This is a genomic window from Ekhidna sp. ABH4_415 (assembly GCF_056161305.1).
Window position 1 is genome coordinate 1 of record NZ_JBSWYW010000004.1, and the last position, 115,343, is coordinate 115,343.

At 42.0% G+C, this 115,343-nt stretch carries 99 protein-coding genes and 1 pseudogene (1 of these 100 running past the window's edge); 61 read left to right on the forward strand and 39 right to left on the reverse strand.

The features are described 5' to 3' along the window. The 3 genes from menD to ACXAH9_RS07335 all read right to left on the reverse strand — a co-directional run. The coding region (menD, locus tag ACXAH9_RS07325; protein WP_474894207.1) for a 2-succinyl-5-enolpyruvyl-6-hydroxy-3-cyclohexene-1-carboxylic-acid synthase at positions 1 to 1,067 on the reverse strand (1,067 nt) is incomplete at its 3' end. Positions 1,068 to 1,137: 70 nt separating this feature from the next. After that, the gene (locus ACXAH9_RS07330) at positions 1,138 to 2,295 is read right to left on the reverse strand and encodes a chorismate-binding protein (protein WP_474894208.1); all 1,158 of its coding nucleotides are present in this window, start codon (positions 2,293 to 2,295) and stop codon (positions 1,138 to 1,140) included. Next, positions 2,296 to 2,733 carry a hotdog fold thioesterase gene (locus ACXAH9_RS07335; RefSeq protein WP_474894209.1) on the reverse strand — a complete coding sequence of 146 codons (438 nt, stop codon included), beginning with the start codon at positions 2,731 to 2,733 and terminating at the stop codon, positions 2,296 to 2,298. Positions 2,734 to 2,761: 28 nt separating this feature from the next. On the opposite strand from ACXAH9_RS07335, the gene ACXAH9_RS07340 reads away from it, so the two are divergent. Both ACXAH9_RS07340 and ACXAH9_RS07345 read left to right on the forward strand, forming a co-directional pair. Continuing rightward, positions 2,762 to 3,385 (forward strand): histidine phosphatase family protein, encoded by a 624-nt coding sequence (locus ACXAH9_RS07340; RefSeq protein ID WP_474894210.1) that lies wholly within the window; start codon positions 2,762 to 2,764, stop codon positions 3,383 to 3,385. A gap of 11 nt (positions 3,386 to 3,396) precedes the next feature. Continuing rightward, positions 3,397 to 3,873, forward strand: coding sequence for a hypothetical protein (locus ACXAH9_RS07345; RefSeq protein ID WP_474894211.1), 477 nt, complete (start codon positions 3,397 to 3,399; stop codon positions 3,871 to 3,873). A 76-nt stretch (positions 3,874 to 3,949) separates the two neighbouring features. On the opposite strand, the gene ACXAH9_RS07350 is transcribed toward ACXAH9_RS07345, so the two are convergent. Together ACXAH9_RS07350 and ACXAH9_RS07355 are read right to left on the reverse strand one after the other, a co-directional pair. Then, the gene (locus ACXAH9_RS07350) at positions 3,950 to 4,411 is read right to left on the reverse strand and encodes a hypothetical protein (protein ID WP_474894212.1); all 462 of its coding nucleotides are present in this window, start codon (positions 4,409 to 4,411) and stop codon (positions 3,950 to 3,952) included. 59 nt (positions 4,412 to 4,470) lie between these two features. Further along, positions 4,471 to 6,630 carry a helix-turn-helix domain-containing protein gene (locus ACXAH9_RS07355; protein WP_474894213.1) on the reverse strand — a complete coding sequence of 720 codons (2,160 nt, stop codon included), beginning with the start codon at positions 6,628 to 6,630 and terminating at the stop codon, positions 4,471 to 4,473. Positions 6,631 to 6,834: 204 nt separating this feature from the next. Between ACXAH9_RS07355 and ligD the strand changes: the two genes are divergently transcribed. After that, complete coding sequence (ligD, locus tag ACXAH9_RS07360; RefSeq protein ID WP_474894214.1) at positions 6,835 to 9,147, forward strand: non-homologous end-joining DNA ligase; 2,313 nt, start codon at positions 6,835 to 6,837, stop codon at positions 9,145 to 9,147. On the opposite strand, the gene ACXAH9_RS07365 is transcribed toward ligD, so the two are convergent. After that, complete coding sequence (locus ACXAH9_RS07365) at positions 9,144 to 9,632, reverse strand: hypothetical protein (RefSeq protein ID WP_474894215.1); 489 nt, start codon at positions 9,630 to 9,632, stop codon at positions 9,144 to 9,146. The two genes, ligD and ACXAH9_RS07365, sit on opposite strands and share 4 nt — an antisense overlap. A 307-nt stretch (positions 9,633 to 9,939) precedes the next feature. Between ACXAH9_RS07365 and ACXAH9_RS07370 the strand changes: the two genes are divergently transcribed. Next, positions 9,940 to 10,329 carry a response regulator gene (locus ACXAH9_RS07370; RefSeq protein ID WP_474894216.1) on the forward strand — a complete coding sequence of 130 codons (390 nt, stop codon included), beginning with the start codon at positions 9,940 to 9,942 and terminating at the stop codon, positions 10,327 to 10,329. Here ACXAH9_RS07370 and ACXAH9_RS07375 read toward each other — a convergent pair. Then, entirely contained in the window at positions 10,292 to 12,721 is a 2,430-nt protein-coding gene (locus ACXAH9_RS07375; RefSeq protein WP_474894217.1) for a tetratricopeptide repeat protein, read from the reverse strand. The two genes, ACXAH9_RS07370 and ACXAH9_RS07375, sit on opposite strands and share 38 nt — an antisense overlap. 37 nt (positions 12,722 to 12,758) lie before the next feature. Here ACXAH9_RS07375 and holA point away from each other — a divergent pair, with 37 nt between their 5' ends. The 8 genes from holA (at position 12,759) to ACXAH9_RS07415 (ending at position 22,940) form a co-directional block, all read left to right on the forward strand. Continuing rightward, entirely contained in the window at positions 12,759 to 13,781 is a 1,023-nt protein-coding gene (gene holA / locus ACXAH9_RS07380) for a DNA polymerase III subunit delta (RefSeq protein ID WP_474894218.1), read from the forward strand. Between the two features lie 53 nt (positions 13,782 to 13,834). Further along, a complete protein-coding gene (locus ACXAH9_RS07385) occupies positions 13,835 to 16,768 on the forward strand; it encodes a tetratricopeptide repeat protein (RefSeq protein WP_474894219.1) in 2,934 nt (977 codons plus the stop codon). 1 nt (position 16,769) lies between these two features. Next, on the forward strand, positions 16,770 to 18,428 hold the full coding sequence (locus tag ACXAH9_RS07390; RefSeq protein ID WP_474894220.1) for a TonB-dependent receptor: 1,659 nt from the start codon (positions 16,770 to 16,772) through the stop codon (positions 18,426 to 18,428). Between the two features lie 60 nt (positions 18,429 to 18,488). Continuing rightward, complete coding sequence (locus tag ACXAH9_RS07395; protein ID WP_474894221.1) at positions 18,489 to 19,790, forward strand: SPOR domain-containing protein; 1,302 nt, start codon at positions 18,489 to 18,491, stop codon at positions 19,788 to 19,790. Between the two features lie 76 nt (positions 19,791 to 19,866). After that, positions 19,867 to 20,544, forward strand: a complete 678-nt coding sequence (locus tag ACXAH9_RS07400; RefSeq protein WP_474894222.1) for a MotA/TolQ/ExbB proton channel family protein — start codon at positions 19,867 to 19,869, stop codon at positions 20,542 to 20,544. 1 nt (position 20,545) lies between these two features. Beyond that, complete coding sequence (locus tag ACXAH9_RS07405; RefSeq protein WP_474894223.1) at positions 20,546 to 20,935, forward strand: ExbD/TolR family protein; 390 nt, start codon at positions 20,546 to 20,548, stop codon at positions 20,933 to 20,935. Next, positions 20,935 to 21,729, forward strand: a complete 795-nt coding sequence (locus ACXAH9_RS07410) for a hypothetical protein (RefSeq protein ID WP_474894224.1) — start codon at positions 20,935 to 20,937, stop codon at positions 21,727 to 21,729. Before ACXAH9_RS07405 ends, ACXAH9_RS07410 begins: the two co-directional genes overlap by 1 nt. Further along, positions 21,726 to 22,940, forward strand: a complete 1,215-nt coding sequence (locus ACXAH9_RS07415) for a bifunctional folylpolyglutamate synthase/dihydrofolate synthase (RefSeq protein WP_474894225.1) — start codon at positions 21,726 to 21,728, stop codon at positions 22,938 to 22,940. Before ACXAH9_RS07410 ends, ACXAH9_RS07415 begins: the two co-directional genes overlap by 4 nt. Here ACXAH9_RS07415 and ACXAH9_RS07420 read toward each other — a convergent pair. Next, positions 22,937 to 23,464 carry a hypothetical protein gene (locus ACXAH9_RS07420; RefSeq protein ID WP_474894226.1) on the reverse strand — a complete coding sequence of 176 codons (528 nt, stop codon included), beginning with the start codon at positions 23,462 to 23,464 and terminating at the stop codon, positions 22,937 to 22,939. The two genes, ACXAH9_RS07415 and ACXAH9_RS07420, sit on opposite strands and share 4 nt — an antisense overlap. 31 nt (positions 23,465 to 23,495) lie before the next feature. On the opposite strand from ACXAH9_RS07420, the gene trmB reads away from it, so the two are divergent. Both trmB and ACXAH9_RS07430 read left to right on the forward strand, forming a co-directional pair. Further along, positions 23,496 to 24,152, forward strand: a complete 657-nt coding sequence (gene trmB, locus ACXAH9_RS07425) for a tRNA (guanosine(46)-N7)-methyltransferase TrmB (protein WP_474894227.1) — start codon at positions 23,496 to 23,498, stop codon at positions 24,150 to 24,152. Between the two features lie 103 nt (positions 24,153 to 24,255). Then, entirely contained in the window at positions 24,256 to 25,488 is a 1,233-nt protein-coding gene (locus ACXAH9_RS07430; RefSeq protein ID WP_474894228.1) for an alpha/beta hydrolase-fold protein, read from the forward strand. A gap of 21 nt (positions 25,489 to 25,509) precedes the next feature. Here the strand turns inward: ACXAH9_RS07430 and ACXAH9_RS07435 are convergent, their stop codons facing one another. Then, positions 25,510 to 26,220 (reverse strand): flavodoxin family protein, encoded by a 711-nt coding sequence (locus ACXAH9_RS07435; RefSeq protein ID WP_474894229.1) that lies wholly within the window; start codon positions 26,218 to 26,220, stop codon positions 25,510 to 25,512. A gap of 152 nt (positions 26,221 to 26,372) precedes the next feature. Between ACXAH9_RS07435 and ACXAH9_RS07440 the strand changes: the two are divergent. Next, a pseudogene (locus ACXAH9_RS07440) lies at positions 26,373 to 26,756 on the forward strand (ATP-binding cassette domain-containing protein); the annotation flags it as partial. 177 nt (positions 26,757 to 26,933) lie between these two features. Then, positions 26,934 to 27,227, forward strand: coding sequence for a TOBE domain-containing protein (locus ACXAH9_RS07445; RefSeq protein ID WP_474894571.1), 294 nt, complete (start codon positions 26,934 to 26,936; stop codon positions 27,225 to 27,227). Here the strand turns inward: ACXAH9_RS07445 and ACXAH9_RS07450 are convergent. The 5 genes from ACXAH9_RS07450 to ACXAH9_RS07470 form a co-directional block, all read right to left on the reverse strand. Beyond that, on the reverse strand, positions 27,221 to 27,895 hold the full coding sequence (locus ACXAH9_RS07450) for a LytR/AlgR family response regulator transcription factor (protein ID WP_474894230.1): 675 nt from the start codon (positions 27,893 to 27,895) through the stop codon (positions 27,221 to 27,223). The genes ACXAH9_RS07445 and ACXAH9_RS07450 overlap by 7 nt on opposite strands. Further along, complete coding sequence (locus ACXAH9_RS07455; protein WP_474894231.1) at positions 27,892 to 28,923, reverse strand: sensor histidine kinase; 1,032 nt, start codon at positions 28,921 to 28,923, stop codon at positions 27,892 to 27,894. The genes ACXAH9_RS07450 and ACXAH9_RS07455 overlap by 4 nt, the downstream gene beginning before the upstream one ends. A gap of 177 nt (positions 28,924 to 29,100) precedes the next feature. Beyond that, entirely contained in the window at positions 29,101 to 30,279 is a 1,179-nt protein-coding gene (locus ACXAH9_RS07460) for an acyltransferase family protein (protein ID WP_474894232.1), read from the reverse strand. A 253-nt stretch (positions 30,280 to 30,532) separates the two neighbouring features. After that, complete coding sequence (locus tag ACXAH9_RS07465; protein WP_474894233.1) at positions 30,533 to 30,787, reverse strand: DUF6952 family protein; 255 nt, start codon at positions 30,785 to 30,787, stop codon at positions 30,533 to 30,535. Further along, positions 30,768 to 31,079, reverse strand: coding sequence for a thioredoxin family protein (locus ACXAH9_RS07470; protein WP_474894234.1), 312 nt, complete (start codon positions 31,077 to 31,079; stop codon positions 30,768 to 30,770). Before ACXAH9_RS07470 ends, ACXAH9_RS07465 begins: the two co-directional genes overlap by 20 nt. Positions 31,080 to 31,159: 80 nt before the next feature. On the opposite strand from ACXAH9_RS07470, the gene ACXAH9_RS07475 reads away from it, so the two are divergent. Then, positions 31,160 to 32,101 carry a hydrogen peroxide-inducible genes activator gene (locus tag ACXAH9_RS07475; RefSeq protein ID WP_474894235.1) on the forward strand — a complete coding sequence of 314 codons (942 nt, stop codon included), beginning with the start codon at positions 31,160 to 31,162 and terminating at the stop codon, positions 32,099 to 32,101. On the opposite strand, the gene ACXAH9_RS07480 is transcribed toward ACXAH9_RS07475, so the two are convergent. Continuing rightward, on the reverse strand, positions 32,102 to 32,608 hold the full coding sequence (locus ACXAH9_RS07480; RefSeq protein WP_474894236.1) for an exonuclease domain-containing protein: 507 nt from the start codon (positions 32,606 to 32,608) through the stop codon (positions 32,102 to 32,104). Between the two features lie 381 nt (positions 32,609 to 32,989). On the opposite strand from ACXAH9_RS07480, the gene ACXAH9_RS07485 reads away from it, so the two are divergent. Both ACXAH9_RS07485 and ACXAH9_RS07490 read left to right on the forward strand, forming a co-directional pair. Next, positions 32,990 to 34,414 (forward strand): sensor histidine kinase, encoded by a 1,425-nt coding sequence (locus ACXAH9_RS07485; RefSeq protein WP_474894237.1) that lies wholly within the window; start codon positions 32,990 to 32,992, stop codon positions 34,412 to 34,414. A 98-nt stretch (positions 34,415 to 34,512) separates the two neighbouring features. After that, positions 34,513 to 36,291 (forward strand): ATP-binding protein, encoded by a 1,779-nt coding sequence (locus ACXAH9_RS07490; RefSeq protein WP_474894238.1) that lies wholly within the window; start codon positions 34,513 to 34,515, stop codon positions 36,289 to 36,291. Between the two features lie 3 nt (positions 36,292 to 36,294). Here the strand turns inward: ACXAH9_RS07490 and trpF are convergent, their stop codons facing one another. Beyond that, entirely contained in the window at positions 36,295 to 36,900 is a 606-nt protein-coding gene (gene trpF, locus ACXAH9_RS07495) for a phosphoribosylanthranilate isomerase (protein WP_474894239.1), read from the reverse strand. Between the two features lie 88 nt (positions 36,901 to 36,988). Here trpF and ACXAH9_RS07500 point away from each other — a divergent pair, with 88 nt between their 5' ends. The 10 genes from ACXAH9_RS07500 to ACXAH9_RS07545 all read left to right on the forward strand — a co-directional run bounded on the left by ACXAH9_RS07500 (position 36,989) and on the right by ACXAH9_RS07545 (position 47,278). After that, complete coding sequence (locus ACXAH9_RS07500) at positions 36,989 to 37,303, forward strand: thioredoxin family protein (RefSeq protein ID WP_474894240.1); 315 nt, start codon at positions 36,989 to 36,991, stop codon at positions 37,301 to 37,303. Further along, positions 37,303 to 37,545, forward strand: coding sequence for a DUF6952 family protein (locus ACXAH9_RS07505; RefSeq protein WP_474894241.1), 243 nt, complete (start codon positions 37,303 to 37,305; stop codon positions 37,543 to 37,545). Before ACXAH9_RS07500 ends, ACXAH9_RS07505 begins: the two co-directional genes overlap by 1 nt. Positions 37,546 to 37,635: 90 nt before the next feature. After that, a complete protein-coding gene (arsM, locus tag ACXAH9_RS07510; protein WP_474894242.1) occupies positions 37,636 to 38,610 on the forward strand; it encodes an arsenosugar biosynthesis arsenite methyltransferase ArsM in 975 nt (324 codons plus the stop codon). Positions 38,611 to 38,676: 66 nt separating this feature from the next. Further along, positions 38,677 to 39,795: a tRNA 2-thiouridine(34) synthase MnmA gene (mnmA, locus tag ACXAH9_RS07515; RefSeq protein WP_474894243.1), complete on the forward strand. Its 1,119-nt coding sequence runs from the start codon at positions 38,677 to 38,679 to the stop codon at positions 39,793 to 39,795. Continuing rightward, positions 39,792 to 40,529 (forward strand): hypothetical protein, encoded by a 738-nt coding sequence (locus ACXAH9_RS07520; protein ID WP_474894244.1) that lies wholly within the window; start codon positions 39,792 to 39,794, stop codon positions 40,527 to 40,529. Before mnmA ends, ACXAH9_RS07520 begins: the two co-directional genes overlap by 4 nt. Next, positions 40,519 to 42,171, forward strand: a complete 1,653-nt coding sequence (locus ACXAH9_RS07525; RefSeq protein WP_474894245.1) for a S8 family serine peptidase — start codon at positions 40,519 to 40,521, stop codon at positions 42,169 to 42,171. The genes ACXAH9_RS07520 and ACXAH9_RS07525 overlap by 11 nt, the downstream gene beginning before the upstream one ends. Further along, positions 42,171 to 42,824 carry a ribulose-phosphate 3-epimerase gene (rpe, locus tag ACXAH9_RS07530; protein WP_474894246.1) on the forward strand — a complete coding sequence of 218 codons (654 nt, stop codon included), beginning with the start codon at positions 42,171 to 42,173 and terminating at the stop codon, positions 42,822 to 42,824. Before ACXAH9_RS07525 ends, rpe begins: the two co-directional genes overlap by 1 nt. 4 nt (positions 42,825 to 42,828) lie before the next feature. Beyond that, positions 42,829 to 45,195: a TonB-dependent receptor gene (locus tag ACXAH9_RS07535; RefSeq protein WP_474894247.1), complete on the forward strand. Its 2,367-nt coding sequence runs from the start codon at positions 42,829 to 42,831 to the stop codon at positions 45,193 to 45,195. A 43-nt stretch (positions 45,196 to 45,238) separates the two neighbouring features. Further along, positions 45,239 to 45,823: a penicillin-binding protein activator LpoB gene (locus ACXAH9_RS07540; RefSeq protein ID WP_474894248.1), complete on the forward strand. Its 585-nt coding sequence runs from the start codon at positions 45,239 to 45,241 to the stop codon at positions 45,821 to 45,823. 63 nt (positions 45,824 to 45,886) lie between these two features. Further along, positions 45,887 to 47,278, forward strand: a complete 1,392-nt coding sequence (locus ACXAH9_RS07545) for a COG3014 family protein (RefSeq protein ID WP_474894249.1) — start codon at positions 45,887 to 45,889, stop codon at positions 47,276 to 47,278. Position 47,279: 1 nt separating this feature from the next. Here the strand turns inward: ACXAH9_RS07545 and ACXAH9_RS07550 are convergent, their stop codons facing one another. Continuing rightward, on the reverse strand, positions 47,280 to 47,573 hold the full coding sequence (locus ACXAH9_RS07550; RefSeq protein WP_474894250.1) for a thiamine-binding protein: 294 nt from the start codon (positions 47,571 to 47,573) through the stop codon (positions 47,280 to 47,282). Between the two features lie 107 nt (positions 47,574 to 47,680). Here ACXAH9_RS07550 and ACXAH9_RS07555 point away from each other — a divergent pair, with 107 nt between their 5' ends. The 14 genes from ACXAH9_RS07555 (at position 47,681) to ACXAH9_RS07620 (ending at position 63,122) form a co-directional block, all read left to right on the forward strand. Next, a complete protein-coding gene (locus ACXAH9_RS07555) occupies positions 47,681 to 48,292 on the forward strand; it encodes a hypothetical protein (protein ID WP_474894251.1) in 612 nt (203 codons plus the stop codon). 31 nt (positions 48,293 to 48,323) lie between these two features. After that, positions 48,324 to 49,277, forward strand: a complete 954-nt coding sequence (locus tag ACXAH9_RS07560) for an FKBP-type peptidyl-prolyl cis-trans isomerase (protein WP_474894252.1) — start codon at positions 48,324 to 48,326, stop codon at positions 49,275 to 49,277. Between the two features lie 91 nt (positions 49,278 to 49,368). Beyond that, the gene (locus tag ACXAH9_RS07565; protein ID WP_474894253.1) at positions 49,369 to 50,457 is read left to right on the forward strand and encodes a hypothetical protein; all 1,089 of its coding nucleotides are present in this window, start codon (positions 49,369 to 49,371) and stop codon (positions 50,455 to 50,457) included. A gap of 111 nt (positions 50,458 to 50,568) precedes the next feature. Continuing rightward, complete coding sequence (gene gyrA, locus ACXAH9_RS07570) at positions 50,569 to 53,100, forward strand: DNA gyrase subunit A (protein WP_474894254.1); 2,532 nt, start codon at positions 50,569 to 50,571, stop codon at positions 53,098 to 53,100. 15 nt (positions 53,101 to 53,115) lie between these two features. Beyond that, on the forward strand, positions 53,116 to 54,261 hold the full coding sequence (locus tag ACXAH9_RS07575; RefSeq protein WP_474894255.1) for a tetratricopeptide repeat protein: 1,146 nt from the start codon (positions 53,116 to 53,118) through the stop codon (positions 54,259 to 54,261). Between the two features lie 61 nt (positions 54,262 to 54,322). Further along, complete coding sequence (locus ACXAH9_RS07580; protein ID WP_474894256.1) at positions 54,323 to 54,940, forward strand: Crp/Fnr family transcriptional regulator; 618 nt, start codon at positions 54,323 to 54,325, stop codon at positions 54,938 to 54,940. A gap of 62 nt (positions 54,941 to 55,002) precedes the next feature. Further along, the gene (locus ACXAH9_RS07585; protein WP_474894257.1) at positions 55,003 to 56,727 is read left to right on the forward strand and encodes a SulP family inorganic anion transporter; all 1,725 of its coding nucleotides are present in this window, start codon (positions 55,003 to 55,005) and stop codon (positions 56,725 to 56,727) included. Positions 56,728 to 56,786: 59 nt separating this feature from the next. Continuing rightward, positions 56,787 to 58,196, forward strand: coding sequence for an MBL fold metallo-hydrolase (locus ACXAH9_RS07590; protein WP_474894258.1), 1,410 nt, complete (start codon positions 56,787 to 56,789; stop codon positions 58,194 to 58,196). An 85-nt stretch (positions 58,197 to 58,281) separates the two neighbouring features. Further along, complete coding sequence (locus tag ACXAH9_RS07595; protein WP_474894259.1) at positions 58,282 to 58,842, forward strand: YeeE/YedE family protein; 561 nt, start codon at positions 58,282 to 58,284, stop codon at positions 58,840 to 58,842. A gap of 10 nt (positions 58,843 to 58,852) precedes the next feature. After that, entirely contained in the window at positions 58,853 to 59,269 is a 417-nt protein-coding gene (locus ACXAH9_RS07600; RefSeq protein WP_474894260.1) for a DUF6691 family protein, read from the forward strand. A 370-nt stretch (positions 59,270 to 59,639) separates the two neighbouring features. After that, positions 59,640 to 60,863 (forward strand): sulfite oxidase, encoded by a 1,224-nt coding sequence (locus ACXAH9_RS07605; protein ID WP_474894261.1) that lies wholly within the window; start codon positions 59,640 to 59,642, stop codon positions 60,861 to 60,863. Positions 60,864 to 60,869: 6 nt separating this feature from the next. Further along, positions 60,870 to 61,325: a cytochrome C gene (locus ACXAH9_RS07610; RefSeq protein WP_474894262.1), complete on the forward strand. Its 456-nt coding sequence runs from the start codon at positions 60,870 to 60,872 to the stop codon at positions 61,323 to 61,325. Beyond that, positions 61,312 to 62,229, forward strand: coding sequence for a sulfurtransferase (locus ACXAH9_RS07615; RefSeq protein ID WP_474894263.1), 918 nt, complete (start codon positions 61,312 to 61,314; stop codon positions 62,227 to 62,229). The genes ACXAH9_RS07610 and ACXAH9_RS07615 overlap by 14 nt, the downstream gene beginning before the upstream one ends. Positions 62,230 to 62,240: 11 nt before the next feature. After that, complete coding sequence (locus ACXAH9_RS07620) at positions 62,241 to 63,122, forward strand: sterol desaturase family protein (RefSeq protein WP_474894264.1); 882 nt, start codon at positions 62,241 to 62,243, stop codon at positions 63,120 to 63,122. Positions 63,123 to 63,193: 71 nt separating this feature from the next. Here the strand turns inward: ACXAH9_RS07620 and ACXAH9_RS07625 are convergent, their stop codons facing one another. Then, entirely contained in the window at positions 63,194 to 63,562 is a 369-nt protein-coding gene (locus ACXAH9_RS07625; RefSeq protein WP_474894265.1) for a DoxX family protein, read from the reverse strand. Positions 63,563 to 63,769: 207 nt separating this feature from the next. On the opposite strand from ACXAH9_RS07625, the gene ACXAH9_RS07630 reads away from it, so the two are divergent. The 13 genes from ACXAH9_RS07630 (at position 63,770) to ACXAH9_RS07690 (ending at position 79,912) form a co-directional block, all read left to right on the forward strand. Beyond that, positions 63,770 to 64,150 (forward strand): HEPN domain-containing protein, encoded by a 381-nt coding sequence (locus ACXAH9_RS07630; protein WP_474894266.1) that lies wholly within the window; start codon positions 63,770 to 63,772, stop codon positions 64,148 to 64,150. Continuing rightward, positions 64,147 to 69,087: a 2-oxoacid:acceptor oxidoreductase family protein gene (locus tag ACXAH9_RS07635; protein ID WP_474894267.1), complete on the forward strand. Its 4,941-nt coding sequence runs from the start codon at positions 64,147 to 64,149 to the stop codon at positions 69,085 to 69,087. Before ACXAH9_RS07630 ends, ACXAH9_RS07635 begins: the two co-directional genes overlap by 4 nt. 4 nt (positions 69,088 to 69,091) lie before the next feature. Next, positions 69,092 to 70,423: an electron transport complex subunit RsxC gene (gene rsxC / locus ACXAH9_RS07640; protein ID WP_474894268.1), complete on the forward strand. Its 1,332-nt coding sequence runs from the start codon at positions 69,092 to 69,094 to the stop codon at positions 70,421 to 70,423. Next, positions 70,420 to 71,436: an RnfABCDGE type electron transport complex subunit D gene (locus ACXAH9_RS07645; RefSeq protein WP_474894269.1), complete on the forward strand. Its 1,017-nt coding sequence runs from the start codon at positions 70,420 to 70,422 to the stop codon at positions 71,434 to 71,436. The genes rsxC and ACXAH9_RS07645 overlap by 4 nt, the downstream gene beginning before the upstream one ends. Continuing rightward, positions 71,433 to 72,107: an RnfABCDGE type electron transport complex subunit G gene (locus ACXAH9_RS07650; RefSeq protein WP_474894270.1), complete on the forward strand. Its 675-nt coding sequence runs from the start codon at positions 71,433 to 71,435 to the stop codon at positions 72,105 to 72,107. Before ACXAH9_RS07645 ends, ACXAH9_RS07650 begins: the two co-directional genes overlap by 4 nt. After that, complete coding sequence (gene rsxE, locus ACXAH9_RS07655; protein WP_474894271.1) at positions 72,100 to 72,729, forward strand: electron transport complex subunit RsxE; 630 nt, start codon at positions 72,100 to 72,102, stop codon at positions 72,727 to 72,729. Before ACXAH9_RS07650 ends, rsxE begins: the two co-directional genes overlap by 8 nt. A gap of 11 nt (positions 72,730 to 72,740) precedes the next feature. Next, the gene (locus ACXAH9_RS07660) at positions 72,741 to 73,310 is read left to right on the forward strand and encodes an electron transport complex protein RnfA (RefSeq protein ID WP_474894272.1); all 570 of its coding nucleotides are present in this window, start codon (positions 72,741 to 72,743) and stop codon (positions 73,308 to 73,310) included. Between the two features lie 11 nt (positions 73,311 to 73,321). Beyond that, entirely contained in the window at positions 73,322 to 73,522 is a 201-nt protein-coding gene (locus ACXAH9_RS07665) for a hypothetical protein (protein WP_474894273.1), read from the forward strand. Beyond that, a complete protein-coding gene (locus ACXAH9_RS07670; RefSeq protein ID WP_474894274.1) occupies positions 73,522 to 74,379 on the forward strand; it encodes a ferredoxin reductase domain-containing protein in 858 nt (285 codons plus the stop codon). Before ACXAH9_RS07665 ends, ACXAH9_RS07670 begins: the two co-directional genes overlap by 1 nt. Continuing rightward, the gene (locus ACXAH9_RS07675) at positions 74,380 to 75,246 is read left to right on the forward strand and encodes an RnfABCDGE type electron transport complex subunit B (protein ID WP_474894275.1); all 867 of its coding nucleotides are present in this window, start codon (positions 74,380 to 74,382) and stop codon (positions 75,244 to 75,246) included. 130 nt (positions 75,247 to 75,376) lie between these two features. Then, positions 75,377 to 77,272 (forward strand): 2-oxoacid:acceptor oxidoreductase subunit alpha, encoded by a 1,896-nt coding sequence (locus tag ACXAH9_RS07680; protein ID WP_474894276.1) that lies wholly within the window; start codon positions 75,377 to 75,379, stop codon positions 77,270 to 77,272. Further along, a complete protein-coding gene (locus tag ACXAH9_RS07685; RefSeq protein ID WP_474894277.1) occupies positions 77,269 to 78,228 on the forward strand; it encodes a thiamine pyrophosphate-dependent enzyme in 960 nt (319 codons plus the stop codon). Before ACXAH9_RS07680 ends, ACXAH9_RS07685 begins: the two co-directional genes overlap by 4 nt. Further along, positions 78,218 to 79,912: a hypothetical protein gene (locus ACXAH9_RS07690; RefSeq protein ID WP_474894278.1), complete on the forward strand. Its 1,695-nt coding sequence runs from the start codon at positions 78,218 to 78,220 to the stop codon at positions 79,910 to 79,912. The genes ACXAH9_RS07685 and ACXAH9_RS07690 overlap by 11 nt, the downstream gene beginning before the upstream one ends. Before the next feature lie 55 nt (positions 79,913 to 79,967). Here ACXAH9_RS07690 and ppdK read toward each other — a convergent pair whose 3' ends face one another. Then, the gene (gene ppdK / locus ACXAH9_RS07695; RefSeq protein WP_474894279.1) at positions 79,968 to 82,631 is read right to left on the reverse strand and encodes a pyruvate, phosphate dikinase; all 2,664 of its coding nucleotides are present in this window, start codon (positions 82,629 to 82,631) and stop codon (positions 79,968 to 79,970) included. A gap of 133 nt (positions 82,632 to 82,764) precedes the next feature. Then, positions 82,765 to 83,619, reverse strand: a complete 855-nt coding sequence (locus tag ACXAH9_RS07700) for a LytTR family transcriptional regulator DNA-binding domain-containing protein (protein ID WP_474894280.1) — start codon at positions 83,617 to 83,619, stop codon at positions 82,765 to 82,767. A 92-nt stretch (positions 83,620 to 83,711) separates the two neighbouring features. Between ACXAH9_RS07700 and ACXAH9_RS07705 the strand changes: the two genes are divergently transcribed. Together ACXAH9_RS07705 and ACXAH9_RS07710 are read left to right on the forward strand one after the other, a co-directional pair. After that, the gene (locus ACXAH9_RS07705; protein ID WP_474894281.1) at positions 83,712 to 85,061 is read left to right on the forward strand and encodes a DEAD/DEAH box helicase; all 1,350 of its coding nucleotides are present in this window, start codon (positions 83,712 to 83,714) and stop codon (positions 85,059 to 85,061) included. Positions 85,062 to 85,068: 7 nt separating this feature from the next. Then, positions 85,069 to 85,722, forward strand: coding sequence for an alpha/beta fold hydrolase (locus ACXAH9_RS07710; RefSeq protein WP_474894282.1), 654 nt, complete (start codon positions 85,069 to 85,071; stop codon positions 85,720 to 85,722). A 15-nt stretch (positions 85,723 to 85,737) separates the two neighbouring features. Here ACXAH9_RS07710 and ACXAH9_RS07715 read toward each other — a convergent pair whose 3' ends face one another. The 10 genes from ACXAH9_RS07715 to ACXAH9_RS07760 all read right to left on the reverse strand — a co-directional run bounded on the left by ACXAH9_RS07715 (position 85,738) and on the right by ACXAH9_RS07760 (position 98,236). Continuing rightward, positions 85,738 to 87,072, reverse strand: a complete 1,335-nt coding sequence (locus tag ACXAH9_RS07715) for a 1-acyl-sn-glycerol-3-phosphate acyltransferase (protein ID WP_474894283.1) — start codon at positions 87,070 to 87,072, stop codon at positions 85,738 to 85,740. Positions 87,073 to 87,260: 188 nt separating this feature from the next. Continuing rightward, a complete protein-coding gene (locus ACXAH9_RS07720; protein WP_474894284.1) occupies positions 87,261 to 88,094 on the reverse strand; it encodes a hypothetical protein in 834 nt (277 codons plus the stop codon). A gap of 914 nt (positions 88,095 to 89,008) precedes the next feature. Further along, the gene (locus ACXAH9_RS07725; RefSeq protein ID WP_474894285.1) at positions 89,009 to 89,212 is read right to left on the reverse strand and encodes a hypothetical protein; all 204 of its coding nucleotides are present in this window, start codon (positions 89,210 to 89,212) and stop codon (positions 89,009 to 89,011) included. A gap of 33 nt (positions 89,213 to 89,245) precedes the next feature. Further along, positions 89,246 to 89,758 (reverse strand): hypothetical protein, encoded by a 513-nt coding sequence (locus tag ACXAH9_RS07730; protein WP_474894286.1) that lies wholly within the window; start codon positions 89,756 to 89,758, stop codon positions 89,246 to 89,248. Continuing rightward, positions 89,755 to 90,672 carry a DUF6268 family outer membrane beta-barrel protein gene (locus ACXAH9_RS07735; RefSeq protein WP_474894287.1) on the reverse strand — a complete coding sequence of 306 codons (918 nt, stop codon included), beginning with the start codon at positions 90,670 to 90,672 and terminating at the stop codon, positions 89,755 to 89,757. Before ACXAH9_RS07735 ends, ACXAH9_RS07730 begins: the two co-directional genes overlap by 4 nt. Positions 90,673 to 90,677: 5 nt before the next feature. After that, positions 90,678 to 91,349 (reverse strand): ion channel, encoded by a 672-nt coding sequence (locus tag ACXAH9_RS07740; protein ID WP_474894288.1) that lies wholly within the window; start codon positions 91,347 to 91,349, stop codon positions 90,678 to 90,680. Next, the gene (locus ACXAH9_RS07745; protein ID WP_474894289.1) at positions 91,349 to 94,429 is read right to left on the reverse strand and encodes an efflux RND transporter permease subunit; all 3,081 of its coding nucleotides are present in this window, start codon (positions 94,427 to 94,429) and stop codon (positions 91,349 to 91,351) included. The genes ACXAH9_RS07740 and ACXAH9_RS07745 overlap by 1 nt, the downstream gene beginning before the upstream one ends. 3 nt (positions 94,430 to 94,432) lie before the next feature. Continuing rightward, positions 94,433 to 95,518: an efflux RND transporter periplasmic adaptor subunit gene (locus tag ACXAH9_RS07750; RefSeq protein ID WP_474894290.1), complete on the reverse strand. Its 1,086-nt coding sequence runs from the start codon at positions 95,516 to 95,518 to the stop codon at positions 94,433 to 94,435. Beyond that, complete coding sequence (locus ACXAH9_RS07755) at positions 95,518 to 97,866, reverse strand: TolC family protein (protein ID WP_474894291.1); 2,349 nt, start codon at positions 97,864 to 97,866, stop codon at positions 95,518 to 95,520. Before ACXAH9_RS07755 ends, ACXAH9_RS07750 begins: the two co-directional genes overlap by 1 nt. A gap of 16 nt (positions 97,867 to 97,882) precedes the next feature. Further along, positions 97,883 to 98,236, reverse strand: a complete 354-nt coding sequence (locus ACXAH9_RS07760; protein ID WP_474894292.1) for a hypothetical protein — start codon at positions 98,234 to 98,236, stop codon at positions 97,883 to 97,885. Positions 98,237 to 98,445: 209 nt separating this feature from the next. Here ACXAH9_RS07760 and ACXAH9_RS07765 point away from each other — a divergent pair, with 209 nt between their 5' ends. Continuing rightward, positions 98,446 to 99,492, forward strand: a complete 1,047-nt coding sequence (locus ACXAH9_RS07765; RefSeq protein ID WP_474894293.1) for a sensor histidine kinase — start codon at positions 98,446 to 98,448, stop codon at positions 99,490 to 99,492. Between the two features lie 5 nt (positions 99,493 to 99,497). Next, positions 99,498 to 100,217 carry a LytR/AlgR family response regulator transcription factor gene (locus tag ACXAH9_RS07770; protein WP_474894294.1) on the forward strand — a complete coding sequence of 240 codons (720 nt, stop codon included), beginning with the start codon at positions 99,498 to 99,500 and terminating at the stop codon, positions 100,215 to 100,217. 1,143 nt (positions 100,218 to 101,360) lie between these two features. Here the strand turns inward: ACXAH9_RS07770 and ACXAH9_RS07775 are convergent. From ACXAH9_RS07775 to ACXAH9_RS07810, 8 genes are all read right to left on the reverse strand, one after another. Further along, positions 101,361 to 102,143: a LytR/AlgR family response regulator transcription factor gene (locus ACXAH9_RS07775; protein WP_474894295.1), complete on the reverse strand. Its 783-nt coding sequence runs from the start codon at positions 102,141 to 102,143 to the stop codon at positions 101,361 to 101,363. After that, on the reverse strand, positions 102,140 to 103,195 hold the full coding sequence (locus ACXAH9_RS07780) for a sensor histidine kinase (RefSeq protein ID WP_474894296.1): 1,056 nt from the start codon (positions 103,193 to 103,195) through the stop codon (positions 102,140 to 102,142). The genes ACXAH9_RS07775 and ACXAH9_RS07780 overlap by 4 nt, the downstream gene beginning before the upstream one ends. 89 nt (positions 103,196 to 103,284) lie before the next feature. After that, a complete protein-coding gene (locus ACXAH9_RS07785; RefSeq protein WP_474894297.1) occupies positions 103,285 to 103,680 on the reverse strand; it encodes a hypothetical protein in 396 nt (131 codons plus the stop codon). Positions 103,681 to 103,797: 117 nt separating this feature from the next. After that, positions 103,798 to 104,604: a hypothetical protein gene (locus ACXAH9_RS07790; protein ID WP_474894298.1), complete on the reverse strand. Its 807-nt coding sequence runs from the start codon at positions 104,602 to 104,604 to the stop codon at positions 103,798 to 103,800. A 12-nt stretch (positions 104,605 to 104,616) separates the two neighbouring features. Beyond that, positions 104,617 to 105,876 carry a T9SS type A sorting domain-containing protein gene (locus ACXAH9_RS07795; RefSeq protein ID WP_474894299.1) on the reverse strand — a complete coding sequence of 420 codons (1,260 nt, stop codon included), beginning with the start codon at positions 105,874 to 105,876 and terminating at the stop codon, positions 104,617 to 104,619. Beyond that, positions 105,860 to 108,304, reverse strand: a complete 2,445-nt coding sequence (locus ACXAH9_RS07800) for a TonB-dependent receptor (protein WP_474894300.1) — start codon at positions 108,302 to 108,304, stop codon at positions 105,860 to 105,862. Before ACXAH9_RS07800 ends, ACXAH9_RS07795 begins: the two co-directional genes overlap by 17 nt. Next, the gene (locus ACXAH9_RS07805; RefSeq protein WP_474894301.1) at positions 108,301 to 109,128 is read right to left on the reverse strand and encodes a DUF4249 family protein; all 828 of its coding nucleotides are present in this window, start codon (positions 109,126 to 109,128) and stop codon (positions 108,301 to 108,303) included. The genes ACXAH9_RS07800 and ACXAH9_RS07805 overlap by 4 nt, the downstream gene beginning before the upstream one ends. Positions 109,129 to 109,139: 11 nt before the next feature. Continuing rightward, the gene (locus ACXAH9_RS07810) at positions 109,140 to 111,845 is read right to left on the reverse strand and encodes a TonB-dependent receptor (RefSeq protein ID WP_474894302.1); all 2,706 of its coding nucleotides are present in this window, start codon (positions 111,843 to 111,845) and stop codon (positions 109,140 to 109,142) included. 1,002 nt (positions 111,846 to 112,847) lie between these two features. Between ACXAH9_RS07810 and greB the strand changes: the two genes are divergently transcribed. Further along, positions 112,848 to 113,363, forward strand: a complete 516-nt coding sequence (gene greB / locus ACXAH9_RS07815) for a transcription elongation factor GreB (protein WP_474894303.1) — start codon at positions 112,848 to 112,850, stop codon at positions 113,361 to 113,363. Between the two features lie 158 nt (positions 113,364 to 113,521). On the opposite strand, the gene ACXAH9_RS07820 is transcribed toward greB, so the two are convergent. After that, positions 113,522 to 115,343, reverse strand: partial view of a carbohydrate-binding protein gene (locus ACXAH9_RS07820; protein WP_474894304.1) — the 3' portion only. It continues 893 nt past the right edge of the window; the window shows 1,822 of its 2,715 coding nt (coding positions 894–2,715); its start codon lies beyond the right edge, outside the window; it ends in the stop codon at positions 113,522 to 113,524.

Below are 115,343 nucleotides of genomic sequence, written 5' to 3' on the forward strand. Positions count from 1 at the left end.
ATAGAGTTGCTTAAGTGCAGGATCGATTGCTCCAGAATAGATTCCAAAATGATATAAGCAGCCTTAGTTTCACTGTATTCAGCTTTGGGAATAAAGCTCATAATGCCATCCCTGGTGTTTTTCTCTAATGTCTGCCACTGCTTAAGGTATTCAGGATCAACCTCCTGCGTTTTCAGTTTATCAATGAAATCGCTCAGGCCTCTTTTTATAAGTTGGGGATTGGTGCCATAGGTGTCTACTTTCACTCCGGCAGGGTCAAAATGGATATGCCTTTTCGGTTTGTTCTTACGCAGGAAAATCTTGAGCTTCTTAGATAATACAGATAAACCTGAGGTGATTAGCAAGTCCGGTTTCAATTCGCTTTGCTCATTGATGAATGCATCAACATGAGTGATGCCCTGATCAAGATTATTTAGTGGGGATTTAATAACCGGTATTTTATCCGCAATCAGTTGAATCTTGGCCTTTAAATACTCATCTGTTAGGTGCTGACCCACCAGGACAAGGATTTTCTTTGCATCGGCAATTGAAAGATTTACTTCACTTTGCGTAATCGAAACTTCAGCATCAGGAACCTGAACTTCTTCGAATTTGAGCTTCTGATCAGCAGTCGGGTAGAATGGCTCTTGAAAAGGAATATTGATATGAACGGGACCTTTAGGTAGTTCATCAGAAGCTTGTATGGCTTCAATCAGAGTCTGCTGATAACTCTTAGCACTTTGTGCATCGGTGACAAGTGGTAATTTCCATGAGCATTTTACGTGGTTTTTAAGTGCCTCAAATTGCCTGATGGTCTGTCCATCGCGCTGGTCAATTAATTCAGGCGGACGGTCGGCTGATAAAACAATCAGAGGAATTTCCCGGTAATAAGCCTCAGCAATGGCGGGTGCGTAATTCAATAGCGCTGAACCGCTCGTGCAGCATAGCACCACCGGTGTTTTAGTTTCCTGAGCAATCCCCAGCGCAACAAACCCAGCGGCACGTTCATCCGGAATGATCCACTTCTTAATCTCAGTATGCCGCGCAAAGGAGATGGTCAATGGCGCATTCCTTGATCCGGGAGACATGACCGCATGTTTGACTCCTAATTGAGAGCAAACCTGAGCTGTATTAAAGACGGTGGGATGAAGCATGGGTCTAAATCAAGCTCTTCAAAATGTCCATCTTCATTTCTGTCTCTTCAAATTCTTTGTATGGATTTGAATCTTCTGTGATCCCAGCTCCGGCGAAAAAGCGAACCATGCCATTGGCTACCTTCATGCACCGGAGGTTAACATACAGATCGGTGGAGCCTTCAACATTTACCGGCCCTAAAAACCCGGAGTAAAACGCTCGATCGTACTGCTCTTCTTTTTCAATCCAGGGCTTGGTTTTTTCAATAGGCATGCCGCATACCGCAGATGTAGGATGGAGGAGTTCCATCATCTGATCTGCCAGTTGCTCAAACTGTACTTCATTATAATTCACGATGAATTCTGTTTTCAGGTGGGCCAAACTGCCTGCTTTCACGGTCTTAGGGCCGTGTTCGTGAAATTCTCGTAACCGAATCTTCTTAAAGCAGTTAATGACGTATCTGCTCACCATCGCCTGCTCTTCAATTTCCTTTTGCGTCCACGCGATTTCGCTTAAAGGCTGTCCCTCATTCAAAGGTTTTGTTCCGGCCAAAGAAACGGTTTTGAATCGCTCAGCATTGTCTGATATGAGCAATTCAGGCGTAGCGCCTATCCACAATCCTTTACCTGGAATATGCGAGATACTACAGAATGCACTGGTGTATTTTTCACAGATCGTTTGAAAGAACGACCATGAAGAGAAATCTGCTGGTAGCGCTTCATCCCTAAAACGAGATAGGACTACCTTTTCAAAAGACCCACCTGTAATTTCTTTCAGCGCCTTGTTAACAGAGGCCTCAAATTCATTAGTGGCTATTTGTTCATTAACGTCACCGCTTTCCTTTTTCTTATCCGCGTGCTTTAAGCGTGCTTTAAATGCGTCTATTTGATGATCACTGACATTCGGTGCAATCGATATGTGATCGGATTTTATGGTGATGTCGGCAACAATATGATATGGATGAACGGGATGATTATCCGCATACGCATTGATCAGGAACCCCGTTTCCAGTTCGTCTAATTGGGGGTTTTCTACCTGCCTCACGTCACTTAACGAGATGAACGTATGGATGTCATCTTCGCCTGGTTTCTTCCATACGGCGAATGCAAACCCGGCTGCCTCCAGTTGATTGATTAAAACATCCGGTTCGTCAAGTTTCAATATGCTCGCTAACTCCTTCACTTATACTTTTCGGTCTAAAATAGCCATTGTAATCCGACTGATTGCTACCAGCTGCCCATCTTCATTATGTATTTCGATCCCCCAGACCTGAGTGCCTCGACCCAGATGGATGGGCCTGGCTGTACCTGTCACAAACCCAGCTCTCGCTGACTTGATGTGGTTGGTGTTGATGTCCAGTCCCACCGCATATTGCTTCTCCAGGTCTATTGTGACTGTTGCACCCACGCTTCCCATTGTTTCCGCCAGCGCTACAGAAGCTCCTCCGTGTAACAATCCCATGGGTTGCTTTGTTCGATGATCCACAGGCATAGTCGCCTTCAAATAATCAGGCCCTATTTCGGTAAATTTGATGCCTAAATGCTCAACCATACAGCCTTCCGACATGTTGTTTAAGGCATCAAGCTCGAGGTAGTCAGGAAAAATTCTTTCTTTTGCCATTTGTTCAGCAAACCAAGATAAACACAGTTTGAAAAACAAGACCATTTACATACTTCGTCACGGAGAGACCGATTTTAATAAAAAAGGCATGGTGCAGGGCCGGGGGGTCAATGCCTCTCTGAATGAAACAGGTAAAACTCAAGCCAAAAGAGCCGGACTGGCTTTCGATGACATTCATTTTGATCATGTGTTTACCTCTGAGCTGGTACGCACGCGTGAAACGGTAGGACAGTTTATGAGCAATGGCACACCCGTAACAGCCTTGGAAGGGTTTGATGAGATCAGCTGGGGCAACCAGGAAGGAAAGGAGGCATCCTATGATGCGAAGAACCTGTATGCGGATACCGTGAATGGCTGGCGCAGGGGAGAGCTTCATCTCAATGTAGGAGGGGGCGAGAATCCCCTCCAGGTGATGGAACGACAGCAATCAGCCATGCAGCAGGTACTGGAAACGGAAGGAGAAAACATCCTGATCTGCATGCACGGCAGGGCCATGCGGGTGTTACTCTGCTGGACACTCAATTACCCACTGAATTACATGGATGGCTTTCCTCATGAAAACTGCTCATATTATGCACTTGGGTATCGAAAGGAATCGTTTTACCTAAAGGATTTCAATCGGGTGGAGCATTTGTCAAATATCTACGAGTAAGCTTCAAGTCAATGAAAATTATAAAGACCTCCCTAGTATTAATAATTGTTTCTTTCAGTTGTCAATCACCAATTAGAGATGATTTTTCTGATGATAATTACGAGGAATTTCAGGAAATAAAGAAAATTATTAAGCACTATAATGTAACTGATAAGTTAATTGACGATGATAATTTGCTATTAGTTTTTAATCAGTTCTCTGATTCATTAGCTGATAAATGGAATGTTGATGCCTCTCGAATTGTGATTAATAATTATCAATTGACAGTTCCTGAAATTGAATTAATTGAAAACCTTCAATACCAATATGGAATGATAACCCTGAAAAAGAATATTCCTGAGCATATCCACCGGTCATTCAGGAAGCAATTTACTTGTTCATCACCCGAGTATATAAAAAAATATCCACGAGAGCGATCGTACACAATTCCATATTTTGAATTAACACCTCAATTGATGATTGAAATAGTCCTTCTAAAAGAGGGCTAAATTGACATATCTTATCAAGGAACTTCGTCATTAGTTAAATCCTGACAGGTTTTTAAAACCTGTCAGGGTTATTCTCTTAAAGAAGATCATCCGGGTCTTCATCGAATGGTCCAACACCAGGAGGGTTGAATAGACCCCATCTGTCTATGATATAATCCCATGGGTCAAAAGTTGCAATCCAATCAATATACAGCAATCGATATTCTTCTATAGCATCTCTTAGTAGTTGAAAATAGTGCGTTTCCTTAAACCCATGCATTTCCAAACTGTGGGTTTGAACTAACAATTCGCGAGCAGATCTTCTGATGATTGCTGCACACTCCATTTTAATATCATATAATTCACCGGCTTCTGCACCTGAAACTTTAACCGCCAGGTTATGGGCATCATTCATCATCCAAACACCAACTTCTTGTAAAACCTCGTTATCCTCTGGAATTAAATCAACTAGCGCACGCACTAATTCTGCTATTTCCATTCCCTTTCTGAAAATAGGTAGGTTTATGCTATCTAGCATGTCATCTTCTTCGTCAAACATATTCCAACTTTTTAAAAAATAAATTATAAACCCTGACAGGTTTTCAAAACCTTACAGAGTTATCTATTTTTTGCATGCGCCAAACCCATCTTTATCTCCCCCCAGGTATAGTTGTCTGGTAAAGCACCTTTGATCTCTCCGGATTTGGTGAGGCCTTCATCATAAGCTTTTAAGATATTTTTCAATCGGCTGGGTTTGACAAAATCCGAGACATTCAGCTCACCCAGTTCCACATATTTTGCGAGATGCGTCTCGATGGTCCCTTCAGCCAGTCCCCGTTCTTCGGCTATCACTTTGATGGATTTTCCTTCTTTGTACATCTCATAACTGATCTCAGCGGTAGGGGTCTTGTCCTTGGAGCTTACCTTCTTCACAGCATCCAGCTGTTTGCTGCCTCTCAATTTTTCTTTGGTTAGTGGCACCCCTTCATTGATGTGCTGAACCAACAAGTTGAGCTTGACAATTTGCCTGAGCTGAGCAGCCATCAGGTCTTTGATCTCTACGAGCTCTGCTCGATAGGTTTTTGCCTGTGTCTGTGTTTTCAACATGCGGTGCTGCTGCGTTATCCGGTCGATGAGTGCTGTCAGTTTCTCTTCAAAGTAAGCAGCCGCCTTACTCATTCGCTCTGCCAGCAGGTGTAAGTCCTTTTGAGCCAGAATGCCATTCACCTGTCGTATAAATCCTTCGCCCACTTCCTTCAAAGGAAATGCATCATTGATCAGTTCATCGGTCCAGGGCAGTTGCTTTTGCTTCAAGGACCGGTTTTCATCTTTGTTGAAGGTCTTTTTATGTGCCACCAGCTCTCTGAGCATCGGATCAAAAAGAAACGCCCGTTCCGTGAATTCCGAAATGAAACGCATCCGGTCCCGTTCGAAGTTCTCAGCCAGCTTGTCCTTTCCTTCAAAACTTGAGATGTAGTGGTTCAATTGCTCATCAATCGATGGTGATCGTTTAGGCAAAGGACTGCTAAGAACCAGCCCATCCAAAGAGATGAGGCGTGAAAGCGCCACATAAAGCTGACCGGCAGCAAACGTACCTTCCAGATCGAGAATTGCTTTTTCAAATGTCAGCCCCTGGCTTTTATGAATCGTCACAGCCCAGGCCAATTTGATGGGGTATTGTTTGAATGTCCCAAGTACTTTCTTGTCAATTTCATTCGTGGTTTTGTCCAGCACATATCGGACATTTTCCCATTCATATTGCTCTACTGGTACTTCGGTTCCGTCTTCAAAGACCACTTTGATGCCGTCTTCAAGACTCGACACTTTGCCGATCTTACCATTAAAGAACTGTCCTTTTCCCGTAGGATCATTTTTGATGAACATGACCTGGGCTTCCTCCTTCAATTGCAGAATGGGCTCACATGGATAGGCATTCTCCGGAAAGTCCCCTGAGATATTCGCCTCGTATCGTACGGTTGGATAATTAAGTTCTTCTAATCGCGTCGCGTTGATCTTATCTGCCTTGCGATTGTGTGTAGTAAGATGAATATAGCCTTCCATTTCGGAGACATCCTCCTGATACTTTTCATTGAGCATAGCTACATCATCGTACTCCAGCTCATTATGTCTGAGTCGATTCAATAAGTCAATGAAATACTGATCGCTCTGTCGATAAACCTTGTCTAGCTCTACTCTGATGGGAGGGTTTTCTTTCAGTGCGCGTGATTCAAAAAAATAGGGAGAAGCATAATATTGACGTAGGAGAGAAGCTTCCTCCTGTTTGACTACCGGGGGAAGTTGCATCAGATCACCAATGAAGAGAATTTGAAGGCCTCCGAACGGATCAAATCGGCGTTTTCTCAATTTCCTAAGCGTCGCATCAATGCAATCAAGTAGGTCTGCACGCAGCATACTCACTTCATCGATAATCAGCAGTTCAAGTTCATTGATCAGCTTTCTTTTTTGAGCCCCAAACTTCGCTTCTCTGAAAAGTGAGGAAGGTGTATTGACCTGAATGTTTCGTTCCGAAAACGGGATGTCTTCCGGGATGTAAGCACCAAAAGGTAACTGAAGTAAGGAATGAAGGGTAACACCCTCGGCATTGATGGCAGCAATACCTGTTGGAGCCGCCACTGCGGCATTTTTGTAGGTGTTTCGGATGATGTTTCGAAGAAAGGTGGTCTTACCTGTTCCTGCTTTTCCAGTCAGGAAGATGTGTCGGTTGGTTGTGTTAACGTAGTTAGCTGCCAGCTCTGCAGCATCACTGAAGTGGTTCATATGGACGAAGATAATTCATCCCGCACTTGTTGCGAGATCTTCCGATTGATTCTACTTCGAAGATCCCGGAATAAAACCCGGTATATGGATTGCAAGGGACATATTATCGCAATGAAGTAATCAAAGAAAATGCTAATATTACTTATGGCCAAGCAAAAGATTCATGCGGAGGTAGGCTTGTCTACCGGAGCATATTGATAAAAGATGGCGAAACAGAAAATACATGCGGAGGTAGGGAAGCGTGTCATCGAGCTTTCTAATCTGGATAAAGTCCTTTATCCGGAGGATGAGATTGTAAAGGCCGAAATCATAGAGTATTACCTGAAGCTGGCACCCACCATTCTGAATCACATCAGGGGTAGGGCTTTGTCGCTCGTAAGATATCCGGATGGAATTTATGGCGAGCAGTTTTTTCAAAAGCACCGCCCGGACTGGACGCCTGATTGGATTGACTACAAGAGACTTGGGCAGGAGCGAAAGAAAGAATATGTAGTGGCTAAAGAAGAGGCTACTTTGGTTTGGTTAGCCAACCTGGCTTGTCTTGAGATTCATCAGATTCACAGCTTTTCTGAGCATAGTGATAAACCAGACTACATCGTTTATGATCTGGATCCTCCTGAGGATGGGTCGTTTCCATTGGAGGATTTAAAACAAATTGCATTTGGCCTCAAAGAACACCTGGAGCGATACAACTATCATGTGTTTGTAAAGACTACCGGAGGTAAAGGTTTGCATTTAGTGACTCCAATAGAAGCCAGATACACCTTTGAAGAATGTTTTCAGGCAGCTAAGAAAGTGGCATCTGATTTTATCCAGAAACATGATCAAACCACACTGCATATCAAAAAAGAGGCCCGAAAGGGTCGAGTCTTGGTTGATATTTATCGTAATCGCCCATCTCAAACAATTGTGTGTCCATACAGCCTAAGAGGTAAAGTGGGAGCAACAGCTTCGACACCCATACAATGGGAAGACCTGGAGCAACTCAAAGACTTAAATCAGTGGAACATCAAAACTACTCTTGCACGCGTAATGGAGGAAGGAGATGCCTGGGAGCAAATCCGAGGTTGGGCAGTTCCATTACATACAGACAAACGGGCAGTTGTAGCTAAAGAGTTGCCATCAAATAAGCGTCATAAAACACCGGAGCAGTTATCCGATTACGAAAAGAAGCGAGATTTCAATAAAACTCCCGAGCCATTACTTTCAGAAAATGAAGCACAGGGTAGTCGCTTTTGCATTCAGCGTCACCATGCTTCTCATTTGCATTACGATTTACGTTTAGAGCAGGACGGAGTACTGAAATCTTGGGCCATCCCAAGAGGAATGCCTCCGATACCTGGTGTCAAACGCCTGGCGGTACAAACAGAAGATCATCCGCTCAAGTATTTAACCTTTGAGGGTGAGATCCCTAAGGGAGAGTATGGTGGGGGAATGATGTGGGTGTACGCGACAGGTAGATATGAAATCACTAAGGAGAAGAAGACCGGGTTTTATTTTAGGCTTTCAGGTAAGCAGCTGAGTGCAGAATATCGAATGCACTTAATGAAGGATAAAGAGTGGCTGTTGGAGCGTGTGGATACCCCCCAGCAAAACTTGCTGGATCAGGTGATGAAGCCCATGCTAGCTGATGCTTCCAAGCGTGTTCCTGTAGGTGACTTCTATTATGAATTGAAGTGGGATGGGATTAGAGCCCTGATCTATTTAAATGAAGGGCAGCTCAAGATTTACAGCAGAAATGGCAATGACATCACCGAGCAATTTCCTGAGCTCAATGTACCTGAACAGGCTTTTCGGATCAACAATGCCATTTTTGACGGGGAGATTGTATGCCTTGATCAGGAAGGAAAGGCCAACTTTAAAAAGGTGATTAAAAGACTGATGAGCAAAAAGAACTTTGACTATGAATCCAAACGCTCACCTGCCTATTGCTATTTGTTTGATTGCCTGTATTTAGATGGTCGTTCATTAATGAATGACCCACAGGATCGCCGCAGGTGGTGGATGATTGATTCGTTACGGGTAGGAGAGACCAATTATCGAGTGAGCCAATCGGAAGATGATGGTAAAGCCTTGTTCACCGCTGCGAAAGCTCATGGCATTGAAGGAATTGTAGCTAAGCGAATTGATGCGAGATATATTCCAGGTAAACGAAGCGATGCGTGGATCAAGGTGAAAGTAAAGGAGACGAAAGACTGCTTCATTATTGGATTTACCCATGGAGAAGGAGAACGTGAACGTTATTTTGGCTCGTTGCAATTGGCAGAACAGGATGGAGATGAACTGATTTATCGAGGAAGGGTAGGAACAGGCTTTGACGATTCACTACTTAAGTCACTCACAAAGCAATTTGTGGAACTGGTATCTGCTAATAAACCGGTTGAGGGTGCGGTACACGAAGAAAAGAAGACGGTTTGGTTAAAGCCTGAATTAATATGTGAAGTGGAGTATTCCATGATCACTGACAATGGTACTTTCAGAGATCCGGTGTTTAAGAAATTGACGGATTTAACCTAAAATGATTCGTTTTGATTGAAATAGCTGAAAACGTCTACTAATCCGCTTTTATCTGCAATCTGAATATTCCGAAGGAATAGATAATCCTTGACATCACGTTTGCCGAATATGTCATAAAGGTCCTTGTCTTCGCTTATCTGAATGACATTACCTTTAACTAACGTGAAGTGTAATTCACCAGCCTCCAACAATGGATAATCACCAGCGACAAGGATCTTGTAAAAGGTAGTATTTCCTTCTTCATAAATTGGGATAAATGTTTCGCGCTGCTTATTTAGCAATGTAACTTGTTCAATATCACTTAGAAACATTCTGTTGATGGAGTCTTGTTGAATTAAAATAGAACCTGAGTCAAAATTGATTTTGACTTTACCATAAATGGTATCAGATCTTACAATGGCATATCCATCTTCGGGATCGTTGGCTTGGGCATCAAGAAGTCCAGAAGTAAGAACTAGAATGACTATAAAAAAAAGGTTTCTCATATAATTAGCTGTGTTGAGTTACAAACAAGCTAAAAGCGGCAGAGATTATAAAGCCATTTGTAGAATGTTGACAGAAGTATGACAACTACTTAAAATGAGTTTAATAGTAGAGCGGAGTTGTTATATAACTATTAACACGAATCATTGTACGAAAAAAGTAGTGAAATTCGTATTTAAGCATATTAACTAACCAACATTCAAGTGAATCCACTAATTTTTATCTCATGTACCGTTTATTATATTTGATTAAAATGAAAATTGAATAATATTGTATGGATATTTCTCAAACCAGCAAATGGAGAAAACTATGAAGCGAATTGTGCTGATTGACGATGATACCACAACAAATTATCTCAATAAACTTATTATCGAACGTGCGGGGCTTGTAGATGAAGTTTTAACCTTCGAGTCAGGAGAGGAAGCATTGAATTATTTTCATGATAATCCAGGTAGTGGCGAAGTGTCTCTGGTCCTGTTAGACATAAATATGCCTGTCATGAATGCATGGCAATTCCTTGATCAGTATCAAACAATTACAGGTGATAATTCGAATAAGATTATTCTCTTATCTTCTTCAATTAATCCTGCGGATAAGCAGATGGCAGAAAAGAAAGAAAACGTACTCGATTTTAAGTCTAAGCCTCTTTCAGTAGATATGCTCAATGATCTTGTGAGCTCTTACTTACAAGCGTGTTGATCTCTTTTGGGAACTCCATTGTAAATGCGGATCCTACACCTTCTTCACTTTCTGCGTGAATCAATCCATTTAGTGAAGTGATCCTATTCTTTACGAGAAACAGACCAATACCACGGCCTTCTACATCCATATGGTATCGCTGATACATCTTGAATAACTTGTCAGCAAATTTATTCAAATTGATACCTCTTCCATTATCTGAAATTTTTATGAATTTATAATAATCATTTTCATAGCTTTCAATCTTTATGTGTAGTCTTTTATCAGGTTCTGAAAATTTCAGGCTATTTGATAATAGATGATAAATTGCATCAGATAAGAATGGTCTGTATGATTTCAGTTTCTTAACTTTTAAGTCTTGCTCAATAGTGATATTAACATTCTTAATTTCACTTTTGAGTAAGTCTAGCACTTCATTAATCAGTCGTTCAAGCGATATCTCTTTGAAGTCAGAGGGCTTGGGATCTTCCTCATTCAATACCGTGCTTAACTCTTTGATCACTTTATCGATTCGATTGGAAGCATGGCTTATTCGAGTTACGATTTCGTTAAAATCTGCATCACTTGGGATGTCAACAAGGAGGTCTGAAAAACCGATAATCTGAGTTAAAGGCTCTCTTAAATTATGACTGATCACGCTATTGAATTCCTTCAGACTATTATTTCGGATTCGAAGTTTTTTGATTAACTCTTCTTTTTCTATTTCAAGTCGATTGCTCTTGTCTTTAGCGATGGCTGCTACAATTAAATCTGCGATTGAGCCTACATACCTCTGCTCCTGAATATCCCATTCCCTGACTTGATTATGAGTCATGGTGTATGAAATAAATCCAACAAATTGGCCATCAATCAAAATAGGTGCATTTAGGATTGATTCAATGCCAAAGGGCTTGAAGTGTTGCTCATATATATCCGACAATCTTTCATCCTTACTTATCTGAGTTACAGCAACTGTTCGCTGACCCATAAAGTCACCGAAAAATTGAGGGAATTGATCCCTTGTAAAACGGGTCTTTGGTATTTTAACAGCACCTTTTCGTTCACAAATACTAGCTAAATAAAGGGACTGTGAGTTTTCATCTAAATGCCAGTAGGTAGCACGATCACATTGCAATACGGAATATGACTTTTTCAACAAAGTGTCAATAAACCAGGCTAAATTCAGATCTTGTTCGTTCAGGTTTTTAGAGAACTCAAGAAGTGATTTGGTTAATACAGCATCCCTTTCTGCTTCAATTCGAGATTTTTGTCGTCTTCTATACTGAAAGGTCGCAAATCCAAGTCCTAAAACTATGGTAAAAGCCAGCGTAATAACAATTAACCTTGCCTCGTCCTCTGCCTTATGCTGTTCTTGTTCTTGCCTTAGCAACTCATTTTCTGCGAGTATGAGCTCGGCCTGATAAGCGGTTTTCATTTTCTCAACGCTTGAAATAAACTCCGCATTTCTCAGACTGTCACCCAGGCTTTTATGCATATCTAAATAGTATGCTGCTTTCTCAATATCTCTATCTTCAAGATATAGTGAATACAGTCTATTGTAGGTTTCATCGAGTAAATCATTTGCCTGATTTTCATCGGCTTTCTCTTCAGTTAACTTCCAGTAGTAAAGGGCGCTATCAGGGTTATTCACTTGATTAGTAAGAAAATAGTCGCCAAGTTTTAAGTAGGATTGAATTAATCCTCGTTGGTGATTTGCTTCCGACCGAACCTCAATGGCTTTCTTCATTAATCGTATGGCATTTTGGACTGCTCCTTTACGGTACTCACATTCCGCAAGTCCATGGTAACCATAGCCCTGGCCTCTTAAGTGATTGGTGTTGAATGCATTAGTTAGACACTGTTTGAAATATGATTCCGCATCATTTACTTTTCCCTGCATTAAACTCACTTCTCCCAGATTTGAATAGATAATAACAGGCAGATATTGACTTAGCTTTTCAAGGGCCAGTGAAAGCGCTTTATCAAAGTATTTTAAACTTGAATCGAACACTTCTTTTCGCCGATATACCTCTCCAATATTGTTGTGTAATCGCACATATTCTAATGGATATTCAGAGGCATTATAGGAGAGTGCTTCGAGATAGTATGAAAGTGCCTGATCTGGAAGACCTATCATTAAAAAACCATTTCCTTTCAGCGTGATTGCTCTTAATAAACCTCTTTGATAGTTTAGATCTTTGGCAGTGGAAATCGCAAGATTGATGTAATAGCTGGAGTTTTTTTGGTCTGTAAGACTTAATTTGAAAGCTATTTCATTTGCTACGTCCACATAAGTGGTATCATTCACAGTCAGTTCGCTCAGAACCGTCTGCAGACTATCAATTTCACTACTTTGAGCCTGAAGCTGGAAGCACTTAAATGCAATAAGTAAAAGAAATAGAAAACTCCTCATTTCAATTATCTATGGTAGCCTTTACCTTTGGAAATCTATGGCATCAGACTATACCCAAATTATAAAAGATATAAACAGCGGATCCTTTGCTCCAGTTTATTTTCTACAGGGAGAAGAAACCTTTTATATCGATGATATTATCAATAATATCGAAAATAACGTACTTGAAGAGAGTCAGCGTAGCTTCAATCAAGTAGTTCTTTATGGCAAAGATACAACTCTGACTGATGTAATTGGAGCTGCCAGGAGATATCCCATGATGGGTGAACGACAGGTGGTTATTGTCAAGGAAGCACAGGAGATGAGGGACTGGAAAAGTGAGGATAAACAAACCCTGGTCATCAATTACCTGGAGAATCCGCTCCCCAGCACCATTCTGGTTTTTGGTTATAAGTACAAGACTGTCGACAAGCGTACCAAATTTGGCAAATCCGTTGAAAAACACTCAGTGTTTCTAAATGCTAAAAAGCTATACGATAATCAGGTGCCAGATTGGATCAGAAATTATTGTAAAAGTCAAGGAGTTAAAATTGATGACTCGGCAGTGATGATGCTATCGGAGAATATTGGAAACAACCTTCAGCGTCTGGCAAATGAAATCCAAAAGCTTCTTCTGAATGTCAAAAAAGATGATGCGATTAACTCTGCCATGGTTCAGAAATATGTAGGGATAAGCAAAGACTACAACATTTTTGAATTACAAAAGGCATTAAGTGGGTTGAACAAATTGAAAGCCTTAAAAATCGCCAACTATTTTGCCTCTAATCCAAGCAATAACCCTCTTGTACTTACCATTTACAGTTTGTTTTCCTATTTCAGTAAGCTACTCCTGATCCATCATGCTGACAACAAGAATGAAAAGGCACTAGCATCTTTAATTGGTGTTAACCCATTCTTCGTTAAAGAATATATGCAGGCAGCAAGGAACTATCCGGTGGGGAAAGTGGTACAAAACATCAAGTATTTGCATGAAGCAGATATGCAATCAAAAGGGATCGGCTATGCCACAAAAAAAGAAGGTCCCGTTTTAACAGAGTTGGTATACAAATTGATGAACTAACACAATTTGAATCCAAAAATTCGTTCCAATTGTTGGTCAAAAACTGTTTCGTATTGAGAAAGTTACTTTTCATACTATTTAGTGCACATACTTTTGCGCTGGTTGCTCAAAAATCTGTTTCGAGTGCTGACTTCTCCGAGTTGCAGGCATTTGAAAGCTTTCAGGCTCGTCAATACCAAGCTGTCATTGGTAATTTAAAAAGTGTTTCCCCTCTTTCAGGGGATGAGGAAATACTGCTCTTGATGAGTGAAATGAAGACCGGAAAAAGGGATGCTTCAAAGATAGAAAGGTGGCTCGCTGATAATGAAAATCACCCTATAAAACCATTGGTAGCTTATCATTTGGGGGAGTATTATTTCTACAACCAGGATACCCTTAAAAGCAGAAATTATCTCTCATCAGTCTCCGCAAATGAATTAAGTACAGCAGATCGAGCATCTTATGGATTCATCTATGGTATGCTTCAACTGAATGAGGAAAACTATCAGAATGCAAAGAATCTTTTCAGGCTCTCACGAAACAATGCATTCGATGAAACTGCCAAACTTGATTATTACGAAGCGTATGCTAATTACCACCTAAATGATTTAACTGGCGCATTGGAGGGATTTGAAAAGGTAAAAGGAAACGGAGCATACGGAACCTCTGCTAAATTCTTTATTGCTAAAATTCGGCTTGAAAATAAGCAAGTAGATGAGGTAATTACTCTTGCTCAGGAGGAGCTATCTGATGAAAACACCATTACCAATTCAGGTTTTTATCAACTCATTGGAGAAGCCTATGCCTTGAAGAGTGATGTAGCGAAAGCAGACGCATACTTCGAGCGCGCCATTGAACTGCATCCCTCAAAACCAACAGCTGCGCTATATTATCAGGCTGGTGTTTCAAAGTTTAAAATAGGAAATGAAGATCAGGCGATAAAATACCTGACGGAAGCTGGAATTCAGGGAGGTGAGTATGCCCATCTGAGCGCCTTTCAACTTGGAAGACTTTATTTGAAAAAGCAAGCTTTTGAGCAAGCATTGTATGCCTATATAGAAGCTTCAGCATCTGAAAATGAATCTATTAAAGAAGAGGCCCTTTATCAGTCTGCCAAAATAAATGCACAGTTGGGCAAATTTGCTGAAGCCATCAACTATGCGAATGATTACTTAACGTTGTTCAGTAGTGGTGGTTATGTTGCAGAGCTTCAAGATCTCATTGCTCAATCTTATTTGAGAACGTCCAATTTTGATTTGGCTATTGAACATCTGAAAGATATAGGTGTAACCAACGCCACCCAAAAGGATATTTACCAGAAAGTCACTTATCAGAAGGCAGTTTTATCCTTTAACGATGGTCTGTTCGAAGAGGCTAAGACCTGGTTTCAGGAAAGCCTTAAATACACCCCAAACCTTGAAATTAAAGATCAGGCATTTTTTCACCTTGGGGAAATAGCGATGAGAGCCAATAGCTTTGACCAGGCACTAAAATATTATCAGAGCCAGGCGAAGGCAAATCCATTAACAGATTATGGGATAGGGTATGCCTACTATAATAAGCAGCTCTATGCCAATGCCATTCCCCACTTCAGAAGAGCACGAAATGCTAATGATCAGAATACAAAATTGGATGCAAGTGTGAGGTTGGCAGACTGTCTGTTCGCTACCAAATCATACGATGAAGCGGTACGTATATATGATCAGGCAAGTGTAACTAACAATTCATCTTATATCATATTTCAAAAAGGAAACTCACTTAAAAGTACGGGAAGGACGAATGAGGCTATTCAAACCTTTCAAAAGGTTTTTAACTCATCAAAATATGGTGCGGCAGCTCAATTTGAAGTCGGAATGATTCATTTTGAATCAGCTAGCTTCACGAAAGCAGAAAATTATTTCTCGCAAGTCATTAGCAATTATTCCAATTCACCGCTGGTTCCTGAAGCGCTGCTTAACAGAGGAATTACACGAAAAAATCTGGGTAGGATGGATGAAGCGAAAGCCGACTATTCCACCATACTTGAAAATCATCTTTCTTCTCAGGTAGCTTTAAATGCAATTCTGGGGCTTCAGGAAATACAAATAGCAGGAACTAATGTTAATAAACTGGATAAATATATCGCTGATTACAAACAAGCCAATCCTGAAAGTGGTAGCCTTGAATTGATTGAGTTTGAAGCTGCTAAACGTCTTTATTTTGATTTTGCATATGCTGAGACAGCTAAAGCTTTTGATCGATTTCTAAAAGATTATCCTGCAAGTGGGAACAAGATCGAAGCGAAGTATTACCTCGCTGATTCGTATTACCGAATTGACCAATTGGAACAATCAAAGGACGTTTTTGATGATTTGAAATACGTTAGAAATCCTCTAACCGGACGCATACTCAGCAGGTTAGGAGACATCAACACCAGGCTTGACAATACCTCAGAGGCGAAAGAAGCCTATCAGCTTTTGTTAGACTTAAACCTTACCGTAAAAGACACCTACAATGCCCGTCGGGGATTAATGTTGTTGTACTTCAACAATGATCAATTTGCTGAAACGATTGACATGGCAGACAAGATCATTCGTGCGGAATGGAAGCCACTAAATGGTGCGCAGGAAGCATCCATGATAAAGGCAAAGAGTTTACTTAACTCAGGCCAAACAGAACTTGCCAGACAAGAATTTGAAAAGCTGGCATCCGAGCAGAATGTGTATGGGGCTGAAGCCAACTATTTTCTGGGACAAATTGCCTATGAAAATGAAGCGCATGATCAGTCACTTGATCTCTTGTTTGATTTGAATTCGAATTATGGTAGCTATCAGGATTGGATAGATAAATCCTATTTGCTGATAGCTAAAAACTACATCGCACAAGAAGAACTATTTCAAGCAAAAGCCACTTTAAGGTCAATTATACAACACGCTAAAAATGAGGATGTTAAATCCGAGTCTCAACGATTGTTAAATCATATCGAGCAAAACGTAAATGTTCCGGACACCAGCCAAAGCAACAAATAGGATGAGAATAGCAATAGCATTAATATCATGTGTCATTTGGGTACAATCCTATGCCCAGAATGACAGCACAAAGACCAAACAAGGTGAAATCCTGACTGGAGAAGTAGTTATTGAAAAAGACAAGAAAATAGCGCTCCCTCAGGCCGATAAGATTTTCCTGAGAAGTATGCCGGAATCTTTCGCTAATAAGCCCTTTCAGCTTTCTTTCAATGTGAGAGAGCCTGATTTTGAATGGCCTGACTATAAATCAGACGTTCCATTTCAGTTCGTGGAGGATCCATATCCACTGGCTGATTATCAAAATTATGTCAAGTTGGGGTATGGTAATTTCAACTCGCCATTGTTGGAAGCCGGATTATTTCGAACGTTAGGTAATTGGGATAGTAGAGCCAAGCTCTTTTACGAGAGTTTTAAGGCTGGTCCGGTAAACGAAGAAAATAGTGGCAATTCAGTTGCTCATATAGATGTTTCTGCTACTCATGTTAAGAACGACTTTACGATTACGCCTACAATATCTTTTAAGCAACGTGGGTACAAGTTCTATGGCAATTCAAATAGAATCAACACCGGATTTTCAGAAGACGATCCTGTAGAGAGCAAACACAGCCATATTTTCTCCGAAATAGCACTATCCTGGGAAAAAGATGATATAAATCTTTCATTCAAACCGCATATATCTTCCTCTACCCAATCTTTTGACCCATCAAACGCAGAGAATATTGAAACCATCCTTGGAGCGACCGGAAGTCTGGCGTATAAAATTGATGAAGCTTTCACTACAGGTTTTGAGATCGTAGGTCAATCTGCCCAATATGATGGTGGATTAGCTTATGATCGATCGCTTATCAATATTAATCCGTGGGTTAAGCACCAAAAAGATGCATTAACTATTGAAGCAGGCTTTATGGTTTCATCTGGAAAAGTGAATACTGAAACGAAAACCAGCTTTTATCCAAAAACAAAGGTGTCGTACAGTTTTTCTGATGATTGGGGCGTTTACGGGTTGATTTCAGGTGGACAGGAATGGAATAGTCTCAACGGATTATTGAATCAGAATGAGTTTTTAGATGATTCTCTCGGAATTGCGAATACTGAGAACACCTTTAGTTTCGGAGGGGGGATAAAAGGTACTCCGGTTAAAAATATGCTGGTGGAAGCTTCGCTTATTCATTCCAGCTTTAAAGGCCTTCCTTTTTTCATTCCATCCGCTTCTGATTCTGCTCGGTTTGTGCTTATATACGATAATGAAGCCGTCAATGTAATAAGCCTAAAAACTGAACTAAATTATATGCCTACGTCCACTAGCACATATGGTGCTAGTTTGGAACTCAATGGCTATTCTGTCGAATCCCTGGATAAACCGTGGCATAAACCAACATACATTTTCAAGGCATATACCAGCCATAATATCAAAGAAAAGCTAATTGTATCGGCCTATTTAACAAGCATCGGGGGTATCCGTGCACCAGCCGATGTGGATTTTGGGTATATGAAGCTAGCTGCTTTTACTGATGTGGGTATTGGTGCGAAATACTTAATTACTCCAAGGGCATCTGCATTCATTGATGTAAATAATTTGCTTAATAATGAATACGAACGATATTTGGGGTACCCGATCCGAGGACTCGCTTTTAAAATTGGTGGTCAGTACCGTTTCTGACGCTAATATTTCCTAATAATGAATTTTATTTTATCTTGGTTCGGTCAATAAAACATACCTATGGCTAACGACGACAAGAACAAAGACAAAGAACAGGACGATTTTTTCGGTGATGATGATGATTTTGGTCTACCTGAGCTAGATTATGAAGCTTTGGACGATGATGACGACTCCCCACTAGAAGAAGAAACGCCTACTGCCGAAGAACCGAATGAAGAGAAGGAGCCAGCAGTCAAAGAGCCTACTGCAGAAGTTTCTGATGATGCCTCTGAAGAGTTGAGCGACTCTGTCTTTGATAGTGATGATTTTGATAGTGATGATTTTGATAGTGATGATCTCTCTGTAGAGGATTTGGAGGAAGACATTGCTGATGTAGCAGACGAGGATATTGCTGATGTAGTAGACGAGGAAATTGGTGATGAGGAAATTCCTGATCAGGTAACTGCTGAGGAGCTTGAGGCTTCATTGAGTGAAACTGACGACTTTGAGGATTCAATGGGAGAAATTCCAGATGACGAGGATAGCTCAGATGAACCAGCAGATGAAGCTATGGATGAGTTTTATGAAGAAGAATCATTTGATGAGTTTGAAGCTTCTGATGAAGAGTTTGGTGGTGATGATGATGAAATTTCAGACTCTGTATTTGATAGCGATGTTTTAGATGAGGATGAATTTGCACAGTTTGAAAAGGAACTGATGGACTCTGAAGAGGAGAGCATGTCAGACATGCCAACGTTTGAAGGAGAACCAGAAGAGGCAAGTAGTAAAAGCAAGTTCGCTAAAGTAGTGATCATAGGAATTATTATTTTCGCTGGACTTGGTGCAGCATTCTGGTATATGTCTCCAATGGGAGGTGATGGTGAAGGAGAAAAGACAGTTGCAGAGAAAACAACGCCTCCTGTGACTAAGAAAGCTGAAGAAAAGAAACCAGTTGAAGAAGAGGCTAAACCTGAAGAGCAAAAAGAGACAGAGAATTCTGCTGCTGATGATAACAGAACAGCATCTAACAGTGCAGCGACAACAAGACCGGCTAATAACCAGCCTAAAACTACTCCTGCAAAGCGACCTGCAAATAATCAGCCTAAGCAAGTAGCAGCTACTCCTGGTACTGTTAATTCGCTAAGTGCGCGAACCGGTAATTATTATATCATAGTTGGAAGTTTTGTTGATAGTGATATGGCGATGGATTATGCCACTAAGCTTTCAAATGCTGGAAAAAGCCCTTCGGTTATTCCTCCTTTTGGAAATGCTATCACTACCAGAGTAGCAATTTCAGGACATGGCACGCTTTCTGATGCACAGAGATCAATTGAAGGGTTAAAGGCAGAGTTTGGTCAGGATATTTGGATCTTGAGATACTAAAAGCACTAATCCTTCAGTTAATACGTTCAGTCTGTTTGAATGGGCTTCCATTCATAAACCAAGATAAAAAGAACTTATGCTAATTAGTGTTATGCAGGATCCTGTAATGGAGGGTCTGGAATCAGAAGAATCAATTTCTTTGTTAGAGCTACTTACAAATGGAGGATACATGATGATCCCCATATTGTTACTATGGATGGTAGCCATCTACATTTTTGTGGAGCGTTCGCGTACCTTGAGCGCCGCAGCTAAAACTCCAGAATCGTTCAAAGATCAAATCAGGTCAATGGTGATTGCTGGTGATATCAATGGTGCATTGATGCTTTGTGGTAAAACCGATACACCTGTAGCCCGGATGATTGAAAAAGGGATTACTCGAATTGGGAATCCATTAAAAAATATCGAGGTTAGTATCGAAAATGTAGGTAAACTGGAGATTTACCGCCTTGAGAAAAACCTAAATCTTCTTGCAACTATATCAGGAGCTGCTCCGATGATAGGTTTCCTTGGGACCGTAACCGGGATGATACAGGCATTCATAGCTATCGCCCAGGAAGAAGGAGCTGTGAGTCCTAAGCTACTTTCATCAGGTATTTACGAGGCAATGATTACCACTGCAGCAGGTCTGTTTGTTGGGATTTTAGCTTATTTGGGTTACAATTACCTGGTCACTAAGGTTGGCAAAGTGATCCATACGATGGAGTCAAACGTTATAGACTTTATTGATCTGCTTCAAGAGCCCAAAAAGCAGTAATATGGACTTGAAATCAAAACATAAGGTGAATGCAAGCTTTAGCATGTCATCAATGACAGACATCATATTTCTGTTGTTGATCTTTTTCATGCTAACAGCATCATTCATTACGCCCTCAGGATTGCCTGTCAATTTGCCGTCTTCCAAGTCGTCAGAGATTGTAATGCAAAAGGTGAGCGTGACGATAACCAAGAACCTTAGCTACTTTGTAAATAACAAGCGAGTGAATCGTTCTTCATTGGAATCCGTTTTAAGGTCAAACCTTAATGGTAAAGAAGGAATAGTTGTACTTCACTGTGACGCTTCGGTTCCTGTGGAACGACTCGTAGAGGTTGCAGGAATTGCAACATCATTGAAAGCAAAAGTTTCGATTGCAACGAAACCAGAGTGATGGAAGAAAGAGAAAAACAAGAGGAAAAGAATAAGCGAATCGGATGGTTGACGTCCGTGGGAGTGCAGCTTGTGCTTCTCGTTTTATTCTATTTCATTGTGGCGTGGAAAGAGCCATTTCCACCCATTCCAGAATATGGTATTGAGCTGGGTTTTACTACTTCAGCTGGAGCTCCCAGTACATCATCTCCTTCACAGACAGCTCCTCCCACAGAAGAACCCACCGAAAATATGGAGGATGAAGCTAAGGAGGCAATAGAGGAATCCAGTGAAGCGGAGGTGATAGATGAAAAGCCAATCTCACCTTCCGAAGTAGAGTCGCCAGTCAAAGTAGAAGAAACAAAAACTGAGAACACGGAACCGGTGGTAGAATCTAAAGAGCAAGTTGATTCCCGGGCTGTGATGAATCCATCAGAAACAGATGCTGATAAGACATCTGAAAATCCTTCGGAGGGAGATGAAAAGAAAGAAATTGACCAAAGAGCTATTTATGGCAGTCAGGGTACAAACACCGGTGACTCTGAAGGTGCCAATTTAGCTTTGGCAGGATGGGTTTGGGACTTTAAGCCAAAACCAGATGATCAATCCGATGAGTCAGGTAAGATTGTATACAAGATCGTTGTGGATCAGGATGGGTATCTGGTCAAGATTGAAACAGTAACATCTACCGTTTCACCTTCGGTAGAAAGAAAATACAGATTGGCGGTAGAAAAACTCACGTTTAGTAAAACGGCAGATTATAAAACCGCTCCTGTTTCTACCGGTACCATCACTTTTATTATTAAATCCCGATGACCTACGAGCAAACGCTCGATTTTCTTTATTCCCAACTACCCATGTATCAGCGTGTGGGTAAGCAGGCCTACAAAAAGGATCTTACCAATACCATAAAGCTGATGGAGTTTCTGGATAACCCACAAAGCAAGTTCAGGAGTGTTCATATTGCTGGCACCAACGGAAAAGGAACCAGTGCACATGGTATTGCAGCTATTCTACAAACAGCTGGTTATAAGGTTGGTCTTTATACATCACCTCATCTCAAAAGCTTTACCGAGCGCATTAGAATCAATGGAAATGAAGTTTCTGAGGAGTTTGTAATTGATTTTGTGGAGCAGATCAAACCAGCCATAGAAGACATTCAACCTTCATTTTTTGAGATTACAGTGGCAATGGCTTTCGACTATTTCGTTCAGCATAAGGTGGATATTGCCGTGATCGAAACCGGGTTGGGAGGTAGGTTGGACAGTACAAATGTGATAACACCCGAAGTTTGTTTGATCACAAATATTGGCTATGATCATATGGACATGTTGGGTGATACGCTTGAAAAAATTGCTGCTGAAAAAGCCGGGATCATTAAGAAGCATGTACCCGTGGTAATCGGAGAGACACTACCCGAAACGGCTCATGTATTCGAACAGGTTGCCGAAAATAACGAGACGATTTTAATTAAAGCAGGGATGCCCTCTTTTCAACCAAAAAAGCTGGCTCCTAGCTATCTGATAAAAAATCTGGGTGGTATTGAGTCAGTCATTAATGAACTGGTAAGGCAAGGGTGGGAAATTTCTACTGACGATATTGCCAGAGGCTTATCGGATATCAATGAATTAACCGGTCTTAAAGGGAGGTTTCAGATTATATTCAAAGCTCCATTGACCGTCACGGATGTGAGTCACAATGTAGATGGTCTTAAAATCTTATTTGATCAGGTAATTAGCATGTGTGAAGGAAATCTACACTTGATTTTCGGAACGGTCAAAGACAAGGATCTTGCTCCGATTTTCTCTGTATTTCCTGATGCTACTATCTACTGGACACAATCTTCTGTACCCCGAGCATTAAGTGTTGAAGAGCTAGCTGATCAGGGTGTTGTAAATGGTAAGAAGGGAGAGTGCTTCAAAAATGTCAATGATGCTATAGCCCAAGCAAAAGAAAAAGCGCAACCTCAAGATTTAATTCTTGTTACAGGAAGCACATTTGTTGTAGCCGAGATTGATGGGCTTTAATCTTCTCCTAAATGTAAATGATGCACATGCTCATCGATTAGGTCAATTTGTTTGGTAATCTCTTTAACATACTTTTTCAATTCATTCTCCAGAGCTTTCACTTCTTTCTTGTATTCAGCTCCTTTTTCCCTGCCCAGGTTATTCTCTATTTCATTATAAGTATTGCATTCCTTATGAATAAACCTACGAAAAGCCTTGGTTGTGTAATCAGACTCCAGGGTTTGGATATCATCTAGTGTTGCTTTAGCCTCGGCATCTTTATTTGCCTCAAATTTCCTTGTCACTATTCCATACAAAAGCGTGTCATAGTGATGTATTTCATCCAGCATTCCGATAATTTGTTTTCTGTAAACGGAATTTCCGCAAAAACTGCCCAAGCCTTCATAAGTTTGCAGCTTTTCAGCCTCATTATCCCAATTGATGGTTAAATCATCAACGGCTTTTACAACCTCTGCTTCGCTTTGCTGCGCATAAACCGAAGTGGCAAAAAGTAGGCTAATGGATAGGATAATACTGGTTTTCATGATTAGATGTTTTGATTGAATTGATAATAGCTTGAGTAAGATAAATAAGTTAGAAAAGTTTGCCCAAAATAAAGCTAGCAGAAATGTTATAGAACCGGGAAAGGACTTATACGATAAGATTAGAGGAAACTGGAGTGACTTTTTTCAAAATGATAACGAAATCGTAATCGAGCTAGCCTGTGGGTGGGGAGAATACACCATATCGTTAGCTGAAAAATATCCTAATCGAAATTTTATTGGAATTGATATAAAAGGGGATCGTGTATGGCGTGGTAGCCAGTATGCACAAAAGAATGCACTTACAAATGTCGCATTTCTTCGGACACATATCATCGAAATACTCAGCCTGTTTGATGAGTCTGAGGTGGATGAAATTTGGTTGACCTTCCCAGATCCCCGACCCAAGGATCGGGATGAAAAACATCGTTTATCAAATAAATCTTTTCTTGAGAAATACCGAACAATTCTAAAACCTGATGGCTGGTTTAAGTTTAAAACAGATAATACTGAGTTGTTTGAATATACACTTCAGGTATTGGCAGACTTCAAGATTAAAGACCATGAGTTCACCTTCGATCTGTACAACTCGCCACTTCTGGAAGAGCATCACGGGATCAAAACAAAATACGAACGTATCTGGACCGAAAAGGGAGAAAAAATCAAGTATATGAAGTTTCGGTTTGGTTAATAAAGCATGGAGTTAAGGTGTTAATGAGATGTTAAATGCGAATAATGATGTCTGGATTCGTTCTTAAGAATCATATCATTGTTTAACAACTTAAACTTACTCAATGAACTTTCTCAAATTATTCTTACTGGTTTTACCATGCACATTTATGGTAAAATGTAGCAGCGCCCAGTCTGAACCGATTAAACCAATTTCCAATCTAAATGCATCGAATGCTATTACAATTGGCAACACGTTTGAATTCTATTCAGAGGTACTTGATGAAGTAAAGGAAATATACATATCCCTGCCCCCTAAGTACGAACAACATGTTCAGTCGTACCCGGTGATTTTCACCTTTGAGGCCGAATTTCTATTCGAACCCACACAAATCATCACGAAATACATGGCTTCAAGAAGTAAAATGCCAGAAAGCATAGTGGTCAGTATAGCCAATGGTGAATTTGAGAAAAGATATGAGGCCAATTATGAGCGATGGAAAGGAAAACCTGAATTATATATAGAGTTCTTCACCAAAGAGCTTATTCCATATATAGAGAAGAACTACCGTGTAGCAGATCATCGAACGATTATTGGCCTTTCGCCTTCCAGTGGATTTCTGTTTGAGGTGTTTTCGAGAAAACCGGAATTATTTGATGCATACATAGCCTTGTCGGCTCACCTTGAATGGGACCGTGTAGAAGGCGAAGACTTGTTTGAAGAGCTAATTTCCAATAATACAAATCCAGACTTTCCATATTGCACATTCTATTTAGGCAGGGCTGAGACCGATTTTATGACGTTTACCGGATCCAAAGAGGCTTTCGAAAGAGCAGAACAAAAGTTATCAACCTACAAGCCGAATCGGGTAAATATTAAGCTTGATGTTTTTGAAGAAGATGAACACTATCTCATGGTTTTGAATGGAATCAGGTCTGGTATGGAAGCCATCTATCCTTATGAATTATGGAAAAATCCAGGCAGAGCAGGCTGGTACAAGGGTATCAATTATGCAAAAGAAGAGTACGAGGATTACTACAATGCATTATCTGAAAAGTATGGATTTGAAATATATCCGGTTGAGAATGCACATGCGCGTGGATACAGTATCAGTGGAGCGGTGTATTCTGCCAAAAGATGGGGGACTTTATCCCAGGTCATTCAATTGGCTAAGCTAGGAACTACCTATTTCCCCAACTCCTCATACTTTCACGCGGAATTAGCTGAAGCTTATGCTAAAAGCGGCAATAAGGATATTGCTGAAGTAGCAGCCAATAAAGCAATTGAGTTATCATCAAAATTTGATCCTGAGAACCTGAATCAACTGAAAGATAAACTTAACACAATACTAGAATAGTATTTATTGAAATAATTGATACTACCTATACTCCGGATTCTCAAAATTCCATCGAGTGCCATCGTCCCAGTCTTTTCGAGAATTGCCATAGGCAGGGTATCCATCACTCTCCTTAAGCATCTTAGCCAGATGAAGTAGGTTATAAGTCATGAAGGTGGTATTTCGATTGGTAAAGGCATTTTCATATGCATTGGCTTCTTTATCCATGTAGCTTGGTCCCGGACCAGCTTCACCGATCCATCCGCAATCAGCTTGCGGTGGTATGGAATAGCCTAAGTGCTGGAGCGCATATAACATGCTCATGGCACAATGCTTGATCCCATCTTCATTGCCGGTAATCACACACCCGCCAACTTTGCCATAATAGATATATTGGCCTTTATTGTTTTGTTTGCCACTCATTCCGTAGAGTCGTTCGATCAGTTTGGTTGCAACAGATGATTTTTCTCCCAACCATATGGGTGTTCCGATAATTAGAATGTCCGCCTTCATCACTTTCTTGAATACCTCAGGAAATTCATCTGAATTGTACCCATGTTCTTTCATGTCGGGATATACACCATAAGGAATGTCATGATCCACGAAACGGGTGTATTCAATCGATACACCTTCTTTCTCCATGATGTCCATTGATACCTGCATCAGACCCTGGGTATGGCTTTGTTGTGGTGATTTTTTAAGGGTGCAATTGACGAAAAGTGCAGATAGGGAGGAGAAATCAGGTTTGCTCATGTTTTGGTTAAGATAAAATGTGATCTTTGCGCTTCATTTATTAAACTGATTGGTCAGATCAGTGTTATTAAACCGTGTCCTTTCTAAAGTTACAAAATATACAGAAGAGCTACTCTCAGGAGAGAAATGCATTTGCTTGCCCATTCCTCGAAATCAGCAAAGGCGAGAAGGTGGGGATAGCTGGAGAAACCGGATCAGGAAAGTCAACGCTTTTGAAAATAATTGGCGGACTGGAGAAGCCGGATGAGGGTGAGGTACTCATGGGTAATGAATCCGTTTATCCGAAACTCGACCGATTAATTCCCGGTCACCCGGAAATGGCCCATTTGTCTCAGTCATTCGAGTTGCCCAAATTCATTAAGGTCGTCGAGTTTCTTATGACTAATTCGATCGAGGAAGAAAGGTTTGATCAGGTTACAAGACTTTGTCGGGTTGCAGAGCTACTAGAAAAAGACACACGAGCATTGTCAGGAGGGGAGCGACAAAGAGTAGCACTGGCTAAAGTGATCTTAAAAGAACCTGGCGTTCTCTTGTTGGACGAGCCGTATTCCAACCTGGACCCACATCACGAACGAATCATCAAGGAGGTGATTAGGGACATTGGTACGGAAACGAATGTAACCATCCTTATGGTTTCACATGACCCTTCAGATCTTTTACCCTGGGCAGATGAAATACTTGTGCTTAAAAAAGGAGAGATCATTCAGAAAGGCATGCCAAAAGAGGTGTATTATGAGCCATTGAATGATTATGTTGCTGGACTTTTTGGAACATTTCAAAAGTTGGACGGGAGTAAATGGTCATCGCCAAAGCAGGATTTAATCGTTAGGCCGGAACAGTTCAGACTCAATAATCATGGTAAAACAGGGGAGGTGAAGGAAGTGCTTTTCCACGGATCTTATGATCTGGTGATTGTCAAATCGGAGGATGAAGTCTTTCAGGCAATGGCTACTTCAGGAGCGTATAAAAAAGGTGATATGGTTGGTGTTAGCCTAACATCTCAATGATTATTCAGGATGTAGCTTAAAGCCTGCTCCCTGTATGTCCTGCTAATTGGTAGTTTTTGATCTCCAATAACCACCTGATTACCTTCAATGGCATCCACATGCAGTTTGTTGATTACATATTGTTTATGAATTTGTATAAAGGATGCTGGCATCCCTTCACAAATCGATTTAAGGGTATCATGGGTTATGAGTTTGCTTTTTGAGAGATTTAGTACCACATAATTCTGCATGGATTCTAAATACAAGATGTCGTCAAAGCGGACTTTTTTCATTCGCTTGTCCACCTTCACAAAGAAGGAATCCTGAGTGTCTTGAAATAGCGTTTTAGTCTTTTCCACTGCTTTTAAAAAGCGATCAAAAGAGATCGGTTTCATAAGATAATCCACCACATCCAGTTCAAATCCTTCCAATGCATACTGATCATAAGCGGTTGTTAAAATGACTTTAGGTGGATTTTTCAGACTCTTTACAAAGTCAAGACCGGTTAGGTGGGGCATTTGAATGTCAAGGAATAATAGATCAGGTTTTAGGTCATCTAACTCATTTAAAAGGTCAAGTGCAGAGCTAAATGTGCCTATGCAGGCCAAATAAGGGATATTCTCCACATACCCCTCAATCCCTGATCGGGCGAGTGGTTCATCATCTACTATGCAACATTTGATGGTCATTGGATGGGCAATTTAAGGGTCACCTCGAATGTATGTTCACTGTCCGAAATCTCTAAATCGTAATTTTGATGATAAAGAAGCTCCAATCTACGCCGAAGGTTATTTAAACCAATTCCAGATCTTTCGCCATCCTTACTCATGAGTGCACGCTTTGAATTAAATATGGTGAAAACTGCATTATCTTTTTCGGTACTGAGTTTCATATCAATAATCGGTTTTTTTCCTTCAACATATTTGAAGGCATTTTCTACCAAAGGAATCAAAAGGTGAGGGAAAATTTTACCTGCTAAATTTTCAAAATCTATTCGTAACTCTAAAAGATCATCTTTACGCACCCTATGTACCTCAGCATAGAGTTTGATAAAATCAACTTCTTTGGATATTTCTACCAGCTTTTGCTGATCCTGGTACAAGCTGTAGCGTAGCAACTCCGAGAGCTTTTCTACACTTTTCTTCGCCTCAGGTACACTTTTGTCCATCTGAAAGTAGATGTTGTTTAGCCCATTGAATAAGAAATGGGGACTGAATTGTTCTTTAAGAAAATTCAATTCAGAGTTTAATCGATCATTCTCTATTTGCTGCAACTTGAGCTTGCTCTGGACAAATGCCTGCACATAGAAATTCCCACGCCGAATGGCGAAGTACAATACAATATAAAGCGTTGGGATTATGTTAATTTGAACAAAATCACTTAAAGAAAGTCCATCATCAGTTACAGCCGCCATGGGAATAATGGTGCAATTGACTACCAGAAGTGCTACCCCAATGACCTTAAGTAATTCCTTGCTGAAGCGCTTTAGTGTGATCTCAGAGGCATCACTAATAAAGAATGTTTTTTCTTGTCTTTTAATGATGTATGTGAAAAGATATCCCACGAGAATCACGCCAAAGAATTCGATTACATTGACATATAATGGCCGTTCCCAGAACTTAAATCCCTTGCCCATGGTGTCGTTCACCACGCGCAAGGTGCCATAAATAATGAATCCGTAAAAAGCTGGGAATATCTTAGGCCACAGGTTTTTCATTGATGTTTATAATGAAATTAATTTCTTGAATTCAACAATCTAAAACCTGTCTTTGCGACGATAGGTGAAATCTTTGTAATTAGATAAGAAATCCTTTGTTATTAGACCGTCTTACATTGAACATAGATATCTCATTACATTCGATATGACAGGTTTTAGTTTTTTTGGGTTAATTAATCAGGCAGCTTTAAACTCCGCTCGCTCTTCCAATTTAGCAAAGTCTTTTTGTTTCTCCTTTTTTGGAAGTTCTTTCACACCAAAAAGAAATCGCATTACCCTGAAAGGACGAATAAGATATTCATATCCTGCAACGGATAGAATGAAACTAGCGGTGCTCACAAAGAGGTATTTCGCCAAAATCCCTTCATCAACTAAAGTAACAATATAGTATCCAATGATGATGATAATTGTCTGGTGCAGGATGTAGAACGGATAGATGGCACGGTTTGCGTATGCTAAAATAGGGTTAGGCTTATTCAGATATCTTTTACCTAGTGAAAGCATGGACAACAGCCACAACCAACCAGAAACCGCAAGAAGTACTAAAAAAAGACTTTCTCCAATACCATTTAGCTCAATTCTATTCCATCGAAAGTAATTTAAAATGATTGTGCTAAGAAACGCCAGGCCTACCAGATTTCGGGTGTCAGCTTCAATGCGATCCCACATGGCGGGAATGATACCGGCAAAGTATCCGGCCAGGAAAAAACTACCCCAATAAGTCATCCAGCCCCAGTCTCCAATCAATGCATTGGTTCGATTTGTAAAGACCGTGTAAGTCACATAAATAAGTACTGTAGGCACAATTAACAGTACATAAGAAATCCATGTGTGTCTTTCAATCAATTGATTCAGGTAGTTTTTAACCTTGTCATTTCTTAGCCAAAGAAATACCGGAAGAAGAATTGCTGAATAGATAAAAAGGTAAAGCACAAACCACATGTGATGCCAGGATAAATTACCCTCAGGGTAGGGCTTCATTTCGAAGATGGTAGGCCAGAAGGTAGCATAGCTCATCGTAGCGCCATTAAATATTCGTTCAAAGTACACTTGGGGTGGAACAATTACAATCATGGCGAATATTAAAGGGATCAACAGTCGATTATGTCTTTCCTTTAGATACTTCCATGGTGATCTTTTTCTAAGGGCCAGATAGGACCCATATCCTGAAATGAAGAATAGGAGAGGCATTCGGAATCTACTCAGCCAGAAGTTGAATTCCAGCCAGAGATAGCTGAGGTCATCGTTTTTGATGTGCCAGTCCCACTCAGCAGTGAAGATCATGGCTGTGTGAAAGTAGAGGACCAGGATAATGGCAATCACCCTAAGCCAGTCAATGTCGTGTCGTCGTTCCATAATTTTTGAGTTTATGGAATCGAAAGTGATATGATCTAAATAGGTAATGAAATTTAGTTGACGACTGACAGGTTTCTGTTGATGACTGACATGAAATTCCTTCCTCCCAAAAATACATTCTCCATAATGATTAATGATATAATTAATGAGGAGAGACCCTAAAACAAGAACAGTGTGACGATTAATTAGAATATAGGGTCATGCTGAATTTATTTTAGCATCTACAAGTACGATGCATATAAAAAAGGATCAATCAGTTGATTGATCCCATCACACGCTCCATGAATTCATTCATGGCTTCTTTCTTAGGTTTACCTTCCTTAATGGTTTTTGCCACTTCAAGAGAGCCATAGAAGTTAGAAAGCAACTCACCAATGACATCCAATTCCTCATCTTTGATACCTTTCACTTCAGCCATGTGTTCCAACAGCTCAACAGCCTCTACCACATAATCCTCATCATTCTGCTCGATGAAATCCAGGGTATGTTTAATTAGTGGTAATCGCATGTAGTATTTCTTTTATGTTGTCCTCTTTATTGCCCGCATTGCTTGCAATCAGCTGTCCACCTTTAAAACCTGCGAATGTTGGAAGGTTTTTTACTTGTGCCAATGCACGGGAGTTTGGTAGTTTTTCAGCATCTACATAGATGAATTGCACTCCTTCATTTTCACCTGCCAATCTTCTGAATTTTGGTTTTACCAGTCGGCAATTCCCACACCAGGCTGCTCCATATTGTACAATTACCTGATCGTTTTCATCGATCACATTTGCTAAGTTATCTTCTGTTAAATCTATCATTGCGTTATTATTTATTTGAATTTGACGCGAAGATGTGATATGATATATTTATGACTTAAATAAGGTCATTAAATTCTCTTATGAATCTACAGCAACTGGAATACGCGCTTACATTGGAACGACTGGGATCTTTTACTCACGCAGCAAAATCACTGGGAATGACCCAACCGGCGCTTAGTCTTCAGATCAAAAACCTGGAAAACGAAATCGGGATATCCCTTTTTGACCGCTCCAAATCGAAAATAGAGCCTACTGAACAAGGACTCAAGTTTCTTTTACGTGCCGGTGAGATCGTTTCAGCTAGTAAGCAATTAAAAGCCTATGCCATCAGCCTGGGCAATGAATTTGAAGGGGTGCTCAAATTAGGTGTGATTCCCACGCTATCTCCATTCCTTATTCCAATGTTCATCGATGACTTCACCAATAAATATCCTGCAATTACCATTGAAGTACATGAGCAGCTGACGGAGCAAATCCTCCATCAAATCAGACTGGGTGAACTTGATGGCGGGATCATTTCCACACCCATAGAACGACAAGGAATTGCAGTGAACCCGCTATTTTATGAGTCATTCTTTCTCTACAAGAATGATGAATTGTTTGAGTCATCAGAAAGCTATAGCATTTCCAATATTGAAATAGAAAACTTGTGGTTGTTGGAGGAAGGTAATTGTTTTAGAGATCAGGTAAATGATATCTGTTCATACAAAAACATTAAATCTACTACCAAGCTGAAGTATCTGTGCAGTAGCATTGACTCATTGATTCGCATGGTTGACCATTACGGGGGAGCTACTATTCTTCCGGAATTGACCACTCTGAGTCTCGAATCTGATCAGGAAAAGCATCTCGCTGTTTTAGACGATAAAATCAGGGAAATTGGCTTTGTCAGCAGAAAACTTAGTGGAAAAGAACATCTTTTTGATGCTTTAATAAACACGATTAAAGAAAGCATACCAGCTCGGATGAAAGATAAAGGTGGGAGAGAGGTGGTAGATCCGGGGATTACCGTTGATTGGTGATTAAAACAAAGTGCCTGTCTTTGGCAAGGCCTGACGTCTCAAATGCATCAAATAAAGCTGAGCGCATGCATGAGCATCGCTGTAAGCATCATGATGATTGAGCTGGATCTTGTACTTTTTACTCAGATAGGCAAGTCCTCGCCTGAAGATGACGCGCGTGCATCGTACCTCAAAATCTGGTTGAACGATATCATAGTATGCCAGGCTGTTCCTTAGGCAGTTGACGTCAAAATTGGCATTATGAGCCACGACCACCTGATCCTCAATTAAGTGCCTAAAGTCAAACCATACTTCTTCAAATAAGGGTGCATTAGCAGTGTCCTCCGGCATTATACCATGAACCTCTATGTTTTTATAGAAGTATTCATTTTTTGGAGGTTGTATCAGTCGGTTTACTTTCTCAACAATCTCACCATTCTCCATTCGCACGATCCCTACCTGGCAAACACTCGCCGGGTTCCACGTAGCTGTTTCGAAATCAAGTGCTGAAAATGATTCTAGATGCATTTAGCTAAAATAAAAGATATTGACTCATCATTTATCTTCAAAAAGTTGAATTCGATTTACGCTTTTAAAGTCAACGAGTGTTGCGCTTTTGTATTCATATTTTAATCCCATCTAAGCCGTTATTCGTCGAAAATAAAATAGCTGTTTTTAATTAGAAGTGCTTTAACCTCAATCAAAATTTTAAGTGATTAATTGATGTAAATCAATTGGTATTTAGATGATTGTATAGGTTGCGGGATATCGATTCAGTATAAAATTCTATTAAATAAGTAAATACAGAATTTGAACCCTAAAAACTTCAATTGATAAATTAAAATTTTTAAAATAGAATCTAAAACAGAATTATTCTTCAGCTGGTTTACTTACTCTAATCACAATAAAATGCCACTTGATAGCAAGAAAAGAATAGAAGAATTCAGAGAAGAAATCATCAATAAAACGCTTCTTGTGAGTTGTTTCATTGCGATTTTCACCTATCTAATTAGCTTAATTCAGCTCAAAAACAGTGGGTTTGAATTTTCATTTATTTCAGACTTTCTAGTAGTCGTTACAATCTCCATAGTTACTTACTTCAGAAAAACCCTGAGTATCAAACTAAAAAGTACGATAGTGTTAATCGGCATTTATGCCGTGGTTTTGGTGGATATGTTTGAGATTGGGATACTTTCCGCTAATAAAGTGTTATTAATTCTCATTCCATTTTTTGCATATATCTCACTCTCAGCCAAAAGATCTTTAGTATATGTTTTAGTTACCTCAGTGAGTCTCCTAGTTCTTGCATTTCTGCATATAAATGGCATTTTAAAACCCATACCGTATAAAGAACTGGGAGTGATAGCATGGAGTATTAATCTTCTCTTAATATTGATGGTAGCCTATTTCATTGTGTACATTGTTATAAAGTTCAATAAAGAGTACGAGGCATTAATAGAGGATCTTACACAGCAAAATAAAAAGTTAAGCGCTAGCGAAAAGAAAATAGCTATTTATAGAGATGAACTTGAGGATATTGTTGCTCAACGTACAGAAGAATTAAACAAGACCAACAAAAAGCTTGAAAAACAGAAGGAGCAATTGTCAGAATTGGTTAAGACGCTGCAGGATGCGAAAGAAGAGCTTGTTCAAACCGAAAAAAATGCCGCACTAAGTAGCCTCTCCTCGGGATTAGCACATGAGCTGAACAATCCATTAAATTTCATAAAAGGAGGTGTTGAACTTTTGGAAATCTATCTAAACAAAAATTTGAGTGGGGAGCAAATTAAAGAAGTTGAAAAAATGATAGATGGGATTAAGGAAGGTGTTCTTAGGTCAACCCAAATTGTAGAAGGGCTAAATCAATACCGCTCAGTTCTCGACAATGTTCAGGTATTCGATATCAATGAAATCATTTCTAATTCAGTGGAAATGCTTTTAGCTCAAACGAATGGTAAAATCACCATATTTCAAGAGTTAGATAAAGCATCTCCAAAGGTGAATGGAGACAAATACCAGTTTTATCAACTTTTCCTCAATCTGATCCAAAATGCCATTGATGCCATAGATTCATCAGGTTCAATACACATTTCCAGCAAAATCAGCCACAAGAAAATCCATCTTACCATACATGATACAGGTGTAGGTGTATCAAAAGAGAAATTGAATAGACTATTTGATCCATTCTATACAACAAAAGAAATTGGAAAAGGCACAGGGCTGGGTCTCTACATATGCTCTTCGATTGTTAAGAATCATAACGGGAAGCTTGAATTTGAATCTGAGCTTAATAAAGGAACCAGCATTAATATATCATTGCCGCTAGCTTCATAAATTTACTGGTCCATTCATGATGAGGATTCGTCTAACACTTATTTACTAATAAAGGGATTTAACAAATATGAATGCTATTTTAAGTATTTAGTTGGGTTATGGGAAAGATAATTTTAATAGCATTTTTAATGATCCAGGCATTTACAGCCATTGGAAGTGGAGATAGCTGGAATCGAATTCTACAAATCAAACAAGGAACCGTAGAATTCTATTGGTTTCCTAATAATGTAATCATAGAAGATTCTCGCGACATCATAGATGGTATTGAGCATGATCTTGCAACTTCCTTTATTGCATATTTAGAAAATAAATATGGCGTTAATATTAAGCTGGAATGGATTAAGACAGAAAGCTTTGAATTAGTAATGGATCGAATTAGAAATGGCACGAATGGGACCTTCGGTGCTTCATCTATTTCCATTACATCAGAACGGTCACAATACTTCAATTTCACTGCACCATACATGGCAGATGTTGCTGTTTTGGTTTCTAATGCTAATATTCCTGTTGCACTTTCAAAATATCAATTAGGTCAAATTCTAGACCGTAAAACTGCCGTTTCTATAAAAAATACTACCCTGATTGACGCTTTAAACAAGTTGAAATCTCAATTGCAAATTGAATTTGATTTAGAGTACACTTCTAATAGTGGAGATATTCTTGAGCTGATACAAGGTGGTAGTGAAAAATTTGGATACGTGGATATTGCCAATTTTCTTGTTGCAGTTGAAAAAAATAACAACATTAAAAGACAGTTCTTCTTTCCGGTCAAGCTAGAAGGTCTTGCAATGATCTATCCAAAAAACAGTGACTGGGATGATCCTGTAAACGATTACTTTAATAGCAAGCAATTCTCAATTGACAGGCAAGCAATTATTACTAAATACCTGGGTGCGAATGCGGGTGAAATCATCAACAGGATATCAAAATCAGCAGAGATTGGTCCATTAGAAGAAATAATACTTTCAAACCGAGAAAAAGAAGCACAGTATGAGCGATTGCTAGAAGCAGCTCGTCGCGATCAAAATTCCGAGATTCTCACCCTGATTCTGATAAGTATTATCGTTGTAGTTTTGGTTGTCTTAGGCCTGCTTTATGCCCTCTATCGAGTAAAATCAAAGAACAATGCTCGATTACGTGAACAACGTAAGCTTGCCGAAGATGCTAATGCCCAATTAAGAATGTTAAACGAGGAGAAAAACAACCTCATTCAAATCTTAGCACATGACCTTCGTTCGCCACTTTCTAATATTCTTAATGGTTCACAAATAATCGAATCAAGCGAAAAGCTTAGCGATCAGGGACAAAAGCTGCTTGGTTTTATCTTGGACTCTTCTGATCGAATGAGATCCATGATAGATAAAATCCTTGATGTAGATGCAATTGAAACAGGGAAGCTTAATGTTAAGAATGAAACTTTCGATCTACATGAAGTCATTGAAATGGTGGTGCAACAAACCAAAGCTCAGGCGGAAGAAAAATTAATTAAAGTGTGCACAGAGCTATCATCTAACCTGACCGTACGTGCTGACAAAGTTTATACACAACAGGTAATAGAAAACCTGGTTTCCAACGCAATAAAATATAGCTCAATGAATTCGGAAGTTAGAATATTAGCCGGACCAGTAGATAAAAGGATCAAAATTTCTGTAATAGATCAGGGACCCGGACTTACGCCAGAGGATCAAAAAAAGCTATTTCGAAAATACCAACAATTGAGTGCGAAACCCACCAAAGGAGAAACATCTATCGGTCTTGGACTTTCGATTGTTAAACTATTTACCGAAAGGATGGGAGGTAAAGTTTCTTATGAGACAGAAATCAATAAGGGCACCACTTTTCATGTGTATTTGAAGCAACCTGCTAACCAAGGTTAAGCGTTAATCCTCCTCAATCAGCTCCAAAATGTCCATGATCTGACCGTAATCCTTAAACCCGGGTCGGTCTTCTTCTGTGGCTTCCAGTGCCAGTCCAGGGAAATTACCCAGGCTTTCATCCTCAGTAATACCATAACCCTTTATCAACTTAAGATTTCCATTGTAATATCCTATCTGTGCGTCTATCTGATTAAATAGTTTTTGATTATCAGATTGAAACAACACCAACTTAGCCAGCTCATCAAGGTAACTTAACGTTGACTTCACTTTCGATAAGTCTTCCTCACTATTTATTGATAAGCGAAAAATGATTGGCTTGCCCAGAAGCTCCACCTTTTCTACCAAATCAATATTTCCTATTTCTATGTAGTCAATTGGGTATTTTTTGATTGTGTCTTTAATTTGATCCATAGAGGAATTATGGAATTCACCAGCAAATTTTACACCTGCTACCCATTCGGTGATTTCTTTAAAATCATCTTCAGACACATGTGATGATGAGTTCGGATCAATATTGAAGCCTAAAACATCTACCATCATTCCAGAACAATACCTTGCATCTGAAAGGTTGCTTATGCTACTGATTTTAACGAAAGTCTTGAGAGCCATAAGATGAAATATTTTCTCGCACAAAGAAAACCAACCATTCGAAACATTTTGAATTAATTTGCTGTTTTGACACGAAAAAACATAAAAAATGGCTGTAGAATTAAAGACAGACGAAGACTTCAAAAGCGCAATAGACAACAATGAAAAAGTGGTGGTAAAATATTTCGCTGACTGGTGCGGAAGCTGCCGCTTGTTTGCTCCAAAATTCAGAAGACTGTCTGATGATGATCGGTTCAAGGATGTTACCTTTCTTGATATAAATGCCGAGAAAAGTCCGGAGGCACGTAAACTGGCAGGGGTGACAAATCTTCCGTTTTTTGCAACTTTCAAAAACGGCGAATTAGTATCCGGTCAGGCCACCAGCAGAGAGGATGCAGTAGTTGAACTAATAAATGAACTTTAATGAAGATACCTGTTATTAAGCAACTTGTTGAAAAATACTCAAAAGAGGAACTGGAGAAAGCAGAGGCAGCAATAGCCGAAGAACAAATCCCTCAAATTGAGATACCAGGTGAAGATGAGGGAGAGCAGCTCACACATGCTTACGCTGCTATAGAGATCATTCGAAGTATGGAGGAAAACAAGGTAGATTTCAAAACAGCTCTTAGAGAATACACTGGTAGAGTTCGTAATTCCATCTCATAGGAAACCTGGATGACAATTCATACTTAAAATCTGATCGTTGTGTTTACAACGTACGTGACCCAACTATCTTAGCTATCAACATTTGATTTCATGGAAGCAACATACTTAGATACTACCAAGGACATATATAAGCGTGCCGCAGAAACACCCGACATAGGTCTCTGTTGTACTACTACGCCCATTTGGGCATTTCCTGGCTTAGATATTCCACGAATCATGCAGCAGATGAATTATGGATGTGGTAGCACCGTTCATCCTCGTGACCTCATTAACAAACCAAAAATCTTATACGTAGGTGTCGGCGGTGGCATGGAGCTATTGCAGTTCTCTTATTTCAGCAGACAGACAGAAGGGGTCGTAGGTGTGGATGTGGTTGATGAAATGTTGGAAGCATGTAAGCGCAATTTCAAGGAAGCTGAGGACTCAAACGAATGGTTTCGATCTGATTTTGTAAGCCTTAGAAAAGGTGACGCTTTAACCCTCCCAGTTGAGGATTCAACTATCGATGTGGCAGCTCAAAACTGTCTATTCAATATTTTCAAGGAAGAAGATCTGAAGAAGGCTTTACAAGAGATTTACCGTGTCCTCAAACCCCACGGAAGATTGGTATTGTCTGACCCAGTTTCAGAGGATGAGATTCCAGAAAAGCTTAAGAATGACCCGGAGCTAAGGGGGTTATGTTTAAGTGGGGCATTGCCATTAAAACAGTATATTAACATGATCACTGAGGTAGGTTTTGGAACGGTAGAGATACGCGCAAAGCGTCCATATCGTATTCTGGACACCAAGCATTATGATACGGATCGGCCTATTCATATCGAAAGTGTAGAAGTGTGCGCCATCAAGGATCCTATGCCGACTGATGGGCCCTGTGTTTTTACTGGGAAAACAGCCATTTACACCGGAGATAAAGAATATTTTGATGATCATTCCGGACATGTATTGATGTATAACCAACCATTATCTGTATGCGATAAAACCGCTGGCAATTTAGAAGCAATGAATAACGAAGATATCTATGTTAGCAAGAGTACTTATTTCTATGATGGTGGTGGGTGTTGTTGATTAGCAGTACCTTTGCATAAATTTTTGTATAAACCGTGGCTGTGAACCCGGCAGAAGTACAACACAATGAGTAAAAAAGGAAGAATTTTAGTTGCCATGAGCGGCGGCATAGATAGCTCACTCGCAGCAGTGATGCTACACGAAGAAGGATACGAGGTGATTGGGATGACCATGAAAACATGGGACTATCAGACCTCAGGAGGAAGCAGCAAGGAGACAGGTTGTTGCAGCCTTGATTCAATCAACGACGCACGTAACATCGCCGTAAATCTTGGATTCCCACATTTTATTGTCGATATCAGAGAAGAGTTTGGTGATGCCGTAATTGATTACTTCACAGATGAATACATGGCAGGCAGAACGCCCAATCCATGTGTGATGTGTAACACGCACATTAAGTGGGATGCGTTGTTGAGGAGGGCCGATAAGCTGGATTGTGAATACATCGCCACTGGTCACTATGCAAACATCCGGGAAGAAAACAATCGATTCGTTGTTTCCAGAGGTGTGGATGGATACAAAGATCAATCCTATGCTCTTTGGGGGATATCTCAGGAAAGCTTAAGCCGGACAAAGTATCCGCTTGGACATCTAAAGAAATCAGAGATTTATGATATGGCTCGTGAACGAGAATTCTATGAGCTAGTGTCTAAGTCCGAATCATATGAAATCTGCTTTGTTCCAGATAATGACTACCGTGGGTTCCTCAAGCGAAGAGTTCCAGAAATGGAAAATGAAGTAGCAGGTGGAGAGTTTGTATTGGAAGGAACAGGGGAAGTAGTTGGTAAACACGAAGGCTATCCATTCTACACAGTCGGTCAGCGAAAAGGATTAGGAATTGCCCTAGGTTATCCAGTATATGTAACTGAAATACAGAAAGATACGAATCGTGTGGTGTTAGGTACTTTTGATGAGCTGAGTCGGGATGGCATGTATGTAAAGCAACTAAACATGCAGAAATATGCCAGCATTGAGGGTGAGCGAAAGGATACCATCACTAAAGTAAGATACAATGACAGTGGCAATCCTGCCGTTATTGAACAGGTTGGCGATACCATGAAAGTGTATTTTGGAAAAGGAGTGAGTGCAATAGCACCTGGACAAGCGGCTGTATTTTACGAAGGTGACGATGTGATTGGTGGCGGTTGGATCCATTCTAGTTTTCACCAGAATAGAGAAAATTGAAAATTGCAATTTCATCATTAGTGGGTATTCCCCCTTTGAAGGTGGGCTGGGGGATGTTTATTTCCTTGTTGATTTCATTATCTTTTCTTTCCTCATGCAACGAAACCAAAGAAGTAGGCCCGGAAACCGTAGGATATGACTTTTATCCATTGGCCGTTGGTGATTACCGCATTTATGATGTCGAAGAGATTAATTACCTGATCACTGGTTTTGATACTTCAGTCTTTCAATTGAGAGAAATCATCATCGACTCGATTCCTTCCATTGATCAAACCACCTATTTATTGCGAAGAGACATCCGTCAAAATGAGCTGGATGATTGGGTAAGTGATTCTGTGTGGACAGTAACGAAGACTTCCAATTATCTTTCCATCACAGAAAACAACATTCCTTTTATTAAATTGACCTTTCCTGTAAAGGAAGGGAAAGAATGGGATGGTAACAGTTTAAATAGTAGGGCAGAGCATATCTATTATTACGAGCCCATTGACACACTCTTGGCTGATTCTCTGACATTGAATGATCAAATTCGTGTTGTCATTGAAGACGTAGAGGAAAATGTAACAGGAGTAGATTTGCGAAGTGAAGCGTACGTGAGCGGAATAGGGTTGGTTGAAAAGAACTATTTAACACAAAAGAAGTGTACTTCCAGCGATTGCGGGCCTGATCTTGGAGAAGTAATTGCAGGTAGAGCTCTTCGACAGACATTAATAGAAATAGGAAATGAAGAATAGGTTTTGCTGGTTGTTTGCCTTCGTTCTCTTTGCTCAAAGTGGTTTTTCTCAAAGTCAGGTCAATAGGTATTTTATTTACTTCACTGACAAGTCCGGTGATTCATATCCTTATTCCATTTCCAACCCAGAAGCTTTTCTGACACAAAGAGCCATCGACCGAAGAGTTAATCAGGGCATTAGCATTACCGAAGAAGATTTACCGGTTTCACCAATATACGTCCAGGGACTCAAAGATGCTGGTATAGATGTTTTTTTTACGTCCAGATGGATGAATGGAGCTTTAGTCAATGCCGACACAACACTGCTAGATGAAGTATCAAAATTGGCTTTTGTAGATAGTATAGCATGGATAGCTGATACAACAAGACTTAGCTATGAAAAGAACATTCCGTCTAACCCGGATGCATTTGATCCACCAGTTTCAGTGGACGGAAACTCTGACATTCAACTCGTGATGTTAGGTGCAGATAAGATGCATGAAGACAACATAAAAGGCCAGGGAATGCTCATTGCAGTGCTGGACAATGGATTCACGGGCGTAAACCAATTCACCCCATTTCAGCATCTGTGGGAGAATGATAGGATTGTCGCCACGAAAGATTTCGTAGAGAATTCCGGCAATGTGTTTCAATTCGGAGATCATGGTACATCCGTTTTTTCCATCATCGCTTCAAACTATACTTCTTCAGAGGGTAACCTGATTGGGGTAGCTCCCGAAGCTGATTATATCCTGTGTGTTACAGAAGAAGGCGGAAGTGAGGATCGGGTGGAAGAGTACAACTGGCTACTCGGTGCTGAGTTTGCTGATAGCCTTGGAGCTGATGTGATCAATGCTTCACTGGGATACAGTACGTTTGATATTTCAGCACACGATTACACCAAAGATGATCTGGATGGGAAAACAGCGATCGTGTCCATAGCTGCTGAAATGGCTGCTAAGAAAGGGATGGTAGTGGTAACGAGTGCTGGTAATAGCGGAAGAAGAACACCTCCCGGCAATCTGATTAGCCATCCAGCAGACGCCAACAGAATTCTGGCTGTAGGCAGTGTGGATCCTAATTTCGAGCGTTCAGATTTCAGTTCTGTAGGTCCTACAACTGATGGACGAATTAAACCTGATGTTTCTGCTTTTGGTGATGGTACTGCAGTAATGAGAGGAAATGGCTCAATTGAAAGGGGTGGTGGTACAAGTTTCGCTTCTCCTTTGATTGCGGGATTTGCTGCGTGTATATGGCAAATGAATCCTGATAGGAGGTACAATGAAGTTATTGCTGCTATAAAAAACTCTGGTCATTTGGATGGCAGTCCTGATACTATGCTGGGGTGGGGAGTGCCAAACTACATTTATGCTAAAGATGTCAAAGCACTGAACATCAACGACATCCTAGAAGACAGAGTCACCTTCTATCCAAACCCATTTGTTGGAGATACACTCTACTTAATCACAAATGGTAAGTTTAAAGAAGGCATGCAAATAAGGATTCTTGATCCAAAAGGAAGCCTTGTCTTCAATAAGGAATTTAAGCGGAAGGACATCAAAGAAAACATGGAATTGACGATAGACGGTAGTCAACAAGGAGTTTATTTCTTATTCTTGCAAACAGGAAAGAATCAAAAGATCGTCAAACTCATCAATTTCTAATGTCCAAAAAACTCATCGCCCCCTCATTTCTTGCTGCAGACTTTGGTAACATACAGCAGGAAGTTGAAATGCTCAACAACAGCGAAGCAGATTATATCCACATCGACATTATGGATGGGGTATTTGTCCCTAACATCTCCTTTGGTTTCCCGGTATGCCAGGCCATTCACAAGCATGCAAAAAAGCCGATGGACTTCCATCTAATGATTGAGCATGCGGATCCTTATCTGGAGGATTGTATGAAGGCGGGAGCAGAGATTATCACTGTTCATGAAGAGGCCTGCAGACACCTGCATCGCACGGTAACAGAAATTAGAAATTTAGGAGCGAAAGCAGGAGTGGTTATCAATCCACATAGGCCCGTAAGTGCACTGGAAGAAATATTACCACATGTTGATTTGGTTTTGCTTATGTCAGTAAACCCCGGTTTTGGTGGTCAGAAATTCATTCCAACCACTTTTGACAAAGTTCGAAAACTTAAAGAGATGGCAGATGATATCAACCCGGAAATCATCATCGAGATAGATGGGGGAGTCAATGACGAAAATGCCGGAGAGCTTTTTAATGCAGGTGCAGATATGCTAGTGGCAGGAAGTTTCGTTTTTAAATCTGATGACCCGGCCCAAACCATCGCAAATCTTAAAAAAGCGTAATCAATTGAGAGCGCTGACTTTGCTATTATTTCTTTTCATTTCAATCCCACTTGTTGCGCAAAGTGAGGTAATTGAGGGTAGGATTGTAGATGAATTGGGAGAACCGATTCCAGCAGTCAGCGTCATCCTCAAAGACGACAGAACTAAAGGTACAGTATCCAATCTGGATGGGTACTTTCTGCTTGAATTGGATTCAGGAACCTACGACCTGATCTTCTCACATGTTCAGTATGGAACCTATGAACTTTCGGGTATCCCCACAGGAGTAAGTGATTTTGTCGTCACCATGAAGCTAAAAGCCACCCAATTGGATGATGTGGAAGTAGAGGGGGAAAGGGATCGGGATCCAATTGACCCTGCAACAAAAATTGATGCTAAGTCTGCGAAGAATCTTCCGTCTGCTTTTGGTGATTTTAATAAAGTATTGCTCACACTTCCGGGAGTGGCCGGAAACAATGAACTATCCTCCGCTTATAATGTCCGTGGTGGGAATTTTGATGAAAACCTTGTTTACGTAAACGATATCCCTGTTTACCGTCCGTTTCTTGCCAATGCCGGTCGACAGGAAGGGCTCAGTTTTGTAAACCCAGATCTGGTTGGTGATATTAACTTCTATGCAGGCGGGTGGGAGTCCAAATACGGAGATAAGCTTTCATCGTCCTTGAACATCGATTACAAAGAACCAGAGTCTCTCGAAGGCCAGATTAATTTTGGATTGCTGGGTGGTTCGGCTTTCATTGGAAATCGGATCAATGATAATGTGCAATACCTGTTTGGCGCCCGTCACCGAGACTCGAGGTATTTATTAAGTACCCTGGAGACAGATGGCCAGTACCTGCCAACTTACAGTGATATTCAGGGATTTTTCACTTTTGATTTAACGGAGAAAGGAAGTGAACAAATCAACCGAACAAAGCTAAACTGGCTGCTTTCTTACGGAAGAAACAGATACCTCACCTTACCGGAATCCCAAACCACAGACTTTGGTTCAGTTTCCCAAAACCTGAGAATTCAAACAGCATTTGATGGGAGGGAAGAGCTGGACTATGATACCTATCAAGGTGGGTTCAATCTCTCTCACCGATGGTCAAATCGTTTCCTTAGTCGCTGGATAGTGTCTGGAGTTTACACATCAGAGCGAGAAAACTACAATGTGGAAGGGGCATACAGAATATGCGATATAGATAATAATCCGGGTTCTAACAGTTTCAATGAATGTGTGGTCGTTCGCGGTATAGGAACCAATTTTAATTATGGAAGGAATACACTTGAGGCACAGATTTATAATACAGAATGGCGAAACGAGTATCTACTTTCCGATTGGTCCATTCTAGAGGCTGGAATTGGCTACAACAAAAACATCATTAATGATGAGTTGAATGAATACGCTTTCCTCGATTCTGCAGGTTTCGTTAACCTAAATGAAAGTACCTTCAACGAGCTTGACTTAGAGACGAATATATATACCGGCTATCTTCAAACCACTCTTTTTTCCAAAGACTCGATGCATGCTGTCAATGTAGGAGCTAGACTCAACCACATGGACTATAACGATGAGACACTCCTAAGTCCAAGGTTGATTTATCGGTTTAGACCCAACTGGGAAAAAGAAACGACTTTTCGGGTATCTGTTGGTAAATACAGCCAGCCACCATTTTATCGTGAGCTGAGGGATCGGAATGGAGACATACAGAATGATGTGAAGGCCCAACAATCCGCTCATGTCATCGGGGCGATGGAGCGGTTAATCACCTGGTGGAATCGGCCATTTCTTTTTTCCGTTGAGGGATATTACAAGCACATGAAAAATGTGATTGCCTATGATATCGATAATGTGCGGCTAAGGTATTTCGCTAATAATGACGCTGAGGCTTTTGCGTATGGGTTTGATTTTCGAGTCAATGGAGAATTCATTCCCGGTACACAATCCTGGTTTAGTCTTGGGATTTTGAACACTCAGGAAGACATTATGGAAGATGATAAGGGGTACATTCGAAGGCCAACAGACCAGCGAATCAACCTGGCATTCTATTTTGAAGATCACCTTCCGGGAGACCCTACCATGCGCGTATATGTTAATTCTGTGTTTGGCTCTGGCTATCCGTTGGGACCTCCAAATGAAATAAATGCACGAAATATTTTCTCCGGTGATGAGTATAATAGGGTAGATCTGGGCATATCAAAATCATTCGAATTAAATTACAATAAGTACCTGAAAACCTTATGGTTAAGAGCTGAAGTGCTGAATGTGCTGGGGGCAGACAATACCCTATCTTATTCCTGGATACAAGACGTCACAGGCGCACAATTAGCTATACCGAATTCATTATCGGCAAGGTTTTTGAATTTCAAAATATCCGCAGACTTTTAGGTGATTGTTCACCTATCTTTGTTACACCATAATTAAAAAGGAAATGAATAGAATCACTCAATTATCCATGATACTCATAGCTGTTGTTATGCTTGCTTCATGTAACAGACAGGTAACCCGAATCAACCCGGATCAGCAAGTTGATCTTAGTGGTAGATGGAATGACACAGACTCAAAGCTAGTAGCTGAAGAAATGATTCAGGATGTTACTGGCAGGCCATGGCACAATGACTTTCGAATCCAAAACGATCGTAAGCCTGTTGTGATTGTTGGTTATGTACAAAATAAAAGCGCTGAACACATTGAATCCGAAACGTTCATCAAGGACATTGAAAGAGAGTTTATTAACTCAGGATTTGTACGTGTAGTATCAAATGCAGAATTCAGAGAAAAGCTACGTGAAGAACGTGCGGAACAAGGAGAGTTTGCTTCTCCGGAAACACAAGCCAAGTGGGGAAAAGAGCTTGGTGCTGACTTCATGATGTTTGGTGTGATCACTGCCGTGACTGATTCTTATAAGAAGGAGAAAGTTGTGAACTATAAAGTGAATCTTGAGCTCACCAATATCGAAACGAATGAAAAGGTTTGGATAGGAGACAAGGAGATCAAAAAGTACATCAAAAATTAAATCGAATGAGTTGCGAAAAACCCGCAACTCATTTCACCAACTTATTCAAATCACCACACTTTCATGGTTTCCAGAAAGACCATATTCAGTATACCTGTATTTATTCTACTGAGCGGATGTGCTTCGTTCTATCAGCTCAATTATGAGTTCAACAAGAATTTTGAGCAAGGAAATATTGAAGAAGCAGCAAACATCCTGGATCAGAATAAAAAGGCTGCTAAGAGCAAAACCCGCTTTCTGTATTATGCCAATCAGGGTGTTGTTGAGCATCTGTTAGGAAACTATCAGGAAAGTAATAAGTGGCTGGAGCAGGCCTACCTTTTTGGTGAAGACTATCACAAAAACTATTTGAACTTCGCCGCATCCTATTTTCTAAATCCAAACCTAATCGTTTACCCGGGTGAGGATCACGAACATTTGATGCTACTCTATTACAAAGCATTGAACTTCCTGAAAATGGGAGATTACGATGCTGCATTAGTAGAATGCAGAAGGTTGAATCAGCGACTCTATGAATTAGGAGATAAGTACGTGTCTGAAAATAAGTATCAAAAAGACGCATTCATTAACAATCTAATGGGCATTATTTATGATGCTTCCGGAGACTATAACAATGCGTTCATTGCTTACCGGAATTCTTTGGAGATTTATCAAAATGAATTTTCTGAAATGTTTGGGTTGTCTGCTCCGGAGCAATTGAAAAAGGATTTGCTCAGAACTGCATCACTTGCCGGCTTCCCCGAAGAGCTGGACAAATTCAGTGAAGAGCTAGGTATGGAATACAAACCTCTGCCTCCTGCATCTGGCGGTGAGTTGGTCTTCTTTTGGCATAATGGGCTATCTCCTGTAAAAGACGAGTGGTCAATCAACTTTGTAGCCGTGAAAGGAGACGGAGGGCAGATATTCTTTCAGAATGAAGAGTACGGTCTCAACTTTCCTTTTTATTACGACACTAGTGAAGACGGTAATGCCAGTATCACAGACTTGACCGGGACACGAGTAGCTTTTCCGAAATACGTAGAGCGTGAGCCGTTCTTTCAGTATGCCAGTCTTGAAATAGATAACTACTTTTACCCACTTGAAAAAGCTGAAGACATTAACGCCATTGCTTTTAAAACCCTGCGAGAACGCATGCTGGAGGAGCTTGGTAAAGGGTTGTTACGGGTAGCCATCAAAAAAACGGTAGAAAAACAAGTTCGGAAAGAAGATGAAACGCTTGGCTTTTTAGTAGGGCTGGTGAACTTTGCTTCTGAGCAGGCAGACACTCGAAACTGGCAAACCATACCTCATAGTATTCATTACTCGCGTGTGCCATTAGAAGAAGGAGAGAATGAAATAACGCTACATACTGATGGCCCTAGAGGGGAAAACTCGCAGACATTCATATTCGTAGGAGAGAAAGGCAAGACGCAATTTCAGACGTATCAATCACTGGAGAGTAAGTCAACTCTCTAATCTATCTGTCCAGCCTTTTTTCGTCCATAGTTACATCCCTGTCTGTTCGAATATGCATTTTGATGTTCACAAGAAACTCTGTACAGCCGGCATTAACCAATGCCTGTTGGGCATCCTTTGCTACTTGCTGTAGCTTCTCGTATGGTCCCTGCATCACCGTTTCCATTGGCGTAATGAGATATTCCACTCCTGAGTTCTGTATTACATCGATGGCAGCATCAATCTTTTCATAAACATTTCCTTCTCGCTCTAGTGGTACTACCTGAATTGCAAGCTGAATATTTTTATCAGTCATAAGATCATTTTTACAGCGAAAATAAATCTTTGAATATTTAGACGAGGACTTTTCCCTATTTAGTTAAAAGGCTTTATTTTGAGGCATAATAATAACCAACCCTAAGCATGTTCACCGAGTACGAAATAGAGTCCATGATCGCTTACCCAGAAGTGCTGGAGGCTACCAAAACATTAAAAAAAGATTTTCTCAAGACCGAAGCTCCATACCTGGAAGTCAGTGATGAGGACTTCTTTTCTCTTATCATCATGACACCTACTATCGGCATAGCCATGGCAGATGGTAAGATTACCTTATTTGAGGAAATGGCATTGAATAAGAAGGCGAGAAAGCTTTCCAAAGGAGGGTATTTCATGAAGAAAGACCCGGTGGTCTATGCCATGAAATTTTTGATCAAGAATTATTACAACTGGCAGGATAAGTTTTTCGATGTGCTGAAGATGACAATCAAAGTCACCTGTGGTCTGGACAGCATGGTACATGCCCCGGTTGAAAAGCATGAGCCGATAGATTATCATGAATACCGTCAGGCAGTGCTTCATTCTCCATATTTACTGATCCGTTTCATCGCCAGTTTTTTTCTTGAAAACGACGAGGATATTATCAACGAAAATCATAAGGTTGGAAAATCTGAGTATCAGCGGATGATTTTAATAGGAGAGAAGCTTGAGTTGGATCACATCCCTGTGTTCCAAATGTTTTGTAAGACCTTCCAATAATCTACGCCTATTTGATACGTTGTTGGTGGTAGTGATTAGATACATACTCATAGTTTTTTCAGGAATACTACTCCTATCATGTGGCAATGATGATAGCGTCTCTACCTCTGCTGATGGAAATATTCAGGCATGGTTGGATTCGACCAGTATTTCAGCCTCACGGGATGATGTCACAGGCATCTACTATTATGCTAATTCGCTAAATCCGTCAGGAGCACAGGTGTCATCCGGAAGTGTTGTTGCAATCTATTACACCCTCAGCGATCTTAATGGTAATGTGATTGCAAGTCATCAACGTAGCAACGGAGATTCGTTAATCTTCAAAGTAGGTGCTTCAGCTGTTTACCCATTGGGGGTTGACAGAGGAGTTACTTTTATGCGGGAGGGAGAGATTTACAATTTTATTCTTCCACCTGAGCAAGCATACCAGGATCTAACTTCAGGTGCTATTAATCCTAACTTAATCGCTCACTTGGAAATTCAGGTGGTAGGAGTTCACTCCGAGTCAGATCTGTTTGCTCAGGATATTATTGCGATCGATGATTACATCACTGCAAATAATCTGAACGATACGGTTGCAAATCCATTAAATCGGGTGCAGCAATTCTCAGCCTCAGGGATTTCTTATAAAAGACTAAGTGCAGGATCAGGGTCACTCCCTTTAAATGGCGATACCATCATTGTGGACTACAATGGTCGATTTATTGATGATACACCTTTTGGAAGCGACTCAGGATTTGAGTGGGTTTATGGATCCAATGATCCTCGTGAACTACTTGTTGGATTTGAATTTGGTGCCTCTTTGATGCAAACTGATGAACGAGCGCTAATCATGATACCTTCTTCACAAGGTTATCGGGAAAGTGCGTTGGTAATCCCTGATTTTATTTCAGATGACTTGGTAGCAGATGGCATCATTCCTGATTATGTAACTTCCATACCACCTTACCAACCATTATTATTTGAGATTACACGTCTTGATTAAAGATTTCAAAAAGATACAAAGACTATGAGCGATATGTACTATAAATGGCTCTCAAGGCAATCTCATAGATACCATGTAATTTTGAGTTGATTTGCTCGCCGCTATCAAACGATATAGCCTTCTTTCCCTATTTGGTTTAATCACCTTTCAGGGCCTCTCTCAGGATATTTATGAGAAATACGATATCTATCGAAATCCTGTCTACGTATTTCTAAACAAATTTAGTATCACAGCAACCACAGGAATCGGCATCACCAGCTACTCGCATCAGCTGAGTGGCGTGTATTTCTATCAGGATGCACAAAATCAATTCATCTTTTCAAATGATATTGAAAATCTGGGTAGTACATTTTCTGGTTATACTGACTGGCTTAATGATCCTCAGCCAGGATTTGAAACCTCGCTTGAAAACCCTTTTGATCTACCTTTTGACTATTTATCTAATCCAGTTTATAATCCAGCTTTGGGAGATCAAACCTTCCTTGTAGACACAGACACCACTGATTTTGGATTTAAAGGAGGGTCCAGGGGCATTCCAATCACACTTTCCATCCATTACAACTTTGATAAGTTCCGGGTAGGTGCGGGTTACAGCTACGAGTTTCATTTCCTCCGGCGATTAGAACCTACGAATTATGCAGGCCAGGTAAGAAACTATGAGCCAAATGTCAAACGCACGCGATATTCAAGATTATTTGGAATGGTAGGGTATAAGTTCTACTCCTTTTGGAGCTATGATTTTGTGGCTGAACTCCAGGTGGGTCGTATTACCGCAGGAAAGCAGTTTGATAATGGAGCAATTTCCAGGGGGATTTATACGAACTTAGGTGTGAGTATTGAAAACAATTGGTCTGAATATTTCAGAGTCATCATTCGACCCAGTGTAGATTTCAAATCTTATACTATCCACATCCCGGATGGTTCAACAGTAAGTCATAGCTATCCTACCTTCTTTATTCAGGCAGGAATAAGCATCAATATCCCAGACATCCCACGATCACCCATGAAGAGTGATCATGTGCAGCTCAAACACATCTATAGAGATCCAGTAACTGGTCGTACAAGGGAAGTAAGAGGTCAGCCGATCTGGAAACGACAAAACCCGAAAGTGGGTGAAAATAACCGCCGAATGTGGCCGAAAAGAAAGAAAGCAATTAAAAAGCTAAAGACTAAAAATTAGTCGTTACTGATCCGGTCTTTTTTATCAAATTCTGTTGTTGCCAAAGCAATGATTTCACCTAGATTTTCGCTAAATTGCGGGTTGATTTTTGGCTAACCCAAATAAGCATAAATGGCAGACGGAGATATCGATAACTTATCCTCATCCGAAGAGAACATTATCCCAATAAATATTGAAGAAGAAATGCGTGGCGCCTACATCGATTACTCGATGAGCGTTATCATTTCAAGAGCCCTTCCAGACGTAAGAGATGGCCTTAAACCCGTCCACAGAAGGATTCTTTATGGGATGGACGAGTTGGGAGTTAATTACAACAAGTCCTATAAGAAGTGTGCAAGAATTGTCGGGGATGTGCTTGGTAAGTACCACCCGCATGGAGATACAGCAGTTTACGATACCATGGTTCGTATGGCTCAGGATTGGTCCATGCGATATCCACTCGTAGATGGCCAGGGTAACTTCGGATCTGTAGATGGTGACTCTCCAGCTGCAATGCGTTACACTGAGGCTCGATTAAGACGAATCTCAGAGGAACTATTAGCTGATATTCGAAAGAATACGGTGAATTACGTACCCAATTACGATGATAGCACCGAAGAACCAAGTGTACTACCTTCAAAAATCCCTAACCTTCTGGTAAATGGAGCAAGTGGTATCGCCGTAGGTATGGCCACCAATATGGCGCCTCACAACCTGAGTGAGGTCGTTGATGGCACCATCGCATACATTGATAATAGAGAGATTACCATAGATGAGCTGATGAAGCATGTAACAGCTCCGGACTTCCCGACAGGAGCTACTATTTATGGCTATCAAGGAGTTAGAGCTGCATTCGAAACCGGTAGAGGTAGAGTAGTACTTCGTGCAAAGGCTGAATTTGACACCACAAAGACCGGAAGGGAGCAAATCATTGTAACTGAAATCCCATATCAGGTAAACAAGGCAAGCATGATCGAGAAGACAGCTGCCTTAATCAATGAGAAAAAAATCGAGGGAATTGCCGACATCAGAGATGAGTCTGATAAGCAGGGAATGCGTGTCGTTTACGATCTTAAAAAAGATGCAATTCCGAATATCGTTCTAAACAATCTTTACAAACAAACAGCGCTACAGTCTTCATTTAGTGTAAATAACGTAGCACTTGTAAAGGGGCGACCTAAAACATTAAATCTCAAGGACTTAATCGTACACTTTGTGGACCACAGACATGAGGTGGTGGTTCGAAGAACAGAGTACGAATTAGATGAAGCAGAAAAACGGGCGCATATACTGGAGGGGTACCTTATCGCGCTGGATAACCTGGATGAGGTAATCAACCTGATCCGATCTTCGAAAGATCCGGATGAAGCTCGAATTGGATTGATCGAGAAATTCAGTCTTTCGGAAATACAGGCGAAAGCTATCCTGGATATGAGACTTCAGCGTCTGACAGGACTGGAACGAGATAAGATTCAAAAAGAATACGAAGAGATTCAGGCATTGATCAAAGAGTTGAAGGAGATTCTTGGGGACGAAGGCAGACGGATGCAGATCATCAAAGATGAGTTGCTGGAGATGAAAGAGCGCTACGGAGACGATCGCAGATCGGATATTGAGCATAGCGCAGATGAGTTCACAGCTGAAGACATGATCCCTGACGAGGATATGGTAATTACCATTTCTCATCAGGGATACATTAAACGAACACCTTTGACTGAATACAGAACTCAGGGAAGAGGTGGAGTAGGAAGTAGGGCAGCTACTTCGAAAGATGATGATTTTACTGAGCACCTGTTCATTGCATCAGCTCATAACTACTTACTGATCTTCACAGAGTTTGGGAAGGTATTCTGGATCAAGGTGTGGGAGCTTCCGGAAGGCAGCAAGGCGTCTAAAGGAAGACCTATTCAAAACCTAATTAATATTGAGTCGGACGATAAAGTAAGGTCTGTCATCAATGTGAAAACACTGGATGATCCGGACTACATCAACAACAACTTCCTTGTGATGTGTACCAAGCGTGGAGTGATTAAGAAAACTTCACTTGAGGCATATAGCAGACCAAGAAGAAATGGTATCAATGCGATTACCATTCGTGATGATGATAAACTACTGAATGTTCGACTTACTGATGGAGACAATCATATCGTGATTGCATGTAATACCGGACGGGCTATTAACTTCCATGAATCAGACGTTCGATCTATGGGACGAATGGCCTCTGGAGTACGTGGAATGAATATTACGGACAAGGAATTTGTGGTTGGTATGGTTTGTGTAGACTATAAAAACCCACCAAACCTGCTTGTGGTATCAGAAAAAGGATACGGCAAGCGTTCTGATCTGGAAGATTACCGCATCACCAAACGAGGTGGTAAGGGAGTGAAAACACTAAATGTTACAGACAAAACAGGAGCTCTGGTAGCAATTAAAGACGTAATTGATGGTGATGAGTTGATGATTATCAATAAATCAGGAATTGCAATCAGAATGTCTGTAGATAATCTTCGGGTAATGGGAAGAGCAACACAGGGTGTTCGACTTATAAAACTTAATGAAGATGATGAGATCTCGGCTGTTGAAAAGATTTCCAATATTGGAGGGGATGAAGAAACAGAAGGAGAGATCGAGCAGGAAAACGAAAACCAAAAGGATAACGAATAATTTAAAAATCGAATAATGAGAACTTTTTTAACACTATTGTTAGCGGCTATTTGTATTGCGGGCTACTCGCAGAAAAAGCCAAAAATTAACCAAGCGCTTTCTGCCATGGAAGATGGTGAGCTAACCGAAGCGAAAGCAATCATTGATGCTGCCATTGAGCATGAAAAAACAAAAGATGATCCTGAAACCTGGTACTACAGAGGGCAGATCTACGCATCATTAGATACAGCTAATAACGAGCCGGGGGCTATGGAAGAAGCGCTTAAGGCTTTTGATAAGGCTTTGGAGCTTGATCCTGAGCAAAAGAAGATTTCTACCTTTACCGGAATGGGTATCGAGAATATTGATACAAAAAAACAAGGTTGGTATGCGTATTATTACAATGAAGCTATTTCAGCTTACAATGAAGAATCATTTGCTTCTGCTGCAGACAATTTTGAGACAGCATACTATATCAATCCAAGTGACACCAATGCAATCGTTAATGCAGCATACGCTGCTGTAGCAGCTGGTGATGATAAACGTGCTGAGGATAATTTCAAGAAATCCTATGAAGCAGGAGTGAGAGATAAAATGGTTTTTCTTCAGTTATACAACTATGCGATTAAAGAAGAACGATATGAGGAAGCTCTAGATGCTATAAGAAAAGGAAAAGAGTCTTACCCTAATGATATCGAGTTAGCTAAGTACGAAATAAATCTTTTAATCCAGCTGAATAAAACTGAAGAGGCAAAAGCTGGTTTAGAAAGTGCTATAGCCGCAGATCCCAATAATCCTGACTTACACTTTAGTCTGGGAGTATTGAAAGAAGAGCTAGGTGATAAGGAAGGAGCAATGGAAAGCTACGATAAGGCGCTGGAAGCTGATCCTGATCACTACAACTCAAACTTCAATAAAGGCGTTTCTGTATTCAATGAGGCAAATGAATTGATTAAAGAGCGTAACGCACTTAGCTATAAGGAAAAAGCCAAAAGCAAAGAGCTTACAGAAAAAATTAATGTAAAGCTTGAAAAAGCACTTCCTATTTGGGAAAAGTTATATTCACTGAACAGTTCAGATCGAACAGTACTTGAAACTCTTGGCTATATCTACAATAGTCTGGGTAAAAAAGACAAGTATGAAAAGATCCAGAGTGAACTGGAGGCAATGGAAGGTAATTAATTAGTAGAGAATATTTTGATTAAAGCCGATCTTTTGATCGGCTTTTTTTGTTTTTTGCAGCATGAATGAAGCACTAGAAATATTAGACTTTGAGCCAGCTTTATTGCAAGAAATCAACGATGTTGGGTACTTAAAAAAAGTACGTAAAGGAGATTCGGTTATTAACTCCTCTCAAGTTGAAAAAGATATTCCATTCGTTTTAGACGGCATTTTGAAGGTATACCGGAAGGAGCCGAACGGGAAAGAAGTGTTGCTTTACTATCTGGAAAAAGGGGAGACGTGTGCCATGTCTATCACGTGTTGCATAGAAAAGAAATCTTCTCCAATTAAAGTGATAGCAGAAGAAGATGCTAAAATCTGGATGGTACCGAATACATTTCTAAATCAATGGGTAACAAAGTATCCTTCTTTCAGAGCTTTTGTCTTTTTATCTTATCAATCCCGATTTGATGAATTGATGGAAACTGTTGACAGCCTGGTTTTTTCTAATCTGGAGGACCGGCTTTACAAGTATCTACTGGACACCAAGCAGGCCACACAGTCTTTTGAGATTAACAAAACTCACCATGAGATAGCCAATGAGCTCGGTACTTCCCGTGTGGTTATATCTCGATTGCTCAAAAAACTTGAGCAGGATGAAAAGATTGAGCAGCATCGAAACAAGATCGAAATTTTATAGTGGAAATGTGTAACAAAGGTTACAAGCAGCTATCTTGAGGTCTGCTACTTTTGTGGCCTGATATGAACCTAATCCAAAGACTTTTTCCAATCCTTCAATGGCTTCCATCTTACAAGAAGGCCGATTTGAACGGAGATCTTTTTGCCGGGCTCACTGTTGGAGTCATGCTCATACCACAGGGAATGGCTTATGCATTGATTGCCGGATTACCCCCGGTATATGGACTATACGCCTCAATTGTACCTCAGATTATTTACGCACTGTTAGGCACATCAAGACAGCTTTCTGTGGCACCTGTAGCCATGGATTCATTACTGGTTGCCGCTGGAGTTTCTGTTTTGGCTACTGAGGGATCAGCAAGTTATATTGCTTTTGCCATCCTAATCGCCTTTTTCATGGGTGCTTTTCAATTGCTATTAGGTGTTTTCCGATTGGGTTTTATAACCAACTTACTTTCAAAGCCTGTCATCAGTGGCTTTACTTCTGCTGCCGCATTGATTATTGGATTTAATCAGCTTAAATACCTCTTAGGCACTGATATCGCGAAAAGTAATCGGTTTTACGAAGTAGTGATCAACAGTGCAAAGCAAGTGGATGAAACACATGTCATAACATTTATTATAGGTATTGCAGCTATTATCCTTATTAAGTCTCTCAAACTTGTTAACAAAAACATACCAGGTGCACTGATTGCTGTTGTATTAGGAACCGTGATTGTCTATTTATTACGATTAGATCATGTAGGTGTAAGCATCGTTCAGGACATACCACAAGGGCTTCCTTCATTGCAGCTACCAGAATTTTCATTGGGTCAGTTTGGAAAGGTGTTGCCTCTTGCGTTTACTATTTCGGTGGTGGCTTTCATGGAGGCATTCTCTGTAGCTAAAGCAGTTGAAGCGAAAAGGCGAGATCATAAAGTAATTCCAAACCAGGAACTCATTGGACTTGGAGCCGCCAACCTGATCGGATCGCTATTTCAAGCCTATCCTGTCACAGGCGGTTTCTCCCGAACTGCAGTAAACCATCAGGCAGGCGCTAACACTCCGTTATCCTCAATCGTAAGTGCAATCATTGTTGCTATAACACTTATTTTTCTTACCTCTCTGTTTTATTTCTTGCCTCATTCCATTCTCGCGGCAATCATCATGGTGGCAGTCAGCAATCTTTTTGATTTGAGCTATGCTAAAAAACTCTGGAGAGAAAGTAAAAAAGAGTTCCTTGTGCTGCTTTTTACGTTCCTGGTAACCCTTAATATTGGAATGGTTGTCGGAATTGTTACAGGGATTATTCTTTCCATTCTGCTATTCCTTTATCGTGCCGCCTATCCCCACATTGCGCGACTGGGAAGAATAAAAGGACATCACGAATTTCGAAATATTACTCGCTTCAGTGATCTGGAAACCTGGGAAGGCCTGGTGATCATTCGCATCGACGCACCGCTCAGCTTTATCAACATTCAGGAAATCAAAGATTATATTCAACAGCTCCTCAATGTAGAACCCGAAACTAAAGAAATCATAATTGATGCAGGTCCAGTTAGCCATCTGGATGCTACTGCCGCAGACGGACTGCATAATCTGCTGGAGGAATTGAACCAGAAAGGAGTAAGGATGGTTTTCTGTGATGTCATTGGACCTGTGAGAGATACCATGAAACAGACCGGACTAACTAAAACCATAGGAAAAGAAAATCTATTTTTGAGTTTAAGTGAAGCGGTTGAAAACGCATTAACAAACGCAAAAGATCCTTATAAAAAAGTGACGCTTCAAACAAATGTGAAAGCGTAACAAATGTTACAAACCTGAACCTAATAGCGTCGTATTTTTGTCAAAGAAATAATCGAGATATGAACATCGAACAGATATATACCGGATGCCTTGCACAAGGTACTTACTACATTGAAAGTGAAGGAGAAGCAGCGATCATTGATCCACTGAGAGAGTCAGCTCCTTACTTGAAAAAGGCTGAAAAGGAAGGTGCAAAGATTAAATACATTTTTGAGACGCACTTTCATGCTGATTTCGTTTCAGGACACGTAGATCTGGCTAAGAAGTCAGGAGGGAAGATCATTTATGGACCAAAGGCCAAAGCAGATTTTGATTTTCATGAAGCTATGGACGGAGAAGAATTTACGCTGGGAAAAATCAAGATAAAGGCTTTGCATACACCTGGTCATACGTTGGAAAGTACCACCTATCTGCTCATCGATGAAAGCGGAAAAGAGCATGCCATTTTCAGTGGTGACACATTATTTATTGGTGATGTAGGTAGACCAGATCTAGCTCAAAAGGGAGATTTAACCCAAGATGATCTGGCTGGAATGCTGTACGAAAGCTTGCGATCAAAAATCATGATTCTACCAGACGATGTGATTGTATATCCTGCTCATGGAGCTGGCTCTGCGTGTGGTAAAAACATGAGTAAGGAGACGTTTGACATATTGGGCAACCAGAAAAAAACGAACTACGCTCTTCGATCTGATATGACCAAGGAAGAGTTTGTCAAAGAAGTAACCGATGGACTACTTCCGCCACCTCAATACTTCGCTCAAAATGTGGCCATGAATAAATCAGAAACAGTAGGCCTTGATTCAGTGCTGGAAAAGGGAAAAGTGCCGCTGGATGCGGAGACATTCGAAGCAATGGCTAATCATGAGGGAGCCCTGGTATTGGATACCAGAAATCAGAATGATTTTGTGAAGGGACACATTCCAAATTCCATTTTCATCGGAATAGATGGGAACTTCGCTCCATGGGTAGGGGCGTTAATTCCGGACCTACAACAACCCATCGTTTTCATCGCAGATGAAGGCAGGGAAGAAGAAGTAGTCACCCGCTTATCTCGTGTAGGTTATGATAATACCCTCGGATACCTAAACGGAGGATTAGATGCATGGAAAAAAGAAGGTAAGGATATAGCAACTCTGGAATCTATTTCTGCTGACACATTTGCTGAAGCCTACAAAGCAGGTAATCTACATGTGATGGATGTGCGAAAACCGGGTGAATTTGAGGCAGAGCACATTGAAGATGCTGAAAGCCTTCCACTGGACTTTATCAGTGAAAACATGGAACAAGTGGATGAAAGTAAAACATACCACATTCACTGTGCCGGAGGTTACCGTTCAGTGATCGCAGCATCTATTCTTAAATCACGTGGATTCCACAACCTCGTAGATGTTGCGGGGGGGTTTAAAGCGATTAAAGATACAGATATCCCAACCACAAATTACGTTTGTCCAACAACGCTAAAATAAGTAATCAGTAATGTTTACTAACTGAGAGTGACGGAAAGGACTGTACTTCTAATCAACTATAACATTTAAAATACAATCGGATTTTATGGAATTCATATATAACCCATGGCCTTGGTACGTGGCAGGGCCGCTTATTGCTTTGATAATGCTAAGTCTGCTACTTTCAGGTAAGCGCTTTGGATTAAGTAGTAACCTGAGAAGTATGTGTGCAGTAATGGGAGCTGGAAAGCATTGCGACTTTTTTGATTTTAACTGGCGAGCTCAAAGCTGGAACCTGGTCTTTGTGGTCGGGCTATTAATTGGAGGGTTTATCGCTAATAATTTTATGGGTGCAGATCATGTTTCCATTTCTCAAAATACCATTGATGAGTTGAAGGAATTGGGATTTGAAAACCCCGGTAAATATCTTGTGCCAGAAGAACTTTTTACATGGAATAACTTAATGACTACTAAGGGGTTAATAGTAGTCATTTTAGGTGGGTTTTTAGTGGGTTTTGGTGCCAGATATGCGGGTGGCTGTACCTCAGGTCATGCCATCAGCGGACTGAGTGATTTGCAAAAACCATCCCTTATCGCAGTAGTAGGATTCTTCATTGGAGGTCTACTGATTACATATCTGGTTACGCCATATTTATTAGCTCTTTAAAATAAAAACCATGAAGTTTTTAAAATTTATCTTCTTTGGAATCATTTTCGGTATCACGCTCTCTAAAGCGGAGGTCATATCATGGTACCGGATTTATGAAATGTTCCGCTTCCAATCCTTTCACATGTATGGAATCATTGGTTCTTCGGTAATACTTGGTATTATCATTATACAGATCATCAAGCACAAACAGATCAAATCCATCGATGGAAAACTCATTGAGATCGAACCAAAGGCACGTGGAATCAAACGCTACCTATATGGTGGAATCATCTTTGGAATGGGGTGGGCGCTAACAGGTGCATGTCCTGGTCCATTATTTATCCTGGTGGGAAATGGGTTAGGCGTATTTCTTGTTGCTATTGCCTCAGCCACGCTAGGGACATACGTTTACGGAAGAATAAAACATCGTTTACCGCATTATTAAGCATGAAACCCGCAGGTACACTAACTTGCAGGTTATGCTCTTGACTATACTTCTATTAGCCACACTGGTTGGTATCATTCTCTTTGTCCGCTACATTTTCAAAGATGAAGGACCACATCATCAATAAGAATGAAAATGCCGTGATTCGATTGTTCAAGCAGATCAATGCCCGATGAATGCTTGTGCCGTTAGGGACTTTGGAATAGTCGGGATTGGTCCATTTCAGAGATACCTGAATTCATTCGAATTAGACTACCAATGAATTTGACAGATCAAAATTATACGAATTGAATTATTCAGAATCGAGGGTAACAATTGTTACATTTATATATGTTAGAAGCCCGTATTTTTAAGGATTAACTCAGCTGTTTTGAAAACCAATCGCAGAGAATTCATTAAAAAGAGTAGCCTGGCTGCACTCTCAGGTATTATTGGAGTTCCTATCGTATTTGGCAGGTGGATGCCAAAGGATTATGTTCCAATCGTATTTGATCAGAATGATTTTCATGAAAAATTCAGTAAAGATCCAGACATGGTTGTGCTGAACGATAAGCCATGGAATGCTGAAGCTCAAGCACATATACTGGATGACAAGATCACGCCGGCTTCACGCATGTTCGTGAGGAACAATGGCCTTATTCCACAAGACATAGATCCTGAAAAATGGACCTTGACTATCGATGGTGAATCGGCTCTCAAAACCAGAACATATTCACTATCAGATCTTAAAAGATTTCCAAAACACACCTATCAGCTAACGCTGGAATGTGGTGGCAATGGGAGGAGTGAGTTTGATCCACCTGCAAAAGGCAACCAATGGACCATTGGAGCGGTTTCCTGCGCCAACTGGGCAGGAGTGAGGCTTAGAGACCTGCTGGAGGATGTGGGAGTGAAGAATGATGCAGTGTACATCGGCTACTATGGCACAGACATGCATCTCAGCGGAAGTCCTGACATAAACCCTATTTCCAGAGGTGTACCAATAAGCAAAGCAGCCATGGACGAGACCTTGATTGCTTATGAGATGAATGGTGAAGGCATACCATTGGTACATGGTTATCCACTTCGGTTGGTAGCTGGTGGATGGCCTGCATCTGCTTCAGGAAAGTGGCTGCATCGACTGAGTATTCGAAATAAAGTACATGATGGAGCTAAAATGGGAGGCAGCTCATATCGGGTGCCATGTGAGCCGGTAGCACCGGGCGAAAAGGTAATGGATGAAAACATGTGCATCATTGAATCCATGCCGGTAAAATCACTCATCACTTACCCTAAGTCTGGTGCTTTACTGGGATCAAAAAAAACACTGGATATTCGGGGGCATGCATGGGCAGGCGAATTAGAAGTAAGCGAGGTGCATTATTCCATCGATTTTGGCGTATCCTGGAAGAAATGTAAGCTGGAAAGGCCCGTCAACCGTCTTGCATGGCAGCACTGGAGCGCTACGGTTTCGTTTCCAAAGAATGGATATTACGAGGTGTGGGCCAGAGCCACCGATTCCAAAGGGAACATGCAGCCCATGCTTGTTCCGGGTTGGAACCCAAAAGGATACTTAAATAATGCATGTCATCGCATTGCAGTAAAAGTTGGTTAACGACACATGGATAACAGGCAATATACCCGGATACTGAAACAAGTGGTTACCATTCTAAAGGCTGCCATTTTTTCCTTGATACTGCTTTTAGTTCTCGTGTTGGATATGGGGTATGATATGCTCAGCAATGAGCCTAAAAACACCCGTCTTGTATCAGAAAAGGTGGAATCACCGGATTTTGTAAACGGGATACATGTACAAACCGGATTGGTTGATGATAAAGGACTTGATTTGGTCATTCAAAACTGCACACCTTGTCATTCCGCTAAGCTGATCACTCAGAATCGCATGACGGAAGCAGGATGGAAGGGCACCATCCAATGGATGCAGGAGACACAGGACCTGTGGGATCTGGGAGATAATGAAGTACCTATTATTGAATATCTGGCAAACAATTATGCACCAAAAAAGAAGGGCAGGAGGGCGCAATTAGAAAACATTGAGTGGTATGAACTGGAATAATTACGTAATCCCATTAATCATCCTTTGTGTAATTGTCGGATGCAATCCGCCGGCGAAGGAATCTATGGTAACCGGTGTTGCGAGTTCTAAGTATCTGATAGAACCAGTGGACTTGAGATCAATCCATACTCAAGACAGCATTGTCCTGCTCGATCTACAACGTCCGGAAGACTTTCTTGAAGGCCATCTGCCGAATGCTATAAACCTCTGGCGTTCAGAACTTAAAAATCCATCATTTAAATATGATGGAATGATGCCTGATAAGAAATATTTGGAAGAAATATTGCAACGTAAAGGAGTGCCTGCAGACGCATTTATGGTGTTGTATGACAACCGTGGGTCGTGTGAAGCAACCCGACTATGGTGGGTGCTCAAACAGTATGGATATGACCGGATGGCCATTCTGAATGGAGGAACACAAGCCTGGAAGCTTCAGGATAGTTTGACTAAGACGGTGACCTATCGAACATCTGGCGATTTCAGGTTTCCAGAGGTTGCGGCCACTTCACTGGTTTCGAATAACATATTGCTGGATAAACTTTCAGAATTGATCAATCAGGAGTCACTCCTTGTATTGGATACACGCTCCAAAGATGAATATGAAGGATTAAACCTTAAAAAAGGAGCCCAATGGGCAGGACGTATACCGGGAAGCATACACATTGATTGGATGGAGGCGGTTGATCAAACCAATTATCGCTTTAAAGAGATTGCTGAATTGCAAAAAGTTTACAAAGATGTGTTGAATAGTGATAATATAGCCATAACCTATTGCCATTCAGGTGTACGTTCAACTCATACATTTTTTGTGTTAACAGAATTATTAGGGCATAAAAATGTTAAGAATTATGACGGTTCCTGGGTAGAATGGACCCATCATTTTCAACCGGAATTAGTTAATTAAGAAAACAAGCCATGGAAGAATATATCAACATCATCATCGAAAGCTATCAGGGGTATGCTAACTACCTGTGGAACGAAATCAAAAACCCCAGCTGGCACAATTACTTTTACTGGCTCATTGGTGTTTCAGGCTTCTTTTATGGACTGGAGTTGATACGTCCATGGAGGGAAAATCAGCCCCGATTCCGGAAAGACTTCTGGCTTGACTTCTTCTACATGTTTTTCAATTTCTTCCTGTTTTCACTCATCATCTACAATGCTGCCTCCAATGTGGTGGTCAACTTCTTTAACAACCTCCTGGAATCTGTCGGAATAACCAATCTGGTGGCTTTTGAAGTGATGAGCTGGCCCATGTGGTCACACCTGTTAATCGGGTTTGTTGTACGTGATTTTGTGCAGTGGTGGACACACAGACTTCTTCATAGAGTGGATTTTCTGTGGGAATTTCATAAGGTGCATCACTCGGTGGAGCAAATGGGGTTCGCTGCACACCTCAGGTATCACTGGATGGAAAATGTGGTGTATCGAACCATTGAATACATTCCATTGGCGCTAATCGGTATTGGATTGAGGGATTTCTTTATCATACACATTTTCACTCTGGCTGTCGGTCATTTCAATCACAGCAACTTCAAGCTCAACCTGGGGCCATTGAAATACATTTTCAACAACCCGCAGATGCACATTTGGCATCATGCCTATCACTTGCCAAAGGAGCGGAGATATGGCGTAAATTTTGGACTTACCCTCAGCTTATGGGATTATCTCTTTAAGACCAACTACATTCCGCACGATGGCAAAGACATCAAACTTGGCTTTCCGGGAGTGGAAAAGTTTCCTAAGAACTTTACTGAGCAAAACCTGCATGGGTTTGGTAAAAAACCATCTGATTAGTGTTTGAAAAATTCAGGGTAGACTTTTCAGTAAAATCTCCTCAGAATTTACTTTGTTGAATATCAATTCGATTAGTTTGAAACAGGATCAATTTTTCTATAAAAGAAGAATGACCCCAAAAGTAAAACCAGGGCAATGATTGCAGCAAGGTATTGTTGATCAGTCATAGCATGTGCTACAATAGCCAAGATAAAATCCAACGCAAGCCCCAGGTACGCTAAATACGTGAGTGCATCATATTTTCGTATCACTATTGCTACCACGGCAAGTATTTTAGCTATACCTAATGGGAGAATAATATGAGGTGAATGACCCAGATTTTCGAACATTTCTCGAAGTGAAGGCTCATTAAAGCCCAGTATGAATAACACTCCCTGAACAAGCATCCAAAGGCCTATCAGTCCTGTAAATACCCAGTAAAATATCTTGTTTGCTTTCATCTGTTGATTTTAAGACACCATTAACCCCTTATGGTCACCCACTAATTAGCCCTTCAATATAAGCAATATTGCCGCCTAAAACCAGATAAGGAAATCGTGTTGGTGATGATTGAATATCATAAATCAATCGCATCATTGATAAATCTCATAATTAATCATGTGAGTGGCTTGTAGCTTCGTTGGAGAGGTTATTTAAAAAAATAGCATATGGATTCTAAGATTAATGCCACACTTGAACAAGCTGAACTTCACCTAAGCAATGCACAAAATGAACGCTGCAAACCGGAAGAGGATGTGGTTCCTTACAGCATCTGTAAAAATGCGCACAGCTCGATTGTAAATTACTTGAGTGCCTTCCTGATGCGAAATGGAAGAGAGATACCAAAATCTCATACGGTAGAAGAATTGCTTACTCATTGCAGGGAAGTCAACCCACAGTTTAACGACTTGCATTTGGCACCCTTCTATCACCCGACCGACACGGAGGACATCTGGATGAATTTGGACACGGCCGAAGACTTCTATCACATGGCTGAGAAAACGAAAGAAATGGTCAACCAGCTTACTACTCAAAATCAATCCCGATGAGCAAAAAACAATCCACTCCTAAGTATCCGGGCATAAGAGCAGCATTAGATGGAAACACTGCTGCAATTATGTGTGAGCGTGAATCCTCAGATGCTGCAGGAGCATATCCCATTACCCCATCCACCCAAATGGGTGAGTACTGGGCGGAAGCTGCTGCAAATGGTCACCTTAATATTTCTGACCGGCCACTCATCTTCATTGAACCGGAAGGGGAACATGCAGCTGCTGCAGTGACAGCCGGACTTTCTATGACAGGTCAGCGAGCTGCGAATTTTAGCTCAGGTCAGGGGATCGCCTATATGCATGAAAGTCTGTATGCCGCAGTTGGTAAGCGATTGACTTACGTCCTGAACATCGGTGCACGTGCCATGACCAAATCTACCTTAAATGTGCATGCAGGACATGACGACTACCACGCGATTGATGATACAGGTTTTTTTCAACTGTTTGCGAAAAACGCTCAGCATGTCGCAGACCTGAATATTCTGGCACATAAAATCGCCGAGCTCGCATTGACCCCTGGAATTGTTGCTCAGGATGGTTTTTTGACAACTCATCTGATTGAAAGTCTGAAAATACCTGAACGTGAGCTAATCAAAGAATTTCTGGGCAGACCGGACGATATCATCCAAACACCAACACCTGCACAGCAGATGATCTATGGAGATACACGGAGAAGAATCCCGGAAATATGGGATGTAGATAACCCGGTGATGGCAGGGATTGTGCAGAATCAGGATTCTTACATGCAAAGCGTGGCTGCACAAAGACCTTTCTTTTTTGATCACATTCAGGAACTTTCGGATCAGGCTTTTGAAGAGTATGGTAAGCTGACCGGTAGAAATTACCAGCGGGTGATGACGTACAAGGCAGAGGATGCAGATTACCTCATCCTGGGACAAGGGAGTGTTATCCCAAGTGCAGAAGTAGTCGTAGATTATTTAAGGGACACACGAAAGCTGAAAGTAGGGGTTGTTAACCTGGTTATGTTCAGGCCATTTCCTTCTGATTTGCTTTCAAAAATTATCAAAGGAAAAAAAGGAGTTGTCGTTCTGGAACGATTGGATCAGCCATTGGCTGCCGATCTTCCGATTGCACGTGAACTACGAGCTACAGTTGCCAAATGCCTGGAAAACGGACAACATAAAAAGAACCATCCATATCCTGAAATTGAAAGTTATCAGCATAAAGAAGCTCCTGCTATTTACAGCGGTTCTTTTGGATTGGGAAGTCGTGATTTACAGGCAGAAGGGATCATAGGGGCTATAGAAAATATGCTACCTGATGGAAAACATAGAAAACAGTTCTACCTCTCCATTGATTTCATCCGGGAAAATCCCTTTACGCCAAAGCAGCGTGCGCACCAGGAAGAAATTCTTGAGGCCTACCCTAAAGTAAAGGAGCTTGCGGTACGAGGATCTGAAAATCCAAACCTTATGCCAAAAGGGGCCACCACGGTGCGTTTTCATTCCATTGGCGGATGGGGTGCCATTACCACCGGTAAAAACCTGGCAATGACGCTATTTGATTTACTTGGATATGACATCAAGGCCAATCCTAAGTATGGCTCAGAGAAAAAAGGACAGCCAACAACTTACTACTTGTCAGCAGCTCCTGAGCCCATCAGGATCAACTGTGAATACTTTTTTGTGGACGTTGTATTATCCCCGGATCCCAACGTATTCAAACACACCAACGCACTGGCCGGACTGAAAAAAGGAGGGTGCTTCATCATTCAAAGTGATAAAAATAGCCCTGAGGAAGTATGGGCCTATATTCCCAAACGATATCAAAAGATCATTATCGAAAACGACATCCATATTCATTACATCGATGGGTTTAAAATAGCCAGAGAGGAAGCCACGGATACTGAGCTGCAACTACGCATGCAGGGGATTGCATTCCAGGGTGCCTTTTTTGCCGCTTCACCATTAATGCAAACGGCAGGCTTGAATGATAAGCAGCTGCTTAAGTCCATTGAAGATCAGCTCCAGCATAAGTTTGGTTCGAAAGGTCAACGCGTAGTGGATGATAACATGCGCGTGGTAAAACGTGGGTTTACAGAAGTAAGAGAAATCACAGAGAAGGTACTAAAGGAGGCTGACCATAAATCAAATGGACATGCGGAGCTACCGCTCCCTGTTATGATGAAAGACATCCCTCAAAGCAAATCCAAGCTGAGTGATATTCATCGTTTTTGGGAACAAACGGGTAATTTTTATGCCCGAGGTATGGGAAATGATAACATCACCGACCCCTTTATCGGGTTGAGTGTGATGCCCGCCGCATCTGCAGTCTTTAGAGATATGACAGGTATACGTTTCGAGCATCCTGAATGGATACCTAATAATTGTACTGCGTGTGGCAATTGCTACACCATATGTCCTGATACAGCCATTCCAGGTTTGGTGAATGAGCTATCGGAGGTGTTGGAAACTGTGGTGAAGAGAGTAAAGAAGAATCACGGCAAGCTGCAAGAGCTCCCACGAGCCATTAGAAAATTAGAAGGAGAGGTCCGCTCAAGATTCAATGCATCCAAAAACGGAGCTACTGTAAATAACATCATCCAAGATGTGATCGCACAAGCAATAGATTCTGGTAAAGACGAAACGTTGAACCAGGAATTGAATTGGTTTAGCGATGAGTTGGGTGATTTCCAATTTGCCCTGACCCGCCCGTATTATGATTTACATGAGAAAAATACAGCGAATAGCGGTGGGCTTCTGAGCATCACCGTAAACCCAAATACTTGCAAAGGGTGCATGGAGTGTGTCGCTGTTTGCGATGATGACGCCCTCCGACCAATCATTCAAACAGAAGGCTCCATTGCTAAACTAAGGAAGGACTGGGACCTATGGATGGATCTGCCAACCACTCCCGATAAGTATAAACGTGTAGATGATTTAGAGGAAAAAATTGGCGCCTTAGAGACCATTTTACTTGATAAAGAAGCTTATCTCAGCTTCACCAGTGGAGATGGAGCTTGCCTGGGATGCTCCGAAAAATCGGTGGTTCACTTGTTTATGGCAACTGTGGAGTCGCTGATGCAGCCACGTGTTAAAAAGCATGTGGCTCACCTGGAGGATTTAATACAAAAGCTTGAAAAGCACATTCAGGACAAACTAATAGGCACGGTCAATATCAGTGATACAGATGCGCTTTCTAAAATTCTTAAAGAATCGCATGATTCAGACCTCACCATTTCCGGAATCACGAGCAAGCTGGAAGCTGAAAAAGGAAGTGAGCCTATAAATCAGGCATGGTTGGAAGACGTCACAAAGTTACTTTCAGAGCTAAAACGACTAAAATGGAAGTATACGGAAGGCACAACAGGCAAAGGACGAACCTCCATGGGTATGACCAACGCCACGGGCTGTACCTCTGTATGGGGAAGTACCTACCCGTTCAATCCATACCCGTTCCCATGGGCTAACCATCTTTTCCAGGATTCTGCCTCTCTGGCCATGGGAATCTTTGAAGGTCACATGTCGAAAATGGCCGATGGATTCAAAGCCATTCGCAAAGCAGAATTGGAGCTTGAAGGTAACTACAGACCTGGTGAACACGATGATTTCTTTACATACTTCACTTGGAATCAATTTACAGATGAGGAGTGGCAATTGTGCCCTCCGGTAGTTGTTCTGGGTGGTGATGGGGCCATGTATGATATAGGCTTTCAAAACCTGTCACGAATGATGGCATCAGGTAAGCCGATCAAAGTGATTATTGTAGATACTCAGGTATACTCCAATACTGGTGGACAAGCCTGTACTTCCGGTTTCATTGGTCAGATTTCAGACATGGCACAATATGGAAAAGTCTGGAAGGGTAAACCTGAGCCACGAAAAGAGATTGGTTTGATCGCAATGGCACATAGAAACACTTATGTGATGCAAGGAACCCTTGCCAATACCAGCCACATGATCGAGGGGTTTATCGACGGATTGATGACGAAGCGACCAGCGGTATTCAACCTCTATACCACCTGTCAGCCTGAACATGGCGTGGGAGATGACATGGGCGTGAATCAGGCTAAACTGGCGGTAGAATCACGGGCGTATCCGGTGTTTAAGTACAATCCGGATGAAGGGGTAAAAACCCATGAAGCGTTTGATCTGTCCGGCAATCCTGCCATGGATGATTTATGGCCTACTTACCAGCTGATTTACCTGGAAAACGGCATTCAAAAGAAAATGGAAGTGCCTATGACCTTTGCTGATTTTGCAATCACAGAAGCACGCTTTAGAAAGCACTTCAGAAATGCACCAAGAGAAACCTGGAATGAAAACATGGTGATGCTGAGTGAGTTTCTGGAAATGAATGAAGAGGGTAGAGTGGGTAAGTTTCCATATATCTGGGCAGTAGATAAGAAACAACGATTGACAAGGGTTCTGGTGGCCAAGACCATTGTAGAGGCCTGTGAAGAACGACGAGACTTCTGGATCATGATTCGTGATTTGGCTCGAGTGGATAAGCAGCCTGAAAAACAGGTTGATCTGGAAAGTAAGATTCGATCGGAGGTCATTCAAAAAATGGCTAAAAAGCTTATGAAAATTGCCAGTGGGGCAAACGGTGATGTTGATATAGACCTCACATCATCAACCACTACAAGGGTTGACTCCAAAGAGGAAAAGCCAGTGGTAGAATCCGAAGAGAAGACTAAGCCTGATGCCAATTCAAGCAATGGCTATATGGCCCCATGGCTGGAGACAGAGGACTGTTCCTCCTGTGATGAGTGCATCAATATCAACGCCCAGATTTTTGCTTACAATGATGACAAAAAAGCTTACATCAAGGATCCTTCTGCAGGACCTTATGCTGACATTGTAAAAGCGGCAGAAAAATGCACCACACAGGTCATACACCCGGGGCTTCCTGCAGATCGAAACGAAAAGGACGTGGATAAATGGATAAAACGAGGAGAGAAATACAATTGAGCCGGTGCTAACATTACAGCGACATACCTTTAAACATGGGATACATCCCCCTGAAAATAAAGAGCAGACCAACAAGTTACCTATCCGGCAATTTGCGTTCTCACCCTTGCTGATCATACCTGTAATCCAAAATATAGGAAACCCTTCAAAGTTGATTGTAAGAGAGGGGCAAGAGGTGGTAAGAGGTCAGCTGCTGGCAGAGGCCGATGGATATTTATCTGTACCACTACATGCACCTGAGACAGGAAGAATACGAAAAATTGCGAATGTTCCTACCATCAGTGGGAAAATGGTTCCAGGCATATACCTTGAGGCAGCCCCATCTTCCACACAGGAAGTTATGGAAGGTGAATCGGTAGGACTGGATGCTACTCCTGAAGAAATATTGGCAGGTATTCAAAATGCAGGTATAGTAGGCTTAGGTGGAGCGGCCTTTCCAACGCACGCGAAACTCAAAATACCAGAAGACAAACACTGTGACACGTTGATTATCAATGGGATAGAGTGTGAGCCCTTCCTGACTACAGATCATCGGGTAATGTTGGAGCAACCAGAGGACATCTTCTTGGGCATCAGGTACTTATTGAAGGCTACCGGAGCAAAGCGTGCAATCATCGGGATTGAGGCCAACAAAAAAGATGCTGCTGATTTCTTATCCAATTTCCTGACTCCAGAGTTGCCGATATCCATTGAGGTTGTGCCTGTCAAATACCCACAGGGAGCTGAAAAGATGCTCATTACATCACTTCTTGGTAAGGAAGTTCCGTCCGGTGGCCTTCCGATTGATGTGCATGCTGTGGTTGTGAATGTGGCCACCACCGCAGAAATAGGTCGCCTGCTCCCACATGGGCGTGGCATCCAGGAGCGCGTGATCACCATTACCGGACCCGGGGTAAAGAAAAAAGGAAACTACCTCATCCCAATCGGAACACCTTTGCGATATGTCCTGGAACAGGTAGGGGTAGAAGAGCCGGTAAGTGAGGTGTATATGGGTGGTCCCATGATGGGAGTGGCCGTATCCAATCTGGATATCTCCATTGTAAAAGGCACTTCAGGAATTGTGGTCTTTACAAACAAAGAACTGGCACAATCAGAAAAAATTTATCCCTGCATTAAATGTGGTGCTTGCGTAGATGTGTGTCCATTGTCGCTCAACCCATCCAAGCTAGGCATCTTGGCCAAGTTTGAAGCTTACGAGAAGATGGCAGCAGAGTACCATCTGATGGATTGCTTTGAATGTGGTTCGTGCTCCTACATATGTCCCTCACACATACCATTGGTGCAGTATTTCAGGCTGTCAAAGTCGATTGTGAGAAAACGAAAAGCCAGCGTATGAAAGCACAAACCCTTCATATCAGCACTTCTCCCCATCTAAGTAAGGGCTTAGGCACGGAGACCATCATGTTTCATGTGGTACTCGCCATGATGCCTATGGTCATTTTCGCGATTTATTCTTTTGGATTCAATGCGGCGCTGGTGATTCTAACGGCTGTTACATCATGTGTATTGACCGAGCATGTGCTTTGCAGGCTTACAAACAAATCCTCTACTGTTTCTGACTGGTCTGCCGCAATTACAGGCATCCTGCTTGGGCTTATCCTTCCACCTATTTTCCCTTTATGGATGACTTTCTTAGGTGGAGTGATAGCCATAGGAATGGGAAAGTTTCTTTTCGGTGGGCTGGGATACAATGCCTTTAATCCGGCGCTGGTGGGTAGAGCTGTACTTCAGGCAGCATTTCCGGTAGCAATTACCACATGGCACACCGCATTTCATCCGGATCGGTTTAGCACCATCAATGGTTCAGTACTCACATTTCCATTTATGACACCAGTAGTGGATGGAATGTCTGGAGCCACGCCTTTATCAGCGTTCAAGTTTGATGGAGTAACTACAGATAGCATGGACCTGGCCTTTGGTTTGGTGAGTGGTTCTGTAGGAGAAACCTCATCAGCACTAATCCTTTTAGGGGGACTATACCTCGTGGTTCGTAAATTCATGAACTGGCGCATTCCGGTTGCCATTCTGTTAACGGTATTTGTATTCAGTGGGGCCTTGTATCTCTCAGACCCACAGGTATATCCTTCTCCAGTCTTTATGCTTTTCTCAGGGGGCTTGATGCTGGGCGCGGTATTTATGGCCACCGATATGGTCGCTTCCCCGATCACCTCGTTGGGGGTGGTGCTTTACGGGGTGATCATTGGTACACTGGTGGTAGTCATCCGTATTTGGGGTGGACTACCTGAAGGAGTGATGTACGCGATTTTATTGGGTAATGCCATCTCACCTCACATTGATCGCTTGATTCAGTATCGAGTGTATGGAACTTCAAAGCAACCTTCAGGATGAGCGAGGTACAAACCATAGCAGCGACAAGTAGTTACTCCATGCTTCGGGCAATGGTTGGTATCGGGATACTATGCGGATTACTGATTGTGCTGACCTATGAAGGCACTTTACCCAGGGTAGAGCGATTACGTGCTGAAGCGTTGGAGCAGGCGATCTTCAGGGTGGTGCCGGGAGTATCAACTACCAAAGCATTTGCATGGGAGGATGGGCAGTTTGTAGATGCACGTGAAGGAAGCACTCAGATCGTTTACGCAGGATATGATGCGAACGGAGCATTTAAAGGGGTCGCCATAGAGGCAAGCGGTCAGGGGTATGCTGATGTCATTCGGATCCTTTACGGGTATGATCCAACGACACAAAAGGTGGTTGGGTTTTATGTGCTTGAGAGTAAAGAAACCCCGGGGCTTGGAGATAAAATTGAGAAGGACCCAGCCTTCCTTGACAATTTTAAAAGTTTAGATGTCACTTTAAATAACTCCTCTGATGACCTTATAAATCAGATAGTTCCGGTGAAGAAGGGAACCAAATCTGAACCATGGCAGGTAGATGGCATCACCGGTGCAACCATTTCTTCACGAGCTATTGGTAACATCATTGGTGAAAGCACAAGCATCTGGGTACCACGCGTCTATAAGCAACAGCCGTATTTTCAAAATGAGAGCGATGAGTAACGGAGTGTCAAATATTGAAACCAAATCAACGGATGAGTTCATCAAGGGACTCTGGAAAGAGAATCCGGTATTTGTTCAGGTGCTTGGTATGTGCCCGGTATTGGCAGTCTCTAATACAGCCGAAAATGCCCTGGCAATGGGGTTGGCCACTGCTTTCGTACTGCTCATGTCTAACTCATTGGTTTCGTTGTTACGGAATTTCATCCCTAAGGAGGTGCGAATTGCCTCGTACATTTTAATCATCGCCACATTTGTGACGATTACTGATTATACCATTCAGGCCATCAGCGTGGATTTGCACAAAAGCCTGGGAGCATTCATTTCGTTGATTGTGGTAAACTGCCTTATTCTCAGCAGAGCAGAAGCATTTGCTTCAAAAAATACCTTAGGCAAATCCATCATGGATGCATTAGGAATGGGAGTTGGTTTTTTGCTGGCACTTTTTAGTCTGGGAGCTGTAAGAGAAGTGCTTGGAAACGGAACCCTCTTTGGTCTTTCGCTATTTCCCGACGGCTTTCAGGAGTGGGTCGTGATGATCTTACCAGCTGGCGGGTTTTTTACACTCGCAGCATGGCTACTCATTTTCAACCTGATTAAAGAAAGAAAGGAGGCATCAAAATGAATCAGGAATCATTGGGACAAATTTTTATCAGTGCGAGCCTCGTAAACAATTTCGTTCTGGCCTACTTTCTAGGCATCTGTCCATTTCTGGGAGTATCAGGTAAGCTTGGAACAGCAACTAAAATGGGAGGTGCAGTCATGTTTGTGATGCTGATCAGCTCCATGTGTGCTTATGGGATACATGCGTTACTGGTGGCCATAGATGCTGAGTTTTTGCAGCTGATCAGCTACATCGTAGTGATTGCATCTACTGTTCAACTGGTAGAGATGTTCATTAAAAAAATGAGTCCAACGCTCTTTAAGTCGCTGGGAATATTCCTTCCGCTGATCACGACCAATTGTGCAATTCTAGGATTAGCACTTTTCCAGACTAATAAAGGGTATGATTTTTTACAAAGCATCGTGTATGCGTTGGGGGCAGGTGCAGGGTTTACCCTGGCGTTAGTACTGATCGCTGGGTTTAGAGAGCAACTGGAATTTGCCGAAGTTCCTAAGGTGATTAAAGGCACGGTTTTGACCTTGATTATCGCAGGAATTTTGTCTTTGACATTTATGGGATTTTCAGGATTAGGCACACAGTAGATTAGAAAGACATGGAAAAGTATCTCACAGGAATAGCGGTAATAAGTTTAATCATGATTGGCTGGGTGGTTATTCAGCGATGGTGGGGTCGCATGTTTTCTGATGAAATAACAGATCCTGATGTACTGGCCGGAAGGTCGGATTGTGGGAGTTGCGGATGTAAAACTCCTTGTTCAACAAAACAATTACAAACGAATAAAAATATTAACTGATGGCACATTTATCTGATTTCAATACCAAAAAACAATACTTCGCTGAAGTAAAGAAGACGAAAAGACTCACACCTGAGGATAGCGAGGAAGTTCGCGAGCTTATCCTGGAGGTGAAAGATCCATCCTTCACATGCAAAGTGGATCAGAGCTTTGGTGTGCTGATTGACCATAAAGACGAATTTGGGAATACACAGCACCATCGGTTATACAGTGTTGCTGATTTGCCATCAAAGAGCAAGGGAAAGACAAGGATCACGATGCTGGTGAAAAGGATCACGTTTGTAGATGAAATTAACGGGGAGAGTCAGGAAGGTGTCGCCTCGAATTACCTCTGTGATCGTCAGGTGGGAGATCAGATCACCATCACCGGACCTTATGACATTGCATTTGATGTGCCGGAAGAAAAAGATGCAAACCTCATTTTAATTGGCATGGGAACTGGCATAGCACCCTTCCGGGCATTCATTAAGCATATTTATAAAGATGTTAAAGACTTCCATGGGAGAATATTACTCTTTTATGGGGCTAAGAGTGGTTTGGAGCTGCTTTACCTCAACGATAAAGACGGAGACCTGACCAACTACTATGATGAAGAAACATTTGAAGCCGTGCATGCATTCAGCCCCCGACCGTTATGGAACGACCCGGTAGTGCTGGATCAGGCCATAGAAGACCGAGCTGATGAAATCCTGCAGATGCTTTCAATGCTCAATACCTACATCTATGTAGCTGGTTATGAAAAGGTGAAAGAAGTGCTGGAAAAGACACTGAGTAATATCATGGGCTCAGAGGAAAAATGGAAGAAACGTAAGGCTGAGCTCGTGGCAGGAAAGAAATGGGCTGAAATCATTTATTAGATGTCGATCCTTATCGCCATAGCAGTGTTAGGGGGACTGACCCTCGTTCTGGCTATCATGCTGGTGATAGCTAACAGGAAATTATATGTCTATGAGGATCCGCGCATAGATGTGGTGGAAGAAATGCTTCCGGCTGCAAATTGTGGGGCATGTGGTTATCCGGGCTGTCGTCCGTTTGCAGAATCATTGGTAGAAGGGAAGAGCCTGCCGGCCAAGTGTACAGTCAGTTCTGAGGAAGGCAAGGAGGCCATTGCTTCTTATTTAGGTGTTGGTCTGGGTGAACAGGAAAAGCTGGTTGCCCGGCTTGCCTGTGCAGGGGGTACCAATGTTGCACGTAATAAAGCCAACTACGAAGGCCTTGAAACGTGCAGGGCTGCCTCATTGGTTTCGGGTGGGGGCAAGGGATGTTTCTGGGGATGTCTGGGCTTTGGCGACTGTGAGGAAGTCTGTGATTTCGATGCAATTCACATGGACGAACATGGGCTGCCAGTGGTAGATATTAAAAAATGTACCGCCTGTGGCGATTGCGTTGAAGTCTGCCCGAAAGACCTGTTTTCCATTCAGCCAGTGAGCAACCAATTGTGGGTAGCCTGTAAAAACCTGGAGTCTGGCGATGACATCCTTGAAGAGTGTCAGGTTGCATGTACGGCCTGTGGTAAGTGTGCCATGGATGCACCCGGCGATTTAATTGTCATGGAAAACAACCTACCGAAGATCAATTACTCGCTAAATCAACAGCTCATGGAGCCGATCCAAAGATGTCCCACAGGTGCCATTATCTGGTGGGATCAAAAGTTAGGGGCTATTAAAGGACGCGAAAGCAAAACCATCATTCGGAAAGGCACCAGAGAAGTGGGTGCATCATAGTTTAGTCGTCATGATTAATGGTTTCCGGATCATGCGTTCGATGGGTGATACAACTCTCATTACATGCTGATATTTATCACAGATTAAGTCCTTCATAGCTACTTACTTAGCTCAATAGCATTGAATATTTATGAGCAGCTCCACACAAGAAATCATTCCGGGAACCACTTCAAAAACCTCACTTAAAGAAGCGATCGTTGAAATCGTTAGTGACTCTGGAGAGGGAGCGCAGAAGTGCGGCCAAAGTTTAGGGGCGATCTCCGCTAAAATGGGCAATGGTGTATGGACGGTAGAGATTATACCGGCTGAAATTCAACCCCCGGCACGGTCCAGAGCAGGAGCTTCTGGTATACGTGTACGGATGGGGCAGGAGAAGATTACGAATATGGGCGATCAGGCCGACCTGGTAGTAGCCCTGAATGAGCAGGTCCTGTTCGGACGAATTGCCCAAAATGCATATAAAGAAGGCACCCACGTCCTGATTGAGAACAAGTGGGCCAATCATGCTTCTCCAGACATAGTAACCGCTTATTCAGAAGCGCTGGATAAATTCCAATCACTTGGTTATATCATTCATGAAATCCCGATGGAAGACGAATGTCTCAAGGTTGTGAGTGATGCCCGCAAAGGAAAAAACATGTGGGTCCTTGGGTTGCTTTGCAACATCTACGACCGTGACATGAAACTATCCGAAGATCAGATCAGGTCAATATTCAGAAAAAAGAGCGATGAAATAATTCAGAACAATCTGGACCTCCTTCATGCAGGCTACCAATGGGCCGAACTTAACCTGGATTTACATTACTGCATCACTCCAAAACCGAGCAGTGATGACATGGTGGTAATGAATGGCAATGAAGCGATTAGTTTGGGTGTAATGGCGGCTGGCATAGATGTCTGCTCTATGTATCCGATTACTCCTGCAACCTCCGCTACTCACGCGATGGCTGAAACGATGCAGTCGGCTGGAGGAGTGATTCACCAGGCCGAGGATGAATTAGCAGCCATTGGTTTTGCAGTAGGGGCCTCCTACGCAGGGAAAACGGCTGTCACCATTACTTCAGGCCCGGGCATTGCTTTAAAAACGGAATTCATTGGGCTGGCGATAATGGCTGAAGTGCCTTTGGTCATCATAGATATTCAGCGAGGTGGACCGTCCACCGGCTTGCCTACCAAAGTAGAGCAAGGAGACCTGCTAGCCGTACTCTATGGTACCCCGGGTGATGCTCCAAAAATCATCATTGCTCCAGCTACGATCGAAGAGTGCTTTCATTATGTCATTCTTGCCAGAAAGCTTGCCGAATCATTTCGATCTCCGGTCTTTGTTCTATCTGATGCCAACCTGGCTACCGGAGTGCAGCCATTTAAACGACCGCAGCTTAAAGAGGAATGGCTGGCCTCACCCATTGATCAAAGCAAATGGCAGGAAGGCGTGAGGCCCTATGAGTGGGATGCAAAAACAGGCATAAGTGAGCGACCCATCCCCGGACAAAAAGGAGGGGTCTATACGCTTACCGGGCTAGCCCATGATGAAGAAAGCCATGTGGCGTATGATCCTGCTATCAACCAGCGTGCCGCCGAGAGCCGAAGCAGGAAAATTGCCGCATTACATGAGACCCTCAAACCGCCTAAAGTTTTTGGAGATCCTGAAGGAGATCTATTGCTTGTAGGATGGGGCTCAACGAAAGGAGCCATAGAAGAGGCTGTAGAACGAGCGAGGACACAAGGAGCGTCCGTCAGCAGCGTACATCTACACTTTTTGAGTCCCCTGGAGCCTGGTCTTAAAGAGATCTTTCAACGATTCAAAAAAGTGATGACGGTAGAGATCAATTACAGTGATACGGTAGGCAAACCATATATCACAGAAGAAAACAGAAGGTATGCACAACTCGCCTGGTATCTGCGTGCACAAACACTCATCGACATTGATTGCTTCAGCAATGTCTTTGGACAGCCCATGAGTCCGTATCGAATACTGAAGATGATGGAAGAAAACCTTGAAATGAAATTAATTGAACAATCATGATTGCTGTAAATCCAGAAGCATGTGACCTGATAATGCCAGATTCTTTATTTAGTCTGGAAGACTATACAAGTAGCCAGGCAAGATGGTGCTCTGGGTGTGGTGCTCATACGATACTTACCTCGGTCAAGAAACTGTGCACAGAAGAACAGCTTGAGCCGGAAAAGACTGTATTTGTCTCCGGAATTGGCTGTAGCAGTCGTTTTCCGCACTATATGAATACCTATGGGTTCCATGGCTTGCATGGGCGAGCTTTTCCAGTGGCCTGTGGAGTCAAGTTTCGAAGACCGGACCTGCATGTATTCGTGATCACCGGTGATGGTGATTGTTGCTCCATAGGTGCCGGACACTGGGTGCATGCAATCAGATACAACATGAAGATGGTGGCTTTACTGTTTGATAATGCCATCTATGGGCTAACCAAAAAGCAAACATCACCGACCAGCCCTTTGGGTACCAGCTCCAACACCCATCCGGATGGATCTGTGTTGCCACCAATCAATCCAATACAGGCAACACTGGGACTTCCTAATGTTTCATTCGTTGCTCAAACAGCTGATTGGAAGCCTGCTCATTTGCACGCTACCATTCAGAAAGCCTATCAGCACCCGGGACTTGCTTTTGTAAGAATTATACAAAGATGCCCCATTTGGATGCGTGACAGCTATGAACCTACGGTCAAAGACCCAGACGCCATTACGCTGCTTAATCATGAAAATGGGATTGTATTGAATGAAGATCAGCAGGGTAAGTTTAGGAATGTAATCACTCATGATCCGTCCAACATTACAAAGGCCAGGGAAGTAGCAGAAGAAATAAAGGATACCGTCCCAATCGGGTTGTTTTATCAAAATAAAGCTGCCTACCGCTACGATGAATACGGCGCGCATAATCTGGGAATCTCCAATGATGACAGACTGGGAGCAATCAACCAATTAATGGACCGCTATGCAATCTGAAGTAAAAGAACACCTGGAAAAGTCCAAACCTCTTAAAAGGCAAATGGAAACGCTGGCCGGAGAGGCAGACCAAAAGAAATTCTGGAAAGACCTTCGTTACTTTTACCGAACAGGTGAGAAGCCAAAAGGATCACTTAACAAGGGCCTTACATCTATATTTAAATACAAACTGGAACAGCTTCCACAAGCATATCCTGTGGTGCTGGATAATAAGGAATTCATTTTTTCTAATGATACAACCTTTCATTTTATAGATCATTATCTATCTGTATATCAATTAGATACAATTGATCAATTTAAGTATAAAATTAATTCAATCATTTCTTCACTTGCGAGACTGCTTGAAGTCAGTTCGGATGATTCAATCAGCTCAGAAAGCTATGATTTCGCTGACGAGCTCATTGCATTTGATAAGCTATCCAAACTGGTTCCCAAATACAGTGGCTCTGCCTTGTCAACTGGTCGTAAAAAACGACTGAATAAGGTATTTGAATTGTTGAAGCAGGAGCTGAGTGAGTACCAAACAGCACAAGCATTGCTGTTGATTGCGGGAGGAAAGCAATTTGATAAGGCATCCAGCCGATTCCAGGTCATCCCAATCAAGAAAAATGAAGCAGTAAAGGAGGCTCATGCCATTTTGAAAGAGCAATTGGAGGTATTTACCTCATTGATTAAGGCATATAGAATTGCCATGCTGGAGGTGGATAATGTCTATGATGAGTTAATCCATGATGACTATTTCAGTCATTTTACCTGGTACCGGCTTTCGGCGGAAGAGAAATCCTGGTTTAGGCCGGTCTTTCTCCAAATCGATCATCAATTGGTGATGCAGCAGCTGGATGAATGGTCCCGACTGTTGAGCACCAACTGGCCAATTAAACTATTGGTAATGAATCATTCGTTGGTATCAGAGCCGGAAAAAGGCTTGAGCTGGGAAGAGGCTTCTCACAGCTACCGACAGGAGCTGACCGCACTGACTGTGGCTCATCGGAATGTATCTACCTATCAGATGACATTAAACAACCCGGACCTGCTAACCCCATTGATACAGGAATGGATTGGAGATAGCCAACTATCATTGCTGCACTTGTTAATTGCTGCCGATAAAGAAGAACTACTAAAAACGAAAGCCGCCATCTATGGTCGATATTTTCCTCAGCTTACTTACAGCCGTAATAAAGGAATGGCCAATTGGAACATGGACAACAATCCAAGCCCTGAGAATATATGGCCGCTCATGAACTTTGAGATAGAAAAAAATGGTAAAATCAATCAAGATTCCATCGCTTTTACCTACGCAGATTACAAGGCCTTTTTTGATGCCAAGGTAGAAGAATTGATGGTAGTGCCTGCGGCATACGAAAGTGACTATCTGGTTGCTTTTTCAGATTACCTGGAGCTTACACCGCAAGATCTGATTGGTAAAATACCATTTATATGGTTGGTGGATAAGGATCAAAACCTTCATAAAGCAGCCGTGCCTAATGTCTGGGTGGTTTCCTGCCAGGAACGTATGGATAACTGGATCTTTCTTCAAGGACTGACCTCCAAAACGTCAGTGCCGACCACTTCAGATCCAGCAGCTGACACCACCTTCACCGATGAACAGCTGAAGCAGGTGAGGGAAGAGGCTACCCAGCTAGCCGCCAATCGTTTGATCAAGGAGTTGTTAAGTGACATTTAAACCATGTAAAAAGGGAGACGAAATGCCTCCCTTTGTTGCTCAACATCATAGCATCCTATTGAATCTCCTCCAGTATGCGTTCACGTGTGGTTAATCGTGCCTGAGCAGCAGCAAGCCTTGCTACCGGCACCCGATAAGGGGAGCATGACACATAATTGAGTCCTTGCTGATAGCAAAACTCCACACTGGAAGGATCACCTCCATGTTCTCCACAGATACCTACCTTCAAGTCTTTATTGACTTTTCGACCATTTTCTGTGGCCATGGCTACCAGGCTGCCGACACCCTCACGGTCAAGGGTTTGAAATGGATCGTCCATTAATATGCCTTCCTTCAGGTATACCTCCAGGAATTTGCCTGCATCATCTCTGCTGTAACCAAAGGTCATCTGTGTCAAATCATTCGTACCAAAGGAGAAGAATTCTGCTTCTTCGGCGATTTTTCCCGCAATCAATGCCGCACGTGGAATTTCGATCATCGTCCCAACTTTATAGGAAACGGACTCACCCAGTTCTTCAAAAACCTCCTGAGCGGTGTGATCAATAATCTCGTGCTGATGAATAAACTCTTCAGAAGTTCCCACCAATGGAATCATCAATTCAGGGTACACTTTTTTGCCTTCTACTGTTAGCTCTATGGCTGCTTCCATGATGGCCCGTGTTTGCATTTCAGTGATCTCCGGATAGGTGATACCCAGTCGACAGCCTCTATGTCCCAGCATCGGGTTAAACTCCTTCAGCGCTCGAATTTTTTGGTTTAAAGCTTTCGTGCTGATATTCAACTCCCTGGCAACTGCGCGTACCTCATCTTTTTCGGAAGGTAGAAATTCATGCAAGGGTGGATCCAGCAAGCGTATGGTGACCGGGAGACCCTCCATTGCTTCAAATATGCCTTTAAAATCAGCTTTTTGATAGGGTAGTAGGTCTTTTAAAGCAGCCTTACGATCCCATTCATTGTCTGCAATAATCATTTTACGCATCGCATTGATTCGTCCTTCTCCGAAAAACATGTGTTCTGTTCTGCAGAGACCGATACCTTCTGCTCCGAACTCTCTCGCCAAAAGCGCATCCTCCGGCGTATCAGCATTGGTTCTGACCTGCATGTCTATGCAGTCATTTACCCATTCCATGAAAGTATGATAGTTTTCACCCATCACCGGATCTTCGACAGACTTGCTTCCTTTGATAATCAGGCCTTTGGCTCCATCCATTGAAATCCAGTCTCCTTTTTTGACAACCAGCTTTCCGGATGTAAATGATTGCGTGTTGTAGTTGATGACAATGTCTTCACACCCCGCCACACAAGGTTTGCCCCAGCCTCTGGCCACTACAGCGGCATGAGAAGTCATACCCCCACGAGAAGTGATAATTCCTTCTGCAGCTGCCATACCACCTACATCTTCCGGGCTGGTCTCGATCCGAACCAGAATTACTGGCCTACCTTCAGACTTTGCCAACTCTGCGTCCTCAGAGCTAAACACCACCTGGCCAACAGCCGCTCCAGGAGAGGCGGGGAGTCCATGACCAATGATGTCTTTTTTGGCAATTTCATCCTGACTCAATCGGGGATGTAATAGCTGATCCAGATGGATGGGTTCCACCAGGTTCTGAACCGCTTCTTTCTGAGAAAGCAACCCTTCGTTAACAAAATCCACCGCTACTTTTACAGCGGCAGTGCCTGTACGTTTTCCGCTACGCGTCTGAAGAATGTAAAGCTTGCCTTGTTGAATGGTAAACTCAATGTCCTGCATGTCTTTATAATGCATTTCCAAACGGTTCGTGTGCCATATTAGCTCTTGATAGCAGGTGGGCATGAGGCTTTCCAGCTCCGTAATGTTAAGAGGTGTGCGAATGCCTGCCACCACATCTTCTCCCTGAGCGTTTATCAAAAACTCTCCAAACAATTCATTGATACCTGTTGAGGGATTACGGGTAAAACACACCCCAGTGGCACAGTCTGATCCCATGTTGCCATATACCATGGCTTGCACATTTACCGCGGTACCCAGCAGACCGGTAATCCGATTGATCTTACGATACGTTCTGGCACGCTTACCATTCCATGAGCCGAAAACGGCATTAATGGCAAAATGTAGTTGCTCCCATGGATCTTGAGGGAACATATATCCTGTCTCTTTGCGATACACCGCCTTGTATCGATCAATCAATTCATGCAGATCTGCCACGGTGAATTCTGTGTCCTCACTGATTCCTCTCAGATCTTTCAACTGCTGCAACACCTGCTCGAAATGGTCATGAGACACTCCCATCACTACATCACCAAACATGTCGATAAATCTTCGATAACAATCATAGGCGAATCGGGGATTCTCGGTCATCTCTGCCAGGCCTTTGACGGATTCATCGTTGAGCCCCAGATCAAGAACTGTATCCATCATTCCAGGCATGGAGATCGCAGCTCCGGACCGGACCGAGACAAGAAGTGGTTTCTTTGGATCGCCAAACCTGAGTTTCATCAGGTCTTCCAGAAAGTAGATGCTCTTTCTAAGCTCATCCTCAACACCTTTTGGCCAGCGCTTATTATTTTCATTGAAGTACTTACATACTTGTGTAGAGATCGTAAAGCCAGGGGGGATAGGCAACCCAATGGCACTCATTTCAGCCAGATTAGCACCTTTCCCACCCAGCAATGATTTCATTGATTTATCACCATCAGCAAAACCATTGCCGAAGGTGAAAATGTACGTTGAAGATTCCATTATAATGTGGGTTTGATTGGCTCTGAAGAAAAAGATATCCGAGCTATTTTCCTATGACGCAGGTCATCCGAATAGCTGTATTTTATCTGGAAGTGATCAGACCTGTCATAAAACGGTTAGATGAGGCTATCCGCTATTGCAGCTTTTTCATTACATCAGCGGAGTAGGTACTGGATACCGGAATAGGAGTGTCCACCTCGTTGAGCCAGATATGTCCATGGTGCTGGTTTCCACTAAAATGGTCCAGATGGTAGAGGTTTACCATAAAGGAACGATGACACCTTACTAATGCGGGGTGCAGCTGCATCTCATCAATGCCCTTGAGGGAAAGGCGTATCCGCGTCTTATGAAGTTGATCGGACTTGGTGTAATAAATAATAACTGCTTTATTGTCTGCCTCCAGATACAGGAGGCTGTCAAGCGTCAGGTTGAGTGCACCTTCCTCATGACCTGTCGGTGAAAGGGTGATCAGCTCCGTTGCGTCCATCTCAAAATCCTGCATGGTCTCCGTGAGTTTTTCGTAATGCTTCATACGGGCGTAGAGAAAAAGGATCACCAGGGGAATGATTGCCGTTACAGTGAAACTTCCAATAAATTCCATCCAGCTGCTCCAGGATAGGTCTTGCCAGTTACCTAATAGGTTATAAAGGAGGAAGACCATGGTTGATAGGAATAGCAGCGTCCATAGGAGCCACAGGATCAGTTGCCACCTGAGGATAAGCTTCCGAAAGATCCAGTTGAACAAAAAGGCATCATTGAATATGAGTACCAGAGAAACATAAGTGCCCAGCACCAACATATAGAAAACAAAATCCTGAGATATGGTATCCTGGTTGGCATTGCTGATGATACCAAAAGGCTGAAAGAAGACCAGGAATAAAAACACAAACAAACCGATCAGGAGATAGGCGATGATTTTTTCTTTGCTGTTGAGCAGCCGTACTGGCTTATTGATTTTAGATTTCAAGGATCGGCGTTGCTGTGTCATATACCTAATTTAGTAGGATTTACACTAAATATCTAATAGGTACAGCCAGCAGCGAAGCTCGGATTCCGTAGTTTTGTCCAAATTCCCACTCCATGAGCACCTTTGAACACCTCGACCTTTCCAATTCCCTACACCATGCATTGGAAGACCTGGGTTTTCATACACCCACACCTATACAGGAGCAAGCGTATGCGGTCATTCGGTCAGGGAAGGACCTGGTCGGGATCTCTCAGACCGGAACAGGGAAGACGTTTGCGTATCTCTTGCCGCTGCTCAGAGACTTAAAATATTCCAAAGAAGTACCTCCAAGAGTTCTGATTATCGTTCCGACGAGAGAGCTCGTAGGGCAGGTGGTAGAGCAAGTGGAATCTCTAACCTCCTACACGAACATCCGTGTTCTGGGTGTACACGGAGGAAAGAATATCAATACCCAGAAACCGGCTGTGGTAGCAGGAATGGATGTATTGGTAGGTACCCCCAGACGTTTATATGACCTGGTACTTCACAAATCTCTGTCCCTGAAGAGTGTAAAAAAAGTAGTCATCGATGAGGTAGATGTGCTACTGGACTTAGGCTTCCGCTTTCAACTGACCAACATTTTTGATATGCTGCCAAGGAAGCGCCAGCACATCATGTTTTCGGCGACCATGACCGAAGAAGTGGACGAGCTGATAAATGATTACTTCCAACAGCCGGAAAAAATCACCATTGCTTTGAGTGGTACGCCACTGGAAAACATTGAGCAAACAGCCTATAAAGCACCAAACTTCTATACGAAAGTGGAGCTACTCAAACACCTGTTGGTCTCTGCTAAGGCATTTCCAAAAGTATTGGTGTTCGTTTCCAGCAAACGCAATGCTGACAGGCTATACGAGGAAATGGAGGAAATGTACGAGAAAGACCTGTGCATTATTCACAGCAATAAGAGTCAGAACTACCGTCAACGATCGTTGGAGGCATTTAATGAAGGAAAGAAACGTATTCTGATTGCAACGGACGTCATAGCTCGGGGACTGGATCTGACGGATGTGAGCCATGTGGTAAGTATGGACGTACCGATCTATCCGGAGAACTACATGCACCGCATAGGGCGAACGGGACGTGCAGAAAAAACCGGATCAGCCATATTGCTATACACCGCAAAAGAAGCTGAACATAAGGCAGCAATCGAGCAACTGATGAAACTCGGAATTACTGAAGAAGCATTTCCAGCAGAGGTCGAACGATCTAATGAATTGCTCCCTGAAGAACGACCAAAGGATAAACAGCATGGATTGTCTCATAAGCTAAGTGCGAAATCGCCAAAGGGAGAAGCTACGCACGAGAAAAAGGACAAAAACAAAAAGGTAAACCTGGGAGGTTCATACCGAAGAAAGCTCGCAAAAAAGTACAAGAGGCCACTGACACGCGGCGACAAGAATCAAAACAGGAGGAAGAAATAGTAGTGCTATGAAACTGGTATTCATTCATGGATTTGGTGAGACGAAAACCGTATTCGATCATATAGCTGATCAATTACCTGGCGAGCATTTTTTTATAGACTTATGGGAATCGCTGGGGACCGATAAACGCCCCGATCTGAATGTGATCGATTTCTGTAAAGAGCTCATACAAAGACACGATATTCATGTAGATGATATCGTTATCGGGCATTCGCTAGGTGGAAAAATAGCATATCACATCAAACACCTAAATGGCAACCGAATCATACAGATTGCCAGCTGGACCAATCAGGGTAAAGTAAACCTGCCTATCAAAAACCAGACACTTTTGGGGCTACTGGCACGCAGTGGATATCTGTTTTCGAAGCTTAACAAGGCTTTTATGATGAGTCTGTATAAACGGGAGGAAACCAAAACCATTTATGCGGAGGCCTTTGATAGACTAATAGAAGCGAACACCAACTGCAGTTACAATCAACTACGACTGGTGACTCAGCCGATAGACAGAGCCGTAAATGTCGAGCCTGACCTTCGGATCCACGCCAGGAGAGACAACATCATCCGGTATCCCGATGAACCGTATCAGGAAGTGCCCGGTGATCATTTTTGTCTGGTTACACACGCTAAGGAAGTGAGTGATGCAATCATGAGCATTTTATAATGCTGTAACATTATGTTAATAGATGACCTTTAGTTGGTCCAAATCCTTCAAAATTTCATCTCGCAGTTGAATAACCTCTTGCAGTGCATCCTTAGGAACCTTAAACGTGAAGCGGATCAATCGAGTGAAACGTTTCATGCTTCTCCAGAAGTAAAGGGTAATAAAACCAGAAATAGCCAACAAAAGCAGGAATGCGAAGCTGTACAGCCATTGATCACTTACAAAGTGCTGAAAAAGCAACAGATAAACCGTATAAAACAAAGGAAAGAGGACGATTCCGCCCACCAATAAAACAGAAGATCGATATTCGATATCTACGTTTAACGCCTTATAAATCTTGCCAGGAAGCACGTAGGGGAGGTAATTGGTCATTAATCCAAGCAAGTAGAAGGGAAGCAGCAGGGTAAAAAGCAGGAGGTAGCCGGGATAAATTAACGGGACGATTTTACGCTGGAATTTCTCAGAAACGAATCCGGCAGTAAGGTTCAACTTGTCGAGAGCCTGGTAGAATCGGCGGAGTTTTAGCTTTAAATCATCATACAGATCCTGTTTTTGCTCATGCAGGTGTTGGAGCGACCTGGAAAGTACGCTTCTGAGCTTTAGCGACAAGGCTGGATTGGTATACAAATGAGCTTCCGGCTTCAGATACGTGGTATAAAATTGATGGGCCTGAATGAGAAAGCCTTCCTGATCTTTGTCTGTGGTAGTGGGAATCTTTGAAGCTAGCGAATCACTAATTTCTTGAGTAAGGGCGACAATACCGTCTTTTTCATCTTGTTCGTGCAGCGACTTGAAATCTGCCACGGCTATGGGATCACCAACATGCACAGAGACTACCGTGCGGAATTGCAGCGAATCGGCATAATCAAGGCTGATGGGTATGATTCTTAAGTTACCCTGATACTGTTTGGCTTGTTCATAGCTCAATGCAATTCTGGCAGTACCTGTTTTGATTTCTCGCAGTTTCAGCTCGTAGAAACTCGTGCCTTCAGGGAATACCATGATGGTGCCACCGGATGCCAGGTACTGATGGCATGCTTCGAACGCTTCACGGTTGTCGGATTTTTGTCCGGGTTTTAGATCTTGCTGACGATAGATGGGAATGACATGAAAATAGCGAAAGATGGCGTTGACCCATTTGTTGATAAAAATGCTGGCGTTACCCAGAAATCCTACACGCTGTTTGGTGAACCTGGCGATGATCAGCGGATCCATGAGGGTATTGGGGTGATTCACCGCAATCAGGAGTGGACCATCTGTTGGGATTTTATCACGACCCGTCACGATCATCTTCTTGTAGAAGAGGAAGAAGGCGAATTTCAGAATGACTTTTAGCAGGCGGTAGATCACAAATACTTATTTGCTTTACGATGAAACGGATGGTAACATGCCAAATGACCAGACATGCAACCTCATGAAAAATAGCTCATCAATCTGAAATATGAAAACCATCACGGACCTGATGAGCAATCATATAACCAGAATGCTACATATTATGTTAAGTTAAGATGCGATAAATGCTGCCATAATCACTCAAACTAGGCATTCTCACGAAACTTATTATACACCAGCGTAAGGCCCAGCACGAAACCTCCTGCAGTAATGCCAATGATCACGTTGACAAACGGAGGAGCCGATAGCGCCATGCGTATCAAGATGGTAGCAAAGGCAAATGAGGAATATCTGAAGAGGTTGGTATACTGCGATTGATAACGGAGCGAATACAACAGGATCAGAATGTCTGAGAAGATGAGTAAGGTATAAAACTCATTGAACGAAGGATCATAGCTACCGAGCTGCAGCAGTGAGCTTGCCTCAAAAGCAATCATGATCAGAAAGGCGAAGAATAGTAGCAGTGCCACGATCTTTTTAAAGCTGATAAAGTTTTGCTGATCTTCCGTGGATTTCGTGATGCGCGTGTGCTGCTGCATCTTAAAGTAAAAGCCGATGATCGCAAAGATGATCAGTGCACCCAGTGCATCAGACAGCATGGGCAGTAGCTGCACCAGATCCAGGGACGTGTTGTCAATGAGAGTTGGTGAGACTTTACCGAACTGCTTGAAGGCGTCTCTCAGGAGAATGATGGATAAGATCTCAAACTGCTTACCAACTGAGTCTGCAACTGACTGTGGAAGTACAAAAATCAAACTCAGAATCTCGAAGACCAGGAGTGTGGTGAAGCTCGCATTGATGGCGGTGAAGTACTGGAGCGAGCCGGGCTCTAGCGGAGTGATCCCGGTATTGATGAGCAGTGCAGCAGCAATGGTCACACCGAAGATGATGATCAGCACAGAGCTGATGATTCGGGATGTGATGTGATGGGCGTATTGCTGATCGAGGAAGTCAAAGAGGCGCACGAGCGTGAGTATCATGTGGTAAGATTAGGATTGGATCCGAAGATACACACAGAAAGTAGAATCCGCTAATAATCATCAGTAGGACATATTCTGAAAATACGTATTTAACATAATATAAATTATATAACAAAGCGGATATTTATTACTGCTGCGCTGTTTGGCGATTATCCGTCAGCTTAGATTATATAATGATATTATGTTAACCGCAGCGGCGGACCGTCAGCAAAGCTGGACGTTGACGTGCACGTTTCTGATTGATATTTTTTTGGTGCACTGCTTCTAGCAAGGTTGTTATATAATTAGACGTTATATTAAATAGCCGCTCGGCCAGCGCACAAACCCTGTGCTCGGCCGTTCCCTGACCAAACGGCTTATTAATAGTTTTTCCCACCCACTTGTGAGCTAAGGCTCACTGACCAGCCCTAAGCAAGAGAATCTCAGGCAAAGCTTGTCGTCTAAAATTTTATTATCCGGGTAATTGTTCGATTCGTTTTCAAATACACGATTCTCAGGCATTAGGATTTTGCCTGTGATACACTTGCTGGCCAACGCTTTGTCTGGCTCACAGCACAAGCCAACTTCAAGCGTCATTCTGAGGAATCAGTAAACCGTCGGTTGCTGATGACGTGAGAATCTCATTAACGCTTGTAGCCGAATCAGAATGGCTCACAGGTCGTTTGTCTTTTATCTGTGTTTGCTTAATCGCTCGAGCCGCTGGGCTTTTACTTTTTTCATTGATAAAAAAGCAAACAAAAAATCTAGGCAAAATAATCACTCCCAACACACAGCCAACCGCACCCTCGGTATTTTGCCTTGCCAGCCCGCCTGGACGGAGAACTGATTCTACTTAACATAATAATTAAGCCTTCAGTTTTCCATAACTTCAGCTATAGGATTGATTTAGCTCTGAGAGCTTTTGGATCTTATTGTCAATCTCCTGGATAGGTATTGCCAGCAAAAATATATTGATGGTAACCTTGTCCTAGGTTGTCTCCCAGAATATTAAAATAACAATCGCCTTTGGCTCCGAAAGGAAGGATAATCAAAGGTTCATCAAGTTCAACTTTTCTTATTAACCATCCATCTGGAAGCTTAGCATCCAAGCTTGGTGTCTTATCCTCAGAGGCATGCATGGCATAAAAGTTACCTTTTCCATCTGTTAACTGTTAGATGAAGTCCTCAAAATAGATCACTTGACACTTCTTAATGGTTTTAATCACTACATGCCCTGCTTCAGGTTTTTTGTTATCTGTCTCATCGGGGATATAGTCAATCGCAATGGGTTGTGCTAACTCCATCCATGTATATCCTTTGTACTCCACTTCATCAATACACTCTTCACCTTGACAATCTTCAGGTGCCAATGGCGATCTTAAAAAAGCAGTCTTTTGGAAAAGAAGATTACGATCAAGGTTTTTCACCCATGGAAAATTGGTGTTGAAATCTGCCCATTCATCCAATGGAATAGGATTACTACCTCCATTGACTAATACCTTCTTTTCTTTTGCGTTTATGAGCTCTTTGGCGAAACCTATTTCCTGCCAATCAAACTCATGATTGATGTCGATCGCTGGTGTAGTTGGAAAACTGATCCCAGCTTCCTCAGCAGTGGGTATTCCCCCACCACATGCCGATACTAAATATTCTACAGCAATTATTAAAACTATTCTAATCATCATTTCTCATCTTTTTTTGGTGGAACCAATGCAATACCGATCTGAAAGAATGTACCATTATCCAGATCATAAGGCTCATCTTCGAACTGGTCTCCTTGCAGTTCTATGCTTTGCGCAACAGCCATGCCGCCTGTCGCTTCCAGTTGAATTGCTTTGCCCAGTCGATAGCTTACACTCGGTCCGATTACCACTCGGGTATATCCCACTTTGTTCACGGGCTGAACTTCGTTCAATAGGCTTGTTCTCGAGTAATTGACATTGTAAAGCGACCCGTCAACTTCTGCTTTTAGTCCTGTTGTCAGTTTTCCATAATATCGCTCATAGACGATGCTTCGAGGGAGAATTACCTGAAACTTGCTTCTATCTGTCTTATGGGTGAGCTGCAAGGATGGAAGGATAAGGGGATCGCCAAATCGGGATGTAGCCACAATTCCGCCCCCGTAGGAGAATTTTTCAGATTTTCTCTTGATGAATTGCAGTGTACCATTAAACAGAAAATCATCGACTTCCAGGGATTGATTGAACGTAGATGATAAGGTAGGACTGAGCACTGCCAGCGCCCTCCAGTCATTCTTGAGTTGATGAACTATAGCAAGGCTATATCCAATCACATGCAAATTCTGACCATCTATATTGAGTGCTACGTCATTATCGGCTGTTGGAGTGACAAGTTTGTATTGAAGTCCATTGATAAGTACTGTCTTTTCGTTCTTCAGCTTCCAAGGAATGTTCACAAAAAAATTGTACTCGTTTACTTCAATTTCCCGGTTTAAGGGAGAATCTGTGACACTTGCACCAGGGAAGGTCGTGAAACTAAACCCAGCCAATTTCGGACTTTGAGCCGTTAGCGTCTGCCCACTTACGATGAGGAGTAGGGATAAGATGCTTTCTTTTAGAAATGTAGATTGTTTTTTCATTGTGTTTATGATTTTGCGGATGAATTGTCTGTTTCGTTTGTGATCAATCTTCCAATAATAAGTGCAGTGATAAATACCGTGTAGAAGTGCCCGATCAATGAGACAAAGACGACCACACTTCTGGATATCTCTGTAACCGGGGCAATATCGCCATAGCCAATCGTCATCAATGTGATTAAGCTGAAGTAGATGTATTCGGGAAGTCGTGCCTGACTTGCTATTCCGTCCAGTGAATTTGGATAGACGTTGTTGATGAACATCAGAATAAACCCAAAGGCTACTGATATCAGAATGAATCCACTAAACACCGCATAGATGGATTTAGGTGTCAAATTCTTGTTGTAGTACAGGTCGTTGAAGAGGATGATTGAAATGGAGATGAAGTAGATAAAAAAGAGTAACTCGCTAGTTCGGTCTACCCAAAAAGAGTAGTCAAACTGCTGACCAAGCACTCTTGCTACCGCCAGGAACAGCAGGAAGTAGTAGCCATACCTGACCCATTTCGATCTCCCATCAATCAATAGCAGACCAAAAAGCATGTTGCATATCACGAGCAAAACAGTCACCGTCCTCTGTGCCGTGTGCGGGAAAAACAAGTGACCAATCAGAAGAATAAGCAAGCTTCCCAAAAAGAAAGCCTGCCTGTGATCTTTGATATATGCAACAGTATTCCCCATTACTCAGCGAGGGGAACGCGATAAAACAACCGATACAGCACTGGCACTAAAACCAGCGTAATCAATGTCGCAAACAGCAATCCGAAGATTATGCCGATGGCCATAGGTTCCCACATGGCTCCACCACCCAACCAAAGTGGGATAAGTCCAAGTGAAGTCGTAAAAGTGGTCAATAGAATAGGTCTGAACCTTTCCTGTGCTGCTGCTAAGATGGCATCATAAGGCGTTCGGCTATTTTCATCCAGCTCCAGCTGAATTCTATCGATCAAAACGATGGCATTATTGATGACAATCCCAGCTAAAGAGATGATCCCCAGGAAGCCTGTGAAACTCAGGTTAGTATCAGTAATCAGTAGTCCACCCACAACTCCAATAATCCCAAAAGGAACTGCCAGCAACACGATGCTGGACTTTCGAATGGAATTGAATTGCATCACCAACAAAAAGATGATAATGAAGAATGAAACTGGAAGCTTCTGAACAATGGCACCCATAGCATCCGCACTAGCCTCAGAGTCTCCCCCAAGTTCGTAGCTGTACCCGGGTCCCCACTCTCCTATTTTCTCGTCCAGCCATTTCACCATCGGGCCAGCCACTTCTCCAGCAGTATATCCGACTTGAAGTCGGGACTCCACTGTAATGGTTCGTGTAAGGTCTCTTCTCAAAATTTTGGCCAGTTGCCAGTCCACGCTGATGTCTGCGACCTGAGCCATAGGTACCGTCCTCCCACTCTTTTGACTGTAGATGTTCAAGCCTTCCAACTCTTCGTACGCCACCTCAAGGCTACCTTCGGTGCGCATAGAGATGGGGATGTTATCCTCATTCTCGCGATACTCACCCACGGTATAGCCCGATAATGTGGTAAGCGTTGAAAGGGCCACATCCTGATTGCTCAATCCATTGTAGTTCAGTTTGGATGGACTGATGTCCACGTAGACCTTTTTGATTTTTGGACCCCAGTCGTCATCTACGTTGCTTGTACCCGCTATGGTTCTTAGTTGGTTTTTGGTCTCAGCCGCGATTTTAGTCAGCTTGTCCGCATCGGGCCCACTGATCCTAATCTGAATAGGCACAGATGCTCCACCGCCACTTCCCAATCGCTTCACGGTCACTTTGGCATCCGGCAAGTTGTAAAATGAAAATTCGTTGAGTTTATCAATGACCAACTGATTGTCATCGCCAGACGAAGTATTGACCAACAAATGTGCATAATTGGTTTGCTTTTGGTCTGGTTGGTAACCGAGATCGTACGACTTAGGTCCCTCACCGATAAAGGAAGACCAATCCTGGACCCCTCGTATTCTTTCTTCATTTAGAACCAGGCTATCTGTTAAGAATTTTTCAAGTTGTGATACTTGTGAAGCAGTAGTTTCGAGGCTTGTTCCTGTCGGGAGAATCAAATCCACGGTGATCAGGTTTCGCTCACTATCAGGCATAAACACGAACCCAAGGCTGCCCATCCCAACGAAAGAAAGCACCAGCATCCCAACTACTGAACCAAGCACTAATATCGGTTTGGTTAAAGCCCAGACTATCAGTCGTTTATAAAAGACTATTAATTTGTCAAAGAAACCAGGTTTTTGATTGGCATCTTTTGGCTTGATACGAATGAATATCATGGCCAGCATGGGCACAATGGTCAATGCCATCAGCCAGGAAGACAGCAACGTTATGGTAATTACCGAGAACAATGGCCCCATGATCTCACCCATGACTGACTCGGCAATGAAGAACGAAAGAAACGCTGCGGAAGTGGTCAGGGAACTGGTCAGCAGTGGAACCATCAATTCTTTGCTCGATGAGATGGCCGCATCCAGTGCCTTTTCTCCATTTTCCATCTTCACCATCATGGACTCTGCCATCACGATCGCATTGTCTACCAGCATCCCCAGTGCCATAATTAGTGCCGCAAGTGTTACCTGATTGAGGCCAATACCAAATGCGCCCATAAGGAAAAGTGCCATCACTATGGCTGTAGGAATAAGACTTGCTACCACAATTCCTGTTCTCAGACCAAGGAACATAAGCATGACTGCTAAAACGATGACCACACTTTGAATCAGGTTGGAGATAAAGTCACTGACACTATCGGATACGGAAGTGTCCTGTGATGCGATTCGCTTGCCTATAATTCCTACTGGTAGGGTCTCATTGAAATCAGAAAGCAGCTGGTCTACATCCTCGCCCAGTTGCACGATGTTGGCTCCATTTTTCAATGAAATATGAAGACCAATAGCGGTCTTTCCATTTATTCTGACAATGGTCTCTCTCGGAGAGATATAGTCTTCGTAGACTTCTGCAATGTCTTTGAGAAACACCGTCTCACGTCCATTACCAACAGGAATTAGTATGTTCTGAATATCCTCTATGGTCTCAAAACTTCCGGAAGGCTCCAGGATTACACGTTCATCTTCAATGTTTATTTCTCCTGCAGGAATGATAATATTCGTTCCGGAAATGATGTTTTTAAGCTCATTGGCAGAAAGCTGTATTTTGGATAGTTCAGCATCATTGTAGTCAATGAAAATCCTTCGATCCAACACTCCCGACAGCTCCACTTTTGCTGCATCTTGGAGCTTGATAATCGCATTACGGAGGTTATCTGCATACTTTTCCAGCTCTTTGGGTTCGTACCCATCATTTTCAAGGCCTACGGCAATGCCGTATGTATCACCTAACCCTTCATCCTTTAAATCCGGACCTGAACTCACACCGGAAGGCATAGCCACTCCTTCAATTTTTCTTCTTAACCTATCCCATATAGGTTGCATTTCGGCTTCCTTCACGCTTTCTTTCAAAGAAGCCCTTACAATGGATATTCCGGTTCGGGATTCACTTTTGATATAATCAACCTCCGGAATCTCTTGAACTACTTTTTCTATCGGATCCGTGACGAGCTGTTCTATTCTCTCAGGACTGGCTCCCGGAAAAACGGTCACAATGCTTGCATTCCGAATGGTGAATGGAGGCATACTGTCCCTTGGCAGAGCAGTATAACCCACCACTCCGAGGATAATGACGATCCCCAGAAGTAGATAGGTTACCCTGTTATTGTTTATAGCAACTGCGGTAAGGTTCATCTTCTATTGGTTTAAAAGTGTGACTTTCATTCCGTCATAGAGAGTTCTAAGTCCGGCAGTGGCTACCAGCTGATCTTGCGTCAATCCTGATCTGGCAATGAATCCTCCGGAGGTAAGGCTGCCAATCTCTATGTTCACCTTTTTTGCCTCATACACATCACTTTCCAGCGAATTCAATACATACACAAACTGTCCGCTTTCATCTTCTCCTACTGCTTTTACCGGTACGGTAAGCTGTGCTTCCTGATTTTCATCACCAAATGTAAAAGTGACCTCTACGGGCATGCCTGGTCTAACTTCTGCTGATGGGTTGTTGATGGAGGTAGTAACCGGATACGTTCCTCCTGATGAGGTATATCCTACTTCGGTGATCGCGCCTTCATATGTCAAGGACAAAGAAGGGATACTGATTTTCGTTGCACTCCCTTGCTTTACCTGACCGATGTATTTTTCCGGAACTCCGGCCTGAGCCTCTATATCCACTGCATTTTCCTGACTCATCGTGATGATGGATTGCCCCGCTTTTATCACTTCATTTACTTTCACATTGACAGATGAAACCACACCTGACATTGGTGCCTTAATGGAGGTATAGGTTACCTGTGAACGTTGCAGGTCGAGACGTTTCAGTGATATCTCATACGAACTTTGCACATTGGAAAGGGTGCCCTTGGCTTGATCATAGTCACTCAACGATGCGTTATTCGACTGGTATAACTGCTTAACTCGCTCAAAACTTGAGGTGGCCGTTTCCAACTGGACTTTGGCATTATTCGCATCCAATTGTGCTTGCTCTAAGGCCAACAAAGCATCTTTCTGATCTAATTGACAAAGTAACTGTCCCTTTCTAACACGTTGACCAACAGTGACATTCAGTTTGGCGATTAGCCCGGCAGCACGGAAACTCAGATTTGTCTCTGAACCAGACTGGGTAATGCCGTTAAACGTCCGGGTTGATAATCCACCGTAGGACTCAATGGTGCCATATTTTATAGGTTTGATTAATTCTTTTTGTTGCCCCTCACCTGATTTTCCACACCCGTAGAAAAACACAATCATGAGAAGGGAAAAGTAGTTGTAGTATCGCATTAGTTTTGATTATTTAGGTATTCTTGAAGTCGGTTGTCAAAGTCCTGCTGCTGCTCTTCGGTCATCAGCATGGTAAATGCCCCCACATTAAACTCTAACTGAAGGAAATTTTGGATGTACTCATACACGGAGATGGCCGCACCCAGCCGGGCTTGCAAAGCCGCTTCCTGCGCATCAATTAGCTGAGTAATGGTGACCTGTCCCTGCTTGTAATTTTCCTGCACCAGCTCGAAGTTTTGTTGTGCACTGCGTGACGCTTCATTGCTAAATTGAATATTGGTGCTGGCACTCAGCAAGCTGAATACATTGGCTCTTACACCGAGCTCCAGGTTTTGATCCAATAGAGCTTTGGAATTATCAAGCTGACTTAAACGGACCTTTGACTGCTGAATGGCCGCTTTTCGTCCCAGTCCGCCAAAAATCGGATAGGTGAGCGATACCCCTGCAAACCATGAATTGTCTTGAAATTCGGTGATCCCCAAGCCTTGGGCCTGGGCATCTATGGTGGAGCCTACTCCTCCCCTTGCTAAAACCTGACTTGTCTGTGCTTGTAAGGCAACAGTCGGCATATACAGCAAGCGCTTGTTTTGAGTTAGCTGTCGATTGGAAGCGCTAATGTTTTCAATCAGTGCTTTCTTGTTTGGGTTTTTGAGTTGGCTTTCGGTCACTAAAAAATCCGATAGCTGCTTTAAGCTTTCAGGAGTTTTTACCATATTGGCCAGCGTAGTTTGACTCAAAGAAGCAAACCATTCATCCTGCAGAGAAACATCAGCTACGTCAAATGCATGTTCCAGGGTGTTAGCTAGGAGATTGTTGAGCTGCAACTTGGCCGTCATCAGCCCCGCCTGGGCTTCCACAACCGACTGATTAGCTAAAGCAAGTTCGGACTCCCATCGATAGAGATCTGCATTGTTGGAAGAACCGATACTGACACGAATCTCAGCCAGCTCCTTGTTCCTTTTCGTATTCTGAAGGTTCTCTTGCTGAATAACCACATTGGTTTTTGCTGACAGAATGTTGAGATAAGACGTATAGGTATCCAACAGCACATTCAGTACTTCGGCTTCAGTGTTATATTCCTGTGCTTTTAGCAAATACTGGGTGATCTTCAGTCCGGCAATGGCTTGCTCCGAATAGATCAACTGACTGACCGTAAGGTCTCCAGTAAGCGATCGTTCTGGTGAATTAAAGGCGGCACTCGCTCGCTCATCATTGATCTGGGAACCTGTCAACCCCGCGTCCAGAGATGGCAATAAATTAGCCTTGGTTGATTTGATATCTACCTGGCTAAGTTCAATGTCTTGGTAACTGAGTTGGATGTTCAGGTTTTCTTTAATCGACTTTTCGGCGATTTCCTCAAATGAGTAGGTCCTGACGTTTGCGTTATTATTACCGATCAACGTAGCGGTAAACAGCACCTCAAAAGGAATTGGGAACTGAATGGCTCTTGCGGTTTCCAGGTTTACATACAAATTCTCCTTGGTATCTAACCTCACAGACATGGTGGCCAGATCGGCACCAGAGAGCACTTCATCTACCGTGATGGCCAGTTTCCGAACGACTTGTTGCAGGTTATTTTCGTTGGTCAATGATGCCAGTACTCCCCAATCAATCAGTCGGGCATTGCCGGTGAAGGTTGGAATATTGCGATCATTCATACCTCCAATCAACGCTTTCATTCCAGCTTCTGACTGACTGAGTAGCGTGGTGAAATAGGCAGCATCCACTTCGTCCGGCACCTGGTCTATGACTGTATCCATATTCGCTCCAAGCGGAAGAATAGTTAGCTGGGCACCTAGCGTATTTGAGATCGAATCTATTAGTGCCTGAGCCTTCCCGGAATTGATCGTGGAGGCCGCTTTCTCATCAACGAATACCACCAGGTTGTTGAAGTCATGCAGGTCATTGAACGCCTGAAGCTCTTTATCGAGATCCTTTGTTTGCCAGATGTAGGTGAAATTCTCTTTTCCGGAAGTTCCACCCTTGTAGGGAATGTCCTGCAGTACAGGGTCAATAAAGCCGAGAGAAACGACTGGTTTCGGCAGATGTTCCAGGCCAGATAGAGCTTTCGAACTGATACTCCCCAATGACAGCACCAGATTCGATTGAGCTTGAAGGTCAGCATACGCTTTATAGGCTTCCGCTGTGGATGAAATGCCATAAACGGTTGCTCCCTTGATCACCTTGCGGCTAGCGCCTGAGGTTTGATCTATTTCCTGAATGATCCGATTAACGATCAATTCCGAATTCGCAGCATTATCGAAATCCGAGATGATCCCAATATTGATTTGCTGTCCCTGCGCGGCAATTACCGCCAGCAGCAGGATAAGATGTAGAAAATATTTCATGGTTAGGAGAATTGGATTACTTGACCTTCGTCCACTCTACTTTTCTTGTGGTGAAGCCAGCATCCACCTCGATGATTAGCTTCTTTCCCTCTACCTGGCAAACAACATCCATATATTTGTCTCGCTTCCTGGCATACAGCTTACCCACCCATTGACCGTCCTTGAACTCCAGGTTGAGCATTTCTACTTTTTCGTTTCGTTCTCCATTGACTATGGGATTTCCGATGAATTTTTCTCCGGATTTATAGACTTCCACATTTGCCTTATCTGCATCCCAGATACCAATTATTTTATCGGTTGGATCCTGGGCAAAAAGAGATGTGGAAATGATAGAAAATGTAATCAGTGTTAAAAGGGTAGCTTTTTTCATGAGTAGTATGTTTCAATTTGAGGTTCGAAACTATTTCTACAATAGGGTGACCTGAAATAAAATGAACGAATCATGCCCCTTATTTCATCAAACCGCTTTTTTGGCTGATGAATCATTTCGTTTAGAGAAATGAGGGTTTCGTGATGCAGAATGAGCAATTCGTTCAATCGCTTTTAAGGCAGAAGAATTTTGCTTATACTATTGTAGTAGTGAACTCCTTATTAGCGAAAACTGAAAAATTTCTCAAGGTTGGTCCATACCTATTATGGTTTGGACTCAATACTGTCATTGTGCTGCTCCTTGGTGTATATGCCGGAATACCGCAAGCCATTTATTACCTGGTCATCTTCTTTGGGTTCACTACCTTGATCATTTGGTTTTTTGGCTTTCAGGTCTTTCCAAGATTTATATCCATGAAAGAGGGTAAGGAAGACCAAAAGTTGGCATTGTACCTTACCATTAATATCCTCATTTTTCTTGCCGGGATTGGAGCTCAATTTCTATCAAGAGATGTATTCGGAACAGAATTTCTTCGTGCTCATCCTTTGCCTACAATTATACGCGCATCTATTTGGACGCTCTTTGTTTTTCTCGGTGTATTCTTTACAGGCGGGATCCAGCTTGCAAGGGCCTATCATCTGGATGCTGTACAAAAAATTGGTCATCAGGCAGAGAGGGTCAGGGCAGAACTTCAACTATTGAAAAATCAGATCAGCCCTCATTTTTTGTTCAATACCCTCAACAATATTTACGGGCTTGCCTACATGAAAGACGAGCGAGCTGCCCAAATGATTTCCAAGCTATCGCAGATCATGCGCTATCTGCTCGATGATTGTGATCAGCTGACTGTACCACTTGTGAAAGAGCGAGACTTGATCGAACATTATCTGAATTTGCAATTGCTTAAGCATGAAGGATCTAGAAATGTGGATTTTTATCATGCCGGGGTTAAAAACAACCATACGATCGTTCCTATGATCCTGATCAATTTTGTCGAAAATTGCTTCAAGCACTCTGACCTGGACACCAATGAGGAAGGTTGGATCAACGTGCACATGGAAGTAGAAAACGATGAATTGATCTTTCAGACTGAAAACACCGTTAAAAAAGAAGTGGAGAAAATACTTTTTGACCGGAGAGGGATCGGGCTCACCAATTCCCTTAAGCTATTGGAAGCCAACTATCCTGAAAAACATACCGTGGAAATCAACGAAGACGAAAACACGTATCAATTGAAGGTCACCTTAAGACTATGAGTAAAATGAGATGTCTGATCGTAGATGATGAAAACATTGCCCGGAAATTGCTTTCCGATTATGTAGCAAAAGTCCCGGAACTGGATTTGGTAGCCACCTGCGCTTCGGCACTGGAGGCCATGAAATATGTCAAGAATGACCATATTGATGTGATGCTGCTGGATATTCAGATGCCGGACCTCACCGGACTCGATTTTTTAAAAATACTGCCGCAAAAGCCTGCCACCATTCTGACCACCGCCTATTCTGAATATGCTGTCCGTAGCTACGAGCTGGACGTGGTAGACTACCTGCTGAAACCTATTGATTTTGATCGGTTTTATAAAGCCATCACCAAGGTCATATCCTCAAAGAACCTTATCCCGGTGACTCCCCCTTCTGTGGAAACGACTCCAAAGGCAGACAAACTTTTTGTCAAAGCAGATAACAAGATCATCAAGGTGGCATTTGACGAAATCGTAACCATCAATGGTCAGGGAGCTTATGTAAAGCTGATCACCTTGGACGGTAGAAAGATCATGACCCTTCAGTCCATGAGTAAACTAGAAGAGTCGCTTCCCGGAAACTTCTACCGAACGCATCGTTCCCACATTGTCAATATCGACCATATCGACAGCATCGATGGCAACACCATCCGACTAAAAGACCATGTTGCGACCCTGAGCAAAATCAAACGAGAGGAATTCCTTGAGCGAATAGATGAGCTGAATTTGTTGAGGGAGTGAGGGTGATAAGCCCTTCTTTGAACAAAAAGAGGATATTAAGAAGACTGTAATTTCAACAAAGACAATTAGTTGATAAAATGCTAAATTCTCCCGCACACGTTTGTCATTCCCACCACCCTTCCTCTTCTCCCAAAAATGTCAAAAGAGTGCTCGTGAGAGCCAAGAAATGAAATGCCTGTTACTTAAGGACGAAAAAGGCCAAACCCTAACTATTAATCCCTAACCTCGAACCTAAGCTATCTTAACATAACGCAGACCATTATATAACAAAGCGGATATTTATTACTGCTGCGCTGTTTGGCGATTATCCGTCAGCTTAGATTATATAATGATATTATGTTAACCGCAGCGGCGGACCGTCAGCAAAGCTGGACTGTGACGTGACTACACCTGAGGCTCAATCTTTTAGATCCTGCTTCTAGCTCAGGTGTTATATAATTAGACGTTATATTAAATAGCCGCTCGGCCAGCGCACATTCCATCGCTCGGCCGTTCCCTGACCAAACGGCTATTAATAGTTTTTCCCACCCGCTTGTGAGCTAAGGCTCACTGACCAGCCCTAAGCAAGAGAATCTCAGGCAAAGCTTGTCGTTCAAAATTTCGTTATTCGGTAATTGTTCAGTTCGTTTTCAAACCTGCCTGCCGGTAGGCAGGTACGTTACTCTCAGCTCACTTGCTGGCCCTTCGTTAAAATGATCCACTGGATCATTTCTTAACACTCAGTCCTCTCAGCGATTAGGATTTTGCCTGTGATACACTTGCTTGCCAACGCTTTGTTGGCTCACAGCACAAGCCATCATTTTAGCACATCATTGTGAGCCCCAATGGAATTGGAACCTTTCAGCCAGTGGCTGATTGGTGACGTGGCAATCTCATGGCTACTGGCAGAATAGCTCACAAGTAATCTGTTATTTCATCTGTGTTCAATTTACGCTCAAGCCGCTAGGCTTTTACTTTTTTCATTGATAAAAAAGTAAACAAAAAATCTAGACAGAATAAAGCTTCCTCGCTCAAGGCCAGCCCATGGCCCGCTATTCTGCCAACCAGCGCGCCTAGACGCAGACAGTTCTATTTAACATAGTATGAGATTAACAAGAGTTGAGTTAGTTTAGTTAACATAAAGCATTCCGCCATTTCTAAACCTCACACCTTATTCATCCACTGCTTAAACTCAGTGGCCTTGGCTTTGCTTATGATAATATTTTCTTTAGTTTTTGGTTTAATATTCAAGAATAACCTGCCATTGAAGTAATATTCAACATCTATAATAGCTTCTCTTTTTACTACAAATTGTCTGTTTACCCGATAAAACAATACGGGATCGATAATCTCTTCTATTGAATCGAGGCTTTGATCCATAGGGAATATTCGCCCGTCCTTGCACATACATTTTACCATTCCATAGTCAGCTTGAAAGTAGCTCATATCCTCTACTCCTACCGGCACCAACCGGTCTTTGTAAGGGAGTAAGAAATTTTGCTGGTAGACTTTTTTATGATTTAGCTTTTCGTAAATCCTTTGGATTTTATTGGACAGTTCTGGCAATTCACTTGAATTCTCCGACTGAGCAGAGAAAATGCGCTTATACTTTTCTATGGCACGCTCGAGATCCTCTTTTTTGATCGGTTTGAGCAGATAATCGACACTATTGAGCTCAAATGCTTTCAGAGCATATTGGTCATAAGCGGTACAGAAAATGACAGGAATCCCGACATCTATTTTCTTAAAAATCTCGAAAGAAAGTCCATCACTCAGATAAATATCCACCAGCATCAAGTCGATGGTATCTACCATGGGAATAAATGATACAGCAGATTCGATAGATCCCAAAACAGACAACACGTTAATATCAGCATCTATTTCAGCCAACATATTCTTTAGCTGCCTGGCAAGGTTCTCCTCATCTTCTATGATCACTATATTCATGGCAATAGCGGAATTTTGACGTTAAATGTTGTGTCGGTCTTTTTGATGATCACCTCTCCATCACACAGATATTTGTAACGTAGATTTAAATTGTAAAGACCTAACGAATGACTTTCATTGACTAATCTCGCTCTCAGTGAGTTCTCAACTTCTATGAAAGAACCAGAAGATTGTATCACCAATTGAAGTGGATGATCATTATTAAAACTGTTATGCTTCACCGCATTTTCTATCAACATTTGGATCGCTAAAGGAGGAAGCGTCATTTCCAGCGCTTCATTTGAAATATTGATTACATCATGTACGGATTCACCAAATCGCTCTTTCACCATGGATAAATAGATCTTCGCATATTCCATTTCTTCCCGAAGTGTTACTTTATCAACATTCTCATTTTTTAGGACATAACGATATACATCGCACATGTCATGTACATATTTTTTGGCTTTTGGTCGGGACTCATCAATAAGTCCGTTTAGGGTCGAAAATGAATTGAACAAAAAATGTGGGTTGAGCTGTTCTTTCAAGTTGGCAAATCGAGCTTCAGCTGTTTCTTTTTGTAGCATTTCATTTTTTAACTTGATCTGATAATTCTCTCCCATAAAACGATAAACTGTCCCTACAAGTGCTGATACTAACATCAACGCCATGTTAGTCATTATGGTCAAGAAAATAAATCCACTTCCACCCTCTATAGGTAGACGATCTGAAACCGAAAGATCAACTCGTGGTATAGTCAATAAAACAAAGCCAATCTGAACAGGAACGAATATCAATAAATTAAAAAGTATGATCCCTTTGAAAATCAATAGGTTAAACCTGAAAGGACCTATTTTGACTTTATTGTAAAATATGTTGGCAGACAAAAAGACAGCACAAACCACAAAGAGTGTTACTATTCGAATAAAATAATCCAATCTTCCAAACTCGTACAATCCGAGTGCCTCTATTCGGGTCATCATGCTGATTCTTGACATACCCATCAAAAGGGTGATGGCTAGTGCGGTAAGTACGACTAAACCGATACGGGAGATAAAACGCTTGTTATTCATTTGGAAAGCAATAAAATCAATTTTTACCAACTAGTTAATACAACCATAGGAGAAACTCCTATACAACTATTCAACTACTATTTGTTACCTCATCCTCGATTTGCTTTCATCTGTGAGCGCAATTCTTTTTTCTGCTTTAAATAGATTTTGTATTGATCTTTGTCTAGCACAGTTTTCACCTCTTTGTCTTTTCGACTACTCATATCCTTGAGTTTTCTGAAAGTAGAAATTGACCTCCCTCCTTTAGCGATTACTTCCATTTCCTTCACGTATTTGAGATTGATGTCAAACATTTGCTGCTCCTGATCACTGTTAAAGTCAATTTTCTCTTTTTGCTTATCGGTCATCAGCTGTGCCTTTTCTTCAGGTGTTTTATCAGAGACCTCTCTATTTTGTGCAAATCCTGATGTTACCATTGTTAAAAGGCTAAGGACAAAAATGAGCCCCTTGAGTTTTGTATTTAGTCTTTTTTGTTTCTTTTCCATTTTATTCTGTTTTTATATTTTTTACATAGTTAACGAACCACTGGCTCTTCGTTTGGTCAGAAAACCATGAGGCTGACGAATGATCTGACGAACCTGATCAAATCGGTATTGAAGTAATTAATCGTTCCATGGAAACTTGGACCAAGTCATAACAGGTTGGTTTAATTCCTGGAACGCTCTTAGCTTATCACTCGCTCCTACCATACCTCTTCCTTCCATTCTACTACCTGCTGCACCAGCAAACCTTCCACCTCCTCTACCAGCCATTTGTTTTCTGATCAATTCCTGAGCATTGATTCCTTCAATTTCAAAACCAACTGCGAGAACGCCCTTTATCCCCTTTCTTAAGACGTTGTTGGGAATAGCGTATTCAATGATCATCTCCTCTTTTGAAGCAATCTTCCTAGAGATTTCTATTGGAATTTTGAGTTGTCCTAAATTGGTATGGTATATTTTGTCCGTATTATCCAATATGCCTATCAATCCTACCTCATTGGTAGACCGCTTTCCCAACAAGTCCATTCCTTTACCTTCTAACTTCTCTCGATCAAAATTCTGAAGGCTTCCACGCTGACTCATCATCTTTTCCAGCATACCACTTTCCATTGCCCCGACTGGGTATTTTATCCCGACTTCCTTTTTAGATTTCCCTGTCCCATCCAGCCAAACGGTCAGCCCGAGCAGTCCAATCTTCTTAATCGTCTGTTGATCCATCGCCTTGACAAGGATTTTTGTGTATTGCCCCTCCTGCGCTATGGAATAAACCAAACCAAGTCCACTAACCTTTTGATATTGATCCCTGTTCCATTCTGTGTCCTCACCATCGACAACAATAGTTTGTGCAGTATTCAGTGGAGTAAGTTGTGGGGTACAAGCCGTGATTAGCGCCCCAAGCAAGAGGTACTTCGCATTAAGTATAGCCATTGTTGTAAGCAGTTATCTTTTAATTAACTTGAGGGTTGTCTGATTGGTATTGTTTAGGATGGTCAAATAGTATATCCCTGAGTTTGTTTCAGGTATTTTTATAGTTCCTGAACATTTTCCTTCAATAATATTTCGCCCTAAAAAGTCATAAATGATGAAGTATTCATCACCAAGAAGATTCTCAACAAAAATTTCATTTGAAAACGGATTCGGGTAAATTTTATACCCTTTTTCGAAAAGGTTCTCTTCAACACTTGTCAAAAGAGTGCAGGAACTAACATCAATTTCGCTGTATAAATTTGGGTCATGGTTTGGGTCTTCGACCGTGTTAGCCATCATTGAAATTTTAACAATTTCATCACTTGTAGAAAAGCATAATTGGTGAAAGTTATCATTGTCGTTTATGTCTGCTATCGAAATTGGTACATGCGGAATTAGAACTCCTGAACTATCAGAATAACCAATATAGTATTGAAATAAGTCAGATTCGGTATCACCACTTATATACGGTGTAATGCCACCATCCCAAGCAACTTGAATCGTTTGTACTCCTGAATTACATTCATTCAGGTTATCATCAATTTTTTGGGCAAAAAATAAACTTGGACCATCAGCAAGCGGAATAACATTAGTGGTAGTGATTCCGTTTAGGTTTATGATTTCAGAACAAGCGGACTCTCCGGATATAGTAGCTGTTGTAAATAAATCATCCACAACTCTTACCTCAACAGGTGGATTAGTAACAGCAGTTCCAAATTCACCTAATAATAGCACTGTTCGATTTTCACCATTTTCATTTGCTGGTGCTAAAACAGCACACATCGGTATGTGTATATTTCCAAGGCGATCCAAAACTTCAAAATCAGTTTCCGATAAACTGGATGCATCTAATGGGAATTTAAAATTAACAGGCATACCATCTATCAGGCTTCCTGGTTGATTACATAATAAACTTGGTAGTCCATTATCAAGTCCAAAAAAAGCCGACACAAGAGTATCTTGTGATTTAGCACTTAAAACAAAAGTCAAAATTGTTATTACTGAAAGTAAGGTTTTTCTTCTCATATTTTTTTCTCTATTGTAATTGCTTACAACAATGGAATAAACCAAACCAAGTCTACTTACCTTTTGATATTGATCCCTATTCCATTCTGCATCCTTACCGTCAACCACAATGGATCTAGCTGTATTGAATGGAGTAAATTGAGGGTGACAAGCCGTGATACGCACCCCAAGCAAGGCGTATGGAGCTCTTTTAAAAGTTAAAATCATTCTGAAAGTCAAGTTCATTGATATCGCCAGCATTCATTGTTGGCCGTTTTTTATAGTTATTGAATCGGAAGCTGAGGTTGATATTTACAATAGGCGTGTAGGGAGAAAATTCCATGCTTGATACGAAAAACTCACTAGAATTTTCATTCGAAAATCGCATGGTACTAAAAACATCACGTACCTGAGCTGACAGGTCTAGCTTGTTTTCGAGCAGTGGTTGCTTCACTCCTATCATCGCAGCAAAAAAGCCCTGTCGCGAACCCTGAGAGCTGGCTACCTCGCTGTTGTAGAGTACATTGAACTGGAGCGAAGTATTGGTCTTGCTGATCTTGAAAGTCGAACCAAATCGTGCATTCCACGAATTGGATGAATTGTTAACTTCTTCTCCTGATACGTCCCCATTGATATTGTATCTGTAAATACTCGAACTGAGGTTCATGCGCCACCAATCCGTAAGCTGACCACCCGCCATGATCTCCGTGCCATAGGAAAAATCCTGTGCAAGGTTCTCATAGGTAAGCAACAAAAGGTCATCACTGCCCGACAACCAGACCGGGCTGATCTTATCCTCTGTTTGCCGATAAAAAATATCAGCAGACACAAACGTGAACAGAAATCGCTTTAACAGGCTCAGTTCAACCGAATGGACATACTCTGGCTGCAAATCCACATTGCCACTTCGTTGATTCTTCTCATCAATAAACTGGAGATAGGGATTAAGTTGATTGATGTTAGGTCGGTTGATACGTTTACTGTATCCCAGCTTTAGCTGTGAGTCGTTAGAAAAGCGATAAGACACATTGGCCGAAGGAAACAGGTTGAAGTAATCCATCGTATTGGAAACTTCGGTTTGGTCAATGCTACGAGAAGTAGTTTCTGGTCTGAGACCCATCTGATAACCGAACGAGTTTCGTTCTCCTGCCAGTTGAACATAGCCGGCATTGATGGTTCGGTTGAGAAATATCTCATTGTCAGTAAGTGTCGTCTCTTCAGCAGTGCTCACGCCTATTTGCTGATCCATCTCTGTCGTTTCATGTCTTAATTGGTATCCTAATTCTAGTCGATCATTCTTTTTCCCAACAGGTCTGGAATAGTCCAGATTAAGTCTGGTTTCCGATTCCAGTCCTGCTTCATCGGCACTTTGATCAACTATAAGGTCTAAAGGTTCCCAGCTCTCTGTTGCTGTTTGCTCCGAGAGGTCGTCCCCTTTGGATCCATCCGTTCGGGAGTGAAACAGATTGGCACTCAGCTTATGCCCATTAGAAAGATCAAACAAATGCTCAAATCCAGCTGATGAGGAAATGAAACTTCTATCATTATCAGCTGCTGTGAGGGACAGAATGTTCAGTGGGGTACCTGAGCCCGCTAGTGTTCTGGAGTTGTATTCTCTTTCAAAAGAAAGTTGTCCGGCACTTACTTCCCAGTTGAAAGAATTTGTCGCATTGGGATTATAGGTGACTCCACTTTTAAGCGTGTGGTTAGCACGATATACACCTATATCCATGTCCGAGTCCCGAATGTTGATGCCGTCAGTAAGTATCGTTTCTCTGATTCGATTTCCCTCGCCCTCTATCGGAGAATACCTGGAGTTTATTCCGAGTGAGAAAGTTGCTTTGTCCCGGGTCAATTGAAAATTGGCGTCTCCGGAATATCTCCCCAACAGATTGGAAGTAAACCCTCCTCCCCCATTGATCACTCCTTTAAAACCCTCTGAGAAATCTTTTTTAGTGATCACATTAATGATACCTACTTCCCCCTCAGGATCAAATTTGGCAGATGGATTGGTAATGATTTCCACACTCTCAATCGTATTGGCAGGCATCTGTTGGAGCGCGTCACTACCTTTAAGAGCTGTTGGTTTTCCGTTTACCAAAACTGTGAAGTTAGGACTTCCTCTCAGCGTCATATTGCCATCCATGTCCGTTTTGACAGATGGCTGATTTTCAAGTGCTTCTACCAATGTCCCTCCCTGTGCAGAAAGATTGGCCGCTATGTTTATTACCTTTCGATCGGCCTTGAAAAGAATTTCCTCTTTTTGACCAGTCACTACCACTTCATCAAGCTTATCAACAGAAGGTTCAAGAGTTATCTCACCAAAGAAGATTTCCGGTTGCTTGGGTAAGATCATGACCTGGTTGATGATCGTCTTTTTATACCCAACAAAACTGATTTCGAGACTATAGGCTCCTAAACCTAGTCCTTTGAAAGAGAATTGCCCTTTCTCATTAGTGAATTCACCTTTGACGACTTCATCTGTACGAAGATCATAGAGTGCCACAGTCGCAAATTCCATAGGCTGTTTGCTATCTAGGTCTACCACTTCTCCATAAAGGGATCCTTCTACATCCAGGTTTGGCAGCTCCTGAGAAAAGATTTGATTGGTTAGCCCAAAGAAGATGAGGAAACCAGCTAAGTATTTGCTTTTCATTGTTTGTTGATTTCCAGGTAAACTGTATCGCTTGCAAAGCCCGAGAAAATGCCCTCTCCATTGGTAATGTTGGTGAATGGTTCATTTAGATCTCTGGAATCCTGCTCAATCGTTTCATAGAGCAAGGCATATTCTTCATTGACACGATATACGATGATGCGATGCGTACCAAACTGGGTATAATGGACAAAAGGGATCATTGTAAAGAAATTGTCCTGAGTGGGCGTTGATACAAACTCGAAATTGAAATTTAGTATGTTGTTGAGATCAATGGGTTCCGGATTGCTTTCCACGTTTTCAATAACCAGGAAATAATAATCCCCGTTGGGGTTGTCCCATTCTACATTGACACGAAGATTCTCATTTTGTCTAAGATCTCTTATGTCAAAAAAATCAATCAACTGGGGTAGTTCCAAAGAACTGGAGGACAGATCAAGCCCAGTAGGAGCATAAGGCACACGAGTAGATGATGAAATAACATCTCCTTCGTACATGAAGTTGATTTCATAGGTCTCACCGCTAATGATTTCCAGATCGCCTCCCGGATAAAAGTAGTTTCCGCCTCCTGATTCAGTATTTATCAAGGGAAAAGAATTTCCATTCCAGGTGATTTCAATATCAAGTCCATTGACCTCATTATCAGTAATGTCAGAAGCGAACGGAATGACCTCTGTGATCTTGATATCATCTACTTGATCGCCTACATAAAGAAAGGCTTCTACGACAGGGATGGTATCATCGATCTCAAAATCGGGAACATCTTCACACGATATAGTTCCGAAAAGAGTAGATAATAGTATGATTTTAAAATGTATATTTTTCATTGTTTTGTCGCTTAAAATTTGAAACTGATATTAAGGTTGGGAGTGAATCCTATTAGTTTGACATCTGTCTCCATGAATTCATCTTCCTCAGTCTGGAATTCCTTGTACCAGGTGTTGTCACGATTGTAGAGATTGAATAAGGATAGTCCGATCTGGCCACTTCCCGTCTCGCCCATTTTGAATTTGTAGTTGGCAGAGAGATCCATTCGGTGGTAATCAGGTAGCCTAAAGGAGTTTTTAGCGCCTACGCTGATATAGTTGTAGGTTTCTCCATCTAGCGTGGTGAGTTGGTACTCACCATATGGGGCAGTGTATGGTTTTCCAGTACCATAAACCCAGGTGGCACCAAACTCCCACCGTCCAATCTCATAGGTATTGACCAGATTGATCTCATGCCGTGTATCATGTAGGGCATAGAATGGATTGTCGCTTATTCCTGGAATATCATGCACTACCTCGCCAATGGTGTAGCTGATCCATCCTTTGTAGTTTCCCGTCTTTTTTTGGATGAGCCATTCTACACCTCTTGCCACACCTGTTCCTTCAAAGAAGTAATTGGTATCCTCTAAGTCCACAAGTGCAGTGGCAGATTGACGATTGCTGTACTCTACGATACCATCTAGTGATTTATCGTAAACTTCCACATCGAAAAGCCATCCGTCCGTTTCGTAGCTTATTCCTCCAATGAGATGTCTGGAGAAGCTCACAGGGCTATTTTGATCATCTGCCAGAAGCCAGAAATCTCGGCTCCCCTGAGATACATCCTCGCGAACTATCCGATTGACAAACTGGTGATAGTGACCCCATGCTGCTTTTAGTTTCCATTTCTTATTCAATGAATAAGAGGCAGATAGCCTGGGTTCAAAGTACATCTGGTCTGTGACATCAAAATAGGTGGAGCGCAGACCTCCAATCATTGTTAGACGGTTATTTACTTCCCAAGTATCTTGAAGGTAAAAGGCAGCCTGTACACCCTTATTCTTTTCATTGATGACACTGACGGTATCATTTGCAACGAAACTGTACGAGATATCATTGAATATGGTCTGTGCACCAAATTCAATCGTATGGAATTGGTTGAGAAGGTATTCATTGTTAATGGCAAATGAATAATCAAACAGGTCATTAACTTCTTCGGTACCAACTCTGCGATTGATCAATGTATCAGCTCGGTCAATCGTGACATCATTGATGCGATCTCTATCACTGAAATAATTAGAAAAACTGGTGACCGCATTTGAATAAAAGCGATCATTCCATTGTCGAGCCCATCTTAGACTGGTTCCAATGTTGCCCCACTGAAGCAGGTCAGTTATATCTGTATTAATAGATGTAAGATCACCGTTTCCGTCTTCGAAACTATTGGCAGTTATTCTGGAATTGTCCAGATCATCTTTCCCGCTGTAGTAGGACAATGAGACAATATCTTTGTCGGTAGGCCGAAAACTCAACTTGGCATTGGCATCATAGAAGAAAAAGGATGGCTCGGATTCTTCCTGTTGATTTCCTCTTCCAGGTCTGGAAGGCAAGTTAGGATTTTGATTGTTGGTGGTAGATCCATTGTCATTGTAGAGATCAAAGACATCATTATAAATTCCACTTGAAATAATATCGGTGTAGGATCTTCTTCCAGCCAGGAATAGATTGAATTTATCCCCGATTGGCACTTCAACAAAGGCATTGGCACTGATCGCACCAATCCCCGCTCCTCCGGAAAATTTATTTTGATTCCCGGTCTTTCCTGTTAGCTCCATTACGCTGGAAAGGCGTCCTCCATATTTAGATTCAAAACCACCCTTGTGCACTTGCACATTCTTGATCGCATTTGGGTTAAAGGCACTGAAGAATCCATAAAAATGATCCACGTGGTAGACTGTAAAGCCATCCAATACTACCAGGTTTTGATCCGGTGTTCCTCCTCTGACAAAGAGACCCGAAGAAGCCTCATTGGTCCCGCTAACGCCAGGCAATAATTGAATACTTCTGAAAATATCCTTTTCCCCCATGCTGGGAAGTGCATTCAAAGCCTCTGGTGAAATGCTGATCTGGCTGATATTTTCAGTCGCACTGATCATTTGGTTATCTAAGTTGGAAGCGCTGACAACTACTTCTTCCAATCGCTGCTCTGAGATAGTTAGCTTGATGACTAAAGGCTTTTGATCTACGATATCTTTGATAGGAATCTGGGTAGTAGTATAACCTACGTACTGAATGGTCAGCATCATCGTATCCGCAGGAATATTCAAGAGTGTGAAGAAACCATCGACATTAGTGGTAGTCCCAAAATTTGAACCGATAATTCCGACAGTAGCAAAGGCCAGCGTCTCACCATTGGCTTCATCCACTACCTTCCCACTGAGGTTAAAATCCCTGTTACTGACCGTTCGGTATCTACTTGTATCAACTGGCTGATCATCTATTAAAACCACTCCATATTGAACAGTATAATGAAGTCCATGATCACTTAAAATTTTCTCTATCACTTCCTTTACCGTCTCCCCTTTGAAAGTGTATGACTTAATTCTGGCTGGCAGTTTATGTTCTCCCATGTTCAATTTCAACCCTGCATCAGCCACCAGTTTATTAAGTATCATTTGGGGTGTCTTTCCCATAAATGTTTCATTGACTGTTTTTGATAGACCATTGTCTTGACCTTGCGCGCTTAGGGCTAGAAACACAAACCAAAGCCCATAATATCCTTTCCGTATAATATTCATGTTTGAGTATTTTATTTTGCAAAGAGTAGCGTTAGAAAGGACGCTATGATTTGGAAAAAGAAAGGAAGCTGACGAATCAGGTCATGAATTGACCGTAGGCTCGCTTGAAGTAGTTTCGAGAAAATAGGCAAAGAGTCTGTGTCAATAGAAATTTGACTGGCCCAGTTTGACACCTTTTCTATTTGTGCATGCCACTTTTGTAGCACCAGCTCTCATATTGATCAGGATGCACAAACTAAACTGTGAAGATTATCTTAAAATACGAGGTGTTATTTAAAAGTATGATTGGTAGTTAGCATGTCATATTCCGCACACGTTCACCTTTTGCCAGCCCTCTATCCCACCCTGAAAAGCTGAAAGAGTGCTCGTTCCTGCTAAGAAATGATGAGTACGTTTTTAATTGATGTTAGAGGTCTTCCCTAAACTATTAATCCCTCCCCTGAACCCAAGCTATATTAACATAACGCAGGACATTATATAACAATACTAGTGATTTGCTGTTTGTGAGCTTTAGCGAACAATTAACATAAAATCAGATATGTAATGTGAGGCTGCCCGTGCGCTTGGTCAGTTACATATCGGTTACGATTTTATGTTAAAAGCAAATCACGGTAATCTTGATCCTGTTCTTGAATGTTAAAGCAAATCACGGCTCTCACACAACCACATTGCTTATATAATGATATTATGTTAAGCCGACATCAAGGCCGGCGAGTATGTTCGTGTAGTGCTCCTAAAGTTTAAGTTTTTAGATTGTGCTTCTAGCCAAGGTGTTATATAATTAGCCGTTAAGCTCGAGGGTGTGTGGTTCACCAGAAGCTCCTACTCCGAGACCTAAGCTTTATTGACTGGCGCGTGCAGCGATAACGCAGGAAATTATCAACACAACGTTTCAGAAGCAGCACCTACCTGGCGTAAAGCTCGCGATATCCCGTACTGCACAATCAAACTATCCATCTTTCTATTTTATCTTGCAAAAGTTTTCAAACAAGAGCATTGATTATGAGGCGAAAAATTCCAGAATCAACACTACCAAAAATCAAGCGCTCGCAAATGATTACTGCCGAAGGCTTGCAAAAATTAAGGGATGAACATGATCACCTGTGGCGCGTGGAACGTCCAGACATTACCGCTAAAGTATCTTGGGCCGCAAGTTTGGGAGACCGTTCAGAAAATGCCGATTACCATTACAACAAAAAGCGTCTTAGAGAAATTGATAATCGCATTCGCTATCTGTGTAATTGTATTGACAACTTAAAAGTTGTTGACTACCACCCTAACCAGGAAGGGAAAGTGAAGTTTGGTGCGTGGGTAGAAATTAAAAACGAACAGAAAGGACTTCAAAAACGCTTTCGAATTGTGGGTTACGAAGAACTGATCGGTAATAAAGATTACATATCTATGGACTCCCCAATGGCTAAAGCGCTTCTTGATAAAACGGTTGGAGATGAAGTGATCGTTGAAACCAAAATGGGTGATTTTGTGTGGAAAATTCTTAAAATAGATTATCAAAAGTAGGGTAATCAAAATAGAAATAAATCGATTACTTCTGTTTGACGAAATAGGCCATGACTGGCAGGCTACCCCCGACCGATTAATACCAACTCTGAACCAACTTCATGCTAACATAACTTGCCAACCTCAAGACATTACAAAAGTCTATTTTAGAGACATATCTATCTTATTTTCATAACATTGTGTCTTGTCACCTCATTCTTATTGTTGGTCAATAAAAGTACATATATTCCAGTTTTGAGATTTTGAACATTAATAATCTGATCTTGTCCTAACTCACCGCTAAGTATCTTTGAACCACCAATATCCAGCATTTCATATTTACTATATGCAGGACCCAAAACCTTGATATATCTCTGCGTTGGATTAGGGTAAAGTATCGTTCGGGTTTTGTTTTCTAAGTCGGATACCAGTGGGGCTACTTCGCTTACTTCGAACCAATTCAAGTTGAATCCGGCCTTGAGCACTTTCATTCGCAAAATGTGAATGCCTACAGGTATTTCGAGACCCTCGCCTGTGACTGTTTCCCAAGTCTGCCACCCTCCAGTTCTGGGAGTTCCAACTTCTATTAATTTCGTTTCTGTTTCACTTCCATCTACCAAATAAAATCCGATTCGACCGGTACTATTCTGAGCAGCCACTCTTAGCGAAATGGAGAACATTCCTTCCTCTCTGACTAAGATTTTATAATCGGCAAAATCTCCTACGTCTGTGTAACCAATATTCTGGCCACCACCTGTGTCGGTGGTTTCTTCTAGGCCAAATCCAACCTGTACTTCATAGTCTTCAACTTGGATTTTTCCAGGCAAAAGGAAACGTTTATCCAGATTATTTAGTACATCAATGTTGGCGAATGGTCTGAGTGGATCATCTGACATTGAAACTATCGAAGATCCTGAATACGTCATTTTCACTTGATCTGTAAATACAATTGGATCTTTCAATGCGATCACAATGGTTCGACTTTGTCCAAGAATCACCTCCGTGATTTCCTGTGGAGTCCCATTCACGCTGACTTCAAAAGCTCCAGTTGTATTAGCTAATGATGATTCTTTTAATTCTTGATTGATAAATAGGTTAATTGAATGTTCGTCAGTTCCAACATCGGCCGTCATGAACTCTACATCAATCTCAGCGTCGGCTTCTTTGATGAATTCAATGCTACTGACATTGACTTCACTTTGATCAAAATGTATTCGCAATTCTTGCGTCCCAGCTTCTAATAGAATATCATCAACGCTCAGGGTTGTGAATATTTCCCAACCACCACTATACGGAACTGGTAACGAGGTGGTTATGCTTTGATTATCAATGGACAAATGAACTTTACTATTGCTGACATCAGTCGCATAACGAATATCAGCTCTGTAAACGCCTGCCTCAAGTATCTCAACTGTATACTTGACCCATTCGCCTTTATTTGTAAATCCAATATGAAATCCATTACTATTAACCTCGTCTTCATTTGGTTGAATATCAACGCCATCGTTCCGGTAGGACCATCCCGCATTCCATGCCTGAAATTCACCCGTAGAAAGATGGTAATCCGCAACATCTTTATCGAAATAGGCAAAACCATTTTTCCCAAGATCATAATCAGATAGGTAGACGATTCCCGGAATTTGGTGATCCGAATAGGGAATGGTTTCATCCGTGTGCGGCTGCCTAAAAAGAGCATCAGGCACATCCTTTCGATACCGGCTGTTTTCCACCAACAGGTTCTCTGCGAGCTGCATCATCCCGTCAAATGTTTCTTGCTCGGTTGGTTGAGGTCCTTCACCTTTCCAGTAATCGATCACTTTTTGATAACCTGGGTTAATGTCTACAGCATAGGGACTATCAATATCGCCTACCTTCCGAATCGTCCACCATGCCCACCCGATGTTATTGTCTTCAAATAACTTGACGGCATCAGTAAACCAGGTGTTGGAATTCTCGCCAGACTCTCCCATCCATAATGGGACGTTGTATTGATCTCTCATG

Coding starts and splice junctions, on each gene's coding strand:
- ACXAH9_RS07420 (WP_474894226.1), bottom strand. CDS start 23,464: ATGAAAACCAGTATTATCCTATCCATTAGCCTACTTTTTGCCACTTCG.
- ACXAH9_RS07710 (WP_474894282.1), top strand. CDS start 85,069: ATGAAACTGGTATTCATTCATGGATTTGGTGAGACGAAAACCGTATTC.
- ACXAH9_RS07390 (WP_474894220.1), top strand. CDS start 16,770: ATGAGAATAGCAATAGCATTAATATCATGTGTCATTTGGGTACAATCC.
- ACXAH9_RS07580 (WP_474894256.1), top strand. CDS start 54,323: ATGAATGAAGCACTAGAAATATTAGACTTTGAGCCAGCTTTATTGCAA.
- ACXAH9_RS07500 (WP_474894240.1), top strand. CDS start 36,989: ATGGCTGTAGAATTAAAGACAGACGAAGACTTCAAAAGCGCAATAGAC.
- ACXAH9_RS07545 (WP_474894249.1), top strand. CDS start 45,887: ATGGTTTCCAGAAAGACCATATTCAGTATACCTGTATTTATTCTACTG.
- ACXAH9_RS07785 (WP_474894297.1), bottom strand. CDS start 103,680: ATGGAAAAGAAACAAAAAAGACTAAATACAAAACTCAAGGGGCTCATT.
- trpF (WP_474894239.1), bottom strand. CDS start 36,900: ATGGCTCTCAAGACTTTCGTTAAAATCAGTAGCATAAGCAACCTTTCA.
- ACXAH9_RS07450 (WP_474894230.1), bottom strand. CDS start 27,895: ATGACCATCAAATGTTGCATAGTAGATGATGAACCACTCGCCCGATCA.
- ACXAH9_RS07335 (WP_474894209.1), bottom strand. CDS start 2,733: ATGGCAAAAGAAAGAATTTTTCCTGACTACCTCGAGCTTGATGCCTTA.
- ACXAH9_RS07375 (WP_474894217.1), bottom strand. CDS start 12,721: ATGAGGAGTTTTCTATTTCTTTTACTTATTGCATTTAAGTGCTTCCAG.
- ACXAH9_RS07595 (WP_474894259.1), top strand. CDS start 58,282: ATGGAATTCATATATAACCCATGGCCTTGGTACGTGGCAGGGCCGCTT.
- ACXAH9_RS07625 (WP_474894265.1), bottom strand. CDS start 63,562: ATGAAAGCAAACAAGATATTTTACTGGGTATTTACAGGACTGATAGGC.
- mnmA (WP_474894243.1), top strand. CDS start 38,677: ATGAGTAAAAAAGGAAGAATTTTAGTTGCCATGAGCGGCGGCATAGAT.
- ACXAH9_RS07805 (WP_474894301.1), bottom strand. CDS start 109,128: ATGAAAAATATACATTTTAAAATCATACTATTATCTACTCTTTTCGGA.
- ACXAH9_RS07525 (WP_474894245.1), top strand. CDS start 40,519: ATGAAGAATAGGTTTTGCTGGTTGTTTGCCTTCGTTCTCTTTGCTCAA.
- ACXAH9_RS07680 (WP_474894276.1), top strand. CDS start 75,377: ATGAGCAGCTCCACACAAGAAATCATTCCGGGAACCACTTCAAAAACC.
- rpe (WP_474894246.1), top strand. CDS start 42,171: ATGTCCAAAAAACTCATCGCCCCCTCATTTCTTGCTGCAGACTTTGGT.
- ACXAH9_RS07630 (WP_474894266.1), top strand. CDS start 63,770: ATGGATTCTAAGATTAATGCCACACTTGAACAAGCTGAACTTCACCTA.
- ACXAH9_RS07755 (WP_474894291.1), bottom strand. CDS start 97,866: ATGAAATATTTTCTACATCTTATCCTGCTGCTGGCGGTAATTGCCGCG.
- ACXAH9_RS07460 (WP_474894232.1), bottom strand. CDS start 30,279: ATGGAACGACGACACGACATTGACTGGCTTAGGGTGATTGCCATTATC.
- ACXAH9_RS07665 (WP_474894273.1), top strand. CDS start 73,322: ATGGAAAAGTATCTCACAGGAATAGCGGTAATAAGTTTAATCATGATT.
- ACXAH9_RS07750 (WP_474894290.1), bottom strand. CDS start 95,518: ATGCGATACTACAACTACTTTTCCCTTCTCATGATTGTGTTTTTCTAC.
- ACXAH9_RS07475 (WP_474894235.1), top strand. CDS start 31,160: ATGAATCTACAGCAACTGGAATACGCGCTTACATTGGAACGACTGGGA.
- greB (WP_474894303.1), top strand. CDS start 112,848: ATGAGGCGAAAAATTCCAGAATCAACACTACCAAAAATCAAGCGCTCG.
- ACXAH9_RS07555 (WP_474894251.1), top strand. CDS start 47,681: ATGTTCACCGAGTACGAAATAGAGTCCATGATCGCTTACCCAGAAGTG.
- ACXAH9_RS07575 (WP_474894255.1), top strand. CDS start 53,116: ATGAGAACTTTTTTAACACTATTGTTAGCGGCTATTTGTATTGCGGGC.
- arsM (WP_474894242.1), top strand. CDS start 37,636: ATGGAAGCAACATACTTAGATACTACCAAGGACATATATAAGCGTGCC.
- ACXAH9_RS07700 (WP_474894280.1), bottom strand. CDS start 83,619: ATGACACAGCAACGCCGATCCTTGAAATCTAAAATCAATAAGCCAGTA.
- ACXAH9_RS07465 (WP_474894233.1), bottom strand. CDS start 30,787: ATGCGATTACCACTAATTAAACATACCCTGGATTTCATCGAGCAGAAT.
- ACXAH9_RS07470 (WP_474894234.1), bottom strand. CDS start 31,079: ATGATAGATTTAACAGAAGATAACTTAGCAAATGTGATCGATGAAAAC.
- ACXAH9_RS07635 (WP_474894267.1), top strand. CDS start 64,147: ATGAGCAAAAAACAATCCACTCCTAAGTATCCGGGCATAAGAGCAGCA.
- ACXAH9_RS07590 (WP_474894258.1), top strand. CDS start 56,787: ATGAACATCGAACAGATATATACCGGATGCCTTGCACAAGGTACTTAC.
- ACXAH9_RS07740 (WP_474894288.1), bottom strand. CDS start 91,349: ATGGGGAATACTGTTGCATATATCAAAGATCACAGGCAGGCTTTCTTT.
- ACXAH9_RS07620 (WP_474894264.1), top strand. CDS start 62,241: ATGGAAGAATATATCAACATCATCATCGAAAGCTATCAGGGGTATGCT.
- ACXAH9_RS07350 (WP_474894212.1), bottom strand. CDS start 4,411: ATGTTTGACGAAGAAGATGACATGCTAGATAGCATAAACCTACCTATT.
- ACXAH9_RS07730 (WP_474894286.1), bottom strand. CDS start 89,758: ATGATGATTAGAATAGTTTTAATAATTGCTGTAGAATATTTAGTATCG.
- ACXAH9_RS07650 (WP_474894270.1), top strand. CDS start 71,433: ATGAGCGAGGTACAAACCATAGCAGCGACAAGTAGTTACTCCATGCTT.
- ACXAH9_RS07670 (WP_474894274.1), top strand. CDS start 73,522: ATGGCACATTTATCTGATTTCAATACCAAAAAACAATACTTCGCTGAA.
- ACXAH9_RS07615 (WP_474894263.1), top strand. CDS start 61,312: ATGAACTGGAATAATTACGTAATCCCATTAATCATCCTTTGTGTAATT.
- ACXAH9_RS07685 (WP_474894277.1), top strand. CDS start 77,269: ATGATTGCTGTAAATCCAGAAGCATGTGACCTGATAATGCCAGATTCT.
- ACXAH9_RS07705 (WP_474894281.1), top strand. CDS start 83,712: ATGAGCACCTTTGAACACCTCGACCTTTCCAATTCCCTACACCATGCA.
- ACXAH9_RS07455 (WP_474894231.1), bottom strand. CDS start 28,923: ATGAAAAACCTGTGGCCTAAGATATTCCCAGCTTTTTACGGATTCATT.
- ACXAH9_RS07400 (WP_474894222.1), top strand. CDS start 19,867: ATGCTAATTAGTGTTATGCAGGATCCTGTAATGGAGGGTCTGGAATCA.
- ACXAH9_RS07725 (WP_474894285.1), bottom strand. CDS start 89,212: ATGCATGCCTCTGAGGATAAGACACCAAGCTTGGATGCTAAGCTTCCA.
- ACXAH9_RS07770 (WP_474894294.1), top strand. CDS start 99,498: ATGAGATGTCTGATCGTAGATGATGAAAACATTGCCCGGAAATTGCTT.
- ACXAH9_RS07735 (WP_474894287.1), bottom strand. CDS start 90,672: ATGAAAAAACAATCTACATTTCTAAAAGAAAGCATCTTATCCCTACTC.
- ACXAH9_RS07760 (WP_474894292.1), bottom strand. CDS start 98,236: ATGAAAAAAGCTACCCTTTTAACACTGATTACATTTTCTATCATTTCC.
- ACXAH9_RS07775 (WP_474894295.1), bottom strand. CDS start 102,143: ATGAATATAGTGATCATAGAAGATGAGGAGAACCTTGCCAGGCAGCTA.
- holA (WP_474894218.1), top strand. CDS start 12,759: ATGGCATCAGACTATACCCAAATTATAAAAGATATAAACAGCGGATCC.
- ACXAH9_RS07720 (WP_474894284.1), bottom strand. CDS start 88,094: ATGATACTCACGCTCGTGCGCCTCTTTGACTTCCTCGATCAGCAATAC.
- ACXAH9_RS07780 (WP_474894296.1), bottom strand. CDS start 103,195: ATGAATAACAAGCGTTTTATCTCCCGTATCGGTTTAGTCGTACTTACC.
- ppdK (WP_474894279.1), bottom strand. CDS start 82,631: ATGGAATCTTCAACGTACATTTTCACCTTCGGCAATGGTTTTGCTGAT.
- ACXAH9_RS07445 (WP_474894571.1), top strand. CDS start 26,934: ATGCCAAAAGAGGTGTATTATGAGCCATTGAATGATTATGTTGCTGGA.
- ACXAH9_RS07810 (WP_474894302.1), bottom strand. CDS start 111,845: ATGAATATTATACGGAAAGGATATTATGGGCTTTGGTTTGTGTTTCTA.
- ACXAH9_RS07800 (WP_474894300.1), bottom strand. CDS start 108,304: ATGAAAAGCAAATACTTAGCTGGTTTCCTCATCTTCTTTGGGCTAACC.
- ACXAH9_RS07415 (WP_474894225.1), top strand. CDS start 21,726: ATGACCTACGAGCAAACGCTCGATTTTCTTTATTCCCAACTACCCATG.
- ACXAH9_RS07370 (WP_474894216.1), top strand. CDS start 9,940: ATGAAGCGAATTGTGCTGATTGACGATGATACCACAACAAATTATCTC.
- ACXAH9_RS07395 (WP_474894221.1), top strand. CDS start 18,489: ATGGCTAACGACGACAAGAACAAAGACAAAGAACAGGACGATTTTTTC.
- ACXAH9_RS07435 (WP_474894229.1), bottom strand. CDS start 26,220: ATGAGCAAACCTGATTTCTCCTCCCTATCTGCACTTTTCGTCAATTGC.
- ACXAH9_RS07505 (WP_474894241.1), top strand. CDS start 37,303: ATGAAGATACCTGTTATTAAGCAACTTGTTGAAAAATACTCAAAAGAG.
- ACXAH9_RS07690 (WP_474894278.1), top strand. CDS start 78,218: ATGCAATCTGAAGTAAAAGAACACCTGGAAAAGTCCAAACCTCTTAAA.
- ACXAH9_RS07600 (WP_474894260.1), top strand. CDS start 58,853: ATGAAGTTTTTAAAATTTATCTTCTTTGGAATCATTTTCGGTATCACG.
- ACXAH9_RS07790 (WP_474894298.1), bottom strand. CDS start 104,604: ATGGCTATACTTAATGCGAAGTACCTCTTGCTTGGGGCGCTAATCACG.
- ACXAH9_RS07675 (WP_474894275.1), top strand. CDS start 74,380: ATGTCGATCCTTATCGCCATAGCAGTGTTAGGGGGACTGACCCTCGTT.
- rsxE (WP_474894271.1), top strand. CDS start 72,100: ATGAGTAACGGAGTGTCAAATATTGAAACCAAATCAACGGATGAGTTC.
- ligD (WP_474894214.1), top strand. CDS start 6,835: ATGGCGAAACAGAAAATACATGCGGAGGTAGGGAAGCGTGTCATCGAG.
- ACXAH9_RS07410 (WP_474894224.1), top strand. CDS start 20,935: ATGGAAGAAAGAGAAAAACAAGAGGAAAAGAATAAGCGAATCGGATGG.
- ACXAH9_RS07795 (WP_474894299.1), bottom strand. CDS start 105,876: ATGATTTTAACTTTTAAAAGAGCTCCATACGCCTTGCTTGGGGTGCGT.
- ACXAH9_RS07405 (WP_474894223.1), top strand. CDS start 20,546: ATGGACTTGAAATCAAAACATAAGGTGAATGCAAGCTTTAGCATGTCA.
- gyrA (WP_474894254.1), top strand. CDS start 50,569: ATGGCAGACGGAGATATCGATAACTTATCCTCATCCGAAGAGAACATT.
- ACXAH9_RS07430 (WP_474894228.1), top strand. CDS start 24,256: ATGAACTTTCTCAAATTATTCTTACTGGTTTTACCATGCACATTTATG.
- ACXAH9_RS07645 (WP_474894269.1), top strand. CDS start 70,420: ATGAAAGCACAAACCCTTCATATCAGCACTTCTCCCCATCTAAGTAAG.
- ACXAH9_RS07610 (WP_474894262.1), top strand. CDS start 60,870: ATGGATAACAGGCAATATACCCGGATACTGAAACAAGTGGTTACCATT.
- ACXAH9_RS07585 (WP_474894257.1), top strand. CDS start 55,003: ATGAACCTAATCCAAAGACTTTTTCCAATCCTTCAATGGCTTCCATCT.
- ACXAH9_RS07745 (WP_474894289.1), bottom strand. CDS start 94,429: ATGAACCTTACCGCAGTTGCTATAAACAATAACAGGGTAACCTATCTA.
- ACXAH9_RS07550 (WP_474894250.1), bottom strand. CDS start 47,573: ATGACTGATAAAAATATTCAGCTTGCAATTCAGGTAGTACCACTAGAG.
- ACXAH9_RS07365 (WP_474894215.1), bottom strand. CDS start 9,632: ATGAGAAACCTTTTTTTTATAGTCATTCTAGTTCTTACTTCTGGACTT.
- ACXAH9_RS07485 (WP_474894237.1), top strand. CDS start 32,990: ATGCCACTTGATAGCAAGAAAAGAATAGAAGAATTCAGAGAAGAAATC.
- ACXAH9_RS07490 (WP_474894238.1), top strand. CDS start 34,513: ATGGGAAAGATAATTTTAATAGCATTTTTAATGATCCAGGCATTTACA.
- ACXAH9_RS07345 (WP_474894211.1), top strand. CDS start 3,397: ATGAAAATTATAAAGACCTCCCTAGTATTAATAATTGTTTCTTTCAGT.
- ACXAH9_RS07480 (WP_474894236.1), bottom strand. CDS start 32,608: ATGCATCTAGAATCATTTTCAGCACTTGATTTCGAAACAGCTACGTGG.
- ACXAH9_RS07540 (WP_474894248.1), top strand. CDS start 45,239: ATGAATAGAATCACTCAATTATCCATGATACTCATAGCTGTTGTTATG.
- ACXAH9_RS07355 (WP_474894213.1), bottom strand. CDS start 6,630: ATGAACCACTTCAGTGATGCTGCAGAGCTGGCAGCTAACTACGTTAAC.